At 68.2% G+C, this 112,969-nt stretch carries 99 protein-coding genes, 1 pseudogene and 2 riboswitches (1 of these 102 running past the window's edge); of the genes and pseudogenes, 54 read left to right on the forward strand and 46 right to left on the reverse strand.

Annotated elements, in window-relative coordinates:
• Positions 1-6: 6 nt before the first annotated feature.
• Positions 7-1,227 (reverse strand): multidrug effflux MFS transporter, encoded by a 1,221-nt coding sequence (locus ACIPR8_RS12170; RefSeq protein ID WP_313255496.1) that lies wholly within the window; start codon positions 1,225-1,227, stop codon positions 7-9.
• A 327-nt stretch (positions 1,228-1,554) separates the two neighbouring features.
• Positions 1,555-1,663: riboswitch (glycine riboswitch) on the forward strand.
• Between the two features lie 110 nt (positions 1,664-1,773).
• On the opposite strand from ACIPR8_RS12170, the gene gcvP reads away from it, so the two are divergent.
• On the forward strand, positions 1,774-4,638 hold the full coding sequence (gcvP, locus tag ACIPR8_RS12175) for an aminomethyl-transferring glycine dehydrogenase (RefSeq protein ID WP_446541193.1): 2,865 nt from the start codon (positions 1,774-1,776) through the stop codon (positions 4,636-4,638).
• A 389-nt stretch (positions 4,639-5,027) separates the two neighbouring features.
• Here gcvP and ACIPR8_RS12180 read toward each other — a convergent pair whose 3' ends face one another.
• The 3 genes from ACIPR8_RS12180 to ACIPR8_RS12190 form a co-directional block, all read right to left on the reverse strand.
• Positions 5,028-7,685: a M1 family metallopeptidase gene (locus tag ACIPR8_RS12180; RefSeq protein ID WP_446541194.1), complete on the reverse strand. Its 2,658-nt coding sequence runs from the start codon at positions 7,683-7,685 to the stop codon at positions 5,028-5,030.
• A 158-nt stretch (positions 7,686-7,843) separates the two neighbouring features.
• Positions 7,844-8,803, reverse strand: coding sequence for an MBL fold metallo-hydrolase (locus tag ACIPR8_RS12185; protein WP_446541195.1), 960 nt, complete (start codon positions 8,801-8,803; stop codon positions 7,844-7,846).
• 213 nt (positions 8,804-9,016) lie between these two features.
• Positions 9,017-9,616 carry a nitroreductase family protein gene (locus tag ACIPR8_RS12190; RefSeq protein WP_446541196.1) on the reverse strand — a complete coding sequence of 200 codons (600 nt, stop codon included), beginning with the start codon at positions 9,614-9,616 and terminating at the stop codon, positions 9,017-9,019.
• Between the two features lie 296 nt (positions 9,617-9,912).
• Here ACIPR8_RS12190 and ACIPR8_RS12195 point away from each other — a divergent pair, with 296 nt between their 5' ends.
• Entirely contained in the window at positions 9,913-10,734 is an 822-nt protein-coding gene (locus ACIPR8_RS12195) for a methyltransferase domain-containing protein (protein ID WP_192286345.1), read from the forward strand.
• On the opposite strand, the gene ACIPR8_RS12200 is transcribed toward ACIPR8_RS12195, so the two are convergent.
• The 7 genes from ACIPR8_RS12200 to ACIPR8_RS12230 all read right to left on the reverse strand — a co-directional run bounded on the left by ACIPR8_RS12200 (position 10,728) and on the right by ACIPR8_RS12230 (position 19,047).
• A complete protein-coding gene (locus tag ACIPR8_RS12200; protein ID WP_446541197.1) occupies positions 10,728-11,786 on the reverse strand; it encodes a metal-dependent hydrolase in 1,059 nt (352 codons plus the stop codon). The two genes, ACIPR8_RS12195 and ACIPR8_RS12200, sit on opposite strands and share 7 nt — an antisense overlap.
• Positions 11,787-11,818: 32 nt before the next feature.
• A complete protein-coding gene (locus tag ACIPR8_RS12205; RefSeq protein WP_132864561.1) occupies positions 11,819-12,931 on the reverse strand; it encodes an ABC transporter permease in 1,113 nt (370 codons plus the stop codon).
• The gene (locus ACIPR8_RS12210) at positions 12,928-14,091 is read right to left on the reverse strand and encodes an ABC transporter permease (protein WP_446541198.1); all 1,164 of its coding nucleotides are present in this window, start codon (positions 14,089-14,091) and stop codon (positions 12,928-12,930) included. Before ACIPR8_RS12210 ends, ACIPR8_RS12205 begins: the two co-directional genes overlap by 4 nt.
• Positions 14,076-15,086, reverse strand: a complete 1,011-nt coding sequence (locus tag ACIPR8_RS12215) for an HlyD family secretion protein (protein ID WP_446541199.1) — start codon at positions 15,084-15,086, stop codon at positions 14,076-14,078. Before ACIPR8_RS12215 ends, ACIPR8_RS12210 begins: the two co-directional genes overlap by 16 nt.
• A complete protein-coding gene (locus ACIPR8_RS12220; protein ID WP_446541200.1) occupies positions 15,083-16,459 on the reverse strand; it encodes a TolC family protein in 1,377 nt (458 codons plus the stop codon). The genes ACIPR8_RS12215 and ACIPR8_RS12220 overlap by 4 nt, the downstream gene beginning before the upstream one ends.
• A gap of 75 nt (positions 16,460-16,534) precedes the next feature.
• Complete coding sequence (locus ACIPR8_RS12225; protein WP_446541201.1) at positions 16,535-17,338, reverse strand: UDP-2,3-diacylglucosamine diphosphatase; 804 nt, start codon at positions 17,336-17,338, stop codon at positions 16,535-16,537.
• Positions 17,335-19,047, reverse strand: a complete 1,713-nt coding sequence (locus tag ACIPR8_RS12230) for a GNAT family N-acyltransferase (RefSeq protein WP_446541202.1) — start codon at positions 19,045-19,047, stop codon at positions 17,335-17,337. Before ACIPR8_RS12230 ends, ACIPR8_RS12225 begins: the two co-directional genes overlap by 4 nt.
• A gap of 190 nt (positions 19,048-19,237) precedes the next feature.
• On the opposite strand from ACIPR8_RS12230, the gene metK reads away from it, so the two are divergent.
• The 6 genes from metK to ACIPR8_RS12260 all read left to right on the forward strand — a co-directional run bounded on the left by metK (position 19,238) and on the right by ACIPR8_RS12260 (position 24,672).
• Positions 19,238-20,473 (forward strand): methionine adenosyltransferase, encoded by a 1,236-nt coding sequence (gene metK / locus ACIPR8_RS12235; protein WP_446541203.1) that lies wholly within the window; start codon positions 19,238-19,240, stop codon positions 20,471-20,473.
• 127 nt (positions 20,474-20,600) lie between these two features.
• Entirely contained in the window at positions 20,601-21,815 is a 1,215-nt protein-coding gene (locus ACIPR8_RS12240; RefSeq protein WP_446541204.1) for a hypothetical protein, read from the forward strand.
• A 51-nt stretch (positions 21,816-21,866) separates the two neighbouring features.
• A complete protein-coding gene (locus tag ACIPR8_RS12245) occupies positions 21,867-22,490 on the forward strand; it encodes a CDP-alcohol phosphatidyltransferase family protein (RefSeq protein ID WP_132864566.1) in 624 nt (207 codons plus the stop codon).
• The gene (locus tag ACIPR8_RS12250) at positions 22,490-23,083 is read left to right on the forward strand and encodes a lysophospholipid acyltransferase family protein (RefSeq protein WP_192286353.1); all 594 of its coding nucleotides are present in this window, start codon (positions 22,490-22,492) and stop codon (positions 23,081-23,083) included. The genes ACIPR8_RS12245 and ACIPR8_RS12250 overlap by 1 nt, the downstream gene beginning before the upstream one ends.
• A gap of 77 nt (positions 23,084-23,160) precedes the next feature.
• Positions 23,161-24,063, forward strand: coding sequence for a phosphatidate cytidylyltransferase (locus ACIPR8_RS12255; protein ID WP_165931240.1), 903 nt, complete (start codon positions 23,161-23,163; stop codon positions 24,061-24,063).
• 105 nt (positions 24,064-24,168) lie between these two features.
• The gene (locus tag ACIPR8_RS12260; protein WP_132864568.1) at positions 24,169-24,672 is read left to right on the forward strand and encodes an acyl-CoA thioesterase; all 504 of its coding nucleotides are present in this window, start codon (positions 24,169-24,171) and stop codon (positions 24,670-24,672) included.
• A gap of 107 nt (positions 24,673-24,779) precedes the next feature.
• On the opposite strand, the gene ppc is transcribed toward ACIPR8_RS12260, so the two are convergent.
• Together ppc and ACIPR8_RS12270 are read right to left on the reverse strand one after the other, a co-directional pair.
• Entirely contained in the window at positions 24,780-27,491 is a 2,712-nt protein-coding gene (ppc, locus tag ACIPR8_RS12265) for a phosphoenolpyruvate carboxylase (RefSeq protein WP_446541205.1), read from the reverse strand.
• Positions 27,492-28,000: 509 nt separating this feature from the next.
• A complete protein-coding gene (locus ACIPR8_RS12270; protein ID WP_446541206.1) occupies positions 28,001-30,502 on the reverse strand; it encodes a prolyl oligopeptidase family serine peptidase in 2,502 nt (833 codons plus the stop codon).
• Positions 30,503-30,603: 101 nt separating this feature from the next.
• A riboswitch (S-adenosyl-L-homocysteine riboswitch) is annotated at positions 30,604-30,690 on the forward strand.
• A gap of 32 nt (positions 30,691-30,722) precedes the next feature.
• On the opposite strand from ACIPR8_RS12270, the gene ahcY reads away from it, so the two are divergent.
• The 15 genes from ahcY (at position 30,723) to ACIPR8_RS12345 (ending at position 39,378) form a co-directional block, all read left to right on the forward strand.
• On the forward strand, positions 30,723-32,168 hold the full coding sequence (gene ahcY / locus ACIPR8_RS12275) for an adenosylhomocysteinase (protein WP_132864571.1): 1,446 nt from the start codon (positions 30,723-30,725) through the stop codon (positions 32,166-32,168).
• Positions 32,169-32,589: 421 nt separating this feature from the next.
• The gene (locus ACIPR8_RS12280; protein ID WP_446541207.1) at positions 32,590-32,907 is read left to right on the forward strand and encodes a hypothetical protein; all 318 of its coding nucleotides are present in this window, start codon (positions 32,590-32,592) and stop codon (positions 32,905-32,907) included.
• A gap of 49 nt (positions 32,908-32,956) precedes the next feature.
• The gene (locus ACIPR8_RS12285; RefSeq protein WP_446541208.1) at positions 32,957-33,367 is read left to right on the forward strand and encodes a hypothetical protein; all 411 of its coding nucleotides are present in this window, start codon (positions 32,957-32,959) and stop codon (positions 33,365-33,367) included.
• Between the two features lie 18 nt (positions 33,368-33,385).
• Positions 33,386-34,159 (forward strand): hypothetical protein, encoded by a 774-nt coding sequence (locus ACIPR8_RS12290; RefSeq protein ID WP_446541209.1) that lies wholly within the window; start codon positions 33,386-33,388, stop codon positions 34,157-34,159.
• Positions 34,160-34,283: 124 nt separating this feature from the next.
• Positions 34,284-35,135: a S1 family peptidase gene (locus tag ACIPR8_RS12295; protein ID WP_446541210.1), complete on the forward strand. Its 852-nt coding sequence runs from the start codon at positions 34,284-34,286 to the stop codon at positions 35,133-35,135.
• A 35-nt stretch (positions 35,136-35,170) separates the two neighbouring features.
• On the forward strand, positions 35,171-35,374 hold the full coding sequence (locus ACIPR8_RS12300; protein ID WP_446541211.1) for a hypothetical protein: 204 nt from the start codon (positions 35,171-35,173) through the stop codon (positions 35,372-35,374).
• A gap of 30 nt (positions 35,375-35,404) precedes the next feature.
• The gene (locus tag ACIPR8_RS12305; RefSeq protein WP_132864575.1) at positions 35,405-35,638 is read left to right on the forward strand and encodes a hypothetical protein; all 234 of its coding nucleotides are present in this window, start codon (positions 35,405-35,407) and stop codon (positions 35,636-35,638) included.
• Between the two features lie 104 nt (positions 35,639-35,742).
• The gene (locus ACIPR8_RS12310; protein ID WP_192286360.1) at positions 35,743-36,123 is read left to right on the forward strand and encodes a YbjQ family protein; all 381 of its coding nucleotides are present in this window, start codon (positions 35,743-35,745) and stop codon (positions 36,121-36,123) included.
• A 54-nt stretch (positions 36,124-36,177) separates the two neighbouring features.
• Positions 36,178-36,912: a DUF6348 family protein gene (locus tag ACIPR8_RS12315; protein WP_446541212.1), complete on the forward strand. Its 735-nt coding sequence runs from the start codon at positions 36,178-36,180 to the stop codon at positions 36,910-36,912.
• A gap of 58 nt (positions 36,913-36,970) precedes the next feature.
• Positions 36,971-37,261 (forward strand): DUF2695 domain-containing protein, encoded by a 291-nt coding sequence (locus ACIPR8_RS12320; protein WP_446541213.1) that lies wholly within the window; start codon positions 36,971-36,973, stop codon positions 37,259-37,261.
• Entirely contained in the window at positions 37,258-37,590 is a 333-nt protein-coding gene (locus ACIPR8_RS12325) for a hypothetical protein (RefSeq protein WP_446541214.1), read from the forward strand. Before ACIPR8_RS12320 ends, ACIPR8_RS12325 begins: the two co-directional genes overlap by 4 nt.
• Before the next feature lie 45 nt (positions 37,591-37,635).
• Positions 37,636-37,989, forward strand: coding sequence for a VOC family protein (locus tag ACIPR8_RS12330; RefSeq protein WP_446541215.1), 354 nt, complete (start codon positions 37,636-37,638; stop codon positions 37,987-37,989).
• Positions 37,990-38,072: 83 nt separating this feature from the next.
• Positions 38,073-38,522: an iron chaperone gene (locus ACIPR8_RS12335; RefSeq protein ID WP_446541216.1), complete on the forward strand. Its 450-nt coding sequence runs from the start codon at positions 38,073-38,075 to the stop codon at positions 38,520-38,522.
• Positions 38,523-38,575: 53 nt separating this feature from the next.
• Positions 38,576-39,079, forward strand: a complete 504-nt coding sequence (locus ACIPR8_RS12340) for a hypothetical protein (RefSeq protein ID WP_132864581.1) — start codon at positions 38,576-38,578, stop codon at positions 39,077-39,079.
• A 17-nt stretch (positions 39,080-39,096) separates the two neighbouring features.
• Positions 39,097-39,378, forward strand: a complete 282-nt coding sequence (locus ACIPR8_RS12345; RefSeq protein WP_132864582.1) for a hypothetical protein — start codon at positions 39,097-39,099, stop codon at positions 39,376-39,378.
• A gap of 134 nt (positions 39,379-39,512) precedes the next feature.
• Here ACIPR8_RS12345 and ACIPR8_RS12350 read toward each other — a convergent pair whose 3' ends face one another.
• Together ACIPR8_RS12350 and ACIPR8_RS12355 are read right to left on the reverse strand one after the other, a co-directional pair.
• Positions 39,513-41,345: an ABC transporter ATP-binding protein gene (locus ACIPR8_RS12350; protein WP_192286367.1), complete on the reverse strand. Its 1,833-nt coding sequence runs from the start codon at positions 41,343-41,345 to the stop codon at positions 39,513-39,515.
• Positions 41,346-41,550: 205 nt separating this feature from the next.
• Positions 41,551-43,131 (reverse strand): serine hydrolase, encoded by a 1,581-nt coding sequence (locus tag ACIPR8_RS12355; RefSeq protein WP_446541217.1) that lies wholly within the window; start codon positions 43,129-43,131, stop codon positions 41,551-41,553.
• A 107-nt stretch (positions 43,132-43,238) separates the two neighbouring features.
• On the opposite strand from ACIPR8_RS12355, the gene ACIPR8_RS12360 reads away from it, so the two are divergent.
• The 3 genes from ACIPR8_RS12360 to ACIPR8_RS12370 all read left to right on the forward strand — a co-directional run bounded on the left by ACIPR8_RS12360 (position 43,239) and on the right by ACIPR8_RS12370 (position 45,588).
• On the forward strand, positions 43,239-43,664 hold the full coding sequence (locus ACIPR8_RS12360) for a VOC family protein (protein ID WP_446541218.1): 426 nt from the start codon (positions 43,239-43,241) through the stop codon (positions 43,662-43,664).
• Positions 43,665-43,802: 138 nt separating this feature from the next.
• Positions 43,803-44,633: a DUF72 domain-containing protein gene (locus tag ACIPR8_RS12365; RefSeq protein WP_323437785.1), complete on the forward strand. Its 831-nt coding sequence runs from the start codon at positions 43,803-43,805 to the stop codon at positions 44,631-44,633.
• Positions 44,634-44,679: 46 nt separating this feature from the next.
• Positions 44,680-45,588, forward strand: a complete 909-nt coding sequence (locus ACIPR8_RS12370) for a DMT family transporter (protein ID WP_192287265.1) — start codon at positions 44,680-44,682, stop codon at positions 45,586-45,588.
• A 6-nt stretch (positions 45,589-45,594) separates the two neighbouring features.
• On the opposite strand, the gene ACIPR8_RS12375 is transcribed toward ACIPR8_RS12370, so the two are convergent.
• The 4 genes from ACIPR8_RS12375 to ACIPR8_RS12390 all read right to left on the reverse strand — a co-directional run bounded on the left by ACIPR8_RS12375 (position 45,595) and on the right by ACIPR8_RS12390 (position 51,320).
• Positions 45,595-46,659 carry a GGDEF domain-containing protein gene (locus ACIPR8_RS12375; RefSeq protein ID WP_313255423.1) on the reverse strand — a complete coding sequence of 355 codons (1,065 nt, stop codon included), beginning with the start codon at positions 46,657-46,659 and terminating at the stop codon, positions 45,595-45,597.
• Positions 46,660-46,746: 87 nt separating this feature from the next.
• On the reverse strand, positions 46,747-47,469 hold the full coding sequence (locus tag ACIPR8_RS12380; RefSeq protein WP_132864589.1) for a pseudouridine synthase: 723 nt from the start codon (positions 47,467-47,469) through the stop codon (positions 46,747-46,749).
• A 42-nt stretch (positions 47,470-47,511) separates the two neighbouring features.
• Positions 47,512-49,188: a diguanylate cyclase gene (locus ACIPR8_RS12385; RefSeq protein WP_446541219.1), complete on the reverse strand. Its 1,677-nt coding sequence runs from the start codon at positions 49,186-49,188 to the stop codon at positions 47,512-47,514.
• A 176-nt stretch (positions 49,189-49,364) separates the two neighbouring features.
• Positions 49,365-51,320, reverse strand: a complete 1,956-nt coding sequence (locus ACIPR8_RS12390; protein WP_192286372.1) for a DEAD/DEAH box helicase — start codon at positions 51,318-51,320, stop codon at positions 49,365-49,367.
• Between the two features lie 185 nt (positions 51,321-51,505).
• On the opposite strand from ACIPR8_RS12390, the gene ACIPR8_RS12395 reads away from it, so the two are divergent.
• Positions 51,506-51,727, forward strand: a complete 222-nt coding sequence (locus ACIPR8_RS12395) for an RNA-binding S4 domain-containing protein (RefSeq protein ID WP_132864591.1) — start codon at positions 51,506-51,508, stop codon at positions 51,725-51,727.
• 126 nt (positions 51,728-51,853) lie between these two features.
• Here the strand turns inward: ACIPR8_RS12395 and ubiM are convergent, their stop codons facing one another.
• The 3 genes from ubiM to ACIPR8_RS12410 all read right to left on the reverse strand — a co-directional run bounded on the left by ubiM (position 51,854) and on the right by ACIPR8_RS12410 (position 54,982).
• Positions 51,854-53,032 (reverse strand): 5-demethoxyubiquinol-8 5-hydroxylase UbiM, encoded by a 1,179-nt coding sequence (ubiM, locus tag ACIPR8_RS12400; RefSeq protein ID WP_446541220.1) that lies wholly within the window; start codon positions 53,030-53,032, stop codon positions 51,854-51,856.
• Positions 53,033-53,237: 205 nt separating this feature from the next.
• On the reverse strand, positions 53,238-53,768 hold the full coding sequence (locus ACIPR8_RS12405) for a DUF4019 domain-containing protein (protein ID WP_132864593.1): 531 nt from the start codon (positions 53,766-53,768) through the stop codon (positions 53,238-53,240).
• Positions 53,769-53,845: 77 nt separating this feature from the next.
• The gene (locus ACIPR8_RS12410; RefSeq protein WP_313255413.1) at positions 53,846-54,982 is read right to left on the reverse strand and encodes a COG3904 family protein; all 1,137 of its coding nucleotides are present in this window, start codon (positions 54,980-54,982) and stop codon (positions 53,846-53,848) included.
• A 165-nt stretch (positions 54,983-55,147) separates the two neighbouring features.
• Between ACIPR8_RS12410 and ACIPR8_RS12415 the strand changes: the two genes are divergently transcribed.
• The 3 genes from ACIPR8_RS12415 (at position 55,148) to ACIPR8_RS12425 (ending at position 58,573) form a co-directional block, all read left to right on the forward strand.
• On the forward strand, positions 55,148-56,611 hold the full coding sequence (locus ACIPR8_RS12415) for a DNA-3-methyladenine glycosylase 2 (protein ID WP_192286375.1): 1,464 nt from the start codon (positions 55,148-55,150) through the stop codon (positions 56,609-56,611).
• Between the two features lie 2 nt (positions 56,612-56,613).
• Positions 56,614-57,123 carry a methylated-DNA--[protein]-cysteine S-methyltransferase gene (locus tag ACIPR8_RS12420; protein ID WP_446541221.1) on the forward strand — a complete coding sequence of 170 codons (510 nt, stop codon included), beginning with the start codon at positions 56,614-56,616 and terminating at the stop codon, positions 57,121-57,123.
• 196 nt (positions 57,124-57,319) lie between these two features.
• Positions 57,320-58,573: an alkaline phosphatase family protein gene (locus ACIPR8_RS12425; RefSeq protein WP_446541222.1), complete on the forward strand. Its 1,254-nt coding sequence runs from the start codon at positions 57,320-57,322 to the stop codon at positions 58,571-58,573.
• Positions 58,574-58,632: 59 nt separating this feature from the next.
• On the opposite strand, the gene ACIPR8_RS12430 is transcribed toward ACIPR8_RS12425, so the two are convergent.
• Together ACIPR8_RS12430 and ACIPR8_RS12435 are read right to left on the reverse strand one after the other, a co-directional pair.
• The gene (locus ACIPR8_RS12430) at positions 58,633-58,812 is read right to left on the reverse strand and encodes a 30S ribosomal protein THX (RefSeq protein WP_132864598.1); all 180 of its coding nucleotides are present in this window, start codon (positions 58,810-58,812) and stop codon (positions 58,633-58,635) included.
• A gap of 108 nt (positions 58,813-58,920) precedes the next feature.
• Positions 58,921-59,334 (reverse strand): MerC domain-containing protein, encoded by a 414-nt coding sequence (locus ACIPR8_RS12435; protein ID WP_192286378.1) that lies wholly within the window; start codon positions 59,332-59,334, stop codon positions 58,921-58,923.
• 146 nt (positions 59,335-59,480) lie between these two features.
• On the opposite strand from ACIPR8_RS12435, the gene ACIPR8_RS12440 reads away from it, so the two are divergent.
• From ACIPR8_RS12440 to ACIPR8_RS12470, 7 genes are all read left to right on the forward strand, one after another.
• Positions 59,481-61,673: a TonB-dependent receptor gene (locus ACIPR8_RS12440; RefSeq protein WP_446541223.1), complete on the forward strand. Its 2,193-nt coding sequence runs from the start codon at positions 59,481-59,483 to the stop codon at positions 61,671-61,673.
• 146 nt (positions 61,674-61,819) lie between these two features.
• A complete protein-coding gene (locus ACIPR8_RS12445) occupies positions 61,820-62,251 on the forward strand; it encodes a MarR family winged helix-turn-helix transcriptional regulator (protein ID WP_323438125.1) in 432 nt (143 codons plus the stop codon).
• Positions 62,248-63,462 (forward strand): MFS transporter, encoded by a 1,215-nt coding sequence (locus ACIPR8_RS12450; RefSeq protein WP_192286381.1) that lies wholly within the window; start codon positions 62,248-62,250, stop codon positions 63,460-63,462. Before ACIPR8_RS12445 ends, ACIPR8_RS12450 begins: the two co-directional genes overlap by 4 nt.
• 76 nt (positions 63,463-63,538) lie before the next feature.
• The gene (locus tag ACIPR8_RS12455; RefSeq protein WP_446541224.1) at positions 63,539-64,093 is read left to right on the forward strand and encodes a TetR/AcrR family transcriptional regulator; all 555 of its coding nucleotides are present in this window, start codon (positions 63,539-63,541) and stop codon (positions 64,091-64,093) included.
• On the forward strand, positions 64,090-65,751 hold the full coding sequence (locus tag ACIPR8_RS12460) for an MFS transporter (protein ID WP_446541225.1): 1,662 nt from the start codon (positions 64,090-64,092) through the stop codon (positions 65,749-65,751). Before ACIPR8_RS12455 ends, ACIPR8_RS12460 begins: the two co-directional genes overlap by 4 nt.
• Positions 65,752-65,758: 7 nt before the next feature.
• The gene (locus ACIPR8_RS12465; protein ID WP_446541226.1) at positions 65,759-66,856 is read left to right on the forward strand and encodes an HlyD family secretion protein; all 1,098 of its coding nucleotides are present in this window, start codon (positions 65,759-65,761) and stop codon (positions 66,854-66,856) included.
• Between the two features lie 77 nt (positions 66,857-66,933).
• The gene (locus ACIPR8_RS12470) at positions 66,934-68,634 is read left to right on the forward strand and encodes an amidohydrolase (protein WP_446541227.1); all 1,701 of its coding nucleotides are present in this window, start codon (positions 66,934-66,936) and stop codon (positions 68,632-68,634) included.
• Between the two features lie 169 nt (positions 68,635-68,803).
• On the opposite strand, the gene ACIPR8_RS12475 is transcribed toward ACIPR8_RS12470, so the two are convergent.
• From ACIPR8_RS12475 to creB, 9 genes and pseudogenes are all read right to left on the reverse strand, one after another.
• Entirely contained in the window at positions 68,804-69,289 is a 486-nt protein-coding gene (locus ACIPR8_RS12475; protein ID WP_132864607.1) for a Fur family transcriptional regulator, read from the reverse strand.
• Positions 69,290-69,305: 16 nt separating this feature from the next.
• Positions 69,306-70,709 (reverse strand): glutamate--tRNA ligase, encoded by a 1,404-nt coding sequence (gene gltX, locus ACIPR8_RS12480; RefSeq protein WP_446541228.1) that lies wholly within the window; start codon positions 70,707-70,709, stop codon positions 69,306-69,308.
• A 570-nt stretch (positions 70,710-71,279) separates the two neighbouring features.
• On the reverse strand, positions 71,280-72,872 hold the full coding sequence (locus tag ACIPR8_RS12485; RefSeq protein ID WP_446541229.1) for a M20/M25/M40 family metallo-hydrolase: 1,593 nt from the start codon (positions 72,870-72,872) through the stop codon (positions 71,280-71,282).
• Positions 72,873-72,970: 98 nt separating this feature from the next.
• On the reverse strand, positions 72,971-73,855 hold the full coding sequence (locus tag ACIPR8_RS12490; RefSeq protein WP_446541230.1) for a carbon-nitrogen hydrolase family protein: 885 nt from the start codon (positions 73,853-73,855) through the stop codon (positions 72,971-72,973).
• A complete protein-coding gene (locus ACIPR8_RS12495) occupies positions 73,852-74,457 on the reverse strand; it encodes a GNAT family N-acetyltransferase (protein ID WP_446541231.1) in 606 nt (201 codons plus the stop codon). Before ACIPR8_RS12495 ends, ACIPR8_RS12490 begins: the two co-directional genes overlap by 4 nt.
• A gap of 114 nt (positions 74,458-74,571) precedes the next feature.
• Positions 74,572-74,979, reverse strand: a complete 408-nt coding sequence (locus ACIPR8_RS12500) for a hypothetical protein (protein ID WP_446541232.1) — start codon at positions 74,977-74,979, stop codon at positions 74,572-74,574.
• Positions 74,980-75,027: 48 nt separating this feature from the next.
• Positions 75,028-76,392 carry a cell envelope integrity protein CreD gene (gene creD / locus ACIPR8_RS12505; protein WP_446541233.1) on the reverse strand — a complete coding sequence of 455 codons (1,365 nt, stop codon included), beginning with the start codon at positions 76,390-76,392 and terminating at the stop codon, positions 75,028-75,030.
• Positions 76,393-76,474: 82 nt separating this feature from the next.
• A pseudogene (gene creC / locus ACIPR8_RS12510) lies at positions 76,475-77,910 on the reverse strand (two-component system sensor histidine kinase CreC).
• Positions 77,911-78,609, reverse strand: a complete 699-nt coding sequence (creB, locus tag ACIPR8_RS12515; protein WP_446541234.1) for a two-component system response regulator CreB — start codon at positions 78,607-78,609, stop codon at positions 77,911-77,913.
• A gap of 45 nt (positions 78,610-78,654) precedes the next feature.
• Here creB and ACIPR8_RS12520 point away from each other — a divergent pair, with 45 nt between their 5' ends.
• The 4 genes from ACIPR8_RS12520 (at position 78,655) to ACIPR8_RS12535 (ending at position 84,639) form a co-directional block, all read left to right on the forward strand.
• Positions 78,655-79,512, forward strand: a complete 858-nt coding sequence (locus tag ACIPR8_RS12520) for a 23S rRNA (adenine(2030)-N(6))-methyltransferase RlmJ (RefSeq protein ID WP_446541235.1) — start codon at positions 78,655-78,657, stop codon at positions 79,510-79,512.
• Between the two features lie 109 nt (positions 79,513-79,621).
• Entirely contained in the window at positions 79,622-80,167 is a 546-nt protein-coding gene (locus ACIPR8_RS12525; RefSeq protein ID WP_192286393.1) for a GNAT family N-acetyltransferase, read from the forward strand.
• A gap of 200 nt (positions 80,168-80,367) precedes the next feature.
• Positions 80,368-83,928 carry a transcription-repair coupling factor gene (mfd, locus tag ACIPR8_RS12530; protein ID WP_446541236.1) on the forward strand — a complete coding sequence of 1,187 codons (3,561 nt, stop codon included), beginning with the start codon at positions 80,368-80,370 and terminating at the stop codon, positions 83,926-83,928.
• Between the two features lie 93 nt (positions 83,929-84,021).
• A complete protein-coding gene (locus ACIPR8_RS12535; RefSeq protein ID WP_446541237.1) occupies positions 84,022-84,639 on the forward strand; it encodes an HD-GYP domain-containing protein in 618 nt (205 codons plus the stop codon).
• On the opposite strand, the gene cls is transcribed toward ACIPR8_RS12535, so the two are convergent.
• Positions 84,636-86,147, reverse strand: a complete 1,512-nt coding sequence (gene cls, locus ACIPR8_RS12540) for a cardiolipin synthase (protein WP_446541238.1) — start codon at positions 86,145-86,147, stop codon at positions 84,636-84,638. The genes ACIPR8_RS12535 and cls overlap by 4 nt on opposite strands.
• Positions 86,148-86,335: 188 nt before the next feature.
• Here cls and ACIPR8_RS12545 point away from each other — a divergent pair, with 188 nt between their 5' ends.
• Both ACIPR8_RS12545 and map read left to right on the forward strand, forming a co-directional pair.
• Positions 86,336-86,548 carry a ParD-like family protein gene (locus ACIPR8_RS12545; RefSeq protein ID WP_132864621.1) on the forward strand — a complete coding sequence of 71 codons (213 nt, stop codon included), beginning with the start codon at positions 86,336-86,338 and terminating at the stop codon, positions 86,546-86,548.
• Positions 86,545-87,336 carry a type I methionyl aminopeptidase gene (gene map / locus ACIPR8_RS12550; RefSeq protein WP_192286397.1) on the forward strand — a complete coding sequence of 264 codons (792 nt, stop codon included), beginning with the start codon at positions 86,545-86,547 and terminating at the stop codon, positions 87,334-87,336. Before ACIPR8_RS12545 ends, map begins: the two co-directional genes overlap by 4 nt.
• Before the next feature lie 161 nt (positions 87,337-87,497).
• Here the strand turns inward: map and ACIPR8_RS12555 are convergent, their stop codons facing one another.
• From ACIPR8_RS12555 to ACIPR8_RS12565, 3 genes are all read right to left on the reverse strand, one after another.
• Entirely contained in the window at positions 87,498-89,591 is a 2,094-nt protein-coding gene (locus tag ACIPR8_RS12555; protein WP_446541239.1) for a M13 family metallopeptidase, read from the reverse strand.
• 111 nt (positions 89,592-89,702) lie between these two features.
• Positions 89,703-90,704 (reverse strand): hypothetical protein, encoded by a 1,002-nt coding sequence (locus tag ACIPR8_RS12560; protein WP_446541240.1) that lies wholly within the window; start codon positions 90,702-90,704, stop codon positions 89,703-89,705.
• Complete coding sequence (locus tag ACIPR8_RS12565; protein WP_446541241.1) at positions 90,694-91,248, reverse strand: RNA polymerase sigma factor; 555 nt, start codon at positions 91,246-91,248, stop codon at positions 90,694-90,696. The genes ACIPR8_RS12560 and ACIPR8_RS12565 overlap by 11 nt, the downstream gene beginning before the upstream one ends.
• 127 nt (positions 91,249-91,375) lie before the next feature.
• On the opposite strand from ACIPR8_RS12565, the gene ACIPR8_RS12570 reads away from it, so the two are divergent.
• The 3 genes from ACIPR8_RS12570 to ACIPR8_RS12580 all read left to right on the forward strand — a co-directional run bounded on the left by ACIPR8_RS12570 (position 91,376) and on the right by ACIPR8_RS12580 (position 93,392).
• Positions 91,376-92,047 (forward strand): dioxygenase family protein, encoded by a 672-nt coding sequence (locus ACIPR8_RS12570; RefSeq protein ID WP_446541242.1) that lies wholly within the window; start codon positions 91,376-91,378, stop codon positions 92,045-92,047.
• Entirely contained in the window at positions 92,044-92,634 is a 591-nt protein-coding gene (locus ACIPR8_RS12575) for a cytochrome b/b6 domain-containing protein (protein WP_446541243.1), read from the forward strand. Before ACIPR8_RS12570 ends, ACIPR8_RS12575 begins: the two co-directional genes overlap by 4 nt.
• A gap of 146 nt (positions 92,635-92,780) precedes the next feature.
• Complete coding sequence (locus tag ACIPR8_RS12580; RefSeq protein ID WP_313255340.1) at positions 92,781-93,392, forward strand: HAD family hydrolase; 612 nt, start codon at positions 92,781-92,783, stop codon at positions 93,390-93,392.
• A 149-nt stretch (positions 93,393-93,541) separates the two neighbouring features.
• Here the strand turns inward: ACIPR8_RS12580 and ACIPR8_RS12585 are convergent, their stop codons facing one another.
• The 4 genes from ACIPR8_RS12585 to baeS all read right to left on the reverse strand — a co-directional run bounded on the left by ACIPR8_RS12585 (position 93,542) and on the right by baeS (position 97,892).
• The gene (locus tag ACIPR8_RS12585) at positions 93,542-94,681 is read right to left on the reverse strand and encodes an MFS transporter (protein ID WP_446541244.1); all 1,140 of its coding nucleotides are present in this window, start codon (positions 94,679-94,681) and stop codon (positions 93,542-93,544) included.
• Between the two features lie 59 nt (positions 94,682-94,740).
• A complete protein-coding gene (locus tag ACIPR8_RS12590; protein ID WP_446541245.1) occupies positions 94,741-95,529 on the reverse strand; it encodes a DeoR/GlpR family DNA-binding transcription regulator in 789 nt (262 codons plus the stop codon).
• Between the two features lie 261 nt (positions 95,530-95,790).
• Positions 95,791-96,507 carry a response regulator gene (locus ACIPR8_RS12595; protein ID WP_446541246.1) on the reverse strand — a complete coding sequence of 239 codons (717 nt, stop codon included), beginning with the start codon at positions 96,505-96,507 and terminating at the stop codon, positions 95,791-95,793.
• Positions 96,504-97,892, reverse strand: coding sequence for a sensor histidine kinase efflux regulator BaeS (gene baeS, locus ACIPR8_RS12600; RefSeq protein WP_446541247.1), 1,389 nt, complete (start codon positions 97,890-97,892; stop codon positions 96,504-96,506). The genes ACIPR8_RS12595 and baeS overlap by 4 nt, the downstream gene beginning before the upstream one ends.
• Positions 97,893-98,038: 146 nt before the next feature.
• On the opposite strand from baeS, the gene ACIPR8_RS12605 reads away from it, so the two are divergent.
• From ACIPR8_RS12605 to ACIPR8_RS12615, 3 genes are read left to right on the forward strand one after another with little or no spacing between them, the layout of a single operon-like run.
• Positions 98,039-99,214 carry an efflux RND transporter periplasmic adaptor subunit gene (locus tag ACIPR8_RS12605; RefSeq protein ID WP_446541248.1) on the forward strand — a complete coding sequence of 392 codons (1,176 nt, stop codon included), beginning with the start codon at positions 98,039-98,041 and terminating at the stop codon, positions 99,212-99,214.
• A 9-nt stretch (positions 99,215-99,223) separates the two neighbouring features.
• Positions 99,224-102,364: an efflux RND transporter permease subunit gene (locus ACIPR8_RS12610; RefSeq protein WP_446541249.1), complete on the forward strand. Its 3,141-nt coding sequence runs from the start codon at positions 99,224-99,226 to the stop codon at positions 102,362-102,364.
• A 35-nt stretch (positions 102,365-102,399) separates the two neighbouring features.
• Positions 102,400-103,818, forward strand: coding sequence for an efflux transporter outer membrane subunit (locus tag ACIPR8_RS12615; RefSeq protein WP_446541250.1), 1,419 nt, complete (start codon positions 102,400-102,402; stop codon positions 103,816-103,818).
• Between the two features lie 658 nt (positions 103,819-104,476).
• Here the strand turns inward: ACIPR8_RS12615 and arsH are convergent.
• Positions 104,477-105,223, reverse strand: coding sequence for an arsenical resistance protein ArsH (arsH, locus tag ACIPR8_RS12620; RefSeq protein WP_446541251.1), 747 nt, complete (start codon positions 105,221-105,223; stop codon positions 104,477-104,479).
• 17 nt (positions 105,224-105,240) lie between these two features.
• Between arsH and ACIPR8_RS12625 the strand changes: the two genes are divergently transcribed.
• From ACIPR8_RS12625 to arsB, 4 genes are all read left to right on the forward strand, one after another.
• Complete coding sequence (locus tag ACIPR8_RS12625; RefSeq protein WP_446541252.1) at positions 105,241-105,570, forward strand: ArsR/SmtB family transcription factor; 330 nt, start codon at positions 105,241-105,243, stop codon at positions 105,568-105,570.
• 7 nt (positions 105,571-105,577) lie between these two features.
• A complete protein-coding gene (gene arsN2, locus ACIPR8_RS12630; RefSeq protein WP_446541253.1) occupies positions 105,578-106,021 on the forward strand; it encodes an arsenic resistance N-acetyltransferase ArsN2 in 444 nt (147 codons plus the stop codon).
• A gap of 91 nt (positions 106,022-106,112) precedes the next feature.
• Positions 106,113-106,631 (forward strand): arsenate reductase ArsC, encoded by a 519-nt coding sequence (locus ACIPR8_RS12635; protein WP_446541254.1) that lies wholly within the window; start codon positions 106,113-106,115, stop codon positions 106,629-106,631.
• A gap of 13 nt (positions 106,632-106,644) precedes the next feature.
• The gene (gene arsB, locus ACIPR8_RS12640; RefSeq protein ID WP_446541410.1) at positions 106,645-107,682 is read left to right on the forward strand and encodes an ACR3 family arsenite efflux transporter; all 1,038 of its coding nucleotides are present in this window, start codon (positions 106,645-106,647) and stop codon (positions 107,680-107,682) included.
• A 318-nt stretch (positions 107,683-108,000) separates the two neighbouring features.
• Here arsB and ACIPR8_RS12645 read toward each other — a convergent pair whose 3' ends face one another.
• Positions 108,001-109,218, reverse strand: a complete 1,218-nt coding sequence (locus ACIPR8_RS12645) for an MFS transporter (RefSeq protein ID WP_192286414.1) — start codon at positions 109,216-109,218, stop codon at positions 108,001-108,003.
• 73 nt (positions 109,219-109,291) lie between these two features.
• Here ACIPR8_RS12645 and ACIPR8_RS12650 point away from each other — a divergent pair, with 73 nt between their 5' ends.
• On the forward strand, positions 109,292-110,089 hold the full coding sequence (locus ACIPR8_RS12650) for an AraC family transcriptional regulator (protein ID WP_323438152.1): 798 nt from the start codon (positions 109,292-109,294) through the stop codon (positions 110,087-110,089).
• Positions 110,090-110,195: 106 nt separating this feature from the next.
• Here the strand turns inward: ACIPR8_RS12650 and ACIPR8_RS12655 are convergent, their stop codons facing one another.
• From ACIPR8_RS12655 to ACIPR8_RS12665, 3 genes are all read right to left on the reverse strand, one after another.
• Positions 110,196-111,776 (reverse strand): serine hydrolase domain-containing protein, encoded by a 1,581-nt coding sequence (locus ACIPR8_RS12655; RefSeq protein ID WP_446541255.1) that lies wholly within the window; start codon positions 111,774-111,776, stop codon positions 110,196-110,198.
• A gap of 65 nt (positions 111,777-111,841) precedes the next feature.
• Complete coding sequence (locus ACIPR8_RS12660; RefSeq protein ID WP_446541256.1) at positions 111,842-112,645, reverse strand: helix-turn-helix domain-containing protein; 804 nt, start codon at positions 112,643-112,645, stop codon at positions 111,842-111,844.
• A gap of 155 nt (positions 112,646-112,800) precedes the next feature.
• Positions 112,801-112,969 carry the final stretch of an alpha/beta hydrolase gene (locus ACIPR8_RS12665; protein WP_446541257.1) on the reverse strand. The gene runs 518 nt beyond the window's last position, so the window shows 169 of its 687 coding nt (coding positions 519-687); the start codon falls outside the window, past its right edge — the gene reads right to left on this strand; it ends in the stop codon at positions 112,801-112,803.

Raw genomic sequence — 112,969 nt, forward strand, 5'->3', positions numbered from 1 at the left:
GATGGATCAGGCCGCCGGGGTGTTGCGTTGGGCGCGCTGGCTGATGCGCTCCCACTTCCACATCAGCCCGCTGCCCAGCGCGAACAACGCCGCGCCGATGGCCAGGCTCAGGCCACTGCGGCTGAGCAGCGGCGACAACACGCCGGCGATGACCGCATTGGTCACCAGCGTGCTGAAGGCCTGCATCGAGGAGGCCGTGCCGCGCTGGCGCGGGTACATGTCCAGGATCGCCAGGCTCAGGATCGGGAAGATCAGCGCCACGCCAAACGAATTGAGGGTCAGCGCCAGCACCGCCCACGGCACGCTCATCTGCGGGGCCAACGCGTTGTAGGCGATGTTGTAGACCGCCGCCACCGCCATGAACGCATAGCCGATCCGCACCGCGCGCGCGCCGGCGATGCGCCCGGCCGCGCGGCCGGAGGCATAGGCGCCCAGCGCCATGCCGCCGATGGTCGGGATGAACAACCAGGCGAACTGCTGCTCGTTCAGGTGCAGCAGGTCCAGGATGAAGGCCGGTGCCGAGGCGATGTACAGGAACAGCCCGCCAAAGCCCAGCGAGCCGGCCAGGGCCAGGCGCAGGAAGCGCGGGTTGACCGCGATGCTCCAGTAATCCTGGGCCAGCCGTGCCGGGCGCAGGCTCAGCCGGGCCTGCGGCGGGTGGGTTTCCGGCAGCCACAGGCAGGTAACCACCAGCAGCAGCGTGGAGAACGCCACCAGGAACCAGAAGATGCCCTGCCAATGGCTCCAGCCCAGCAGCCAGCCACCGATGATCGGGGCGATGGCCGGGGCGATGGAAAAGATCATCGACACCTGGCTCATCAGCCGCTGGGCGTCGTCGCCGTCGTACAGGTCACGGATGACCGCCCGGCCGATGATGTAGCCCACGCCGGCGGACAGGCCCTGCAGGCCGCGGAACAGCAGCAGCGAGCCCATGTCGCGCGACAGCGCGCAGCCGATCGAGGCCAGGATGAACACCACCAGCCCGCCGATGATCACCCGCTTGCGGCCCAGCGCATCGGACAGCGCGCCGTGGACCAGGCTCATCAGCGCATAGGTGAGCAGGTAGACGCTGATGACCTGCTGCATGGCCAGTTTGTCGGCGCCCATCTGCGCGCCGATCTGCGGGAACGCGGGGAACACCGCGTCGATGGCGAACGGGCCGAACATCGACAACCCGGCCACCAGCGCGGCGATCCGTCGCAGCGAAACCTGCTTGCTTGCTTTCATGGCTTCCTGTGAAACAACGTGCATCGGCACCGGCAGGCACACCGGTGCGGGAGAGAAAAATGAACAGGGCCGGACACGGTAACGCCGCGCGGCCATATCGCGCCTGTTTATCCGGACATGAACCCGCGTCAGCCCGCGGTACCGGCCTCCCCGCCCACCGCGTGCAACGCGCGATCCTCGGGCCGGGAACGGAATGGTAATCCAAGCCGGTGCGCAGGTCTGCCCCGGGCTATAATCGGCCGGCTGTACGAACACGGTGGGAGAAGCGGCTGACCCCGCTGCCGAAGGCGCAAACGCCCGTAAATCGCTCAGGCCCGATACCACCTGCACCAAAACTCTGGAGAGACCGGTTCAATCCGGCGCCGAAGGGGCACGAAGCACACGATCCTCGTCGCGTTGCTTCCAAACTCTCAGGCAAAAGGACAGAGGGGCGCGAGGCAAGCCACCGGCTTGCCGGCCGTGATGCCGCCTGCGCGGCAGCGGGGCCGTACCGGTGCTTGCCTGGCTCACCGCCCCAGCCCTGCATGCCTTCTCCGGACGTCAGCCATGACCCAGAACACCCCTTCGCTGCGCGAACTCGAACACTCCTCCGCGTTCGTCGACCGCCACATCGGCCCCAACGATGCCGAAATCGCGCAGATGCTGCGCACCGTTGGCCATGATTCGCTTGAAGCCCTGACCGACGCCATCGTGCCGGGCTCGATCAAGTCGCCGGCACCGCTGGCGCTGCCCGAATCGCTCACTGAGGTCGAGGCGCTGGCCAAGATCCGCGCCATCGCCGGCAAGAACAAGGTGCTGCGCAGCTTCATCGGCCAGGGCTACTACGGCACCCACACGCCGAACGTGATCCTACGCAACATCCTGGAAAACCCGGCCTGGTACACCGCCTACACCCCGTACCAGGCGGAGATCTCGCAGGGCCGCATGGAAGCGCTGATCAACTTCCAGACCCTGGTCGCCGACCTGACCGGCATGGAGATCGCCAACGCCTCGCTGCTGGACGAAGCCACCGCTGCCGCCGAGGCGATGACCCTGGCCAAGCGTTCGGCCAAGTCCAGGTCCAAGGTGTTCTTCGTGCACGACGCCGTGCACCCGCAGACGCTGGAACTGCTGCGCACCCGCGCCGAGCCGATGGGCATCGAGCTGCAGGTCGGCACCCCGGCCGAAGCCATGACCGCCGACGTGTTCGGCGTGCTGCTGCAGTACCCGGACACCACCGGCCACATCGGTGACCACAAGGCGCTGGTGGAGGCCATCCATGCCCGCCAGGGCTTGGTCGCCGTGGCCACCGACCTGCTCGCGCTGACCCTGATCGCCGCTCCCGGCGAATGGGGCGCGGACATCGCCATCGGCAACAGCCAGCGTTTCGGCGTGCCGTTCGGCTTCGGTGGCCCGCATGCGGCGTTCATGGCCTGCCGTGACGCCTACAAGCGCTCGATGCCGGGCCGCCTGATCGGCGTGTCGGTCGATGCCGAAGGCAAGCCGGCCTACCGCCTCACCCTGCAGACCCGCGAGCAGCACATCCGCCGCGAGAAAGCCACCTCCAACATCTGCACCGCGCAGGTGCTGCTGGCGGTGATGGCCTCGATGTACGCCGTCTACCACGGCCCGGAAGGCCTGCTGCGCATCGCCCGCCGCACCCACCGTCTGGCCGCGATCCTGGCCAGCGCGCTGCGCACGGCCGGTGTTGCTGTGGGCAATGACTTCTTCGACACCCTGCACGTCACCGGCGTTGACGCCGCGGCGGTGCAGGCCAAGGCCGTGGCCGCCGGCATCAACGTGCGCGTGATCGATGCCGGCGCGGTCGGCATCAGCCTGGACGAAACCGCCACCCGCGCCGACATCGTCGCGCTGGGCCAGCTGTTTGGCGCCACGGTCGACGTGGATGCACTGGACGCCGCCACCGCCGATGCCCTGCCCAAGGGTCTGCTGCGCACCAGTGCGTTCCTGACCCACCCGGTGTTCAACACGCACCACAGCGAGCACGAGATGCTGCGCTACCTGCGCTCGCTGGCCGACAAGGACCTGGCGATGGATCGCACCATGATCCCGCTGGGCAGCTGCACCATGAAGCTCAACGCCACCGCCGAGATGATCCCGGTGACCTGGCCGGAGTTCGCCAACATCCACCCGCTGGTACCGGCCGACCAGGCGCAGGGCTACAAGGAACTGATCGACGGGCTGGAAGCGATGCTGGTCGAATGTACCGGCTACGACGCGGTGAGCCTGCAGCCGAACTCCGGCGCGCAGGGCGAATACGCCGGCCTGCTGGCGATCCGCGCCTACCACCGCTCGCGCGGCGAAGGCCATCGCGACATCTGCCTGATCCCGGATTCGGCGCATGGCACCAACCCGGCCTCGGCGCAGATGTGCGGCATGACCGTGGTGGTCACCAAGACCGATGCCAACGGCAACGTCGATGTCGATGACATCCGCCGCAACGCCGAGAAGTACAGCGACCGCCTGGCCGCGATCATGATGACCTACCCGTCCACGCACGGCGTGTTCGAGGAAGAGGTGGTCGAGATCTGCCAGATCATCCACCAGCACGGCGGCCAGGTGTACACCGACGGTGCCAACATGAACGCCCTGGTCGGCGTGGCCAAGCCCGGCAAGTGGGGCTCGGACGTGTCGCACCTGAACCTGCACAAGACCTTCTGCATCCCGCACGGCGGCGGCGGCCCGGGCGTGGGCCCGTGCGCGGTCAAGTCGCACCTTGCCCCGTTCCTGCCGGGCAAGCTCGGTGACAACGGCCCGGTCGGCATGGTCAGCGCGGCCAGCTTCGGCAGCGCCTCGATCCTGCCGATCAGCTGGATGTACATCACCCTGATGGGCACCGCGGGCCTGCGCAAGGCCACCCAGGTGGCACTGCTCAATGCCAACTACATCGCCACCCGTCTGGCCCCGCACTACAAGACGCTGTACACCGGCCGCAACGGCCTGGTGGCACACGAGTGCATCCTGGACGTGCGTCCGCTGGAGAAGACCTCCGGCATCGGCGCCGAGGACGTGGCCAAGCGCCTGATCGACTTCGGCTTCCACGCCCCGACCCTGAGCTTCCCGGTCGCCGGCACGCTGATGGTGGAGCCGACCGAGAGCGAATCGCAGCACGAGCTGGACCGCTTCATCGACGCGATGATCCAGATCCGCGAGGAAATCCAGGCCATCGAGGACGGTCGCCTGGACCGCGAGGACAACCCGCTCAAGCACGCCCCGCACACCGCCGGCGCGGTGTCGGCCAGCGAGTGGACCCACGCCTATCCGCGCGAACTGGCCGCCTTCCCGCTGCCGTCGCTGAAGCTGCAGAAGTACTGGCCGCCGGTGGCACGCGTGGACAACGTGTACGGCGACAAGAACATCATGTGCGCCTGCATCCCGGTGGATGCGTACAAGGAAGACGTGGAAGCCTGATCGGCTTCTGCGGTGGCCTGATGTGACAAAGCCAGCCGGTGCGAACCGGCTGGCTTTTTGTTTGGGTGCTGGGGGCTGGGTGCTGGAAGCTAGAAGCTGCCCTCACCCCAACCCCTCTCCCGCAGGCGGGAGAGGGGCTTTAAAACGGCAATTGCCAGCAATGCTTCAACCTGCAGGGAACTGAGCCCCTCTCCCGCACGCGGGAGAGGGGCTTTAAAGCGGCAATTGCCAGCAATGCTTCAACCTGCAGGGAACTGAGCCCCTCTCCCGCAAGCGGGAGAGGGGCTATAAAGCAGCAATTGCCAGCAATGCTTCAACCTGCAGGGAACTGAGCCCCTCTCCCGCAAGCGGGAGAGGGGTTGGGGTGAGGGCAGCCTCCCCGAAGCGCCTCAGTACCCGTTCTTCCGCAACCAGGCATCCACCTGCGGCTTGCGCTCGGCGCGCAGCTTCACCCGCGTCTGGATACCGGCGATCACCGTCTCCGCATCGCGGCGCGAGGTGGCGGCGATGTACTTGTCGGCGAAGGCGTTGATCTTGTCGACCATCTGCAGGTTGTCGGCCGAGGCCCCCAGCTGCGGGAAGTAGCCTGCCCGCGAGGTACCGTCCACCAGCGTCTCCACCTTCTCGCGGTTGGCCACCGCGAAGTCGAAGGCCAGGTCCGGGTGCTCGCGCGACACGCCGCCGATCATGCCGGCACCGTTGGTCGCGCCCGGCTCTTCGGTCAAGGCCATGTCCAGCGCACGCTGCGCCAGCGTCACGTCCTTGCTCTGCGCCAGCAGGTGGTAGTACTGGTCGCGCACCATCGAGGACGTCTCCTTCTTCGCCAGGGCATGCAACTGCTCCCAGGTCGCGGCATCGGCGTGTCGTGCGACCACGCCCAGCACGGTGCGGCGCAACTCCGGCGACAGCGATTCGGGCTTGGCCAGGAAGGCGGCGAAGCGGCGGCGCGCTTCGGCGATCACCTGCGGGTCGTCCATCGCGCCGAGCATGGCGATCAGGCCGCCGCGCAGCTGGCGCGTCTGCGCCGATTCGCCGTCCCGGTCATCCCAGCCCAGCGAGGCCAGCACCGGCTCCAGGCGAGCGTAGGCGTACTTGCGGAATGCTGCCTGGCGCGTGGCATCACCTTCGAACAGGTCGTCCAGCCCACCCAGCGTGCGCGACACGCGCTGCCACAGGTCCGGCGGCGCATCGCCGGCCACCTTGGCGGTGAGGTCCAGCGTATCGGCCTCCGGCTGCAGGCCGACGGCTGCCAGCGCGCTGGCATCCATCATCACGCCGAGCTGGTCGACCACCGGCAGGCGCTCGAAGCCGTCGCTCAATGCCTTGAACTGCTCCGGCGAGTACAGCGTGCGGTAGTAGCCCTTCTGCCCGGCGTTGACCAGTACCGGCCCGGCGCAGCCCGGCAGGTCGACGGTGGCGCTGCCATCGACCAGGGTACGCACGTCCTTGCCGTCGGCGCCGCGCAGGGTCACCGGCACGCGCCAGCGCAACGGCTGCTTGTCCTTGCGGTCGATGGTGTATTCGCCCTGCTGCAGCGTCACCCGGGTCTTGCCGTCGATGCAGGCGCTGGCGCTGCGGATCAGCGGGATGCCCGGCTGCAGGGTGAAATCGTGTGCCACTTCGATGAACTGCTTGTCCGGCGCCGCCTTGGCGATCTCGCGCCAGAGGTCATCGGTGACCGCATTGCCGTAGGCATGCGCGCGCACGTAGCTGCGCACGCCATCGCGCCATGCGTCGCTGCCCACGTAGTCCTCGAACATGCTGATCACCGCCGCGCCCTTGCCGTAGGTGATGCCGTCGAAGGCCTGGCTGGCCTGCTCCACGGTGGCCACGTGCTGCACGATCGGATGCGTGGTCGCCATCGCGTCGCGCCCCATCGCACCACGGCTGGTCATGGCCGCGTCGACGTTGTTCAGGTCCCACTCCGGGTGCAGCTTGCGGGTGGTGCGGCCTTCCATCCAGGTGGCGAAGCCTTCGTTGAGCCACAGGTCGTCCCACCACGCCATGGTCACCAGGTTGCCGAACCACTGGTGCGCGATCTCGTGCGCGGCGATGCTGAAGACCGCCTGCTTGTCCGAGACGCTGGAAACCGCCGGGTCCAGCAACAGCGCGTATTCGAAGGTGAAGATCGCGCCCCAGTTCTCCATCGCGCTGAAGAACTGGCTGCCGCCCGGCGCAGCCACGTTGTCGAGCTTGGGCAGCGGATAGGGCACGCCGAAGTAGTCGTTGTACTCGGCGATCACGTCACGGCTGGCGTCCAGCGCGAACTGCGCCTGCGACAGCTTGCCGGCCGGCACCACCACGCCGATCTCGGTGCCGTTGTCGGCGGTGACGGCGCTACGCTCGAACTCGCCGGCCGACATGAAGAGCAGGTAGGTCGACATCTTCGGCGTGGTCTGGAAGACCACCTGCTTGAGCCCGTTGCCCAGCTCGCGGGTGCCGGTGGCCGGCATGTTGCTCACCGCCATCTGCGCGCTGGGCACGTTGAGGGTCAGGTCGAAGGTGGCCTTGAACCCCGGCTCGTCCCACGAGGGGATGAAGCGCCGCGCATCGGAGTTCTCGAACTGGGTGAACAGCGCGCGCTTCTTGCCCGAGTCGGTCGGGTAATCCAGCGCGAACAGCCCGTTGGCCTGGGTATTGATGGTGCCGCGGTACGCGGTGCTCAGCGTGTAGCGCCCCGGTGCCAACGGCTTGTCGAAGGCGAAGGTGGCGGTCTGGTTGTCGGCATCGACGCTGACCTTGGCGACCAGCGGCTGGCCCTTGCCGCCATCACTGAGGCGGCTGTCGCCGAACTCCAGCGCAGCGGCCTGCAGCACGATGCGGTCGGTGGCCGACAACACCTCGATGTCGATGCTCACCTTGCCGTCGAAACGCATCTGCTCCGCATGCGGGGTGATCTCCACCCGGTAGTGCAGCGGCTTGGCCGTGCGCGGTAGCTGGGTGGTGATCTCGGCGACGCCCGGCGCCGAGGGAGCGACCTGCGCGAACGAAGGAACGGCAACAGTGGCTAACGCCACCGCAATGGCTGCAGCAAGGGAGCAACGCATCAAGTCTTCTCCTGGACGGAAGAAACAAAGGGATGAACGACAGTGCGCCGATCATCCGCTTCGCCCAGGGGTGCCGACAGCGCCGGAAGTCATACCGGCGCCGATGCACGCGTTGCCGGCGGCGCCGTGGATCTCAAATCATCACGGCGCGACGGCGATTACTTCCACTCCATCTCACCCTTGGCCACCTTGGCACTGAGCGCCAGCGAGTCGGCGCCCTTCAGGGACGGATAGCGCTTCTGCATGGCCTCGACCAACTGCGCGGCATCCTTCGCCTTGGCGGCCTCCTCGTCGAAGGCACGGATGTAGTCGGCGGTGAACGTCACCGCGGCCAGGTCCTGCGGCGCGCCTTCGGCGTAGTGGCCGGGGATCACGCGCGCCGGCTGCAACGCGGTGATGCGCTCCAGCGCGGCCAGCCAGTCCTGGTGCGACTGCGGCGTCTGCGTATCGGCCATGAACACATGTTGCCCGGCATCCACCAGCACGCCGCCCATCACCGTGCGGATCGACGGCACCCACAGCGCGGTGCGCTCGGGGCTGGGGCCCTCCAGGCCGATGACCTTCAGCGCCTGCCCTTCCAGCGTCAGCGTGTCGCCCTGCAGCGGCGTCGGCACCAGCAGCTCGGCCGGCGCGTTCGCGCCGAGTTGTGGCCCCCACACCTTCAGCTTGGCGTCCTTGGTCGCCTGGATGTGCGCCACCGTCTGCGGCGTGGCGACGATCCGCGCGTCCGGGAATGCGGCATGCAGCGTGGACAGGCCGAAATAGAAGTCCGGGTCGCCGTGGCTGATGTAGATGGTGGTCAGCTGCTTGCCGGACGCCTTGATCTTCTCCACCAGTTGGGCGGCCTCGGCGGTGGAGAACTGCGCATCGACCAGGATGGCCTCGCGCGCGCCACTGACCAGTTCGGAGGACACCGCGAAGATGGCGCGCTCGCCCGGGTTGAACACCTCCACCGACAAGGGCGCCGGCGCAGGCGTCACCGCTTCCCCGGCGGCCACCGCCGGGACCTGCGGGGCATCCGCCGTGGCCGGCGCATTCCGGTCACAAGCCGCCAGCAGGGCCGTGGCCAGCAACAGGGCAACCGGCAGCAGGTGTTGGGGGTTCGTCTTGAACTTCATGGTGTCTCCCGGGTTCGGATCGGCACCGCCGCGACGGTGCGCGGCAGCGTGCAGTGGTGCGTGCAGGCCGGCAATGCTGGCAAGGCAACGGTTAGCGGGCCGTCAAACGGCAGGCGCGAGCCCTGATGCACGCCCATGAAAAAGCCCGCCAGCGAACTGGCGGGCCATCCGGCTTGCATCAACGCGCGGGGGAGAGCGTCGTGCCGACGAGGATCAGCCGAACACCTTGAAGCGGGCTTCGTCTTCCATGTAGGTCTTTTCGCCGTGCGGGGCCTCGTTGGAACCGAACGGCATCTGCGCGCGCAGGGTCCAATGGGCCGGCACGCCCCAGGCTTCACGCACGCCCTGGTCCACCAGCGGGTTGTAGTGCTGCAGGCTGGCACCGATGTCGGCATCGGCCAGCGCGGTCCAGACCGCGAACTGCGCCATGCCGTTGGATTGCTCGGCCCAGACCGGGAAGTTGTCGGCATACAGGGCGAACTGCTCCTGCAGGCCCTTGACCACGTCGGTGTCGACGAAGAACAGCACGGTGCCGGTGCCGGCGGCGAAGCTGTTGAGCTTGCCTTCGGTGGCGGCGAACGCTTCGGCCGGGACGATCTTGCGCAGTTCGTCCTTGGCACGCTCCCAGAACTTCTGGCTCTCGGCACCGAACAGGATCACCGCACGCGAGGACTGCGCGTTGAAGGCCGACGGCGCCTCGCGCACGGCCTGCTTGATCAGGTGGGTGACGTCGTTCTGGCTCACCGGCAGGCTCTTGCCCAGGGCGTACTGCGAACGGCGCTTCTTGAACAGGGAAATGGCTTGGCTGGACACGGTCGAATCCTCTTGGAGATGGAAGCAGACCGGCGGGCTGCCGATCCGTGCTTGACGGGGCCCATTCTATTTGCCGACAAATTCAGAACAATTACCCATTAGCCAATAAATCGTTTCATTTTCAGAACAAATATCGCAGCCACCTGCGATCCAAGGCCCGGCCAGCGGCGGCAGGCCCTGGCGCGGCCTGCTGATAACCCCCCGTTTCCAGCACAGAACCGCTGGTCATCAGCGCGCATGCGCCGCGCTAACGGTTACTGGCGATACTTTCCCGATTCCTGCAACGCGCTGTACCCATGACGCTCAACGACTTCCCCTACCTGCACGGCTTCTCCGCCACCGAGCAGGCCCGGCTGCGCAAACAGGCGCGGCTGTTCGAACCGTCCATCTTCCAGGACATCGACTTCGGCAACTCCCGCCACGTGCTCGAGGTGGGCAGCGGGGTGGGCGCGCAGACCGAGATCCTGCTGCGCCGCTTCCCGGACCTGCAGGTCACCGGCATCGACCTCAACGAGCGCCAGCTGGCCGCCGCCAACGAACACATGGCGCAGATGCCGTGGCTGCGCGAGCGCTGCAGCTTCCAGCGTGCCGATGCCACCGACCTGCCGTTCGAGCCACGCAGCTTCGACGGTGCGTTCCTGTGCTGGGTGCTCGAACACGTCCCCTCCCCGGCCCGTGCACTGGCCGAAGTACGGCGCGTGCTCAGCCCCGGCGCGCCGGTGTACGTGACCGAGGTGATGAACGCCTCGTTCCTGCTGGACCCGTACTCGCCCAACCTGTGGCGCTACTGGATGGCCTTCAACGACTTCCAGATCGACAGCGGCGGCGACCCGTTCGTCGGCGCCAAGCTGGGCAACCTGCTGCTGGCCGGCGGCTTCCGCGACGTGCAGACCCGCACCAAGACCGTGCACCTGGACAACCGCGAGCCGGCCCGGCGCAAGGTGATGTTCGCGCTGTGGGAGGAGCTGCTGCTGTCGGCGGCCGACCAGTTGCTGGAAGCCGGCAAGGTCGACGCGGCCACGGTCGACGGCATGCGCCGCGAGTTCGGCCAGGTGCAGAACGACCCGAATGCGGTGTTCTTCTATTCCTACGTGCAGGCCCAGGCCACGGTCTACTGAACGCCCGCGGCAGCCGGCCGGTCCTGCGGGGCCTGCCAGATCCGCTGCCACACCTGCCCCAGTCGCTGCCGCAGCACGCCGCGGTTGCCGGCTTGCCGGTAGGCCGGCAGCACCTGGCGCGGGGCGATGCCCCGCCAGCCATCCCCGTCGGCTGCGGCCACGGCGAAGTTGAAGTTGTAGTCCGGCTCCAGCCCCATGCGCAGGTCACTGAGCACCAGCTCGCCGTCCTGCACCTGGGCGCGCATGAAACCGTGGTTGAACCAGGCCAGCCGCGCGACTGCGGGCAAGTCCGCGGCCTGGCGCAGGGCCTGCACGTTCGACGGATGGCCGCTGAACTGCATCGGGCCGTGGTCGGCCCACAGCGAGCGGTCGCCGACGACATAGCCCTGCGGGGTCATCGCCACCACCCGCCACAGGACGGTATTGAAGGGCATCGGCACCGAGAAGCGCGGCGCGTCGGCCAGCCCCATGCGGGCCAGCGCCTGGTCGGCGGCGCGATCGACCTGCGCCTTGGCCAGCAGCGACCAGCCCAGGTAGCCCGTGCTCAGCACCAACCCCAGCACCAGTGCCCGCTGCGCCAGCGGCCTGGCCCGCGCGAACCACGCCACCGTACAGCCAAGCAGCAACCACACGGTGTACAGCGGGTCGATGATGAAGACGCTGGACCACATCGTCGGTGGCGGTGCCAGCGGCCACCACAGCTGCGTGCCGTAGACGGTGAAGGCATCCAGCAGCGGATGGGTGACCAGCGCCAGCACGATCGCCCACCACCAGCGCGCCGGCGCGGCGGCCACCCGGCCCTTGTCGTAGCGGCGGAACAGCCACCAGATCAGCGTGCCCAGCAACGGCAGCACGAGCAGCGAGTGGCTGAAGCTGCGGTGGATGGTCATCAGGCTCACCGGGTTGTCGGTGAAGGCCCAGATCAGCGCCCCATCCAGGTCTGGCAACGTGGCCAGCGCCGCACCTGCCAGCAGGGCGGCACGACGGTGGGCGGCAGGCGTGATGGCGGCGGCGATGGCACCGCCAAGGACGATCTGGCTGAGGGAATCCATGCACCGATGCTAGCAGCCGTCCGGCCGCCGCTTCACCCCCGCGGGGTGCCGCGCAGCCGCCAGCAGGCCAGCGCACCGTAGAGCAGCGCCAGCAGCCCCAGGTTGAGCAGCTCCCCGCCCACCTCCGGCAGCCGCGCGCCCATCTGCTGGGCCCGGACGATGGCATTGATGCCGGGGGTGGTCGGCAGCAACTTGGCCAGGGCCACCAGCAGCGGCGGCGAGGCCAGCGCCGGCCAGGACAGGTTGGACAGGAAGAACAGCGGGATCGACACCCCGGTGACGTACTGGAAGGCGCGTTCGCGGGTGCTGAAGAAGCTGCCGACGAACAGCCCGAACGGCACCGTCGCCAGTGCGAACAACAGCACCGACAGCATCAGCACCGGCACGTTGCCGCCGCGCGGGTAGTCCTGCACCCAGGCGGTGAAGCCCACGTAGTACAGCAACCCGCACACGCCCACCAGCACGAACGCCGCGCCCATCCCGAGCAGCGAGGGCGCATCGAACCGCAGGCGACGGCCCAGCTGCGCGCGCCGGCTGCCCAGCAGCACGCCGATACCGAGCAGCAGCGTCTGGTGCACGATCAGCTCCGACACGCCCGGCACCACGCTGCTGCCATAACCTTCGCGGGTGTTGTAGAGCGGGCGTTGCACCAGCACCAGCGGCGCCGCCTGCGGCGCCCCCATGAACGCGGCCTGGTGCACCGCCTGCTGGCGCGCGAACGCGGTGACGCCTTCGGCCAGCCCACTGAGGATCGCGCTGGCCCGGCTCAGGTAGGCACCGTTGCCCAGCAGCACCAGTTCACCGCTGCCACCGCGCAGGATGTCGCGTTCCAAGCGCGCCGGAATCAACACGATGCCGTCCACCTGCCCGGCCTCCAGCTGCGCCCTGGCCTGGGCCAGGTCCGCCGGTTGCGATACCACCTGCACCGCGCGCAACGCATCGACATGGCGGACCAGCGCGCGGCTGGTCGCGCTGCGGTCGGCATCGACCACTGCGATCGGCAGCGCGCTGGCCACCTGGTGCCGGTACGCGGCCGGGTAGAAGAACGAGTACAGCAGCACCGCGCCGACCATCACCGTCACCGCTGCCTGGTCGGCGAACACCGCCAACAGCGTGGTGCGGAAGGCGGCCAGCACGCGCCTCATGCCGGCACCGGCGCACGCGCGGCACGCAGCAGGCGCAGCCCGCCCAGGCCACCGCTGACCAGCGCCATCAGCAACAGCACCGCCAGCGGCTTCAGCGATACCTGCCATGGCGAACCCATGAACATCTGCTGCATCTGCACCTGCACATAGGCGGTCAGCGGCAGCAGGGCGTTCCATACCCGGGTGAACAGCGGCGCCTCGATCACCGGGAACGTCGCCCCGGAGAACGCCAGTGCCGTGCCGATGGTCAGGCCCACCAGCGACAGGCCGCTGCCCATGTCGCGCGCCACCGCGACGAACAGCAACCCGAAGCAGCAGCAGGCCAGGTAGAACAAGGGCTGGGCCAGCAGCAACAGGCCCAGGCTGCCGTTGATGCCGTCGCCGCGCAGGTAACCCAGGTACAGCACGCCCAGTCCGCCGTACAGCGAGAACAGCGCCACGTAGGGAAACAGCTTGCCGGCGATCGCCGCCCACGGCCGTTGCCCCAGCCAGTCGGCCAACAGGCCGTCGCGACGCTCGCGGCCGAACGCACCGCCGGCGGCCAGCGCGGCCAGCAGCGACAACACCGCCGGGAAGACCAGCGGCAGCAGGAACAATTCATAGCTGCGCGCCGGGTTGTGCAGCACCGTGGCCTGCACGCTGACCGGTGCCGCACGCAGCCTGGTCGGCCCGGTCTGGCGGGCGATCTGCTCCTTCAGCAGGCGTGCGTTGTAGGCTGCGACCGCATCGGCGATATCACGCCCGGCCGATTGCCCGGTGGCCATGTAGGTGGCGTTGTAGAACGCATAAACCGGTGCCTCCTCGCCCCGCAGTGCACGCCGGCTCATGTCGCGCGGCACCAGCACCACGGCGAATACCTCCAGCGCGCGCAGCTGTGCCTGCGCCTCCTGCAGCGCGGCCGGCTGGCTGACGATCGCCAGCCCGGGACTGGCATCGAGCGTGCGCGCCAGCCCGCGGCTGGCCGGACTGGCGTCCAGGTCCACCAACGCCACCGGCACCTCACGCAGCACGGCGCCGGAAAACAACCACATCATCAGCGCCATCAACAGCCACGGCAGCAGCGTGACCAGGCCCAGCTCCCAGCGGTCGCCGCGCCAATGGCGCAGCTCGCGCCGTACCGAGGCGATGAACGCGCTGCCCGGGCTCAGCCCTGTGGCCATGCGAACAGCACGCTCATGCCGGGGCGGAAACCCTCGATGGGCTGGCGCGGCCGCACCCGCACCTCGAAGCTGCGCACGTCATAACCGGACGACTGGCGGGTGCTGCGCCAGGTCGCGTAGTCACCGGCCGGGTTGATGAAATACACCTCGAAGGCGGCCTGGCGACCGCCCAGCGCCGGAATGCTGCCCTCCACCACCGCACCGGGCTTGAGGCCATGCAACTGGTCCTCGCGCAGGTGCATGGCCACCCACATCCGGTCGATGTCCACCAGCGTGAACACCGGGTAGCCGGCCGGCACCAGTTCGCCGATATCGGACATGCGCTTGCCCACCTCGCCGGCCTGCGGCGCGCGGCCCAGGGTTTCCTGCCGCGCGGCATCCACCTCGGCCTTGGCCCCTTCGGCCTGGCGTACCTGCGCCAGCGCGGCCTGCTTGTCCTGTGTGCGGGCACCGGCCAGGGCCAGGTCGTACTGCGCGCGCGCGGCACGGGCCAGCTCCTCCGAACTGCGCGCCTGCGCCTGCGCCTCGTCGCGCTTCTGCCGGGTCACCACGCCTTCGCGGTACAGGTTGTCCAGCCGCCGGAAAGTACTGGTGGCCAGCTCGGCGCCGGCCAGCGCGCGCCGCCAGTTGGCCTCGGCGGCACGGATGTCCTCGCTGCGCGCGCCTTCCTCCGCCTTGGCCGCCATCGCCTGCGCCGCGGCCACCACCGCCTCGGCCTGGCGCTCCTTGGCCGCCACCTCCGGGCTGTCCAGCTCGAACAGCACCTGGCCGGCGCTCACCCGGTCGCCCTCACGCACCCGCAGGCGCTCCAGCCGCGCGGTGACCTTGGCCGAGACATTGATGTTGTCGGCATCGGCCATGCCCTGCACCTGGTCGCGCGGCGTGCGCAGTCCCAGCCACAGGCCGATCACGACCAGCAGCAGCAACAGCACGCCACCGATGGCGAACAGGCGGCGTTGCCGCGGGTTGGCTTCCGCCTGCAGGGAGTCGCTCATTCCAGCACCTTGTCCGCACGCCGGCGGAAGTCGTCATACCGTTGCAGTTGCCCGCTCACTTCCAGCAGCTGGGCCAGCGCCACGTCGAACTGGTAGGCGGCCTGGGCGCGCTCCACCCGCGCCCCGCCCAGTGCCAGCCGCGCATCGATCACGTCCAGCGAGGTGGCCTGCCCTTCGCGGAAGGACAGCTCCTGCAGGCGCAGGTTCTCCTCGGCCTGGGCGATGCTGCTGTCGAGCAGGCGGAACTGCGCGCGCGCGGTGTCCAGTTCGTTCCAGGCCTTGCCGACGCCGAGCTGCAGCTGGTTCTCCACTTCACTGATGCCGGACTGCGCCTGCTCCAGCTGCGCGCGCGCGGCGCTGACCTGCAGTGGCCGCGCGTTGGGAGAGAGGAAGGTGTAGCGCAGGCCGATCCCGAACGCCCAGTCGGCGTCGGTCAGCAGTGCATCGCGGCGGCGCAGGTCGTACTGGCCGAACAGGTACAGCTGCGGCTTGAGCTTGGCCTGTTGCACGCGCACGCCCTGCTCGGCCTGCGCCGCCAGCGCACGCATGCGGTCGACCTGCGGATGCCGCTGCAGCGCGCTGCGTTCGAATTCCTCGCGCGTGCCGAGCGGTGCGCTGATGACGAACAGCGGCGAGCTCGTGCCCACCGTGCCGCCACTGCGCAGCAGGGTTGCCAGCGCCTGCTGCAGCGTGGCCAGGTCGTTGACCGCCTTCTGGTACTCGCGCTCGGCCTTGTCGCGCGCGACGTTGGCCTGCAGCCGTTGCGCCTTGGTGGCGAAGCCCTCGCGCTCGAGCTTCTGCGCGTCCTGCAGGTGGCGCTCCAGGCCATCGCGCACCTCGCGCCGCACCTGCACCGCCTGCTCCGCCAGCTGCTGGCCGAAGTAGGCCTGCACCAGCTGCAGCGACAACGATTGCCGCTGCGCCTCGCGCTCGGCCTGCGCCATCGTGGTGGCGGCCTGCGCGGCCTGCTGGGCGGCGGGAATCAACCCGCCGCTGTACAGCGGCAGCGTCGCGGTGATGATCGGCCGGATGCGCCAATCCCGCTCCACGAACTCCAGCGGGGACTCGATGCCGAATGCCTCGGCCACCGGCGCCAGCGAGCCCAGCGGCAGGTTGAGGGTCTTCTGGAACTGCATGCGACGCACGTCACCGGTGATCTCCGGCAAGCGCAGGTAATGGGTGGCGTCCTGCAGGTCCTGCTTGTTGCGCACCCCGGCCTGGACCGCGGCCAGCGCATCGGAAACCTGCTCCAGCCGCTCGCGGGCCTGCTCGAAGCTCAGCGCCGGCACATCCGCTGCCAGGGCGGCCGGTGCCAGCCACGCACAGGCCACCGCCAGGCAGATCCTTATCGTTACCGGCTGTTTCGCTGCCACCCGGACACTCCCTGTTTCCACAGCTGGGGCCAGCATAGCTGGCTGTCCAGTCATGAAAAAGGCAAGACGGGCGGTTCAGGCCACCCGCGCCAGCCCGGCCGCCCCGGGCAGGCAGGCCAGGCTGTTGCCGGCATGGTCGAGCAGGCGCAGGCTGCCGTCATGGTCCTCGGCCAGCGCGGTCAGGCTCTCGACCCAGTCGCCATCGTTGGCGTAGACCAGCCCGTCACGCTCGACCAGCGCGGCGCGGTGGATGTGCCCGCAGACGATGCCGTCCAGGCCGCGCCGCCGCACGTCCTCCAACCCGGCCTGCACGAACCGCTCGATGTAACGCTCGGCCGCGCCGCTCTGCCGCTTCAGGAACTCCGACAGCGACCAATACCGCAGCCCCAGCCGCTGCCGCAGCTGGTTGAGCAGGCGGTTGCCGGTGAGGATGCGGTAGTACAGCCAGTCGCCGAAGCGCTCCTGCAGGCCCCCGAAATGGGTGACCCCGTCGTAGTCGTCGCCGTGCACCACCAGCAGGCGGCGACCATCGGCGGTGACATGGATGGCGCGGCGGCGCACCTGCATGGCCGGCAGCATCAGCCCGCAGGTACGGCGCAGCGGCGCGTCATGGTTGCCGGGGATGTAGATGATCTCGGTGCCGGCCCGGCGCAGCGCGTGCAGCGCCTCGATCACGTCATTGTGGGCAGGTCGCCAGCTGGCGCGCTTGTGCGACAACCACCACAGGTCGACGATGTCGCCGACCAGGTACAACCGTTCGCAGCGCAGCGCGCCGAGGAAACGGGCCAGCTCGGCGGCATGGCAATGCCGTGCACCCAGGTGGGTATCGGAAATGAACACGGTGCGGCGGTGCGGTTGCAGCACCCGCGGCGCGTTCACGCCACCGCCCCGGCGTCGCGCAGGTAGCGCTTGCGCTTGTTGGGGCGGATCGCCTGCAGGTCGACCTCGATCAGGCCGTCGATGGAGTCGCTGAAGTCCGGGTCCACCCCGAATGCCAGGAACCGCGCCCCGCCCGGTTCGCACAGGTCGATGTACTGGCGGTACAGGGTCGGCACGCTGGTGCCCAGCGCCGCCAGGTTGGCCTTGAGCACCTCGAACGCCGCCGTGGCATCCATCTCGCCGAAGCTCGGCGGCGCGGCGAAGTACTGGAACGGCCGGTTGGATTCGACCAGGCCCGCGCCGGCGCCGTAGTAGCGCTGGTAGTAGGCCACCAGCTGCTCGCGCGCGGCCAGCGGCAGCGCGGCGCTGATCGACACCGCGCCAAACAGGTAACGGATGCCCGGCTGTCGCTGCAGGTAGGCGCCGATGCCCTGCCACAGGTAGTCCAGGCTGCGGCTGCCCCAGTAGTCGGGCACCACGAAGCTGCGGCCCAGCTCCATGCCTTCGGCGATGCGCGGGATGGCATCGTCGGAGTAACGGAACAGGCTGGCCGTGTACAGGCCCGGCAGGCCGTTGCGGGCCAGCGCGGTGGCACCGCGCATGATCCGGTAGGCCCCGGCGATGCGCTGCACCGCCGCGTCCCAGACCACGATGTGCGGGTAATGCGGGTCGTAGTCATCCAGGTCACGGCTGCGCCCGGTGCCCTCGCCGACCTGGCGGAAAGTCAGCTCGCGCAGCCGGCCCAGCTCCAGCAGCAGCGGCGAACCGGCCGCGCAACGCGCCAGCCGGATCTGCTTGCCGTCGCTGGTCTGGCCGAGCAGTTCGGCCGCCTCCAGGGCCTGCGCCACCATGTCGGCATCGATGGCGTCGGCCAGTGGCTCGGGGCCGGCCTCCGCCATGCGGGGGGCCAGCGGCGCCTCACCCAGGGCGTACAGCGCGCGGCGGACCTGTTCCAGTTGCTGCGCCGGGTCGCCGTCGCTGCCCAGCAGCATCGGCTGTCCCACCTGCAGGCGCAGCGGCCGGCCACGGCGGGCGAACATCTCCCGCGCCAGCAGCGCGGTGCCGGCCGGCTTGAACACGGCCGAGGCGCCGTAGAACAGCGCCGAGTTGCGCGCCTGTACCCGTACCGGCAGCACCGGCGCCTGGCAGGCCCGGGCGAAACGGACGAACCCCCGGTTCCAGCGACCATCGCGGATGCCCTGCAGCGACAACCGCGACACCTCGCCGGCCGGGAACACGATCACGCACTGTTCTGCCTCCAGTGCCTGCTCGATGGCCTGCAGGCTGGCGCGCTGCGCCCGTCCGCCCAGGATCCGCACCGGCAGCAGCAGCTCGCGCAGCGGCTCCAGCGCCAGCAGCATGTCGTTGGCGATGATCCGCACGTCGCGGCGAACCTTGCCCACCGCGTCCAGCAGCGCCAGCGCATCCAGCGCGCCGGAGGGGTGGTTGGCCACGATCAGCAGCCGCCCGCTGGCCGGGATCCGGGCCAGTGCGGCGGCGTCGACCGTGTAGCCGGCCTGCAGGAACGCCAGCGCGGCGCTGACGAAGTCGAAGCCGTGCTGATCGGCGCTGCGCGCCAGGAAGGCGTCCATCCGGTCAAACCCCGACCAGCGCCCCACCGTGCGCAGCAACGGCCGCGCCAGGTGGCCGCGCCGGCCACGGAACCAATCGGGATAGCGCTGCTGCAGGCGGTGCTCGATCTGTTGCATGGGGATACCCCGACGGCCCTGTTGGCCGGCAGCCTGCGCCCGCCAGAAGGCAGGCCGGTTGCGGTTTTGCGGCAGTTCGATGACCCCGGCTTAACCGTATGGCAACGGCGCCCCCTGCACTATTCCCCCCCGGCCCCGAGCGTGTATCATTCGCGGCTATCTTTTCATCCGCATACAGGGATACAAGCTCATGTCCAGCTATCTCTTCACCTCCGAGTCGGTCTCCGAAGGCCATCCGGACAAGATCGCCGACCAGATCTCCGATGCCGTGCTTGACGCTATCCTGGCCCAGGACAAGCGCGCCCGCGTCGCCTGCGAGACGCTGGTCAAGACCGGTGCCGCCATCGTCGCCGGCGAAGTCACCACCTCGGCCTGGGTCGACATCGAGGAGCTGACCCGCAACGTCATCAACTCGATCGGCTATGACAACTCCAACGTCGGCTTCGACGGTCATACCTGCGCCATCATCAACATGCTCGGCAAGCAGTCCCCGGACATCGCCGCCGGCGTGGACGGCACCGACAAGAAGAGCAAGAAGCCGGAAGAACAGGGCGCTGGCGACCAGGGCCTGATGTTCGGCTACGCCTGCAACGAAGCCCCGGAGTTCATGCCGGCGCCGATCTACTACTCGCACCGCCTGGTCGAGCAGCAGGCCAAGGTCCGCAAGAAGAAGAACTCGCCGCTGCCGTGGCTGCGCCCGGACGCCAAGAGCCAGGTCACCCTGCGCTACGGCCAGGACGGCAAGATCGAAGGCCTGGATGCCGTGGTGCTGTCGACCCAGCACGACCCGGGCATCAAGCAGAAGGACCTGATCGAGGCCGTGCGCGAGCACATCCTCAAGCCGGTCCTGCCCAAGGCATGGCTGGACAAGCTGCCGAAGAACAAGGTGCACATCAACCCGACCGGCATCTTCGTGATCGGCGGCCCGGTGGGCGACTGCGGCCTGACCGGCCGCAAGATCATCGTCGACACCTACGGCGGCATGGCCCGTCACGGTGGTGGCGCGTTCTCCGGCAAGGACCCGTCCAAGGTTGACCGCTCGGCCGCTTACGCTGCCCGTTACGTCGCCAAGAACGTGGTTGCCGCCGGCCTGGCCGACAAGTGCGAAGTGCAGGTCTCCTACGCCATCGGCGTGGCCGAGCCGACCTCGATCTCGGTGACCACCTTCGGCACCGGCAAGATCCCGGACGCGCAGATCGAGAAGCTGATCCGTGCGCACTTCGACCTGCGCCCGTACGGCATCATCAAGATGCTCGACCTGATCCACCCGATGTACCAGCAGACCGCCGCCTACGGCCACTTCGGCCGCAAGCCGAAGGAATTCTCGTACGTCGACGGCGATGGCAAGACCCAGAACGCGACCGCCTTCTCCTGGGAGAAGACCGACCGCGCCGAGGCCCTGCGCAAGGCTGCCAAGCTGAAGTAAGCGCGACCGGCTCCGCCAGTTGCACCCCGACGGGCCGCGCAAGCGGCCCGTCGTCGTTTGCGCAGTTGCCCTTGCAATGCCGCCATCACCCCGCTCACGATGGCTGGCATTCACAAGGAGCGTTGGCATGTTTCAGGCATTGATCGGCAGGCTGTTCAAGGACAAACCCGACCCGGACCGCTTCGCCCGCACGTTCATGGCCGCGGTACGCGCCAACGGCTACACGCAGGCGCTGCACTACGAGCCGGACACCTTCCGCATCCGCCATGCCAACGGCTCGTACTTCAACCTTCACAACGCTTACCAGGCCTACCTGGGAGCCCCGCGTGGCGAGCAACGCAAGGCGTTGCAGGCCTTCAGCCAGCTGCTCGGCGTGCATGACAACGACGAGGAAATGACGCTGGAGCAGGCGCGCCCGCTGCTGCGCCCACTGATCCGCAGCATCACCCAGCTGGAGGAGATCACCCTGCACCATGCCGAGCAGGAGGGCTGGAATGCACCGCCGCAGCGCCTGCAGTACCGCCGCCTGAGCGAGGAATGCGTGGAACTGCTGGCCGTCGACCACCCCGACCATACCGCCACCCTCACCCAGGGCCCGCCGGAGGAGTGGGGCATCAGCTTCGACGAGGCGTTGGTCATCGCCCGCACCAACCTGCGCCAGAGCCCGGACGAACCCTTCGTCGAGGTGGCCCCCGGCCTCTACCAGGCCGCCTGGGGCGACGCCTACGACAGCAGCCGCGCCCTGCTGCCGGACCTGCTGCACCGCGTGCCGGTCGCCGGCCTGCCGGTGTTCATGCTCGCCACCCGCGACATGCTGCTGGTCGCTGGCGAAGGTGACCTGCGCGCGCAGGCGGCGATGCTGGAACTGGCCGGCCAGGCATTCGCCGACGGCCGCGTGATCTCCTGGGAAGTGCTGCGCTATGACGATGGCCAGTTGCATCCGCACGTGCTGGCCGACCCTGCGTTGCGCGAGCGGCAACGGCAGCTGCGGCTGGAACTGGACGGCGATGCCTACGCCATGCAGAAGCAACTGCTCGACCGCGTGCACCAGGCCCACGACGAGGATGTGTTCGTGGCCAATTTCATGGTCCACAGCGAGGAGCGGCATTCGCTGTGCGCCTGGACCGAAGGGGTGGCCAGCTCGCTGCCGCGCACCGACCGTATCGTGCTGGTGATGCCGGTCAACGAGGACGATGCGCACACGCTGGTCGTGGACTGGGAGCAGGCCCAGCCACTGATCGGCCACCTGCTGCAGCAGGACAGCCGCCACCTGCACCCGCCCCGCTACCTCACCCTGGGCTTCCCGGACGCCGAAACGCGCGCCCGCTTGCAGCCGCTCTGATTCGCTCACCGGATGCTCCTGCCACCCCGGCGATGCACTACCATCGCCGCCATGGGGAAAGAAGACCGCAGACCAATCGCCGCCCGTTCCACCGGCTGGGCCCAGGCCCTGAGCGCCGCGTTGGCACGCTCCTCCGTCACGCCGAACCAGATTTCGGTACTGAGCATCTTCTTCGCCGTGATCGGCGCGGTGGGATTGCTGGCCGCGCCCAGCCTGCTCGGCCTGGTCGCCTGCATCATCGGCGTGCAGCTGCGCCTGGTCTGCAACCTGCTCGATGGCATGGTCGCCATGGAGGGCGGCAAACAGACCCCGACCGGGGCGCTGTACAACGAATACCCGGACCGGATCGCCGATTCGCTGCTGATCGTCGCGCTCGGCTACGCCGCCGGCATGCCCTGGCTGGGCTGGCTGGGCGCACTGCTCGCCGCGCTTACCGCCTACGTGCGACTGTCCGGGGCCAGCCTTGGCCTGCCGCAGGACTTCCGTGGCCCGATGGCCAAGCAGCACCGCATGTTCGTGCTGACCTTGGCCTGCGTGGCGGCGATCATCGAGCAATGGGTCAGCCACACCGGCTACGCCCTGCAGGTGGCCGCCGTGGTGATCGCCGCCGGCGCGCTGCTGACCTGCATCACCCGCACCCGCGCGATCGCCGCGCAACTGAAGGCAAGGTCCTGATGCTCTCCAGCCTGCTGGTCGCCGCCGTCAAGGTCTTCATCGGTGCCTACCCGCGTTGGGTCGGCAGCCGCCCCAACGACACCCAGCGCATCTACTTCGCCAACCATTCCAGCCACCTGGACACGGTGGCGCTGTGGTCGGCGCTGCCGCCAGCCCAGCGCGAGCACACCCGCCCGGTCGCCGCCCGCGACTACTGGAGCAAGGGCATCCGCAAGGTCATCGCTGACAGGGGCTTCAACGCCGTGCTGATCGAGCGCGACCGCAACAAGGTCGAGGGCGACCCGCTGCAGCCGCTGTACGACGCGCTGGACGGCGGGGCTTCGCTGATCATCTTCCCGGAAGGCACCCGCAACCACGAACCCATGCCGCAGCCGTTCAAGGCCGGCCTGTTCCACCTGGCCCAGCACTACCCGCACGTGGAACTGGTGCCGGTGTACCTGGACAACGCACGCCGCGCCCTGCCCAAGGGCAGCCTGGTGCCGGTGCCGCTGGTATGCACGGCGCGCTTCGGCCCGTCGCTCAACCGCATCCCCGATGAAGACAAGGCGCAGTTCCTGCAACGCGCCCGGCAGGCCGTGGTGGATCTGGCATGAACAACGTATTCCAGCAATTGCCCCTGGGCAGCTTCCTGCAGCAGGCCATCGAGCGCGCACCGCCCAAGTTCTGGTGGATGATCGGCGGCGTGTTCGGGGTGCTGGTGCTGGCCAGCCTGATCGGCTTCATCATCGGCCGCTTCAAGTCCGGCTCGGTGGTGGACAACCTCAACGCCCGCATCCGTGCCTGGTGGGTGATGGCCGCGGTGCTGCTGTTCTGCTTCGTGCTGGGCAAGATCGCCACGCTGGTGTTCTTCGGTCTGCTCTCGTTCTTCGCGCTGCGCGAGTTCATCTCGCTCACCCCGACCCGACGCGGCGACCACCTGGCGCTGTGCCTGTGTTTCTACATCGCCATCCCGCTGCAGTACTGGTTGATCGGCATCGACTGGTACGGCCTGTTCGTGATGTGCATCCCGGTGTACGGCTTCCTGACCCTGCCGGCGGTATCGGCGCTGTCCGGCGACACCGAGAACTTCCTGGAGCGCAACACCAAGATCCAGTGGGGCGTGATGCTCACCGTGTTCTGCCTGAGCCATGCGCCGGCGCTGATGCTGCTGCGCATCCCCGGCTACGAAGGGCAGAACCTGATGCTGCTGTTCTACCTGCTGCTGGTGGTCCAGCTCAGCGACGTGCTGCAGTACGTGTTCGGCAAACTGTTCGGCAAACACCTGCTGGCCCCGCAGGTCAGCCCGTCCAAGACCGTCGAAGGCCTGGTCGGGGGCGGCCTGGCGGCCACCGGCGTGGGCGCGGCGCTGTACTGGATCACCCCGTTCTCGCCGCTGCAGTCCGCGGCGCTGTCGCTGCTGATCGTGGTCTGCGGCTTCCTCGGCGGCCTGGCGCTGTCGGCGGTCAAGCGCAGCCTCGGCGCCAAGGACTGGGGCGAGATGATCGAGGGCCACGGCGGCATCCTGGACCGGCTGGATTCGGTGGTGTTCTCCGCACCGGTGTTCTTCCACGTGGTGCGCTACAACTTCCAGTAAGCGGCGGCCACGCCATCGCCCCTGCCGCACCGGCACGGGGTACGGCCCCTACCCCCTTCACCCGCAAGGGAGTAGCCTGCGGCTCCCGCCGTCGCAGCCAGCGCCATGATGTCCGAACACAAATCCCACCAGCTCTCGATGACCGTGCTGATGTCCCCGGAGATGGCCAACTTCTCCGGCAAGGTGCACGGCGGCGCGGTCCTGCGCCTGCTCGACCAGGTCGCCTACGCCTGCGCCAGCCGCTACGCCGGCAACTACGTGGTGACGCTGTCGGTGGACCAGGTGACGTTCCGCCAGCCCATCGCGGTCGGCGAGCTGGTCAGCTTCCTGGCATCGGTCAACTACACCGGCACCTCGTCGATGGAAGTAGGCATCAAGGTGGTGGCCGAGGACATCCGCAAGGGCAGCGTGCGCCACGCCAACAGCTGCTTCTTCACCATGGTGGCCGTTGACGACGACGGCAAGCCGACCCCGGTGCCGCCGCTGCAGCCGGAGACGTCCGACGAGAAGCGTCGCTTCGCCGCCGCGCAGATCCGCCGCCAGCTGCGCCAGGAGATGGAACAGCGGCATCTGGAGCTGCTCAAGAGCAACCCTTCACCCGACGCCTGAGCCCCCTACGCCCGCAGGCCGGGATGCACTCCCAACCCGTTTGCGCGCACCGGTCATCGCGACGCCGGGATCAGGCCGCGCTGCATCCCCGGCCCATGGCCGGACCCTCAACCGGTGTTCTGCACGCCCTGCGAGACACCGTTGACGCAGGCCACCAGGGCGCGCAGCAGCGCCTCATCCTGGCGGTCACTCGCCCGCCAGCGCTGCAGCAGGTCTACCTGCAGCGTGCTGATCGGGTCGATGTACGGGTTGCGCAGGCGGATGGACAGTGCCAGCCGCGGGTCATGTTCCAGCAGCTCCTGCTGCCCGCTCAGGCGCATCACCCAGCGCTTGGTCAACGCCAGCTCCTCGCCGATGCGCGGGAAGAACTGGTCATGCAACGGCCCGGCCAGGCGCGAGAACTGCTCGGCGATGTGGATGTCGCCCTTGCTCAGCACCATCGACATGTCGTCCAGGAAGGTCTCGAAGAACGGCCAGTCGTGCGCCATCTCGCGCAGCAGCTCTTCCTGCCCGGCATCGGCGGCCGCCTGCAGGCCGCTGCCCACGCCGAACCAGCCCGGGATCGCCGCACGCGCCTGGCTCCAGGCGAACACCCACGGGATCGCACGCAGGTTGCCCAGCGCCGCATCCTGGCCCAACCGCCGCGACGGACGCGAGCCCAGGGTCATGCGCTCGATCACGTCGATCGGCGTAGCCTGGCGGAAATAGTTCATGAACTGCGGGTCACCCACGAACGCCCGGTAGGCCTGCGAGCTCTGCTCGGCGACCCGCGCCATCACCGGCTTCCACAGCGCCTCGCGCGGCTCGGCCGCACGCGGGCGCAGGCTGGCGCGCAGCACCGCACCGGCGGACTGCTCCAGCGAGCGCAGCGCCAGTGCACGGATGCCGTACTTGCGATGGATCACCTCGCCCTGCTCGGTCACGCGCAGGCGCCCGTCGATGCTGCCGCGCGGCGAGGCGTTCACCGCATGCGTGGTCTTGGTGCCGCCGCGGCTGATCGAGCCGCCGCGACCGTGGAAGAAGGTCAGGTGCACGCCGTGCGCGCTGGCCACCTCCAGCAGTTCGACCTGCGCCTGCTGCAGGCCCCAGCGCGAGGCTGCGATACCGCCATCCTTGCCGCTGTCCGAGTAACCCAGCATCACCATCTGCACGTCGCCGCGTGCGGACAGATGGGCGCGGTAGACCGGGTCGGCCAGCAGGTCGCGCAGGGTGTCGGTGCCACGCCCCAGATCGTCGACGGTCTCGAACAGCGGCGCGATATCCAGCGGCACCGCACCGTTGCCATCGTGCAGGCCGCCGCGGCGTGCCAATGCCAGCACCGCCAGCACGTCGCCACGGTCATGCGCCATCGAGATGATGTAGCTGCCCAGCGCATCGGCACCGTGCCGGCGGCGCGCATCGGCCAACGCCGCGAACACCTTGTCCAGCCGCTGCCCCCCTTCGTCGGCCCCCGCCGGCAACGCGGCGTCGCCGGCCGCATACGACGCCAGCGTCCGCGCACGCGCCGCGCCGTCCAGCGCATCGAATGCCTCCTGCCCGCCCAGCACCTCGGCCAATGCACGCGAATGCACGCTCGACTCCTGGCGCACGTCCAGCCGCGCCAGGTGGAAACCGAAGGTGCGCACGCGCCACAGCAGGCGACGCACCGAGAACCAGCCGGCGTGCTTGCCCTTGTTGGCCTCCAGGCTGTCCAGGATCAGCTGGATATCGTGGATGAGTTCTTCCGGCGCGGCATACGCACCGGGCGCATCCTGCAGCGTCGCCTGCAGGCGCGCACGCATGCGGTCGTTGAGCAGCCGGTAAGGCATGTCGGCATGGCGCGGGCGCGACTGCACGTCGGGCAGCAGTTCGCGGTATTCCTGCACGCGTGCCTGCACCGCGTCACTGACACCGATCAGCTCGGTGGACTGGCTGAGCAGGCTGGCCAGCTTCAACAGGTCCTGGATGTACAGCTCCAGCACCGCGCGCCGTTGTGCATTGAGTGTGGCGGCGACCGTGCTGGCGTCCACGTTGGGATTGCCGTCCATGTCACCGCCCACCCAGGTACCGAAGCGCAGCAGCCGCGGCAACGGCAGGCTGCGCCCCCAGGTATCGAGCAACGCCTGCTCCAGCGATTCGTAGAACACCGGGATCACCCGGTACAGCACGCGGGTCAGGTAGAAACCCACGTGCTCACGCTCGTCATCCACCGTCGGGCGTACCGGCGAGGAGTCGGCGGTCTGCCACGATGCGGTGAGCGCCATGCGGAACCGCGCGGCATCGGCGGCCTGCTCGCCGGGGGTGCGCTGGCCGTCGAGGTTGTCGACCAGCGCGGCGACCATCAACTGTTCCTTCTCCAGCAGCGCGCGGCGCACCGCTTCGGTTGGGTGTGCGGTGAACACCGGCTCGATGTCGATGCGCGGCAGCCACTGCGCCAGCTCCTCCAGCGTCACGCCCTGGGCCTTGAGCTGGATCAACGCATCATGCAGGCCATCGGGCTGCGGGCGCTTGGTGCCGGCGCGCTGGTAGTCACGGCGACGGCGGATGCGATGCACGCGCTCGGCGATGTTCACCACCTGGAAGTAGGTACTGAACGCACGCACCAGCGCCTCGGCTTCGCGTGGCGAACGCCCGGCCAGTTGCGCGCTGAGACCAGCCAGCGGCCCCTGTGTTTCGCGACGGGCGATGGCGGCGGTGCGCACCTCTTCCACTTCGTCCAGGAAGCCCGGCGACACCTGCTCGGCAAGAAGGTCACCCACCAGCGTGCCCAGCCGGCGCACATCGTCGCGCAGGGGCAGATCGGGAGTGGCGAAGACAACGCTGCTACGGTACTCGTTCATCCAGGACGCACAAGCCTTGAGAGCGGGAATCCCCCAAGCCTAACCGAAAAAATGTCCGGTTTTTGCAGTGCATCAAAGGTGAAACAGTTGCATGTGAACCTTGTCCGGGCACTGTCTTTGCAGACAGGAAACGACGCAGTTTCGGCATCTTGGCGGACATTCGTTGGCATGTGAACGGGACGCACCTACGTCCGAAGCGCCCCCTCCGCAGCCCTCCCCCGCGCTTCGCGCGAAGGAGGGAGTAGAGCGTTGCGTCGCTCAGCGAGGGAGCTCAGCGACAAGCTGCACGGAACTGCCGCAGCAACAAGCTGAACTGCCCCTCCCCTTGCCTGCGCAGCAGGCAGGGGGAGGTTGGGAGGGGGTGCATTTCACGACCCACGTCAGAAGCGCCCCTCCCCAACCCTCCCGCGCGCTTCGCGCGAAGGAGGGAGTAGAACGTTGCGTCGCGCACTGACACATTGCGCAGAGCCGCCCTCCCCTGCGCTTCACGCAAGGGAGGGCGCTCGTCCTCAGCGCTTCTTGCCAGCCTTGCCGTCGGCCGCGCCCAACCACTGGTCCAGCCAGCTTTCACTCTCGGCCAGCATCGTCATGATCGACTCGCGTGCGCGATAGGCGTGCGATTCATTCGGCAGCATCACCAGCCGCGCCGTGCCGCCCAGCCCCTTCACTGCGGCGAACATGCGCTCGCTCTGGATCGGGAACGTGCCGGAGTTGTTGTCGTTCTCGCCATGGATGAACAGGATCGGGTCCTTGATCCTGTCGGCGCTGTTGAACGGCGACATCTTCAGGTACACGTCCTGCGCCTGCCAGAAGTTGCGTTCCTCGGCCTGGAAGCCGAACGGCGTCAGCGTGCGATTGTAGGCGCCCGAACGCGCGATGCCCGCCTTGAACAAGCGCGTATGCGCGAGCAGGTTGGCGGTCATGAACGCGCCATAGGAATGCCCGCCCACGGCGATGCGCTCGCGATCACCCACGCCACGCTTGACCACTTCGTCCACCGCCGCCTGCGCACTGGCCACCAGCTGCTGCACGTAGGTGTCGTTCGGCTCGGCATCGCCTTCGCCGATGATCGGCATGGTCGGGTTGTTGAGCACCACGTAGCCCTTGGCCAGGAACGCCTGCGGGCCCCAGTAGCTGATCGCGTTGAAGCGGTGCGGCGAGCCGGTGACCTGGCTGGCGTCCTGCGCGGATTTGAACTCGGCCGGATAGGCCCACATCAGCACCGGGCGCGGGCCATCCTTCTTCGGGTCGTAGCCCGGCGGCAGCAGCAGGTCAGCGGTCAGTTCGACGCCATCATTGCGCGTGTAGCGGATCTGCTCCTTCTTCACCCCACGCAACGCCGGCAGCGGATGCGCGAAATGGGTCAGCTCCACCGGCGCCGCGTCGGCCGACAAGCCGCGCGCGAACAGGTTGCCCGGCACATCGTTGGACTCGCGGTAGGTGAGGATGCGTGCATCCCCGCCTTCGATGATGGCCAGCGGCTGCTCGTAGTACGGCGCCTGCGAATGGAACAGGCGCTCGCTCTTGCCCGAGGCCAGGTCCACGCGGTCCAGGAACGGGCGGTCGCCCTCGGCCGACGCACCGGTGCCGATGCGGAAGAAACTCTTGCCATCGGTGCCCAGCTGCAGCCGCTCGCGCCCGCTCTCGTCGGACTGCAGCAGTGGATCGCCCGGATCAGCGTAGCGGTCATCCTCCGACCGCTCGACCAGCAGCACCGGTGCCTGGTCCGGGCTGCCCGGGTTGATCTTCCACTGCTTCATCTGGCGGCTCTTCCACCAGTACTCGTCCAGCAACGCGACATCGTCCTTGCCCCAGGTGATGCCGGCGTAGCGCGACCCCAGCTGCATCAGCGTGGCCGGCGGCCTGTCGAACGGTGCCGCCTGCACCAGCACCGCATCGCGGATGGCGGCCTGCCGTGACGGGTCACCACCGTCCTGCGCTTCGGCCCAGACCAGCGTGGCCGGCGCATCGGCGCGCCAGCTGATCGAACGCACGCCGGTCGGCACGGCATCGTTGCCGGTCGGCAGCCCGTCGACCAGCGGCAGGCGGGCAACCGTATGCACCTGCATGCCCTGCGCATCGAGCACGTCGATGCGGCGCGGGAAGCTGCTCACCGGCACCGAATACGAGAACGGCCGCTCGACGCGACGGCTGAGCAGGTACTTGCCGTCCGGCGACGGCGACAGCCCCATGAACAGGCCGGGCAGGCCCACCGGACTGGCCTGGCCGGTGATCGACACCCGCACCGGCTGTGCCTGCAGGTAGTACTCGAACAGGCGCGCATCGTCCTCGTTGCGCAGCAGGTCCTGGTAGGTCCGCACCGAACGCACGCCCTGCCCGGCCACGGTCTCCTGCACGGCGGGGCCGGTCGGCACGCCATCCCCCTTCGGCGGCGCGCCCTGCCCGGCCGGGCGCTGCAGCACCAGCAGCCCGTCGCTGCCCGGCAACCACGAATACCCCCGGCCGACGATGCTGTTCAGGCGCTCGGCGATGCGACGGGCGCTGCCCGCCTCCACATCCACCAACCACAGCTCGTTGCTGCCGCTGGCCGGGTCCACCTGGTTGAAGGCCAGGTACTTCTGGTCGGGCGACCAGCCCAGCGAGGCCACCGACAATGGCTGCGGCAGGCCGCTGATCTGGCGCTCCCTGCCGTCCAGCGTGGACACCAGCGACAACTTGTTGCCGAACGAGAAACGGCTGTCGGAGAAGGTCTTCGGGTTGATGCGCAGGCCGGCCAGCTTCAGCTCCGGCTGCGCCACCTGGGCGATGGACGGCAGCGATGGGGTCTGCAGCATCGCCGCCAGGTCGCGCCTGGGCGACAGCGACAGGCTGGGCGCACGCGGGGCGTCGACGATGGCCTGCAACGCGGCCGAGGGCAGGCGGTAGCCCTGCGCCTGTTCGGCCGCCTGCGGCGGGGCCAGCGCCAGCACCGGCGGCACCGCCAGCAGCAGGCCGGCGCACAGGACCAGGGCCGCGGAAGTACGGCGGCGGCGGGCGGGGGACAGGTTCATGGCGCTCCTTGGCAGGGGAATAAACCCCCAACTTAACAATCTCTGTCGCCACCCTCCCCTGCCGTTGGTTGGGCTGGCCGCCGCGATATAATCACCGGCCCCGCTCCGAGGGGCGCTGCGACTGTCCGGGAACCCCCGCCACAGCCAGGCTCGGGGCGGCATCCATGCAACAACGGCGCCCGGCGAACGCGAGCCTGCTCGCACCACACCGGAGCTTTACATGAATGCTGTTGCCAGGACCTTCTCCCAGGAAGGTGACTACAAGATCGCCGACATCTCGCTGGCCGATTGGGGCCGCAAGGAACTGGACATCGCCGAGCACGAGATGCCGGGCCTGATGTCCATCCGCCGCAAGTACGCCGCACAGAAGCCGCTGGCCGGCGTGCGCGTGACCGGCTCGCTGCACATGACCATCCAGACCGCGGTGCTGATCGAGACGCTGAAGGACATCGGCGGCGACGTGCGCTGGGCCTCGTGCAACATCTTCTCCACCCAGGACCAGGCCGCCGCCGCCATCGCCGCCACCGGCACCCCGGTGTTCGCCTGGAAGGGTGAAACGCTGGAAGAATACTGGGACTGCACCCTGGAAGCGCTGACCTTCAAGGCCGCCGACGGCACCCTGCTGGGCCCGGAACTGGTGGTCGACGACGGCGGTGACGTCACCTTGCTGATCCACAAGGGCTATGAGCTGGAAAACGGCAGCGACTGGGTCAACACCGCGTCCGGCTCGCACGAAGAGCAGGTCATCAAGAACCTGCTCAAGCGCGTGGCCACCGAGCGCCCGGGCTACTGGACCCGCGTGGTCAAGGACTGGAAGGGCGTCTCCGAGGAGACCACCACCGGCGTGCACCGCCTGTACCAGCTGGCCGAAGCCGGCACGCTGCTGGTCCCGGCCATCAACGTCAACGACTCGGTCACCAAGAGCAAGTTCGACAACCTGTACGGCTGCCGCGAGTCGCTGGCCGACGGCCTGAAGCGCGCGATGGACGTGATGCTGGCCGGCAAGGTGGCCGTGGTCTGCGGCTACGGTGACGTCGGCAAGGGCTCGGCCCACTCGCTGCGCGCCTACGGCGCACGCGTCATCGTCACCGAGATCGACCCGATCTGCGCCCTGCAGGCGGCGATGGAAGGCTTCGAGGTCAACACCATCGAATCCACCCTGGGCCGCGGCGACATCTACGTCACCACCACCGGCAACAAGGACATCATCCGCATCGAGCACCTGAGCGCGATGAAGGACCAGGCCATCGTCTGCAACATCGGCCACTTCGACAACGAGATCCAGGTCGATGCACTGGTGAAGTTCCCGGGCGTGCAGCACATCAACATCAAGCCGCAGGTGGACAAGTACGTGTTCCCGAACGGCAACGCGATCTTCCTGCTGGCCGAAGGCCGCCTGGTGAACCTGGGCTGCGCCACCGGCCACCCGAGCTTCGTGATGTCCAACAGCTTCGCCAACCAGACCCTGGCGCAGATCGACCTGTGGGCCAACAAGGACAGCTACAAGGCCGACGTCTACCGCCTGCCGAAGAAGCTGGACGAGGAAGTGGCGCGCCTGCACCTGGAGAAGATCGGCGTGAAGCTGACCACCCTGACCCAGGAACAGGCCGACTACCTCGGCGTGCCGGTGGAAGGCCCGTTCAAGCCGGAACACTACCGCTACTGATCGGCGAAAGCCTGCAGGCAGCCCACTCCCTCTCCCGCACGCGGCAGAGGGAGTGGGGTGAGGGCCACTGCCCCGTGCAAGCCCCACTCCCGTCGCGTCACCAAGCGCTGGAATGCCTCAACATTGTTCCCGACAAAACGAGCACCGAAAGGTGCTCGTTCTGTTTTCAGGGCCGATGGATCGGAGATGCCACCAGGGAAATCCCTTCAAGCCAACACCGCCTCTGGCCCACTCCCGCACCAGCCCCCATCCACCGGGTCGCTTCGCCGCTCGGCATGGCTCGCACGATTCGTGTCCTGTCCCGCATCCGCGATGCGCGCCACGCCCTGCCTGACTCTGCGCACGGTTTCGCCGCGGTCCATTTCCGTGCAGCATTGCGGACAGGACCACTACCGCCTCATGGCACCCAACGGACACCTCCATGCATCCCAGCGACGAGCGAAAGGTACTCGAGCAGCTCCTGAAAGAGATCGACTCCCCCGGCAAGGCGTCATCGGGGTGGAGTGATGTACCGGTCTGGATCTCGATCGCGGTGATCACGGCGTCCTGCTTCCATTTCTTCGGCCGCCCCAGCCTTCCCCATGCCCTCCTGATGGCAGGTTTTTTCCTGGCCGGGTTGGTGTATGCGCAGGTGCGCCTCCGGCGAAAGTCGGCCAGGAACTGGCCAACGCTGCGTCCCTTCCTCGACCGGGCGCGGGTCGAGGCACGTCTGCGCGAAATCCTGCTGACCGGCCACTGACGCCCCCTGCGCCCTGCCCTTCCTCGAATCGAACCCGGCATCCCCTCGAATGCACCCCATCGTTTCCTTCTGGCATGTCACCCATGGCGGCCCACAACACGGCCAGATGCTGCGCAAGCTGGAGCGCCTGGCGGGTTTCACCGCCGTTTCACCGATGGTGGAGCGGCTCGTGTGGGAGGGCCGCAAGGAGGCGCATGTGACGTTCGAAGTCCACCACGCCACCGGATCCCATGAGGCGACCGAAGCGGCCCTGCTCGCGCTTGCGTGGCAACTCGCACCGACGTGGCGGATCACCCGTGCTTCCGGCGACCTGGGGGGCGAATGGTCCCAATCGGCGGTCGGCCCCGATCATCCCTTCGAGGCGATCATCGCCGGTTGCACGCGCATCCGCTGGCAGTTGCATGCATCACAGCAGTACACGCGGCCGAACTTCCTGGGGGGCGGCGACAACCACTGGTAGGCACCTGGCGTCACTGCCGTGCTGCGCGCGCTCCGTCAGAGCGCGGCCATCGCCCTGTGGCATCATCCGCAGCACATGCCGGGGCCTTGCATCTACCCGGCCATTTCAGACAGGACAGCAGGACGCATGCCCGTGGAAACCCTGGAAGCGCAGATCACCCGTACGTTGTTGCCCGGCATGCATCTGCCGCCGGCGCTGAAGGCACTGTTTGGCTGGATCGAGGACAACGGCCTTTACATCGACCGGCCGGACGGCACCCGCATCGGTTTCCTGTTCCCCGAGGAAGCCCTGCGCGAGAGCTGGACGGACGACGAGCGTCAGGGCGGAACCAACATCACCTTCTTCGCCGAGGGCAATGCCAACCTGAAGTACTGGTTCGGCCACGCGCGTGCCGAGGTACTCGACCGGCTCTGCGTGTTCGCCAAGACCGGCGCGGAAGGATCGATGGCGGCACTCTGGCTCGCGCCCGACGGCACGCAGAAGATCGTCCATCTGGGCTCGGGCTCCGGCTCGGTCACCGTCTGCGTGCTGGCCGACGATGCGCTCGACTTCCTGCGACTGCTGGCCATCGGCTACGACGAAATCTGCTGGGGTGGTGAACTGGGATCGCCGCCGCCACGCGAGGGCGAATTCGTCGTTCATCCCAATGTGGCCTACCAGCAGTGGGTCCGCAGCCGGTTCGCCGCGACCATCCCGGAGATCGGCACCGAGATCGTCAGGCATCCCGAGGACATGCACATCGAGGACGCGGCAGACCCGTTCAACCGCTGGGTCAGCGCGAACTGCGCCTGACCCGGGCCGTTCCACCCGCAGTCGATAGTTTCGCGCAGTAGGCGGCGCGGCACCCACCGCGTCTGCACATGCAGTAGCAAACCCTGCCGAGCCCCGCGCTCGCCCCTTCCAACAAGGCCTTCCTATGATCCGCGCCCTGCTCCTGGCATCACTGCTCGCCACCTCCACGAACGCGGCGGCCATCGTCATCCGCCACGATGTCGATGATGCGCAGTACCGGGTACCGGCATCCGAATTACCGGCGCTGGTCGACATGCCCGGTGAGGGACACGGCGTGCTGATCGCCCCGCAATGGGCGGTGACCGCCGCACACACGCTCCCCCGCCAGGGTCGTCTCGAACAGGTGGTCATCAACGGGGTGGCCCGGGACGTGGAGCGGGTCGTCACCCACCCGGGGTACCGCACCCCGCCGCAGGCGCTGATCGACCAGGCGATGGCCAGCGGTGAAGCGATGCTGCTGGTGGTCTTCCTTGGCGGCACGGACGACATCGCGCTGATCCGCTTGCGCCAACCCATCACCGACATCCCGCCGATCCGCCTGTATGCCGGCAGCGACGAGCCCGGCAACCGCGTCACGCTGCTGGGAAAAGGGGCCACCGGCACCGGCGCCGATGGGCATGATCCGCGAGGGCCCAACCGTACCGGGTTGCGGCGTGCGTTCAACACCGTCACCAGTGCGTATGACCGCTGGCTCTGCTACGTCTTCGACGCACCACCGGATGGCCTTCCGCTTGAGGGCATGCTCGGCAATGGCGACAGCGGCGGCCCGGTACTGCTCCAGTCCGGCGCGCAATGGCAGCTGGCAGGGCTGGCCTCCTGGAAGGTCGTGCAGGGCAACGTGATGACCGCCCGTCCCGGCCGCTACGGGCAGACCGCCTGCAACGTCCGCCTGAGCCACTACCATGACTGGATCGAACAGGTGATCTCCGCAGCACCGCAGGCAAGCGGCCAGGATGGATCCCACGCAGGCCCCTGACTGATTCCCCTCCCACCCGCCGCACCGGAACACGCATGAGAGACCCCGCCCGCATCGACACCGTCCTGGTCACGCTTCGCGCGCTTTGGGAAACCTCGCCCGACCTGCGGCTGGGCCAGCTGATCGTCATCGCCGCCGCGCCGCGCGAGCCGGTTCCGGAAATCTTCCATATCGAAGACGACGTGTTGCTGGAAAACCTCGAGCAGCACCTGCGCCGCGCGCAGCCGTCGCGGCCCTGAGCCCGCCGGAACCGTCGAGGCCCCTGCTCGATGCCCCTGGATGACCTGGCCGGCGAAGCCCTGCGTGGCGCATTGCGCGTCGTCGGCCGCATGCTGGTCGAGCTGGTCTTCGAGATCCTGCTCAAGGGTACCGGCCACGTGGTGATCCGTCTGTTCCGCCCCGGCAAGGAACCCGGCGATGCGGCGTGCGCTCTGGTCGGCCTGCTGGTCTGGGCCGGTGTCGCTGCCGGCGCCTTCCTGCTCCATCGGCAGATGACCGGCTGATACCGCGGGAGTGGGTTCTGGATAGAATCCACCGCTGTACGGAACCAGGACGGCAGGGATCGCACGCCCGCATCCAGCCGCGTCCCTCAATCCCAGGAACTCCGATGGCCGACCCCTACAACTCCCCCGCGATCCCCGCCGCAACCCCTCACCTCACCGATGCCATGGTCACCACCGCCATGGAACTGCCCGGCCTGCGCGTCACCCGCAGCCTGGGCCTGGTGCGCGGCATCACCGTGCGTTCGCGCTCGGTCGTGGGCAACTTCATCGGCGGCCTGCAGACCCTGTTCGGCGGCAACATCACCATCTACACCGAGCTGTGCGAGCAGGCCCGCAACGAGACCTATCGCGACATGGTGCAGCACGCGCGCATGCTCGGCGCCAATGCCATCATCGCGGTCCGCTACGACGCCACCGAACTGATGACCGGCCTGACCGAAGTGCTGTGCTATGGCACCGCCGTGGTGGTCGAGCCGCAGCGCTGAGGCCTCCCTCGCACAACACCCGCGATCACATCATTGGGCAGGAAGCCGGATTCCATGGGTATTTTCAGCAGGTTCTTCAAAGGTCCGCCGGCGCCCGAGCCGGCCTTGCCACTTCGGCTGCTGCTCGAAGCGACCAGGGCATCGGACCCGCACGCCCGCCTCGTCGATGGGCAGGTACACCTGTCCAGCGGCATCACGCTGGGCGTCGAACATATCGAGACGTTCCGCTTCGACAACGGCAACGTACGCACTGCGACGGTCACCACGGCCAGGCACCCGACGTTCTTCACCGAAGGGCTGATCGAGTTCCAGCACGCCATGGGTGCCGATGAGCAGGCCTCGATGTCGAGCGGCTTTCGCAGCTGGGCGCAGATGGATCTGGCAACCCTGTCCGATGCCGTCCAAGCCGATCCACGGCATTGCGCGGTGATGGAAATCACCCTGCCGGCCTCGGAACAGGCGCCGGAGGCGGTGCGCCAGATCGTGCTGGGCCCGGTCGCGCACTACGCCTCCGAGCCGGTGGATGCCGACGAGGAGCACCCGTTCTGCCCGTGCTGCCTGCTCACCCGGAGCCTGGAGGCCTTCATGCCGGTCCTGCGCGCGGAACAGTTCCTCGGCGTGCGCCTGTTCGCCAGTCGTGCGGACGATGGCAGTTTCAGCGCCGATTGCCGCATCAATGGGCAGGACCATCCCGATGCACTGCCCGCCCTGGTCGAGTACGCCCGGCAATGGGCAGGTACCGGCACGGAGTTCCGCAAGCAGTACGTGATCATTCGCCCGCGGCCATGAGCGTCGGCGCGAGCGCCGGTTTTCCCGCACTTACCTCCCACGCAGACAGGCGCATCGCATGCCTTCCAACGCCGAACTCGAACGTCGCAAAGCCCTGCTGCGCGGGCTCGCCGAGCAGCATCACGCCCAGGCCATCGCGGCGCTGCCCCTGCCGCGGGAAGCATTGACGGCCCTGTTCGACCACCTTGACCAGGCACTGGGGGCCGGCTGCGACCATTCGCTGCGGTTCACCCGCCAGTTCCTGCAACAGCAGGCGCTCGATGAAGCCACGGTGGTGCCGTGGCTGCAGGCCAACGGCGGCTACTATGACTGCGAGGTGCTGGCCAACGTCGAGGACGCTTGGCAATGATGTTCCTGATCGGCCAGGGCGAGCGCGTGGTCGCGCTTGGCGAACCCGAACAACGTAACTGCCCGAAATGCGGCCAGCTCACCGCATTCCAGAAGCAGCTGCGCTACAAGTACGGCAGCTTCGACATGCTGTTCGGCTTCGCCTACGACAAGCGTTACCAACTGGCCTGCCTGCAGTGCAACCATGGCTGGATCCTGGATGCGCGCACCACCGAACGCGAGCTCGGCCGCGTGCCGATCCCGTTCCACCTGCGCTATGGCCTGTGCGTGCTGGCGGTGCTGGCCGCCCTGCTGGGCGCGTCGGCCATGGCCGTGAACGGCCTGCTCTGAACCCGGCGCTACAGTGGGCAACCCGTCGCTGCCGGACGCCCCGCCATGCCCCTGAAACAGCTGATCCCGATGCAGCCGGTGACACACCTGCCGGCCAGCATCGCCTTCTACCGCAAGCTCGGCTTCGAGGTCGAGGACCACAATGACGCCTGGGGTTGGGCGATGCTGCGCTGCGGCCCCTGCCAGGTCATGCTCGATCAGTCCATCAATCCACCGGCCGGCAGTGCGCGCAGCGCCGTGCTCTATCTCTATCCCGATGACCTGCGTGCCTTCCATGCGCATGCGCGCCAGAACGGCCTAGAGGTACCACCGCTGGAAACCACGTTCTATGGGATGAGCGAGTTCCGGCTGCAGGACCCGGACGGCAATCGGCTCTGGATCGGCCAACCCGGTGACTGAGCGACGCCGGCCCGGCCACGATGGACGACGCCAACCGGCCGAATCCGCGCTATAAAGCGCGTGTTTCCCCAGGAGCCACTGTCATGAGCAAGTCCGGATTCAGCACCGAAGAACGTGCCGCCATGAAGGAGCGCGCCCGCGAACTGGCGGCCGAGGCCAAGGCCGGCCGCAGGAAAGCCGAGGGCGAGGCCGAGGTGTTGGCCCGCATTGCCGAGATGCCAGCGGCCGAGCGCGACATGGCCGGACGGCTGCACGGGATCATCACCACCACCGCGCCGGCACTGTCACCCAAGACCTGGTATGGGATGCCGGCCTATGCCAATGCCGACGGCAAGGTGGTGGTGTTCTTCCAGGGCGCGAGCAAGTTCGGCGCGCGCTATTCCACGCTGGGGTTCAACGACAGTGCCGCACTCGACGACGGCGACATGTGGCCCACTTCGTTCGCGCTCAACGCGCTCACCCCTGCAGTGGAGAAGAAGGTCACCACGCTGGTGAAGAAGGCCGCACGCGCCGCCGGCGCCACCCGCCGATAGCCATGCGCGGGGGTGGGCAGCTATCGTGTCCTGCCACGCACCGACCGAAACGCATGCCTTTCTGGACCTGGTTGTTCCCCCGTACGCCTGCCGTGTTCCCCAGCCCGCTGCCGCGCGCGCAGGCCGTGCAGAACCTGCGCGCGGCCACCGCACGCGGCAACATCACCGCAACCGGCACCATCGTCGGTTCGGTGGAGGCCGCACGGGTGAACCTGTATCACCGCAGCGCGTTGCGCAACTCGTTCAAGCCGCATTTCCGTGGCCACTTCGTGGACACCGCGCAGGGCTGCGCGCTGCACGGCCGCTTCGCGCCACCCGCGCTCGTGCATGCCTTCATGGTGTTCTGGCTGGGCTTCTGCGTGCTGGGGACGACGATCAGCGTCGTGCAGCTTGGCAGGATGGACCCGATGCTGATCCCGGCCGCCCTGCCCGGCGTGTTGATGGCCGCCTTCGGCATTGGCCTGGTGCGGCTTGGGCAACACCTGTCCGCCAACGACCCTGCCATCCTGTCGCGCGTGATCCGTCAGGCGTTGCAGTCACACCACACCGAGCCATGAGATCGCGCCAGGCCCGCATGCCCCACCACGACCCGATCGTTGAACTGCACAGACTGCAGACCGAGACGATGCAGCAACTTGAACGCATCGCCGAGGACATCAAGGCTGGCCGTGTTCCGGCAGAGGAAGGCGGGCAACGCGCCCGCGCCCTGATGGCCGCCAGCGACGCACGCCGCAGCGCATTGTTTGCCGCCGGCGCTGCGGCGGCGGACCGGCGTACACGCCGCGCCTGGCTGATGGTGCTGGCGGTCGTGGTGGCTGCCGCTGTCGCCGTGCTTGGGCGGGTGCTGCTCGGCTAGCCCGGCGCGTCTCTGCCCTCACCCCAGCCCCTCTCCCGTTTTACGGGAGAGGGGCTCGCATTGTTTCGATTCGCCGTCTACTGGCCCCTCTCCCGCAGCGCGGGAGAGGGGTTGGGGTGAGGGCCGTTCCGGGCTCAGGCATCGGCCGCCACGAACCCACCGGTCTGGCGCGCCCACAAGCGCGCGTACAGGCCACCGGCGGCGACCAGCTCGGCATGGGTGCCGGTCTCCACGATCCTGCCCTGGTCCATCACCACCAGCCGGTCCATCCGCGCGATGGTCGACAACCGGTGCGCGATCGCGATCACCGTCTTGTTGCCCATCAACTCGTCCAGGCTGTCCTGGATCGCCGCTTCCACTTCCGAATCCAATGCCGAGGTCGCCTCGTCCAGGATCAGGATCGGCGCATCCTTCAGCAGCACCCGCGCGATGGCGATGCGCTGGCGCTGGCCACCGGAGAGCTTCACGCCGCGCTCGCCGACATGCGCGTCGTAACCCTGCCGGCCCTGCCCGTCCACCAGCGCGTCGATGAAGCCTTCCGCACGCGCCTTGGCCACGGCCGCGCGCACCTGGTCTTCGGTCGCATCCGGGCGCCCGTACAGCAGGTTGTCGCGGATCGAACGGTGCAGCAGCGAGGTGTCCTGGGTCACCACGCCGATCTGCGCGCGCAGGCTGTCCTGGGTGACGCGGGCGATGTCCTGCCCGTCGATCAGGATGCGTCCGCTCTCCAGGTCGTACAGGCGCAGCAGTACGTTCACCAGGGTGGACTTGCCGGCACCGGACGGGCCGACCAGGCCGATCTTCTCGCCCGGCTTCACCGACAGGTTCAGCCCGGCCATCACGCCGCCGCGCTTGCCGTAGTGGAAGTGCACGTCCTTGAAATCCACCGCGCCGGCATGCACCTGCAGTGGCACGGCATCGGCCTGGTCCTGCACGGCGATTGGCTGGGCGATGGTTTCCATGCCGTCCTGCACCGTGCCGATGTCCTCGAAGATGCCGTTCACCGTCCACATGATCCAGCCGGACATGTTGTGGATGCGGATCACCAGGCCGGTGGCCAGGGTGATCGCGCCAACGCTGATCAGGCGATCGTTCCACAACCACAGCGCCAGCCCGCAGGTACCGACGATCAGGAAGCCGTTGAGGATGGCGATCACCAGTTCCAGCCCGGTGGTGATGCGGGTCTGCGCGCGGTGCTTCTCGGCCAGCTCCTGGATCGACTCGGCCACGTAGGCCTGCTCGTGTCCGCTGTGCGCGAACAACTTGAGCGTGGAGATGTTGGTGTAGCCGTCGACGATGCGGCCCATGGCCCGTGACCGTGCATCCGAGGCGATCCATGCCCGCTGCTTCATGCGCGGCACGAAGTACACGCCGATGGCCACGTACGCCACCAGCCACACGGCCAGCGGCACCATCAAGCGCCAGTCCACCTGCGCGAACAGGTACAGCGCGGTGCCGGTGTAGACCACGATGTACCAGAGCGAATCCACCATCTGCACGGCGGATTCGCGCAGCGAGGTACCGGTCTGCATCACCCGGTTGGCGACGCTGCCGGCGAAGTCGTTCTGGAAGAAGGTCAGGCTCTGCCGCACCACGTAGTTGTGCATCAGCCAGCGCGAGCGGTTGCTCAACCCCGGCACGATGGCCTGGTTGACCAGCAGGTTGTGCAGGGCCACCAGCACCGGGCGCGCCAGCAGCGTGATGCCGGCCATCCACAGCAGCTCCGTTGCGTGCCGCCGGAAGAACCCCGGGCCCGCGTTGTCCGAGAGCATGTCCACGATGCGCCCGAGGAAGTCGAACATCGCCACTTCCACCAGCGCCAGCAGCAGGCCGGCCACCAGCGTGGCCAGCAGCACCGGCCACACCGGGCGCAGGTAGTGCAGGTAGAAACGCACCACGCCGCGCGGTGGCATGCGGGCATCCACCGGCGGGAACACGGGAATCAACGACTCGAACCAGCGCAACATCGCCACGGCCTGCAGAAACAGAACAGGCCGCGATTGTCCCATCGCGGCCTGTGTTGTGTCTGTCTACGGCAGGCGCTTGCCCGCCAGCGGGAACGGTCCCGGCCGCGACGCCCTTGCCTCCCGTCCACGATCCTCCGAAGCGCCGCGGGCAATGCCACGGCGGGAATGCCATCCCCGCCATGGCCGCGGGACCGTGGTGCCCTGCTTACTCCGCCTTGGGCTTGAGCAGCAGGTCCTGGAAGTCGAAGCTGAAGTCGGTCAGCGACGACACCGCTTCCATCCGCACCTCGCGCACCTTGCCGTCCGGGGTCAGGCTGAAGTTGACGAAGGCATCGGCGTTGAGCGAGCGGTTGTCCCAGCGCACGATGAAGGTATCGTGCTGCCAGTGCTCCATCGTGCCGACCAGATCGGCGGTGGCACCGAAGCGCAGGCGCAGCTTGCCGCCCTTCTGCTCGATGACCACATCGCCATACCACGCATCGCGGTACGTGCCGGCATAACCACCCAGCGGCAGCGAGGGCGTGCTCCTGGCGTCGCGCGCAGCCACGTGCCGAGCCCAGCCTTCGTCCGCGTTGTCCTGTGCCTTGGCGACGCTGGCCGCATACGCCGCCACCCAGTCATGCGACGGTGCCCCGAGCATCGCGTCGAGCACGCTCATGGTGATGGCGTTGAAAGCCGCACCCGATTCCTGGTTGGTCAGCACCACCACGCCCAGGTCCTGCCCGGGCACCAGCGTCAGCCGCGACACCTGCCCCGGCCAGCCGCCGGTGTGCCACACCAGCTTCTGCCCGCGGTAGTCACTCAGGCTCCAGCCTTCACCGTAACCGGCGAAGTTCGGGCGCGCGGCTTCCAGCTCCGGCACCGACGGCTTGGGCACCACCTGCGGGATCTGCATCTGCCACATCTGCTGCTGGGTCTTTTCACTGAACAACGGCGTGCCGTCGGCCAGTTTGCCCTCGGCCAGCTGCACGTTCATCCACCTGGCCAGGTCGTGCACGCTGGAGTAGATGCCACCGGCGCCGGCGTTGTTGGACCAGGTCAGCGGCGCCACCGGGCGCAGGTCGGTGAAGTCGAACTTGGCGTGGCCGACGGCGGCCTTGTCGCCGGGCTTGAGATGGTCGGCGTTGTAGCGGGTGCCGGCCATGCCGACCTTGTCGAAGATGCGCTGCTGCAGGAACGCGGCGAACGGCTGCCCGGACACCTTCTCGATCACCTGCTGGGCAACCGCGTACAGGATGTTGTCGTAGGCGTAACGGTCGCGGAAACCGTTCTTCAATGGTACCTGGCCCAGTCGCGCCACCACCTCGGCGTTGCTGTAGGTGGTGGTCGGCCAGAACAGCAGGTCGCCGGCGCCCAGGCTCAGCCCGCTGCGGTGCGAGAGCAGGTCGCGGATGCGCATCTCGCCGGTGACGTAGGGGTCGGACATGCGGAACGACGGCAGGTGGTCGATCACCCGGTCATCCATCTTCAGCTTGCCCTCCTCGGCCAGCAGGTTCAGCGAGGTGGCGGTGAATGCCTTGGTGTTGGAGGCGATGGCGAACAGCGTGTCGGCCTGCACCGGCTCGGGCTTGCCCAGCTCGCGCAGGCCCCAGCCGCGCTCCAGCACCACCTTGCCGTCCTTGACCACCGCCACCGCCACGCCCGGCACGTCGAACTGCTGGCGCACGCGCTCCACCGTGGCATCGAGTTGCTGCAGCTCCGCCGGCACCGCCGCCTCCTGTGCATCGGCCACCTGGGCCACCACGCTCATCGCGAGCACCAGCCCGCCCCCAAACCATTTATTCAATGCGCTCTCCCTCTGGATCGATGCCGGCCCATGGCCGGGCCGGCCTTCTCGCGATGGTAACGCGAGCGCGCCCACGCTCGCCTTTCCGCTCCTGCCCTGAGGCCGCCATGGACCTCGCCGCCACGACCACCGCCACCATCATTCCCTGCCTGCGCTACCGCGATGCCCCGGCCGCCATCGACTGGCTGTGCGACGCCTTCGGCTTCCAGCGCCACGCGGTCTACCAGGAGGGCAACGTCGTGCTGCATGCCCAACTGGTATTCGGCAACGGCATGGTGATGCTCGGCTCGGTGCAGCCCAGCGAATGGGGCAGCAACATGATCCAGCCCGACGAAGTCGGTGGCATGGAAACCCAGAGCGCCTGCGTGATCGTCAGCGACGCCGACGCCCACTACGCCCAGGCCAAGGCAGCCGGCGCGGAGATCGTCATCGACATCGCCGACCAGCACTATGGCGGCCGCGGCTACGCCTGCCGTGACCCGGAAGGCCACCTGTGGTGGTTCGGCAGCTACGACCCCTGGAAAGCCGCGTAGGCACGGCCTTTGCCGCCGAGCCGTTGAATCCCCGGATCAGGACCTTCCCGATGTCGCGGCCCAGGCCGCTCCCACCGGTTGGCTTGCGGGTACATTGACGGCTTCGCGGCCACGGCCGCTCCTGCCCCGGGGTGTGACTTGAACGACTTGTTTGCCGGTACGGCCAATACCCCCGGGGTCCACATCGGCATCGGCGGCTGGACCTATGTGCCGTGGCGCGGCGGCACCTTCTATCCGGTCGGGCTGGTGCAGCGCCGCGAGCTGGAGTTCGCCAGCCGCCAGCTGACCAGCATCGAGATCAACGGCACCTACTACGGCACCCAGAAGCCAGCCATCTACGCCGGCTGGCGCGATGCCACGCCGGAAGGTTTCGTGTTTTCGGCCAAGGCGCCCAAGCGCATCGTCAGCGCCCGCAAGCTGGCCGGGACCGGCGCGCAGATCGATGACTTCATCGATGGCATCGGCCACCTCGGTGACCGGCTCGGTCCGCTGGTGTGGCAGTTCGATGCCGGTCGCACGCTGGACCCGGACGACTTCGCCGCGTTCCTGCAGCTGCTGCCGCGGCAGGTCAACGGACGCCGCCAGCGCCACGCGCTGGAAGTACGCGACCGTGCGTTCTTCGACGAACGGCTGGTTGGCCTGGCCCGCCAGCACGGCCTGGCACTGGTCTACACCGACTCACCGGACTACCCCAACGCGGCCGACCTCGGCGCGGACTTCGTCTATGCCCGGCTCATGCGCAGCCGCGATGCCTGCGACACCGGCTACCCGGCGGCGGAACTGGCGCAATGGGCCGAACGCGTGATGGCGTGGCGGCGCGGACAGGACCCGCACGACCTGCCCCACCTCGCCGCGCCTGCGAGGCCTGCGCCGGAGGGGCGCGAGGTATACCTGTACTTCATCAGCGCCGCCAAGCACCGCAACCCGGCCGCGGCGCGCCAGCTGCAGCAACGCGTCGACCAAAACTGAAGCGATCGATGCGGCAATGCGTCGGCACATCGGCGACAATTCGCCGATGGCGACGAACGAACACCGCAAGGCCCTGCTGCAAATCCATTTCTGCGTCCTGCTGTGGGGCATTACCGCCATCCTCGGCAAGCTGATCACCCTGCCCGCCCTCCCGCTGGTGTGGTGGCGCATGCTGCTGGTGGTGGCCATGCTGGCCCTGCTGCCGCGCGTATGGCGCGGGCTGTCCACGCTCAGCCCGAAGGTGGCGCTGGGCTACGCCGGCATCGGCGCACTAGTGGCGCTGCACTGGCTCACGTTCTATGGCTCGGTGAAGCTGGCCAATGCTTCGGTCGCGGCCACCTGCATCGCGCTGGCACCGGTGTTCACCTCGGTGATCGAGCCCTGGATCGCGCGTCGGCCGTTCCAGATGAAGGAACTGGCGCTGGGCATCGTGGTGCTGCCGGGCGTGGCGCTGGTGGTGGGCGGCGTTCCCGACGGCATGCGCCTGGGCGTGGCGGTCGGCGCGTTGTCGGCCCTGCTGGTGGCGGTGTTCGGCTCGTTCAACAAGCGCATGGTCGGCCACGCCGACCCATTGACCGTCACCGGCCTGGAACTGGGTGCCGGCGTACTCACACTGACCCTGCTGGCCCCGGCCATGCCGGTGCTGCTGCCGGCCCTGGCCAGCGACCTGTGGGTGCTGCCCAACCTGCACGACGGGCTGTTGCTGCTGGCGCTTTCGGGCCTGTGCACGCTGTTGCCGTTCGCCTTGGCGCTGGTCGCCCTGCGCCACCTCAGCGCCTACACGGTGCAGTTGGTGACCAACCTGGAGCCGGTCTACGCCATCGTGCTGGCCATGCTGTTCCTGCGCGAACAGCATGAGCTGACCCCGCAGTTCTACCTGGGCGTGGCGATCATCCTCGGCGGCGTGTTCCTGCACCCGCTGCTGAACCGGCTGCGCCCGGCCGCCGCTGCGTAGGCGCGGTCAGGTGGCCACGACCACCCGGTCACGGCCGTCCTGCTTGGCCTGGTAGAGCGCGCTGTCGGCGCGGTGCAGGGTGTCCTGCGGGCTTTCGCCGGCACGATGCGCGGCCAGGCCGATGCTGACCGTGACCGGCAGCCCGATCGGCAGCAGGCCCACCGACTCACGCAGGTACTGGCATTGCAGCTCGGCCTGCTGCAGCGGCGTGTCAGGCATCAGGATCACGAACTCCTCGCCACCGTAACGGGCGGCCATGCCGCGCCCGGCAAACTGCGCGCGCAGCACGCCAGCCATCTCGGTCAGCACCCGGTCGCCCTCGGCGTGGCCGTGGATATCGTTGACCAGCTTGAAATGGTCGATGTCGACGATGGCCACCGCCGGCGGCACCTCGCCGGCACGCTCGATGGCCTCGCTCAATGCGGTGGCCAGTGCACGGCGGTTGGACAGGCCGGTCAGCGGATCGGTGCGGGTCTGCTCGGACAGCTCGCTGTTTACCTGCTCCAGTTGCAGGTAGTACTCGCCCAGGCGGGCCTCGTACCAGTCATGTTCCTGCTGGTGATGTTCCAGCTCGTGGCGCAGCTTGCGCATCTCCATCATCCGCCCGACCTGGCGTGACAGCGCGCGCAGCGCGTCGGCCTGGCGCTGGCCCAGTACGCCGGGCACCGAGTCGAACACGCACAGCGAGCCCAGTGCGTAGCCGTCGCTGCTCAGCAGCGGTGCGCCGGCATAGAAGCGGATGTGCGGGTCGCCCACCACCGACGGATTGCCACTGAAGCGCGCGTCCAGCCGCGCGTCCTCGACCACGGTCAGCTCCTGCGGGCGCAGGATGGTATGCGCGCAGAAGGCATCCTCGCGCGGGGTCTGCTCGCCTTCGAGCCCCTGCATCGACTTGAACCATTGCCGCTCGCGGTCGATCAGCGTCACCGCCCCGCAGGCGGTGCCGCAGATGGTGCGGGCGATGGTCACCAGGTCTTCGTACTCCTGCTCGCGCGGCGTATCCAGTATCCGGTAGCGCTGCAGGGCAGCCAGGCGCTGGGATTCATTGGCAGGGATCGCAGGCTTGATCATGCGCGGTTCCGTATCGTGCGGTGGTCAAGGTAAGGCTGGGGCAAGTCTAGCGGCGGGGCGGCATCACCGCGTCAAGGCAGTCACACTTCACCACTCCCGCTGTTGCGGCAGCAGGCCACGCAGCTCCTGTTCGGTGAGGTTGCGCCACTGGCCGGGCTTGAGTGCGCCGATCTTGATGTTGTCGATGCGCACGCGGCGCAACTGGGTGACGCGGTAGCCGAACTCGGCCGCCATCAGGCGGATCTGCCGGTTCAGGCCCTGCTCCAGGATGATGCGGAAACCGAACTTGGCGATGCGCGAGGTGCGGCACGGCAGCGTCATCTGGTTGTGGATGCGCACGCCGCGGGCCATGCCGCGCAGGAACTCGTCGGTGACCGGCTTGTTCACCGCCACCAGGTATTCCTTCTGGTGGCCGTTCTCGGCGCGCAGGATCTGGTTGACGATGTCGCCGTTGCTGGTCATCAGGATCAGCCCTTCGGATTCCTTGTCCAGGCGGCCGATCGGGAAGATGCGCTGCTCATGGCCGACGAAGTCGACGATGTTGCCCTTCACCGCGCTTTCGGTGGTGCAGGTCACGCCCACCGGCTTGTTCAGCGCGATGTAGACATGCTTGCGCCCGGTGCTTTTCTGCACGGTACGTGCGCGCAGCGGCTGGCCATCGACGCGGACTTCGTCCCCCTCGCCCACCTCGGCGCCGGTGCCGGCGACGATGCCGTTGACGGTGACGCGGCGGGCGCTGATCAGGCGGTCGGCCTCGCGGCGGGAACAGAAGCCGGTTTCGGCAATGTGCTTGTTGAGTCGGTTGGTCATCGGCGGATTATCCGCCATCGCCCCGTCCCGGGACAGCGTGGCTCAGGCGATCTGCTGCTCGTCGCGCGCATCCACCACCTGGTTGCGCCCGCCCCGCTTGGCCCGGTACATCGCGTTGTCGGCACGGCGCAGCAGCGCCGCCATGTCCTGGTCGTCGGGCTCCAGCTCGGCCAGGCCGATGCTGGCGGTGACCGACAGCCCCGCGTGCTGCAGCGCCTGGCTGTTCTGGGTCACCCGTTCGCGCAGCTGCTCCAGCCGTGGCAGCGCATGGTCGGCGCTGTTGCCGGGCAGCAGGATCAGGAATTCCTCACCGCCCATGCGGATCACGTCGTTGCGGCTGCGCACGCCGGCCTCCAGCGTGCGGGCGACCGACACCAGCATCTCGTCGCCGACATCGTGGCCGTAGCGGTCGTTGATCTGCTTGAACAGGTCGATGTCCAGGAAGCCGATCGACAGCGGCTGCTGGCTGGCCTTGGCATCGCGCAGGTAGCGCTCCAGCTGGCGCAGGCCGGCACGCCGGTTGGGCAGCCCGGTCAGCGTGTCGGTGTCGGCCAGCTGGCGCATCTCGTCACGCTGCTGGCGCAGCTGGCCCAGGCCGCGGTTGAGCGAATAGGCCGACATCATCAGGAACCAGGTAACGGCCACCTGGATCACCTCCACCCGGTACTCCACCAGCAGGCGGCTGCCCAGCAGGTCGGCCAGGTTCATCAGCAGCAGCGGCACCACCGCGACGATGCCGTCCACCGCGGTGTAGCGCCCGGTCCGCACCGATACCGCCGCCAGCAGCAGGATCACCAGGCAGATCACCGTGAACAGGTCGTCCAGCGCCGCCGCCGTCCAGCCCAGCACCTGCCAGGACATCAACGGGGTCGCCAGCGCCACCACCAGCAGGGCCAGCATCATGCCCAGCACCCAACGCCGCGATGCCGGCAGCAGGCGACGACCGCCACTCATCCGCCACAGCACCCAGCCCATCACCGCATAGCTGAGTGCGCTGACCGCCACCATCCACACCGGCGCCGCGCGGCCCAGCGGCAACCACGGCTCGGGATAGCCGCTGAGCCCGCTGAGGATCGCCTGCCAGGTCACCAGCAGCGCGCAGACCAGCACGTACATCAGGAAGTTGCGGCTACGCGTGGTGAAGAACCCCATCAGCGCCGACAGCGCCAGGGCCAGGGCCACCGCCAGGCAGGCGGTGCGCACCAACAGGCGCGCGGTGTCGATCTGCTGCACCGGGCTGGGCGCGCCCAGCCGCACAGTGGGAATCCAGCGCGACTTGAGCGGGGTTTCCCAGGCGACCAGGATCGGGTCGGTGTCGCCCTTGCGCGGTACCACCACCATGCCGATGCCGGCACGGAAACGGGAATCACGGGTGCGCGCGTCCTGCATGTGGCCGCATACCTCGCGGTCGCCATGGCTGATCATCACTTCGCCGCCGTAGATGTTGAACACATCCACCGCCTGCGGGGCACCGGACCACCCGCCCGCCGGCGCGTCGATCTCCACCGGCTCCTGCAGGCGCGCCATGATCTCCGGCGTGCAGGCGCGCACCGGCGCCTGCTGGTCGGTGGCCGCCCCTACCTGCAGCAGGTCGCGACCCACCTGGGGCGTCTGGGCCGGGGACAGCGCCGGCAACCACAGGACAAGCAGCACGAACAGCCAACGCACTGTCCAGCCCCACCTGTTGTGCCCCGCAACCGCGCCCCCGTCCTCCGCCATGACCATCCTTTCGCGTTCCCCGACGCGCTTGGGCGGATTATCGCAACAACCCACTGACAGCAGCACGTGAAATCTGTCGCGTGTTCAGCTTGTCGTCTGCGTGCAGCGTGCCGGCATGAAACAGAACAGCCCCGGTTTCCCGGGGCTGTTCAGGCAGGCAGGTGCCGGCGTGGGACTCAGAACTTGCGCGGGCCACGCGGCGGCTTGTTGAAGCCACCGTCACGGCGCGGACGCTCGCCCGGGCCACCCGGACGCGGGCCGGGACGGCCGCCCGGCTTGCTGTCCTTGTTGAAGCGCGGCTTGAACGACGGGCCGGCGTTGACGTCCTCGCCCGGCTCGACCTTGCGCATCTGCAACTGCTGGCCGGACACCCACACCTTCTTCAGGTGCTGCAGCACGTCGCTGGGCATGTCGGCCGGCAGGTCCAGCACCGAGTGGCCGTCATGGATGTCGATGCGGCCGATGTAGCGGCTTTCCAGGCCGGCCTCGTTGGCGATGGCGCCGACGATGTTGGCCGGCTTCACGCCGTGCTGGTGGCCCACTTCGATGCGGTAGGTCTCCATGCCGAATTCCGGGGCGCTGCGCGGCGGCATCTCGCGGCGCGGACGCTCGCCGAACTCACCTTCGCCACGCGGCGGGCGCGGTCCGCGCTCGTCGTCCTGGCGCGGACCACGCTCGAAGCGCGGCTCGAAGCGGGCCGGACGCTCACCACGCTCCTCGCGCTGGCGCGGGAAGCCGCCATCACGCTGTGGACGCTCGGAACGCTCCGGGCGATCGCTGCGCGGCTCGCGGCGCTCGCGCACCGGCGGGGTCAGCAGGAACGGGGCATCACCCTGCAGCAGCTTGGCCAGCGCGGCGGCGATGTCGATGGCCGGCACGTTGTGCTCGCCTTCGTAACGCTGCAGCAGGTCGCGGTAGAAATCCATGTCGCCGCCGGCCAGGGTCTGGCTGATGCGGTCCATGAACTTGCTCACGCGGTGGTCGTTGACCGCGTCCACGCTCGGCAACTGCATCTCTTCGATCGGCTGGCGGGTGGCGCGCTCGATCTGGCGCAGCATGCCCTTCTCGCGCGGGGTGACGAACAGGATCGCCTCGCCGCTGCGGCCGGCACGGCCGGTACGGCCGATGCGGTGCACGTAGCTTTCGGTGTCGTACGGGATGTCGTAGTTCAGCACGTGGCTGATGCGCTCCACGTCCAGGCCGCGCGCGGCCACGTCGGTGGCGACCAGGATGTCGAGCTTGCCTTCCTTCAGCTGGCCGATGGTGCGCTCGCGCTGGGCCTGCTGCATGTCGCCGTTGATGGCGGCCGCGGCCAGGCCACGCGCCTGCAGCTTGCCCGCCAGTTCCTCGGTGCCGGCCTTGGTGCGCGCGAAGATGATCATCGCATCGAAGGTTTCCACCTCCAGGATGCGGGTCAGCGCGTCCAGCTTGTGCATGCCCGCCACCCACCAGTAGCGCTGGCGGATGTTGGCCGAGGTGGTGGTCTTGGACGCAATGGTCACTTCCACCGGGTCGCGCAGGTAGGTCTGGGCGATGCGGCGGATCTGCTGCGGCATGGTGGCCGAGAACAGCGCGACCTGGCGGGTCTCCGGCAGCTTCTTGAGCACGGCCTCGACGTCGTCGATGAAGCCCATGCGCAGCATTTCGTCGGCTTCGTCCAGCACCAGCGTCTTCAGCTCGGACAGGTCCAGCGTGCCGCGGTCCAGGTGGTCGATGACGCGGCCGGGGGTGCCGACCACGACGTGCACGCCGCGGCGCAGGGCCGACAGCTGCTGGCCGTACGGCTGGCCGCCGTACACCGGCAGCACGCGGAAGCCCGGCATCGAGGCCGAATAGGTCTGGAACGCCTCGGCGACCTGGATGGCCAGTTCGCGGGTCGGGGCCAGCACCAGCACCTGCGGCTTGGTGGCGGAAAGGTCGATGTTGGACAGCACCGGCAGCGCGAAGGCACCGGTCTTGCCGGTACCGGTCTGCGCCTGGCCGAGCACGTCGCGGCCTTCCAGCATCGCCGGGATGGTGGCGGCCTGGATGGGCGACGGGGTCTCGTAACCGACGTCGGCGACCGCTTTCATCACAGGCTCTGAGAGGCCGAGATCTGCGAACAGCAGCGGCGCGGGGGATTCTTGGGACATGGGAACTCCGGGGGCACCGCCGCGAACGGGCGGGCGAAAAGACGCATATTGTGCGCCCAGAACCCCCTTGCTGTCGCGGGGTTTGCCGATGTCCGTTCAGCTTGCCACCACATGGCCAACGGGTTCAGCCCCCTGCCCGGTCCGCCTTGCCGCACAATAGCGCCCGTTTTTTACCCGGGAACACCATGCAGACCATCGATTTCGAACTGGACCGCGAGTACGTGGAACTGAAGCAACTGCTCAAGCTCACCGACCTGGTGGCCAGCGGCGGCGAGGCCAAGATGATCATCGGCGAGGGCCAGGTGAGCGTGGATGGCCAGATCGAGCTGCGCAAGGCCTGCAAGATCCGCGCGGGCCAGCAGGTCGAGCTGGGCGACGTCCGCATCCGCGTCCTGGCCGCCGAATAGCACCGGCAGCAGCGGCCTGGGCCGCGAAACCGATGGCGCTGCCGCCCTGCCGGCGCCTTGCGATGACGTGCATCAGGGCAACGGACGGGACGCCGGCCTCGCGGCCCGGGGGCTCCTACCGGTGGATCAGGCCAGGCGCTGGGTCAGGTGCCCGGCGATCATTTTCCTGAACGGAACCAGCCCATGCGCGGCCCGCAAGGCGGCCCCGCGCAGCAGCCGGGCCGGCAGGCGGCTGTCGTTGTAGAGGGTGGCGATGGCATTGGTGGCCTCGTACAGCGGCCGGGTCGCCAGCCGGTGGCTGCGCTCGTAGCGGCCCAGCAGGTCCGCCTCGCCGATGTCCCCGCCCCGCTGCGCCGCCGCAGTGACCAGGTCCGCCAGCCGCTGCTGGCTCTGCAGGCCGAAGTTGAAGCCGTGCGCGGTGACCGGATGCATGCCCACCGCCGCGTCACCGACCAGCGCATGGCGCGGGCCGACGAAACGGCGCGCATACACGCCGACCAGCGGGTACACATGGCGGGTGCCGGCCGGCACCATCCCCCCCAGCCGGCGTTCGAAGAAGCCGGTGACGGCGGCACCGAACTGTGCCGTATCCATCGCCATCAATGCCTGGACCTGCTGCGGCGGCAGCGTGATCACCGCCGAGGCCTGGTTGCGTGGCAGGGGCAGCATCGCCAATGTGCGTCCGTAGCCGAACCATTCCCAGGCTTCATGGTGATGCGGCCGTTCGCATTGCAGGCGGCAGACCAGCATCGACTTGCCGAAGTCACGCATCTGCGCGCCGATCCCCATCATCCGCCGCGTGCTGGAGAAGCGGCTGTCGGCCGAGACCACCAGCCGGGCCTGCAGGCGGCGCCCATCGCCCAGGGTGACGGTGTTGCCGGCGGTGCCGGTTTCGATCGCGGTGACCGAGGTGCCATCGAGCAGCTCCAGCCCCTGCTGCCCCTGCACCACCTCCCAGGCGGCCTTGCGGATCAGGTGGTTGGGCACCAGCCAGCCCAGTTCATCGACGTTCTCGCGCTCGGCGGCAAAGCCCAGCGCGAACGGCGAGCTGCCGTTCATGACACGGGCACTGCGCAGCGGGGAGATCTCGGCCGGGTCGATGCATTGCCACATGCCCATGGCCTGCAGGATCTGCCGCGAGGCGTGGGTCAGCGCGATCTCGCGCCCGTCGAACGCCGGCTCGGCCAGCGCGGCCGCGCCCTGGGGCTCGACCAATGCCAACGACAGGCCGCTGCCGGCCAGGCTCCGGGCCAGGCTCAATCCCGCCGGCCCGGCACCGACCACCAGTACATCCACCTTGCGCATATCCAGCTCCGCTTTCGCACCGGGACGCAGGGTAGGCCGCGCGATGTAAGGATTCATTGATCTGGATCAGCCACCCGTGGGAGCGGCTCCGGCCGCGAGGCCGGAAACGCCGGGCCACCGCGACCACGTCCGCCATCACGGGAAGGCCAGTCGTCGCGCCGGAGGATAGCTCAGCCAGCGTCGCGGCCGAGGCCGCTCCCACCGGTCAGTTGGTCGCCGCGCGCACGCTGTAGCCCGAGGTGCGCCAGACCTTGTCCTCGTCCAGGCGGAAGGACACCAGTTCGCGCACCGGCTGTGCGTTGTTGGCGAAGCGGGTCGGGAAGCTCACGTTGATATAGATGCCTTCCGGCACCGCCGCGCCTGCCGGGTACTGCACGCGGGTGATCGAGGGCTTGCCGCGCGACACCAGCGCACCCAGCTTGGTGCGGTCGGCACTGATGTTGCTGGCGAACTGGTCCCGTGTCACCGCCTTGCGGGCCACCCCCGAGGCCCCGTCCCAGACTTCGGCGGCCTTGTTGCCATCGACCAGCTGCGCCACGCGCTGCGCGGCCTGCGTCATCTGCGCGTCCTGCTGGGCCACCTGCGCCTGCTGCGCGGCACTCAATGCCGGGCCCGGTGCCCGCGTGGCCTGCGTTGCGGCGGCGGCCGGGGCAGCGGCCGGCGCGGGGGCCGCCTGCTGCGCCAGGGCATTTCCACCGACCAGGGACAGCAGCACCAACAAATGACTGGGACGCATGATTGGCTCCATGACGCGTTCGCTTGAAGGGACGCTCATCCAATCATGAAAGCGCGACCGGCGTTGTAAATTTCAGGTCAATGCTGGCCGGCCGGCGCATTCAGCTGGGCAGCGGCGGCCGGCGCGGTAGCCGGCACCTGCGGGTCAGGCGTGGCCTCCAACCGCGGCACCAGCAGGGCGGTGTCGATTTCCGACAACGGGCTTTCGTCCGGGCACACCTCGTCCGGGAAGCCGAACTGCTCCTTCAGCGTCTGCCCGCAGTTGTTCACCGCTTCCAGGTCGGCGCCTTCAACCTTGCACTCGCGGTCGAAGGCGATCAGGAAGGCATCCTTGCGGCGCACGAAGTCGTCGCCGCACTTGCGCATCTGCTTGATGCGCTCCAGGTCGTCCTGCACCGCATTGGTGCCGTCCAGGCCGTACTGCTTGAGTTCGTCGCTGGTCAGCAGGCGCAGGCTGCGGTTGGGCACGGTCATCATCAGGTCGGCCACGCCCACCGCCACGCCGTTGCGCTGCAGGTAGTCCTTCACGTTGTCGTAGACCTCGTGCAGCTCCTTGTTCAATTCCGCACGCGAGGTGGCGGTGGAACTGATGCGCATCATCCGGTGGATGCCCACCTTGCCGGAGATCAGCCGGTTGTCGCCGGCGGCCAGCACGAACACGCAGGCACTGTGGCAGATCGAGCCTTCGCGCACCCAGATGGTCCAGCCGGACTCACCGATGCTGTCACCGGCCACGATCGCCGCTTCCACCTGCCCGCCGCTGGAGTCCAGGTCCAGGATGCGCTTGCCGATCTTCATCGCATCGGCCACCACCGCCAGCCGCGACACCAGCCCGGCGAAGGAGGGGTTGATCTTGCCTGCATAGCGCACGCGCACCAGCCCGCGCTCCTTGCACGGCTCCAGCGCGGCGTCCAGGCTCTTGCGGTCCAGCGCCTCGAGCGCGGCGCCATCACCGTTCTCGCCGCTGTAATCGGTGTCGCAGCTCACCCATGCCTTGCCGTTCTCCAGCACCAGCTCCGGCCATTCACGGTCCTTGGCCGGCACCACCACCGGCGGCGGCGGCGGCGCGTCGGCGGCGTTGATCGAGACCATGTGGTCGCCATCGGCCGCCAACGCCGTGGCCGGGTCGGCCACCGGCTTCTTCTCCTGCTCCTGCCCATTGCAGGCCAGCAGCCCGACACACAACAACGGCGACCACCAGAATCTGGGCAACATAGGAATGCAATCAGGTCCATGCAGGGCGCAGGCGCGCCGGAAAGTGCACACAGTCTAGTGCCCCTTGGCGCGATGTCCTCAATTGAACCTAAACAACGGTTCGGCATGAGCATTGATGTCCGGAAATGGCCAGTCAGCACGGTCCGATCGGCCTAGACTGGCCGCATGCACAATCCAGCCCTGCCCAGCTACGAGCAATGCGAACAGGCGCGCCTGGCGCGGGACGCCCGCTTCGACGGGCTGTTCTTCACCGCCGTGCGCAGCACCGGCATCTACTGCCGGCCGGTCTGCCCCGCCCCGCCGCCACAGCGGCGCAACGTCAGCTACTACCCCAGCGCGGCGGCGGCCACGGCCGCGGGCTACCGCCCGTGCCTGCGCTGTCGCCCGGAGCTGTCCCCGGACGACGCCAGCCTGGTGCAGGACCACACCCTGCACCGTGCCCTGGCACTGCTCAACGAAGGCATCCTGCAGGACCAGCCGGTCGATGCGCTGGCCCAGGCCATGGAACTGAGCCCGCGCCAGCTGCAGCGGCTGTTCGTGGCCCGGCTTGGCGCGACCCCGGCGCAGCTGCATTCCACCCGCCGCCTGCTGCTGGCCAAGCAGTTGCTGACCGAGACCGCGCTGCCGGTGACGCAGGTGGCGCTCGCCGCCGGCTTCAACAGCCTGCGCCGCTTCAACAGTGCCTTCCTCGCCGGCTGCGGCATGCCGCCCAGTGCACTGCGCAAGCAGCATGGCGCGGTGCCCGGCGGCGAGCCGGTGCTGCGGCTGGCCTATCGCCCGCCGCTGGACTTCCCGTTGATGCTGGCCTTCCTGCGCAAGCGCTCGCTGCCGGGCATCGAGTGCATCGGCCAGGACAGCTACCAGCGCGTGATCGTCAGCAACGGCAGCGCCAGCCTGATCCGGGTCACCGCCGATCCCCGCCGGCCGGAGCTGCGGCTGCAACTGGGCACGACCGATCCCCGCGCGATCCCGGCCATCGTCGCGCGGGTGCGCCGGGTGTTCGACCTGGATGCCGACCTGGGCACCGTGCATGCCACGCTGGCGCAGGAGCCGCTGCTCGCCCGCGGCATCGCCCGGCGTCCGGGGTTGCGCATTCCCGGTGGCTGGGACGGCTTCGAGGTCGCCGCGCGCGCGGTGCTCGGCCAGCAGGTCAGCGTGGCGGCCGCAACGACCCTGGCGCGACGCCTGGTGGACCGCTTCGGCGCGCACCTGGACGGCATGCCGGAAGGGCTGGACCGCCAGTTCCCGACGCCGGAGGTGCTGTTGGACGCACCGCTGGAATCGATCGGCCTGCCGCGCACGCGTGCAGCCACCCTGCGCGCCATCGCCCGCGCCTGCGCCGAAGGCCACCTGGACTTCAGCCGCGCGCAGACGCTGGAGCATTTCGTCCAGCAGGCGGTCGCCCTGCCCGGCATCGGGCCGTGGACCGCGCATTACATGGCATTGCGGGCGATGGGCATGCCCGATGCGTTCCCGGCCGGCGACCTGATCCTGCAGCAGGTGCTGGGCGAAGGCCAACGCCTGAGCGAACGCGACACCGAACGCCGCTCGCAGCCGTGGCGGCCGTGGCGTGCGTACGCCGTGCTGCACCTGTGGCACCTGGCCGCGGAAACGAACAAGGAGACCTGACCATGACGATCTACTACGACCGCTTCGACAGCCCGATCGGCCCGCTCACCGTCGCCGCCGACGACAACGGCGTGCGCCACATCCTGTTCGCCGAGAACCGGCACAACGCCAAGGGACGCGAGCAATGGCAGCGTGACCCGGACGCGTTGGCCGAGCCGCGGCGCCAGTTGCTGGAATACCTGCAGGGCAAACGCCGCCGGTTCGACCTGATCCTGGCCCCGGCCGGCACCGACTTCCAGCTCGATGTCTGGCAGATGCTGGCGCAGATCCCGTTCGGCGCGACCTGGAGCTACAAGGAACTGGCCGAGCGCCTGGGCAAACCCACCGCCACCCGCGCGGTCGGTGCCGCCAACGGCCGCAACCCCTTGCCGATCGTGCTGCCCTGCCACCGGGTGATCGGCAACAACGGCGCGCTGACCGGCTTCGGCGGCGGCCTGCCGACCAAGGTCGCGCTGCTGAAACTGGAAGGCGTGCCGGTGGAAGAGGAGCGGGTGCCGGATCTGTTTGGCTGAGGCCTGCCGGCCGGGGCAGGCAGCGCCATTGCCCCCGGCCCTCCCTTCGGCGCCGCCAGGGACAGGGCCAGGGAGGCCCGCCTCCCACCCTGGCGTTTCGCCCTGCCCATCGCCATCACGCCAACCACCCAACCCGGCAAGCTCCCGCCCCCAAAGTCGTATTCGTCGCGTCATGCGCGCGAACTATCATGCGCGGATGACTTCGTACCGCCTTCCGCTCCTGTTGCTGGGCACCAGTCTGCTGGTTGCCTGTGCCTCCTCCCCGCATCGCGCCCCGGCCGATTCCACTCCGCCCGCCACTGTCATCCTGCTGTCCATCGACGGACTGCGCGCGGACATGCTCGACAGCGGCAACAGCCCCAACCTGTCGCGCCTGGCGCGCGAAGGCGTGCGCTCGGTGGGCATGCGCCCGTCGTACCCGTCGCTGACCTTCCCCAACCACTACACCCTGGTCACCGGGCTGCGCCCGGATCACCACGGCCTGATCCACAACAGCATGTGGAGCGACGCGCTCGGCCAGTTCCGCGTGGGCGATTCGCAGTCGGTCCGCAACGCGACCTGGTGGGAAGGTGGCGAGCCGATCTGGGTCTCGGTCGAGAAGGCCGGCTACACCAGCGCGACCTGGTCCTGGCCCGGCAGCGAAGCCCCCATCCACGGCATCCAGGCCAGCCTGCGCCACCCCTACGATGAAAGCGTGGCGCTGCCCGAGCGCATGCGCACGGTGCTGTCCTGGCTGCATGGCGCGCCCGACGTGCAGAAGCCGCGCTTCATCGGCGCCTACATGGAGCAGGTGGACAAGGCCGGGCATGCACACGGCCCGGACTCCCCCGAGTACGCCGCCGCGCTGCGCCAGGTCGATGCCGCCATCGGCGTGCTGATCGACGGCCTGGCCCGCGAGGGACAACTCGACCGCACCAACCTGATCGTGGTCTCCGACCATGGCATGGCCAACGTGGCCGCCGACCACGTCGTGCCCACCGAAACGATGGTGCCGCCGGAGGTGGCGCGCGTGGTCTCCGAAGGCCAGTCGGTCGGTTTTGCACCGCTGCCGGGCCAGCAGGCCGCGGCGGAACAGGCCCTGCTCGGCCGCCACGCCCACCACGAATGCTGGAACAAGGCCGACCTGCCTACCCGCTGGCATTACGGCAGCAATCCGCGCGTGCCGGCCATCGTCTGCCAGATGGACGAAGGCTGGGATGCGTTGACCCCGGCCTCGCGCGGCAAGCGCTCCCCCGGGATGCGCGGCTCGCACGGCTATGACCCGGCCCTGCCGTCGATGCAGGCGGTCTTCATCGCCCGTGGCCCGGCATTCGCGCAGGGCAAACAGCTCACCGCTTTCGACAACGTCGACGTCTACCCGCTGCTGGCGCGCCTGATCGGTATTCCCGCGCAGCCCAATGACGGCGACCCGCAGGCACTGCAACAGGCGCTGCGCGCTCCCGCCCACTGAAACCCGGGCACAAAAAAAGCGGCGCAAGCGCCGCTTTTTTCTTGCCACGCCAGGCCGGATCAGCCGGCCTTGGCCACCGTCTTCTTGGCGACGGCCTTCTTGGCCGGGGCCTTGGCGACAGTCTTCTTGGCGACCGGCGCAGCTGCGCCCACGGCCACCTTGTTCACGTGCGAGCGCGAATTGCCGTAGCTGGCGTTGTAGCGCTTGCCCTTGGCGGTCTTACGGTCACCCTTACCCATGTCGTCAACTCCTTCAAGTATGAAATCCAAAAAAACCCGTCCGGGACGGGTTCGGCAGGCTCGCAACCGGCTCACCTGCGCCTGAGATGAGAGCCTAGCATGCGTGATTCAATGTGCGCAGCTGGCATCGTGCACGTGGTGATGGTTCAAGCGCAGGTTCAGCAGGTGCGCCAAGGCCACCAGGACGCCGCCAAGCGTCATCACGATGGCATGCGGCACCTGCGAATGATGCAGCTCGGCATGCAGCAGCCCGGCCCACAGCAGCGCCAGCCCGGGGACCAGCACCGCCAGCGCGCGCAGCGCGCGGTGCCGGTAATAGCCCCACAACAGGCTGGCCAGGCCCAGCACGGTGACGAAGATCACCACGGTCAGCTCGACGCTGTCGCTCAGCCAGAACGACAGCCCCAGCGACGGCGCGATCGCCAGCAGGGCCGGCAATACCGCGCAATGCACTGCGCACAACAGCGAACCGGTGGCTCCGAAGCGGTCCAGGTACTGACGTAACGCGGCAGGCAGGGGCATGACTTTCAGCAGGGTCGGCGAATCGTTATGGAATAATATAACATAATCGTCAGCCCGCCAGTCCAAGCCTTCGATCACCTCCCCCATCGACGTGGGTTTCCCACGCCCCTCAGTTGATACACAGTAACAAAAGAGACATCGCCACCATGCCTATCTCCCAACGCCCCCTCCGCCGCCACCTGCTCAGCCTGGCCCTGGCCAGCCTGCTGCCTTCGGCCGCCTACGCCGCCGACAATGACGCCGGCCCCCAAAGCCACAACCTGACCGAGTTGTCGGCGATCAAGGTCACCGCATCGCCGTTGCAGGGTTCGGCCGACTCGCTGGCGCGCCCGGTCGACGTGCTGGCCGGTGAACGCCTGGACGAACAGAAGTCCGGCACGCTCGGCGATACCGTCGGCAAGCTGCCCGGCGTGCAGAGCACCTTCTTCGGCCCCGGCGTGGGCCGCCCGATCATCCGCGGCCAGGAAGGCCCGCGCGTGCAGGTGCTGTCCAACGGCGTCGGCAACATGGATGCCTCCACCGTCAGCGCCGACCACGCCACCAGCATCGAACCGTTCCTGGCCGACCAGATCGAGGTGCTCAAGGGCCCGGCCACGCTGCTGTTCGGCAGCGGCGCGATCGGCGGCGCGGTGAACGTGGTCGATGGCCGCATCGCCAGCGAACTGCCGGACCGCCCGCTCAGCGGTCGCGCCGAGCTGCGCGGCAATTCGGTCAATGACGAGCGCAGCGGCATGTTCCGGCTCGATGGCGTGAACGGCAACTGGGTGCTGCATGTCGACGGCCTGGTCCGCAACGGCGACGACTACCGGATCCCGGGCTATGCCGTCATTGATGGCCTGGAGGAACACGACGGGCACGACCACGACGAAGCCGACGCGCCACGCCGCGGCACCCTGGACAACAGTTCCATCCGCACCCGCGCCGGTGGCGTCGGCGCAACCTGGCTGGGCGAAGGCGGCTACTTCGGCGTGTCGGCCGGCACCTACCGCACCAACTACGGCATCCCCAACGGCGCGCACGTGCACGCCGACGATGACCATGGCCATGATGACCACGACGACCATGACCACGACCACGAGGAAGAAGGCGGCGAGCACGATGTCCGCATCGACATGGTGCAGAACCGCTTCGATACCAAGGCCGGCATCTACGACCCGACCGCGTTCCTGAAGAACATCAACCTGCGCATCGGTTACACCGACTACGAGCACACCGAGCTGGAGGCCGGCACGCCGTCCACCCGCTTCACCAACCGCGGCATCGAAGGCCGGCTGGAAGCGGTGCAGCAGCCCATCGCCGGCTGGGACGGCGCCTTCGGCCTGCAGTTCAGCAACGGCGACTTCGGCGCCAAGGGCGAGGAAGCCTTCGTGCCGGACACCGGCACCCGCAGCCTCGGCCTGTTCGTGCTGCAGGAAAAGCAGTTCGGCCCGTTCAAGCTGGAACTGGGCGGCCGCCATGACCAGGTCAAGCTCGACCCGGCCGACGGCTATCGCCCACGCACCTTCGACGCGACCAACCTGTCGGCCTCCGGCATCTGGAAGCTCAATGATGCGGTGGACCTGCGCTTTGGCCTGGACAGCTCCGAGCGCGCGCCGACCAACGAAGAGCTCTATGCCGCCGGTGCCCACATCGCCACCCGCTCGCTGGAACTGGGCGATGCCAACCTGAAGACCGAGCGCGGGCAGCGTGCGGAACTGGGCATCCACACCCACACCGACCGCCTGGACTTCACCGCATCGATCTACCAGACCAGGTTCAAGGACTTCATCTACCTGGCCGACACCGGCGTGACCGAATCGCTGCCGGTGCGCCAGTGGACCCAGCAGGACGCCACCTTCAAGGGCGCCGAGGCCGAGGCCACCGTGCACATGTTCGAAGGCGACAGCGGTGACTGGGACCTGCGCCTGTTCGGCGACTACGTGAAGGCCAAACTGGATGGCAGCGGCAGCCGCCGGGTCGACATCGCCGTCCCGCACGGCGACCACAACCACAACTACACCGTGGACCTGGCCAACAGCGGCTACCTGCCGCGCATCTCGCCGACCCGCTTCGGCGCCGACCTGCGCTGGTCGCGCGACGGCTGGCGTGCCTCGGTGGGGGCGGTGCGTTACGGCAGCCAGAAGGATGTCGCGCAGAACGAGGAACCCAGTGCCGGCTACACGCTGGTGGATGCACACTTCGCCTACCGCTGGGACCGCAACGCCAGCAACAGCTACGAGGTGTTCCTGGATGGCAGCAACCTGACCAACCGCGAAGCACGCCCGCACACCTCGCTGCTGCGTGACTACTCGCCGTTGCCCGGCCGTGGCGTCGCCTTCGGCATCCGCGCCTGGTTCTGAGCCCAGACAGGCAGGTGCCGGGCATGCCCCGGCACCTGCCTTCCCATCCAAGGGCCAGCACAGCACCGCAGCGTTCCATCCCACCGCGCTCCGATATAGGTGCATATGCACCTATAATCGCGTCCACCGTTTCCCCGGATCCCGCGATGGACGCCACCCGCCCCTGCACCTGCTTCCAGCTGCGCCGTGCCGCGCGCCGGGTGAGCCAGCTCTACGACCAGCACCTGGCCGCCGCAGAGCTCAGCCTCAACGCCTATTCGATCCTGCGCCGCGCGCGGGACCCGCGTCCGCTGGGGGAACTGGCCGACGCCCTGGGCATGGACCGCACCACCCTCACCCGCAACCTCAAGCCGCTGATCGAGGCGGGACTGGTGCAGACCCGACCGGGCAAGGCCGATCCCCGCCAGCGCCAGGTCCTCACCACCGCCGCCGGCATGCGTCGCCTGCACAAAGCGCTTCCGCTATGGCAGCAAGCGCAGGATGAAGTCCAGTCGCGTTTCGGCAACGCGGCCACGTCCCAGCTCAACCAGCAGCTCGAAGCACTCGCCCGCGCGCTCGAGCCGGAGAGCCGCGCATGAGCGCCACGCCCCTGCAACGCACGCCCTGGGGCATCCTGCTGGTAGCCTCGGCCCTGCTGATGGTGACCATGGGCGTGCGCCAGACCAGCGGCCTGTTGATCGATCCGATCCACGTCTCCACTGGCCTGGGCATCGCCCAGATCAGCTTCTCGCTGGCCATCGGACAACTCGTCTGGGGCGCGGTGCAGCCGGTGTTCGGCGCGCTGGCCGACCAGCGTGGCCCCCTGCCGGTACTGGTCGGCGGTGGCCTGCTGCTGGCTGCCGGCCTGGCGCTGGCCACGTGGGTGCCGACCGCCTGGGGCCTGAACCTGAGCTTCGGCCTGCTGCTTGCCGCCGGTGCCGGTGCCGGCAGCTTCTCGGTGCTGATCGGCGCCAGCAGCTGGCGCATCCCGCCTGCCCGGCGCTCGATGGCCGCCGGCATCATCAACGCCGGCGGCTCGCTCGGCCAGTTCCTGTTCGCGCCGCTGGTGCAGGTGCTGCTCACCGCCTTCGGCTGGGTGCGCACGCTGTACGCGCTGGCGGCCATCGTGCTGGTGTCCCTGCCACTGGCCTGGCCACTGCGCCAGCGCGCACCGCGGGTGGAAGGCGGCGCCGACGGCGAGGCGCTGGGCGTGCAGCTGCGCCGGGCGCTGCGCGACCGCAGCTACTGGTGCCTGCACCTGGGGTTCTTCACCTGCGGCGTGCACATCGCCTTCCTGGTCACCCACCTGCCCGGCGAGATCGCCCTGTGCGGCCTGTCGCCAACCGTCTCGTCGATCTCGCTGGCGCTGATCGGCCTGTTCAACGTCGCCGGCAGCCTGATCATCGGCGCGCTGGGCGAGCGCTTCCGCATGAAGTGGCTGCTGTTCTGGATGTACCTCAGCCGTGCGGTGTTGATCATGGTCTACCTGCTGTCGCCGCCGACACCCACCACCTTCTACCTGTTCTCCGCCGCGCTGGGCTTCACCTGGCTGGCGACGGTGCCGCCCACCGCGGGCCTGGTCGGCAAGCTGTTCGGGCCGCGCCACATGGGCACGCTGTTCGGCCTCACCCTGCTCTCGCACCAGATCGGCGGCTTCTTCGGCGCCTGGCTGGGCGGCGTCGCGCTGGAGCATGGCGGCGACTACAGCTGGATGTGGTACGGCGACATGGTGCTGGCGGCACTGGCCGCGCTGGTCAACCTGCCGATCCGCGAGCAGGCCCCGCGTCCGGCGGCGCTGGCCGCGAGCTGAATCGTCCAGAACCGGGGCAGCGGGTTTCACATCGCGTCGATTGAAATCGGACATTTTTGTCCGGATCATGATCGACATGCCCTCCTTACGTTCCGACGCTGCCGCTCGTCGCGCCCTGCTGTTGGACGCTGCCGACGCCGTGTTCGGCGAGCATGGCATCACCGCCCCGTTGGACCTGGTGGTCGAACGGGCCGGCGTCGGCCGCGCCACGCTGTACCGCAACTTCCCGGACCGCGCCGCGCTGATCGGCGCCATGCTGGAGCGCTCGGTGGCCCAGCTCCAGGCCCACATCGCCGAACTCGGTGCGCGCGACGACGCCCTGTTCGAACTGCTGGCCGGCATGGCCGGGCGCATCGTGCAGTCGCCGGCGCTGGCCGACTACTGGCGTGCCGTGGACCAGGATGATCCGCAGGTGCGCGATGCCCGCCAGCACGTGCTGGCGCTGATGGAGCCCGCCCTGGAGCGCGCCAAGGCCGCCGGCTTGTGCCGCGCGGACATGCAGCTGCGCGACATCTCGCTGATCTCCAGCATGCTCGGCGCCGCCCTGCGCGGCCGTGACCGCGAGGAACGAGCGGTGCTGGCCAAGCGCGCGCTCGAACTGCTGCTGCCCGGGCTGGCCACCACGCCATGACCACGCTCACGCCCCTGAAGCCGATCCCGGACTGGGAGGACCACGAGAAACCCACCTTGCCCGGTGGTGCCTCGATGCCATGGCACCCGCCGCACCGACGTGCCGCCTATGCGGCGGTGGCGGTGCTGGTCGCCGTCACCGGCGGCCTGGGCAACGCGCTGATCACCGCCAACCTGCCGTGGATCACCGGCCAGATGGGCCTGCAGGCCACCGAGGCGAACTGGCTGGTGGCCGCGTACATGATGGTCAACGTCAGCGCCAACCTGCTGGTATTCAAGTTCCGCCAGGAATACGGCATCCGCCTGTTCGCCGAGATCGGCCTGGGCGTGTACGCCGCGCTGGCGGTGCTGCACCTGTTCGTCGGCAACCTCACCACCACCTTGCTGGTGCGTGCCGGCAGCGGCTTCGCCGGCGCGGCCTGCACCACGCTGGGCACGCTGTACATGCTGCAGGCGCTGCCACGCAAATACGTGGGGCAGATGCTGGTGGTCGGCATGAGCCTGTCGATGCTGGCCACGCCGTTGGCCTGGCTGCTTTCGCCCGGCCTGCTCGACCATGGCGAATGGCAGAACCTGTACCTGTTCGAAGCCGGGTTGGCACTGTGTTCGTTCGCCGCCATCGTGGTGCTGAAACTGCCCCCCGGCATCCAGATCAAGGTGTTCGAGCCGGCCGACTTCCTGACCTTCGCGCTGATCGCCCCCGGCCTGGCGCTGCTGGTGATCGTGCTCAACCAGGGCTTCGTGCGCTGGTGGTTCGACACGCCCTGGCTGGGCTGGGCACTGGCCGCGTCGGTGGTGTTGATCACCACCGGGTTGTGCCTGGAACACCAGCGCCGCAACCCGCTGCTGCAGGTGCACTGGCTGATGGGCCCGACCATGCTGCGTTTCATCGCCGGTGCGTTCCTGATCCGCTTCCTCACCAACGAACAGAACTACGGCGTGATCAACATGCTGCGCACGCTGGGCATGGGGCCGGACCAGATGGCGCCGTTGTTCGCGGTGATCCTGTGCGGCGTGCTGGTCGGCATCGCGGTCGGCGCGCTGACCTTCGGCCCCAAGGCACTGATCCCGCAGTTGCTGGCCTCGATCATCCTGCTCGGCAGCGCCGCCTTCCTCGACCAGCACCGCACCAGCCTGGACCGGCCGATGGACTTCGCGTTGAGCCAGTTCCTGGCGGCGGTGGGCAGTGGCATGTTCATGGGCCCGTTGATGCTGATCGGCATCCGCCAGGCGATGGCACGCGGGTTGGACCACATCGTGTCCTTCGTCGTGGTGCTGTCGCTGACCCAGAACTTCGCCGGGCTGGCCGGCTCGGCCCTGCTCGGCAGCTACCAGCTGCATCGCGAACACGTCTACTCCAGCGCGCTGGTCAGCCAGCTCGACGCCGCCGACCCACAGGTGGTGCAACGCCTGCAGCAACAGCAGCAGGCCTACGCCCGCATCATCACCGACCCGGTACAACTGCGGGCGCAGGCCAGCGCCGCGCTGGCGACCACCGCCAGGCGCGAAGCCAACGTGCGCGCGTTCAACGACGTGTTCGCGCTCAGTGGCTGGGTCGCCATCTGCTTCCTGAGCTGGCTGCTGCTGGAAGTGACATTGCGCAACCCCCGCGTCAAACAGGCGATCCGGCCCGGCAGGGCCACGCCGTCCTCCCGTTGAGGCACCGATGAGCAAGCACACCCCACCCGCCGAAGCCGCCACGCCGGCACCGGTCTCCAAGTACGCCACCCCCAGCCGCACCGCGGTGGTGGTGATGATCGTCATCGCCCTGCTCGGCCTGGCCCTGATCCTGCGCGCATGGCAGCTGTGGCCGTTCAACAGCAACCACGTGCATACCGACAACGCCTATGTGCGCGGGCAGGTCACGGTGCTGGCGCCCCAGGTCAACGGCTACGTCACCGAGGTACTGGTCAAGGACTTCGACTTCGTCAAACAGGGCCAGCCGCTGCTCCACATCGACGACCGCATCTACCGGCAGAAGGTGGAACAGGCCCAGGCCGCCTTGGCCGACGCCCAGGCGCAGCTGGCCAATTCCGACCAGAGCCAGGCCCAGAACCGCGCGCAGATCGCTTCGGCGCAGGCCAACCTGTCCGCCGGCCGCGCCCAGCAACAGCAGAGCCAGACCGAACTGAAGCGCTACGAGCAGCTCGCCGCCCAGCAACTGGTCTCCAACAGCGACCGCGACAAGCTGCGCGCCAGCGTGCAGTCGGCCAATGCGGGCGTGGCGCAGTCGCAGGCGGCGATCCGCATCGCCGAGGAGAACCTCACCTCCACCCAGGTGGCGCGTCGCGGCCTGGAGGCCAAGGTCGCCAATGCCGAGGCTGCCCTGCAGCTGGCCCAGATCGACCTGGACAACACCGTCATCAAGGCACCGCGCAATGGCCAGGTCTCCGAGGCCACGGTGCGCCTGGGGCAGTACGTCAGCGCCGGCAGCCAGTTGTTGTTCCTGATCCCGGACACCTTGTGGGTGGTGGCCAATTTCAAGGAAAGCCAGACCTGGAACATGGCGATCGGCCAGCCGGCCACCTTCAGCGTCGATGCCTTCCAGGGCCAGACGCTCACTGGCCACATCGAACAGATCGCGCCGGCGACCGGCTCGGAGTTCTCGGTGCTCAAGCCCGACAACGCCAGCGGCAACTTCACCAAGGTGGTGCAGCGCCTGCCGATCCGCATCGCCATCGATCCCGACCAGCCGCTGGCCAAGCGCCTGCGCCCGGGCATGTCGGTGGTGGTGGAAGTCGATACCGCAGCCCGCCCCCGGTAGGAGCGGCCAAGGCCACTCCTGCACGGCGCGTTGCTTCCATGCGTTAGGCTGTGACTCGCCTTGATGCTGGAAGAACCATGATGCGCATCCCTCTGGCCTTTTCGATGCTCGGCATGCTGGCGGCCCCTTGCCTGGCTGCCGACACGCTCTACAGCGGCGGCCCGATCATCACGCTGGACGACCAGCGGCCCTCGGCCGAAGCGATCGTTGTCCGTGATGGCCATATCGCCTTCGTTGGCATGCGCCGTGCCGCGCTGCGATTCAGCCCCGCCGCCACGCAGGTCGACCTGCAGGGGCACGCACTGACGCCGGGCTTCATCGATGCGCACGGGCACGTTTCCGGCGTGGGCCTGCAGGCGTTGTCGGCCAACCTGCTGCCGGCACCGGACGGCGAAGGCAATTCAATCCCCGCGCTGCAGAAGATCATGCGTGACTTCCGCGCGCAGGCCACGGTCCCCGGCGGCTACAAGGTGCTGATCGGCTTCGGCTACGACGACTCCCAACTGGCGGAAAAGCGCCACCCCACCCGCACCGAACTCGACGCCATCGCCACCGACATCCCGGTGATCCTGATGCACCAGTCCGGGCACCTGGGGGCCTACAACAGCAAGGCGCTGGAGTTGGCCGGCATCACCGCCGACACGCCCAACCCGGAAGGCGGCGTGATCCGCCGTGAGCCGGGCGGCCAGGTTCCCGATGGCGTGCTGGAAGAAAGCGCGCACAACCTCGTGCTGGCCAAGCTGATGCCCGCCTTGAGCCTGGACCAGGCCATGGCGATGCTCGAAGCCGGCCAGGCGCTGTACATGAAGTACGGCTACACCACCGCACAGGACGGCAAGACCGACGCAGGCACGCTGGCGATGCTGCCGATGGCGGGCAAGGCCGGGAAGCTGAAGATCGACGTGGTCGCCTACCCGGAAATCCACGTCGCCCTGGAAAGCCCGGCCATGCAGGGCCCCTACTACGCGCCGACCTATACCGACCACTTCCGCATCGGCGGGGTGAAGATCAGCCTGGACGGCTCGCCGCAGGGCAAGACCGCCTGGTTGAGCCAGCCCTACTACCAGGTTCCCGAGGGCGAAAAGCCCGACTACGCCGGCTACCCCGCCTATCCCGACGCGCAGGTCGATGAATTGATCGGCAAGGCCTGGCAGCACGGCTGGCAGGTACTGGCCCATGCCAACGGCGATGCCGCCATCGACCAGCTCATCCACGCCGTGGCCGCCGCCGAAGCCGCCTATCCGCAGCGCCACCTGCTGCCGGTGCTGATCCACGGCCAGACCTTGCGCAAGGACCAGGTCGGCGAGATCCAGCGGCTGGGCATCTTCCCGTCGCTGTTCCCGATGCACACCTACTACTGGGGCGACTGGCACCGCAATTCGGTACTGGGCCCGGAACGCGCGGAGAACATCTCGCCCACGCGCTGGGTGCTGGATGCCGGCATGAAGTTCACATCGCACCATGACGCGCCGGTGGTGTTCCCGGACGCGATGCGGGTATTGGACGCCACCGTCAATCGCACCACCCGCAGCGGCTACGTACTGGGGCCGGGGCAGCGGGTGACGCCGGAGCAGGCATTGAAGTCGCTGACCCTGTGGGCCGCCGAGCAGTACGGCGAACAGGCCAGCAAGGGCTCGATCGAAGTCGGCAAGCGCGCCGACCTGGTGGTGCTGTCCGGCAACCCGTTGACCATCGCCCACCGCGCCCTGCACACCATCACCGTGCTGCAGACCATCAAGGATGGGCAGGTCGTCTATGAGGCGGTGCGCTCCCGGTAGTTGCACGCGAGCCTGCCTACGCGTCTCCCGCTTCGCGGCCGAGGCCGCTCCTACCGTAGGAGCGGCCTCGGCCGCGAAGCAGAAAACCTCCCCATCAGCGAAACAGACAGCCCCCAAAAGAAAAGGCCGCGCAATGCGCGGCCTTTCCAGTGCTGCTGCACGCCCTCATTCACCCCGCGCAGTTCGCGCACAACCCATGCACTTCCAGCGTCTGCGCCTGCGGCTTGAAGCCCAGCTCCTTGGCGCGGGCTTCAAGCTGGCGGACGATGTCGCGGTCCTCCAGCTCCACCGCGCTGTGGCAGCGGTCGCAGATCAGGAACGGCACCGAATGCTGGTTGCTGCTGGGGTGGTGGCAGGCCACGAACGAGTTGACCGAGGACAGCTTGTGCACGAAGCCGTTGGCCATCAGGAAATCCAGCGCGCGGTACACCGTGGGCGGGGCGTCGGCACCGACGCCCTTGCCTTCACGCACCCATTCCAGCAGTTCGTAGGCCTTGACCGGCTTGCCCGCCTCGGCGATCAGGCGCAGCACGTTGGCGCGGATCGGCGTCAGCCGCAGCCCGCGCTCACGGCACACCCGCTCGACCACCGCGATGAAGCCCGCCGCGTCGTCAACGTGGTGGTGCGGCGCAGTACAGGAGTGCGATTCGGTCATGTCTACCTCGAAAAAATCAGGCCTTGGGAACCTTGATGAGTGCGGCGTCGATGCGTTTCAAGGCTTCATCGCGGCCGGCCAGGTACACGGTATGGGAAATGTCAGGGCTGACCTGGGTGCCGGTGATGGCCACGCGCAGCGGCTGGGCGACCTTGCCCATGCCGATTTCCAGTGCCGCGGCGGTGTCGTGCAGGGCCACCCCGACCGCTTCGGCGGTCCACTCCGGCAGCGCCGCCAACAGCTCACGGGCCTTGCCCAGCGCCACGTCGGCACCGGCCTTGAAGTGCTTGGCCACGGCGGCTTCGTCGTACTCGGTCAGCGGGGTGTACCAGACCACGGCCTTCTCGGCCATTTCCTTCAGCGTCTGCACGCGTTCGCGCAGGGCGATGACCACGTCCACCGGGGCCGGGCCGGCGTTCACGTCCAGGCCCAGCTTCTCCAGCTGGTAGACCAGATGCGGCACGATCGAAGCGGGTTCCTCGGTCTTGAGGAAGTGCTGGTTGACCCAACCCAGCTTGGCCATGTCCAGGCGCGAGGCCTTGGAATTGCAGTTGGTCACGTCGAACAGGTCGATCAGCTCCTGGCGGCTGAACAGTTCCTGGTCGCCGTGCGACCAGCCCAGGCGGGCCAGGTAGCTGAGCAGCGCGTCGGGCAGGTAGCCGGCGTCCTTGTACTGCATCACGTCGGCTGCGCCGGTGCGCTTGGACAGCTTGGCGCCCTGCTCATCCAGGATCATCGGCATGTGGCCGAACTTCGGCACTGGGGCACCGATGGCCTCGTACAGGTTGATCTGGCGCGGGGTGTTGTTGATGTGGTCGTCACCGCGGATGACCTCGGTGATGTTCATGTCCCAATCGTCCACGACCACGGCGAAGTTGTAGGTCGGGTAGCCGTCCGGGCGGAAGATGACCATGTCGTCGAGCTCGCTGTTGGCGATCTCGATGCGGCCCTTGATCAGGTCGTCGAACACCACGCTGCCGTCAAGCGGGTTCTTGAAGCGGATGACGCGGTTCGGGTCATCCTTGAACGGCAGGTTCAGCTCGCGCGCGGCGCCGTTGTAGCGCGGCTTCTCCTGCTTGGCCATGGCCGCCTCGCGCATCGCGTCCAGCTCTTCCTTGGTCTCGTAGGCGTAGTAGGCCTTGCCCGAGGCGATCAGCTGCTCGGCCACTTCCTTGTAACGGGCGACCCGGTCGGTCTGGTAGATCGGGCCTTCGTTGTAGTCCAGGCCCAGCCAGTCCATGGCCTCCAGGATGGCGTCGATGGCCGCCTGGGTGCTGCGTTCCCGGTCGGTGTCCTCGATGCGCAGCACGAACTCGCCGCCGCGGTGGCGGGCCTCCAGCCAGCAGTACAGCGCGGTGCGGGCGCCACCAATGTGCAGGTAGCCGGTGGGACTGGGGGCAAAGCGGGTGCGGACGGTCATGACAGGCGCAGATGTGGGAATCCGGCCATTTTACCCCTTCACCCCGCTGGCTGCCTTGCTGGCAGGGCTGACGGCGGCAAAGCCATCAGGACCCGGTTTTTGAGCCCCCTTCTTTTGCCGAAGGCAAGGGGTGGGCTGGGGAGAGGTGCCTTGGCCGTTGCTTCGGCTTCGGCTTTGGCCGTTGACGTACCGGCCCCCTTCCGCAGCGACGGAGTTGACGGACAAGACCCCGAAGGGGCGACGTACAGGGATGTACGTCGTTTTTCGACGAGACAGGGACGTCTCGTCGAAAAATCCCGGCAACGGAGTGGACCTGCGATGCACAGCATCGTAGGCGCGGAGGCAGGGTGTGCTTTCTTTGCGCCAGGTTTCTTTGCACAAGCAAAGAAACGTACTTCAACAGCCGAATGGCTGGTCAAGGTGGCTCGCGCTCCGCAGGAGGGCGAAAGCTGTTGCCCTAGCTGTCGCATTTACCCCAGCCAAAAAGCAAAGCAGAGCACCCCCCATCCGCCCTTCGGGCACCTTCCCCCGCAAGCGGGAGAAGGGACGCAATCAGCGGTTCCGGCCTGCTTACGGCTCCAGCAACGGCTTGCGCGGGAAACGCTCCTCGCGCATCGCCGCGTTGTACACGAACGAGGCCACGATCGCCGCCGCCTGCTTCAGGTCCTCGGCCTCGGCGTGGTCCCACGTATCCAGATGGCTGTGGTGGACGTTGCTGAAGTAATCCAGGCGATCCTGGACGAACTGGAAGCCCGGCAGGCCCACCCGGTCATAGCTGATGTGGTCGGTGCTGCCGGTGTTGCGGCTCACCACCGTCGTCGCGCCCACGTCGTTGAACGGCTTCAGCCACTGCTCGAAGATCGGCATGGCCGCCATGTTCTCCTGCGCGTAGATGCCACGGAAGCGGCCCGAGCCGTTGTCCATGTTGAAGTACACCTGGAACTTGTCGTAATCACGCAGCTTCTGCAGCGCGCCGGTCGGTTCGCGCAGCGAGGCCGGCAGCGCCTTCTGTGCCGGATCGGTGGGCTCCGGGTAACGCGCGAAGTGCTGGGCCACATAGGCCTGCGAGCCGATCAGGCCCTGCTCCTCGCCGCTCCACAGCGCCACGCGGATGGTGCGCTTGGGCTTGGCGCCCACGGCCTTGAGGATGCGCATGGCCTCCATCATCACCGCCACGCCGGCGGCATTGTCGGCCGCACCGGTGCCGGTGTGCCAGGAGTCCATGTGCGCGCCCAGCATCACGATCTCGTCGGCCTTGCTGCTGCCGCGGATCTCGGCCAGCGTGTTGTGGCCCGGCTGGTCGGCTTCATCGGTGAAGCGTGCATCCACGTTCACCCGCAGGCGCACGACCTGATTGTCCTTGAGTGCACGCACCAGCGGATTGAAGTGCTCGGCGATCATCGCCAGCTCCGGGATGCCCACCGACTCGCCGGCCTTGCGCGAACCACCGCCCGCCACGCGGATGATGCCGTTGTCCCAGCCGCTGATGCTGATCGCCGCCAAGGCGCCTTCCTCGACGAAGAAGGCATTGGTGGCGCGGATCAGCTCCTGGCGCTCGCCGTATTCCTTGACCCGCTTCGCACGGTCATCGGCTGCGCTCTTGGGAATGGTGAACTCCTGCAGGCCTTCCAGCGAGGTCGCATCGTGGCGGTGCGAGTCCGGCTCGGTGCCGCGCTTGTACTCGCGCGCCTCGCCCAGCAAGAGGATCTTGCCGCGCAGCTTGCCCTTGTATTTCTCCAGGTCGGCCAGCTTCTTGATGTCGACCTGGATCAGCTCGCCCTCGACCGGACCGTAGGTGCCCGGGGTCCAGGCCTTGGGCAGCGCATGCAGCGGCTGCACGCGTTCGGACAGCATTTCCACGCTGGCCGAGGAGAACTCCCAGCCACGGCCGAAGCCGTCGAACGCCTCGTCGTGCACGTTCACCAGGCCCCATTCGTTGAACTTGCCGCGGGTCCAGCGGTTGGCCTCGGCCATCGCCGGTGAGTTGGTCAGGCGCGGACCAATGCTCTCGGTCAGATGACTGAAGGTGTCCATCACCTGCGAGCGGTGGAAGGCCTCCTGACGGATCTTGCCCACCATGTCCAGGTCCACCTGTTCGGCTGCCTGCGCCGTAGCGCCCACCGCCAACCCCATGCACAACGCCAGCAAACCGCGCTTGATCACCGTGTATCCCCCGGCCTTCGGCCAAATGACGACAAAGCACCGAGTCTAGCCAGCCCTCCATACTGACCGAGCCGGCCAATGGTCATGGTCCGCCGGTCTCAGGGCACGTTTGTCACCACCGCCTGGGCCAGTGCCGGCTGCAACTGGCCTGGCCAGTCGCGGTCGTTGGCCACCTGGGCCTGCGCGCGACGGGCATCGAAGGCAGCGAAATCCAGCTCCGCCAGCGCCCATAGCTGCCCTTCGGCGGTCTGCACAAGCACGCCATCGGCCGGAAAACCCACGTCCATCGGTGCGTAGATCGCCGCCTGCCCGGTGTTCACGTCCAGCGCCGGGCTCCATTCGGCCAGACCGGCGGTCACCGACTGGGCCACGAACATGCGGTTCTCCAATGCCCGTGCCAGGCAACCGATGCGCACCCGGGTCGCACCGGCAGCGGTATCGGTGCAGCTCGGCACGACCAGCAAGCGGGCACCGGCCTCGTACTGGCGCCGTACCGGCAACGGGAATTCGCTGTCGTAGCAGATCGCCACGCCGACGCGGATGCCGTCCACCTCGAACACCTTCAACACATCACCCGGATCGATCAGGCCGGTGCCCTTCTCGAACCCGGTCAGCTGCAGCTTGTCCTGCCACAGCTGCTGGCCATCGGGGGTCAACCAGTCGCAGCGGTTGCGGTAGCGCCCGTTGCCGGTATCGAGCAGGAAGCTGCCCGCCACCACGTGCAGGTCGAACTCGCGGGCCAGTGCCGAGAACAGCGCAAGCCATTGCGGGCGGTACTGCTGGATGGCCGCCAGCGAGGCCGGCAGGTCGCTGAAGATGTGCCTGCGGAAAGTGGCCGCCAGTTCCAGCGACAGGTATTCGGGCAACACCGCGATACGCGCACCGGCGGCGGCCGCCTCGCCCAGCACCTGGCGCTGGCGTGCGGCGAAGGCATCGAAGTCGGTGGGCGAGCCCACCGGGTAACGGGCAACGGCAATCTTCATGCGACAGGCTCCAGCGTGCGGGTCCAGAACGTCAATGGATGCATCACCTCGCCCTGCCCCACCTCGTGCCACAGCAACTGCAGGGTCATCCCGGGTTGCCGGGCATAGCCACGCTTGTGCCAGAACACATCGTTGTCACGGTGCCCCAGCGGGCGCCGCGGGTCATCGGCCGCACGGTCCACCGCGCAGAAGGCCGTGATGGCAAAGCGCCGCAACGCCCGGGCATGCGCCTCGCGCGCATCGAAGAACGCATGGCCGATGCCGCGTCCCCGGTACGACGGCAACAGCACCGACTCGCCGAAATAGAACACCTGCGCCGGGTCAAGGCCCGCTTCCTCGAATGGCTTGCGGAAGGCCGCGCCGTCATCGAGCAACGGCAGGCCAGTGGACGCGCCCACCACGGCGTCGCCATCGCGAGCGACCACGCAGACCGCATCCGGCGTGGCGGCATAGGCGGCCAGGTAGTCACGCTCGTAGTCGAGGCTGCCCTGGTAGAGGTAGGGCCAGTCATTGAACACGCCGATGCGCAGGCGGGCCACGTCATCCAGCACGGGCAGCAGTTCCGGTCCGCGCAATGCGGCGAGGGTGAGGGGCGATTCCATGCGGGAATTCTAGTGCGTGGCAGGCGTCGGGTGCGGCCCCCTCCTCCCAACCCCTCTCCCGCACGCGGGAGAGTGGCTTTATCCAACGCACCCTGGAACATCACCAGCTGCGACTCAATGCATCCACCCGTACAGCACCAGGCGTTCCACCGGCAGCACCGCCAGCCACGACTGCGCATCCAAGGTGGTGGCGGCATACATCGGGCTGGTGCCGGCGGCGCCCTGCCCAGCTCCTCCGCGCACCTGTCGCCAATGGCCATAGCGGGCCGGTGCATGCCGCGGCAGACCGGCGCGGGCCTGCCGTGCCTGCGCGAAGAACACCAGCCCTTGCCGTTGGATGGCAGCGGCGGTGGGGTTGGCAAGGCGCAGGACCACGATGCCGCCGGCATCACCGCCGAAGATGCTCTCCAGCACGATGCCGGCCATCTGATCCGGCGACATCCCCAACTGCAGCAGCCCACTGGTTTCAATCTCGGCAGGCAGCAACTGCTGCGCACGACGATGGATCGATATGCGGTTCATTGCGGTCACTCCCAGGGAAACGGGGTGGCCTGCGCCACCCCGTTTCGATCACGGCAGGGTCGGCGGTGCGGCCGGCTTGCCCAGCGCGCGGCTGCTCAGCTCGTACCAGTCCATCTTGCGGGTGATCCACATGATCACCGCCAGGATGCCGAACAGCAGCAACGAGCCCATCAGCAGCGAGTTGGTCTCCGAGGCCAGCAGCAGGTACAGCACGCCGTACAGCAGGGTCAGCATGGTCGAGAACACCAGTGCGTACTTCCAGCTGCGCAGCACGCCGCTGAGATAGAAGCCCTGCAGTCCGATACAGGCCGCCGCGGAGACCAGGTAGGCCTGCCAGAACGGGATGTGCTCGGAAAGGCTGACCAGCAGCAGGAAGAAGATCGCCAGTGCCAGGCCGACCAGCAGGTACTGCAACGGGTGGATCTTCAGCTGCTTGATCAGCTCGAACAGGGCAAAGCCGACGAAGGTCAGCAACACGAACAGGATGCCGTACTTGGTCGCGCGGTCGGCCTGGGTGTAAACGTCCACCGGGTCCACCAGCGCCACGTTCAACGCCTCGACGCTGCCGCCTTCGCCACGGATGGCACGGACCAGCTGCGTCTGCGCCGCCGAGGCCAGCGAGGACACCGCCCATTCGGCCTTGAACCCGCTGCCGTCGATGCTGCGCTCGTTGGGCAGGAAGCTGCCGCCGAACAGGGGATGCTGCCACGGCGAGTTCAACGCCACCCGGGTGTCGTCGCCGATCGGCGCGACCGACAGCGAACGCGTGCCGCCGAGCACGAACTCCAGCTGCACCTTGCCACCTTCGGCCAGGACGCCCTGGCTGGCGTCCGCCAGCACCGACAACGGTGCGTGCAGGCCCTTGGAGGTGTCCTGCATCACGCCGGCGCCCGGTTGCAGGGTGACCGACTTGCCGTCCACGCGCAGGTTCGGGGTACCGACCAGGCCGCGCACGTCGGACAGGCCCAGTGCCAGATAGGGCCGCCCATACACCCGGCCCGGCACCGCGTTGTAGCGGGATTCGGCGAACTCGGCGCTGAGCTGGGCATGCCAGCGGTAGACCGGTACCTTGAACAGGCCGATGCGGCGCTCGTCGGTTTCCAGCTTGCCCTGCACGTCCAGCCGTGCCGGCATCTGCAGGTCATAGCCCTGCTCGGTGCGCAGCTCGGTCTTGCGCTGGGCGCTGCCCTCCACCGCCACTTCCACCTCGCGCGTCTGGGTCCATGGCAGCACCCGTACCGGGCCGACCAGCGTCTGCTCGCCGGCGTAACTCTGCGCCACCCGCTCCACCGCCTCGTCGCGATAGCGTTCGCGCTCGTTGATGGTGCCGCGGATCAGCAACAGGGGAATCAACAACAACAGCGCCAGGCCGCCAACGATGGCGAAGCGCAACAACAGCTTGAGGGAAGTCATGTCCCGTCCTCGTGTGGAAACGGGGCCAGCTTCGGGGCTGCCGGTGAGCAGGGTTTGTGTCGAACTTGAAGCGAATGTGAAGTCAGCCGGCCGGCAGCAGCAGGCGGGCCTCGGCGCCCCCATCGGGCACATTGCGCAGGCCGGCCTGGCCGCCATGCAGGCGCGCCACTTCGGCCACGAACGGCAACCCCAACCCGGAACTGCGCTGGCCGGTGCCTGGCCGGGCCAGCGAATAGAAGCGCTCGAACACGCGTTCCAGCGCGTAGTCCGGAACCCCGGGGCCGGCATCACGCAGGCGGACCTGCCACTCCCCCCCTGCTGCTCCAGCGCCAGCTCGATGCGGCCACCGGCCGGCGAGAAGGCAATGGCGTTGTCGAGCAGGTTGGACAGTGCCTGCCGCAGCAGGAACGCATCGCCCTGCACCAATGCGCGCTCGGGCAACTGGCTGTCCAGTTGCAGCTGCGCGGCCTGCAGCCGCGGCGCGGCGTCCTCGGCCAGACTACGGCACAGCGCGACCAGGTCCACGTCGGTACGCCGCTGCAACCAACCGTGCTGTTCCACCTCGGCCAGCCGCAGCAGCTGGTCGATGGTCTCGGTCAGGCGCCGCTCCTGCTGCACGATGTTGCCGGCGAAGCGTTGGCGCTCGGCCTCGGGCAAGGGTTCCTGCAGCAGTTCGGCCGCCCCGCGGATGGCGGCCAGCGGGCTTTTCATCTCGTGCGTGAGCGACTGCACGTACTGCTCGACGTAGGCCTTGCCCTCGAGCTTGCGGCGCATGGTTTCCAGCGCCTGCCCGAGGTCGCCGATCTCGTCATGGCGGCGCCGCGGCGGCGGCACCGGCTCGCCGGCACTGACGGCCTTGGCATAACGGCTCAGGCTGCCGATGCCGCGCGCCAGCCACCAGGTCATCAGCAGGCCGATCAGCGCCGACAGCCCGATCAGCCAGGCGCCGCGCGCCACGATGGCGCGCTGGCTGGCAGCGATGAACGGGTCGAAGGTGTCGTTGGGCTGGGCCAGGGTCAGCACGCCGATCAGCGTGCGGCCATCGGCCGGGTCGTACACCGGCGCGGCCACGTGCATCACCGTGCTGGTCTCGTCACCCGGGGTGCGCGCACTGGAGCGGGCGCCGTACTGTCCGCGCAGGGTCAGGTAGACGTCGTTCCAGCGCGAATTGTCGCGCCCCACGTCCTGCCCCAGCGAGTCGTAGATGACGATGCCCCTGGCGTCGGTCACGGTCACCCGGTAATCGATGCTGCGCTTGGGGAAGCGCCACACCATCGCGCGCGGGTCGCGCCGTTGCGCGGTGGCCATGTGCGCGGCGAACGCGCCGTCGGCCATGTGCCCGGCCTTCAGGTCCGGCGCGGCGATCACCGCCAGCACGTTGGCCGCGTCCACCAGCGTGGACTCCATCGCCTGGCGCACCCCCGGCTTGACCTCGTTGACGAACACGCGCATCACGAAGAACGCGGCGATGCCCACGATCAGGAAGAAGCCCAGGAACAGTTTCAGGCCGAGCCGCATCTAGATTTCCAGTGCGTAGCCCACGCCACGGTGGGTGCGGATCGGGTCGTCCTGCGCTCCTGCCGCGCGCAGCTTGGCGCGCAGCGTCTTGACGTGGGTGTCGATGGTGCGGTCGGCGCTGTCGCTGGCATGGTCCCAGCCGCGCTCCATCAGCTGGCTGCGGCTGAGGATGGACCCCGGGCGGGCCAGCAGCGCCGCCAGCAGGGCGTACTCGTAGCGGGTCAGGTCCAGCGGCGTGTCGCGGTAGCGGATGCGCCGGCCCTCGCCGTCGATGGCGAAGGCGCCGTGGACTTTCCACCCCGCACTGGCCGGCGTGGACGGCGCCGGCACGCTGCGACGCAGCCGCGCACGCACCCGCGCCACCAGTTCGCGCGGCGAGAACGGCTTGGTCACGTAGTCATCGGCGCCCAGCTCCAGCCCCAGCACGCGGTCGAACTCGTCGTTGCGCGCGGTCAGGAAGATCACCGGCACCTGGCTGAAGGTGCGCAGCTCCCGGCACACCTCGAAGCCCCCCAGGTCGGGCAGGCCCACGTCCAGTACCACCACGTCGGCCCCGACCGCACGCAGCGTGGCCAGGGCCTGCCGCCCCAACGCGCAGTGCTCGGCAGCGTAGCCTTCGCTGCGCAGGGCATACAACAGGGTATCGGCGATGGCGGCCTCGTCTTCGACGACGAGTACCCGGGCAGGTTGATCGGACATGTGCCCAGCATAGCCGCCACCCGGGCGCCCCCGTACACTTCCCCCATGAATTACCGCCACGCCTTCCACGCCGGCAACCATGCCGACGTGCTCAAGCACATCGTCATGCTGGCGATGATCGACGCGCTCAAGCGCAAGGACTCCCCGTTCTTCGTCCTGGACACCCATGCCGGACGCGGGCGCTACCTGCTCTCGGCCGAGGAAAGCCGCAAGACCGCCGAGGCCGACGACGGCATCCTGCAGTTGATGGCCCTGCCCCAGCTGCCGGAGGTGGTCGAGCAGTACCTGCGCGCGGTGCAGGCCGACAACCCGGTCGGCGCGCTGGTCTCCTACCCCGGCTCGCCGCTGATGGCCGCCCGCGCCCTGCGCGAGCAGGACCGCATGGCCGCCTGCGAGCTGCAGAAGGAGGAGGCCGCGGCGCTGAAGGAGCTGTTCGCCCACGACCGCCGCGTGCAGGTGCACCCGGGCAACGGCTACGACAGCATCCGCGCCTTCCTGCCACCCAAGGCCGGTGCCACCAAGATCGGCCGTGCCCTGGTCCTGATCGACCCGCCGTACGAGGTCCAGGACGCCGAGTACCCGCAGATCCTCGCCACCGTGCGTGAAATCCTGACCCGCATGCCGCAGGCGCAGATCGCGGTCTGGTACCCGATCAAGCAGCGCCGCAGCCTGCAGCAGTTCTTCCGCAAGGCCAGCCACCTGCCGGCCAAGTCGGTGCTGCTGGCCGAGTTCATGGTCCGCCCGGACGACTCCCCGCTGCGCCTGAACGGCAGCGGCATGCTGCTGGTCAACGCCCCGTGGCAGTTCGACCAGGTCATCGCGCCCGCCCTGCCCGTGCTGAAGAAGCACCTGGGCGAAACCGGTGCCTCGACCCGCCTGGAGTGGCTCAAGGCCTCCGAATAACGCCTTTTTGACACCCGTCGGAAGCTGAACGAATCGCCGTGTTGATCGCGTTCACAGAACTTAGCAGGGCGGGTGACAGAATCGACGGGTCTTTGGAGGAACCGTAGTCATGGCTACCCGTAATCGCATGCCCCCGTGGCATGAAAATTTCAAGGCGCCCAGTGGTCGCGAGTTGTTGATCCGCCCCATCCGTCCGGAAGACGGCGCACCGCTGCAGGGCGCATTCGCCCTGTTCGGGCCGGAAGAAGTGCGGGATCGCTACCTGCAGGCGGTGGACTCCCTGTCCGACGAGACGGTCCAGCGCCTCACCCACCCGAATCCGAAGTCGGAGATCGCGCTGGTGGCGGCCGAGCCGCTGCCCCCGGGTGAAGCCGTGGTCGGCGCCGTCGCCCGTGCCACCATCATCCCGGGCACCCGGGATGCTGAATACGCCATCCTGGTCAGCCGTTTCCTCGCCGGCCAGGGCCTGGGCCGGCAGTTGATGCGCAAGCTGGTCAAGTGGGCACGCGGCAAGTACCTGGACCGCATGTACGGCGATATCGCCCAGGACAACGAGCCGATGCTGCAGCTGGCCGCGTCGCTGGGCTTCAAGCAGGTTCCCCATCCCACCGGTGCCCCAGGCCTGGTACGTATGGAGCTGGACCTGGCCGGCTGAGAACTAAAGGAAGGGAGCGCGCCGCGCGCTTGCTCCCCTCCCCGCCAGGCGCCTGGTTTCGCGCACGCGAACCGCAGGGCAGGCATCGGCAAACCGGTGCCTGCCCTTTTCGTCTGCGTCATCCGGAATGCCCCTGCGCCACAGCGCCACAGCGCCGTCGCGGCGGTCCCCGGTAGGTGGTCTGTTAAGATCGGCGGTCCATGTCAGCCCACCCCTACCCCATTCCGCCGCTGCCCCGTTCGGGCCAGCTCCGCGCCTGGTGGCGCGCCCCGGCATCCAGCACCGCCCTGGCCTGGCACGTGGCCCGTGCCGCGGATGTGCATGGCAAGCCGCTGTTGCTGGTCACCCGCGACAACCAGAGCGCCAACCAGGCCGTCGCCGACCTGCAGACCCTGCTAGGCACCGGTCCCGGCGTGCTGCCGGTGCTGTCGTTCCCGGACTGGGAAACCCTGCCCTACGACCAGTTCAGCCCGCACCCGGACATCATTTCCCAGCGCCTGGCCGCGTTGCACCACCTGCCCACGCTGACCCGCGGCATCGTGGTGGTGCCGGTGCAGACGCTGCTGCAACGGCTGGCCCCGCTGAGCTACATCGTCGGTGGCAGCTTCGACCTGAAGGTCGGTCAGCGCCTGGACATGGACGCGGAAAAGCGCCGGCTGGAAAGCGCCGGCTACCGCAACGTCGGCCAGGTGATGGACCCGGGCGACTTCGCCGTGCGCGGTGGCCTGCTCGACGTCTACCCGATGGGCGCCGAGACACCGCTGCGCATCGAGCTGCTGGACGAGGACATCGATTCCATCCGCGCCTTCGATCCCGAGTCGCAGCGTTCGCTGGACAAGGTGGACGCGGTGAAGATGCTGCCCGGCCGCGAAGTGCCGATGGACGAAGCCAGCCTGGCGCGCGTCCAGGCCGCGCTGCGCGAACGCTTCGACGTCGACACCCGGCGCAGCCCGCTCTACCAGGACCTGAAGGCCGGCGTGCTGCCCTCGGGCATCGAGTACTTCCTGCCGCTGTTCTTCGACAGGACCGCGACCCTGTTCGACTACCTGCCCAGCGGCTTCCTGACCGTGGTCGGTACCGGCGTGGCCGAGGCCTCCGACGCGTTCTGGACGCAGACCGGCAGCCGCTACGAACAGCGTCGCCACGACATCGACCGGCCGCTGCTGCCGCCGGAGGAGATCTACCAGTCGCCGGACAACCTGCGCGAGCAGTTCAACAAGCAGCCGCGCGTGGAAGTGTGGCCAGCCGACCATCCGCGCATCGCCGAGGCGCAGCCGCTGGGCGACCAGCCACTGCCGCCGCTGCCGGTCGCTGCCAAGGATGCCCCCGCCGGCCAGGCACTGAAGTCCTTCATCGACAACTATCCCGGCAGGGTGCTGATCGCCGCCGACTCGCCGGGGCGCCGCGAGGCGCTGCTGGAAGTCCTGCAGGCCGCCGAGCTGCGCCCGCCGGTGGTGGCGGACTTCACCGCGTTTCTCCCTTCCCCGCTCGGCGGAAGCGGGCCGGAGGGGCCGGATGGGGGGCGTGCCAATGGCAAGAGCAAGCGCGCCGCCCTCCCGGAAGGAGACGGGCTTGCCAGGTTCGCCATCACCGTCGCGCCGCTGGACGACGGCTTCGCTCTGACCGAGCCGCCGCTGGCCGTGCTCACCGAGCGCCAGCTGTTCCCCGAGCGTGCCGGCCACGCACGGCGGACCCGCCGTGCCGGGCGCGAGCCGGAAGCGATCATCCGCGACCTCGGCGAGCTGACCGAAGGCGCGCCCATCGTCCATGAGGACCATGGCGTCGGCCGCTACCGCGGCCTGATCGCGATGGACGTGGGCGGCATGCCAGGCGAGTTCCTCGACATCGAGTACGCCAAGGGCGACCGCCTGTACGTGCCGGTCGCGCAGCTGCACCTGATCAGCCGCTACTCCGGCGCCTCGCCGGAAACCGCGCCGCTGCACTCGCTCGGCGGCGAGCAATGGACCAAGGCCAAGCGCAAGGCCGCCGAGAAGGTGCGCGACGTCGCCGCCGAGCTGCTGGAGATCCAGGCCCGCCGCCAGGCCCGCGCCGGATTGGCGCTGGACATCGACCGCGCCATGTACGAACCGTTCGCCGCCGGCTTCCCGTTCGAGGAAACCCCCGACCAGCTGGGCGCGATCGAAGCCACCCTGCGCGACCTGCAATCCAGCCAGCCGATGGACCGCGTGGTCTGCGGCGACGTCGGCTTCGGCAAGACCGAGGTCGCCGTGCGCGCCGCCTTCGCCGCCGCCAGCGGTGGCAAGCAGGTGGCGGTGCTGGTGCCGACCACGCTGCTGGCCGAGCAGCACTACCGCAACTTCCGCGACCGCTTCGCCGATTACCCGCTCAAGGTGGAAGTGCTCTCGCGCTTCAAGAGCACCAAGGAAATCAAGGCCGAGCTGGACAAGGTGGCCGAGGGCACCATCGACGTGATCGTCGGCACCCACCGGCTGCTGCAGCCGGACGTGAAGTTCAAGGACCTGGGCCTGGTCATCGTCGACGAGGAACAGCGCTTCGGCGTGCGCCAGAAGGAAGCCCTCAAGGCGATGCGCGCCAACGTGCACCTGCTCACGCTCACCGCCACGCCGATCCCGCGCACGCTCAACATGGCCATGGCCGGCCTGCGCGACCTGTCGATCATCGCCACGCCGCCGCCGAACCGGCTGGCGGTCAAGACCTTCATCACCGCCTGGGACAACGCGCAGCTGCGCGAGGCGTTCCAGCGCGAACTCGCGCGCGGCGGCCAGCTGTACTTCCTGCACAACGACGTGGAAAGCATGGGCCGGATGCAGCGCGAACTGTCCGAGCTGGTACCCGAGGCGCGCATCGGCATGGCCCACGGCCAGATGCCCGAGCGCGAACTGGAGCGGGTGATGCTGGATTTCCAGAAGCAGCGCTTCAACGTGCTGCTGGCCAGCACCATCATCGAGTCGGGCATCGACATCCCCAACGCCAACACCATCATCATCAACCGCGCCGACCGCTTCGGCCTGGCCCAGCTGCACCAGCTGCGTGGCCGCGTCGGTCGCTCGCACCACCGCGCCTATGCCTACCTGCTGGTGCCGGACAAGCGTTCGATGACGCCTGATGCGGAGAAGCGCCTGGAAGCGATCGCCTCGATGGACGAACTCGGTGCCGGTTTCACCCTGGCCACGCACGACCTGGAAATCCGCGGCGCCGGCGAACTGCTCGGCGAGGACCAGAGCGGGCAGATGGCCGAGGTCGGCTTCAGCCTGTACACCGAGCTGCTGGAGCGCGCGGTGCGCTCGATCAAGGCCGGCAAGCTGCCCGACCTGGACAGCGGACAGGAAGTGCGCGGCGCCGAGGTCGAGCTGCATGTACCCGCCCTGATCCCGGACGACTACCTGCCCGACGTGCACACCCGCCTGACGCTGTACAAGCGCATTTCCAGCGCGCGCGACAGCCTCGCCCTGCGCGAGCTGCAGGTGGAGATGATCGACCGCTTCGGCCTGCTGCCGGACCCGGTCAAGCACCTGTTCGCGATCGCCGAACTGAAGCTGCAGGCCAACACGCTGGGCATCCGCAAACTGGAACTGGGCGAGAACGGCGGCCGCATCGTGTTCGAGGCGCAGCCAAACATCGACCCGATGGCGGTGATCCAGCTGATCCAGAAGCAGCCCAAGCTCTACCAGATGGACGGCCCGGACAAGCTGCGCATCAAGCATCCGTTGCCGGAGAGCGCGGACCGCTTCAACGCGGCACGGGCGCTGCTGACCACGTTGCATCCCGGCAGTTCCTGAACGGGGAAAATCGTGAAATTTGCGTGAAAGGGGAGGCGTGCGGAAAATGCCCCCTTCCCTTTCGCCGCGCCCTGTCCCGCAGCCCGATACCGCATGTCGCCGATCAGCACGCCCGTGGGCCTGTCCCTTCCGCCGGATGACCCGTCCTGCACGATCACCGTGCTGGCCGCGGCGCTGGACCAGCGCGACAGCTACACCGACCACCACTGCGACCGCGTCTCGCGGCTGGCACACGCGATGGGGCGCCACTGCGGCCTGGACGAGGAACGCCTCGGGCACCTGGTGCTGGCCGCGCGCTTCCACGACGTGGGCAAGATCGGCGTGCGCGACGACGTGCTGCTGCACCCGGGCAAGCTTGATGACCCACGGCTGTCGGCCATGCGCACTCACCCCGAGCGCGGTGCGCGGCTGTTCCTGGCCACCGGCCGCGACGATGCCCGCCAGGTGGCCGCACTGATCCGCCACCACCACGAAGCGTGGGATGGCAGCGGCTACCCGCATGGCCTGCAGGGCGAGGAAATCCCGATGGAATCGCGCATCCTCACCATCGTCGATGGTTTCGACGCGATGACGTCCGAGCGTCCCTACCGCGGGCCGATGCCGGCCCAGCGCGCCGTCGAACTGCTGTCCAATGAACGCGGCCGGCTCATCGACCCCCGCCTGTTCGGCGAATTCATGGGCCTGATGCGCCAGGGCGAACTGCCGGCCTAGAGCACCGGCGACATCATCGCCACCGCGTTCTGCACCAGCCGTGCGTGCAGCGGCCACTGCCGCACCTGCGACAGGCTGACCGGGGTTGCCACCTGCAGGTACTTCTGCTGGCGCTGGCGCAGCACGCCGACCACCGCCGGATCGGCGATCAGCAGGTTGTTCTCGAAGTTCAGCTCCAGGCTGCGGCGGTCGATGTTGGCCGAGCCGACCAGCGCCACCTCGCCGTCGAACGTGAGCGACTTGGCATGCAGCAGGCCCAATGGATATTCGTGCACCTGCACGCCGCACTGCAGCAGGTCGGCATAGGTGCTGCGGCTGGTCTGTCCCACCAGCCAGGAATCATTGCGCGCCGGGAAGATCACCTGCGTGGCCACGCCCCGTCGCGGTGCCGCGCACAGCGCGCGCAGGATCGATTCGTCCGGCACGAAGTACGGCGTGGAGATCACCAGTTCGCGGCGCGCGGCGTAGATGCAGGCCACGAACATGTCGGCCATGGCGTTGTGGCGGGTGATCGGCCCGGTCTCGAAGGCCATCGCACGGCTGCCACGGTCGAAGGTGGCTGCCGCACCCCGCGCCGCGTAGCCCTCCATCGCGGTTTCGCCGGTTTCCGGAATCCAGCCGCTGAGGAACAGGTACTGCAGCTGGCGCACCACCGGCCCTTCGCAGCGCAGCAGCAGGTCGATCCACGGCGCATAGGCCGGCTTCACCCGGAACTCGGCATCGGCGCAGTTCTGGCTGCCGCAGTAGGCGATGCGGTTGTCGATGACCACGATCTTGCGGTGGTCGCGCAGGTCCATGCGGCTGAAGGCCATGTGCTGCAGGCGGTTGACGTCGTCCAGTGTCTTGAGCAGCGCCACCCCCGCCCCGGCGAGCTGGCGCCAGCGTGGGCCATCGATGAACGCGCGCGAGCCCAACGCATCCACCATCACCCGGCAGGCCACGCCCCGGCGCGCCGCCGCCGCGACCGCATCGGCCACCCGCCCGCCGGCGCCATCGTCCAGCCAGATGTAGAAGGCGATGTGCACGCTCTCGGTGGCGCGATCGATGTCGGCGACCAATGTCGCCATCGCGGCCCGGCAATCGGCCACCGGATCATCGGCGGCGCTCCCCTCGGCACCCAGCAACGCGATGCGGTTGCCTGCCTGTACGTGGAAGCCGTTGATCGAATGCGCCAGCTCGAACAGGGGCGCGATGTTGTCGGCCAATGCGGCATCCGGGCCAGCCACCGGCTGTCCCGGGTCGGCCTCGTGCAGGCGGCTCATGTTGTGCCGCACCTGCTGCAAGCGCCGGAACCGTGAACGGCCAATGCTGGTTTCGCCCAGCAGCAGGTAGGCCACCATGCCGACCAACGGCGCCAGCATGATCACCGCCACCCAGGCCGCGCGCGACGCCGGCGCACGGTTCGGCCGGGTCAACGCCCGCGCCGCGGTCAGCAGGTGCGCGATGAAAACCAGCACCGTGCCACCCAGCTGCAGCAGGCCCTGCCAGTTGCCAGGATCGAACGTCATTGCCCCCTCTCTCCCCGAACTCGCCTGAGCTGCCGGACGGCGACATCCATAGCATGCGACCGGTGTTGCCGCTGTCGGCGTACTGCAAGCGCGGTCGCCGTCATGGCCATGGCGCTTGACCGATGGCCGGTCGCAATGAATATATGGCTCATATATACTTCATATACACCTCACGGGAGATGACCCGCATGGGCATCGTGAACATCGACGACGACCTGCACGACAACCTCCGCCGGGCCAGCACGGTATCGGGGCGTTCGATCAATGCCCAGGCCGGCTTCTGGATCCGCATCGGCATGCTCTGTGAGCTCAACCCGCACCTGAGCTACCAGGAACTGGTCGCGCGGGAACTGGCGGCGGCCGGGGTCCGGCCCGCGCCGTTGTTGGCGCCCAGCCCATGATCAAGCAACCCCACGAACTGGCCCTGATGGCCGAATCCGGCCGCCTGCTGGCATCGGTGTTCGAAGCGCTGGACCGGTTGCCGCTGGAAGGCCTGAGCACCCTGCAGGTCAACGACTGGGTCGAGCGCTTCATCGTGCAGGAACTGAAGGCCCGCCCGGCCAGCAAGGGGCAATACGGCTTTGCCTATGTGCTCAACAGTTCCATCGACAACGTGGTCTGCCATGGCATTCCCTCCGCCTCGGACATCCTGCGCGAGGGCAGCATCGTCAACCTCGACATCACCCTGGAGAAGAACGGCTACATCGCCGATTCCAGCAAGATGTACCTGATCGGCGAGGTCAGCCATGCCGCGCGCCGGCTGGTCAACGCCACCCGCGAAGCGATGTGGAAAGGCATCGCCAGCGTGCGCCCCGGCGCGACGCTGGGCGACATCGGCTTCGCCATCCAGCGCCATGCCAAGGATGCCGGCTATTCGGTGGTCAAGGAGTACTGCGGGCACGGCATCGGCCGCGAGATGCACGAGGAGCCGCAGGTGCTGCACTACGGCCATCGCGGCGCCGGCCTGGCGCTGGAGCCGGGCATGACCTTCACCATCGAGCCGATGATCAACCAGGGCCGCGCCGCCATCGACAGCAGCGACGATGGCTGGACCGTCACCACCCGCGACGGCAAGTTGTCCGCGCAATGCGAGCACACCGTCGAGGTCACCGACAGCGGCGTGCGCGTGCTCACCCTGCGCACGGAGGAGCGCGCGTTGGCCGAGCGCCTGCTGGGCAAGGCCGGCTGAGTTCGACGCCCGGCGCGTCACCCCGCAGCATGCCCCTGCAGTCGAGGCGATCTGCGCGACGAAGACCGCACGAGCGGAACGCCACGCGTCACCCGACGAAACAAGGCCCGGCAATGCCGGGCCTTCTTCGTTCCACTCACGCCATCATGCTGGCGAGCGGGTTACCAGATCACCACGCGCTTGTCGTCGGCGCGCACCATCGCATCGCCGGCCTTGCACTGGAACGCGGCCGCGAACGAGGGCATGTTCGACGGTGCGCCGTTGGCGCGGAAGTTGGCCGGTGCGTGCGGATCGGTGTTCAGGCGCACACGCAGCTCGCCGTCGGTGAAGTTGCGGCGCCACACCGTGGCCCAGTTCATGAAGAAGCGCTGGTCCTGAGTGTAGCCGTCCACCGGTACATTGGCCTTCGGGTCTTCCTTCAGCGCCATCTGCAGCGCGTCGTAGGCCACGGTCAGGCCACCGAGGTCACCGATGTTCTCGCCCAGGGTGAGCTTGCCCTTCACGTTCACGCCCGGCAGTGCCTCGTAGCCATCGAACTGGGCGACCAGCTGGTCGGTGCGGCTGGTGAAGGCCGTGCGGTCGGCATCGGTCCACCAGTTGTCGAAATTGCCGTTGGCGGCGAACTGGCTGCCCGAGTCGTCGTAGCCGTGCATCATCTCGTGGCCGATCACCGCGCCGATGCCGCCGTAGTTCAAGGCCGGGTCGGCCTTGGCGTCGAAGAACGGCGGCTGCAGGATGGCGGCCGGGAACACGATCTCGTTCTTGGTGGCGTTGTAGTAGGCATTCACCGTCTGCGGAGTCATGCCCCACTCGGTCCGGTCCACCGGCTTGCCGATCTTGCCCAGCATGTAGCGGTAGTTGAACGCGCGCGCGGCCTGCACGTTGGCCAGGTAGTCCTCGCCATTGGTGGCCAGGCCCGACCAGTCACGCCACTTGTCCGGGTAACCGATCTTCGGGGTGAAGCTGGCCCACTTTTCCAGCGCCTTCTTCCTGGTTTCCTCGCCCATCCACGGCAGCGTTTCCAGTCGCGCCTTCAGCGCCACCGACAGGTTTTCCACCAGGTGCTGCATGGCCACCTTGGACTCGGCCGGGAACACCGCATCCACGTACAGCTGGCCCAATGCCTCGCCCATCGAGCCGTTCACGGCCTCCAGCACGCGCTTCCAGCGCGGCTGCATTTCCTGCTGTCCGCGCAGGGTCTTGCTGAAGAACTCATAGTTGGCCTGCTCGAAGCCGCTGCTGAGGTACGGCGCAGCGTCATCCACTGCGTGGAAGCGCAGGTAGGCCTGCCAGGTGCTGGCCGGCACGTCGGCGAGCATGCTGTTCACTTCGGCGAAGAAGCCCGGCTGTGCCAGCGAGAACTTGTCCTTGGCCGGGATCTGCAGCGTGTCGAACAGCGCGGTCCAGCTGAAGTTCGGGGTCTGCTTGTCGGCGTCGGCGGCACTGAGCGGGTTGTAGCGCTTGGCCGGGTCGCGCAGCTCGATGCGCGACAGCGAGGCCTTGGCCAGGCGGGTTTCAAACGCCATCACCGCATTGGCCTGCTCCTTGGCCTGCGCGGCATCCACGCCGGACAGGGTCAGCAGCTGTTCGATGTAGGCCACGTAGGCCGCGCGGATCGCGGCCTGCGATTCGTCGAAGTAGTAGCCCTTCTCCGGCAGGCCCAGCCCGCCCTGGCCGACATAGGCGATGACGTTGGCCGAGTCCTTGAAGTCCGGGCTGGCATACAGCGCGAACAGCCCGCCATTGCCGCGCGCGAAGCTGTCGCGCAGGTAGCCGCCGATGGCGGCGGTGTCGTTCAGTGCGGCGATCTTGTCCAGTTCCGGCTGCAGTGGCGTGATGCCCGCCGCTTCGATCGCGGCCTCGTTGTTGCCGGTCTTCCAGATGTCGCCGATCTTGGCCTCGTTCGAACCGGCCGCGGCCTTGCCGTTGGCGGCCTGCTCGACCAGCGCATGCTGCACTTCCAGCGAGCGCTCGCGCAGGATCTCGAAGCTGCCCCAGGTCACCTGGTCACCCGGCACCGGGTTGGCGGCCAGCCACTTGCTGTTGACGAAGCCGTTGAGGTCGGCGCAGGCCTGCACGGCCGGATCCAGGTCGGCGGCGTTGAGCGAGATCAGCGCAGTCTTCAGCTGCGACGCGTCGAACGCTGGCTTGGCGTCGGCAGCCGGGGGGACGGCGGCCTCGGTCTTGCCGCAGGCGGCAAGCGAAGCGGCGATGGCGACCGTCAGCGACAACGGGACAAGCTTGTAAAACGACATGGACATCTCCGGGCCAAACAGGGAAAGGCGCCGCAGGCACGTGCGGCGCAGCTTGGGAGCGTAGGACATACCGGTCCGCAACGGGATCGGCCGAAGGTCACAGCGCGTGGCTTATCCCAACGCGTCGCGCCAATTCAGCCACCATGCCTTCGGCGGCCGTGGCACCTGCTCCCACCAGCGGTTCATGGCATGCACGCTGCCCTGCTGCCAGGCTTGGCGGTGGGCCGGATCCGGGACCGTTTCACCGAACATCGCTGCCAGGCGCGGATACAGCGGTCCCGACGCCAGCACCGGGTAGCGGGTCAGCAGGGTGAGTATGGTGAAGCGATCATCGTCGGTTGCGCGCTCGGCCACCTGCGCCTCGACACCGGTCACGCGCTCGCCCCTGGCCATTGCCAGGTCCAACTGCTCGACCTGTGCCGCGAACGCGACGCTTGCCGTCTCGGCCAGCGGAATGCCGCTGCGCGACGCATCAAAGCGCAGGTGCGAGCCAGCCGGCACCAGGGTTTCCTGCCCCTGCACGCGGTGCATCACCCAGCCACTGAGCACGCGGATGTCGCCTTCGCCCTGGAGATTGCGCTGCATTTCGAACGCGCAGCCCAGGTCCACGGTTTCGGCATCACCGGCGGCAATGCCGAAGTGGCCCGGTGGTGCCCAGATGCGGGCACGCACCCGGCCGTCCAGCAATTCCAGGCGGTGATGCCCGGCGCGTGTGTCGACCAGCCGGACCCGTGTCCCCGGCAACACCTGCATGCGGCCGATGCGGGCTACCTGGACGGTGGCGGTTTCCCCTGCCGAGGTCGCCAGCGTCTGCCCGACCCGCAGCGTGCGCGGCAGCGCCGGGGCGTCGGTTTCAACCGCCCAGTCGTGGTGCTCGCTCCATTGCAGCCGCCACGGCAACCACGCCGCGATCCCGACCGCACAGGCCACCAGCACCGCGACCATCGCCAGGGCAGGCCGCCGCCAGCGCGGCGCGCGCGATGTGGGGGGCAGCGCCCAGGCCTGTCCTTCGGCCGGCACATGCCGGTAGCGGCCCAGCAGCGCTTCAAGCCGCACCAGTTCGTCGTCACCCGGCAACGCCGGGTCCCACAGCGGGTCTGGCCTATCCACCATCGTTGTTCTCCTCCTGCCGCTGCGCGATGCCCAGCGCCTCGCGCAGCCGGCCCATGCCGCGGTGCAGGTTGACCCGGACCGACTGCGGCGTCAGCCCGGTGAGCGCGGAGATCTCCGCGCCACTCAGGCCTTCGACCAGGCGCAGGATCAGTGTCTCGCGATAGGCCAGCGGCAACGCACGGATGGCCTGCAGTGCCTCGCCGGCCTGGGCCATCGATTCCGGCCCGACGCCGCCCCAGGGCGGATCGGCGCAGTCGCCGATGGCTACGGTTTCGACCGTTGCCGCCGGCCGCATGCGGCGCGCGATCATCGCGATCCATGGCCCGAAGCGCTCCGGTTCGCGCAGTTGGTCCAACCGGGCGAATGCCAGCACGAAGGTTTCCTGGGTCAGGTCGTCCACCCGCGCACGCGCCACCGCGCCCAGGTGGATGGCATGCACCAGTGGCGCGAAGCTGCGGTACAGCCAGGCGTAGGCCGCCTGCGATCCGCGCCGGGCGTCCTGCACCTGCCGTGCGATGTCCTGTGGCGCAAGCGCGGGCTTCATGTCCTTGGGGATCGGGGGTGACCTGGATCAAGAGGGTAGCCGGGGCCGAAGCGTTAACACATGTCCGGCGGTTAACGCTTCGATCGGGCGAACGCTCCTGATCGACACGCCGCTCCGGAGAACCGTCATGCCCTGCTCCCCTTTTCCACTGGCCGGCCCCGTGCTCCTCAGCGTGCGCGGCAGTGCCTTGTTGATGCTGCTGGCCGCTTGCGCCCTCGCCGATGCCGGCCCGCCCCCGGTGGTCGGCCTGCCCTGCGAAGACTGCGAGGTCGCCTTGATCGGCCTGCCCGACGCTCCGCCCGTCGTGATGCGCCTGGCGCCGGACACCGAGCCGGGCGAACGGCTGCGCCTGCAGGGCCGGGTAAGCGATGCACGCGGACGGCCGCGCGCGGGTGTGATCGTGTATGCCCACCAGACCAACCGCGACGGCATCTACCCGGGCGAACGCAGTGATCCCGACCCCGGTGTCCGCCGTCATGGCCGGCTGCGCGGCTGGGCCACCACGGCATCGGACGGAAGCTACCGCTTCGACACGATACGCCCGGGCAGCTACCCGGGAACGCGGATGCCGCAACACATCCACCTGTACATCATCGAGCCCGGCTGTGCGCTGTACTACATCGACGATGTGCTGTTCAGCGATGATCCCCACCTCACCGCCGCCGTCGCACGCAAGGCCGACCTTCGCCGGGGTGGCAACGGCATCGTCACCCCGGCAAAGGTTCCCGGTGGCTGGCAGGCCCGCCGCGACATCGTGACCGGCCAGAACATTCCCGGCTATCCGGCATGCCCGGCATGAGCGCATCGGCCGTCGAACGGTATCCGCTGGTGTTGCGCGTGCTGCATTGGCTGCTGGCGGCGCTGCTGATCCTGCAGCTCGGCCTGGGCCTGGCGGCCGAGCACGCGGTGCCGCCTGCCATCGCCGATCGCCTGCTCGCCGTCCACTTCCCGCTGGGCATCGTGATCCTGTGCCTGATGACCCTGCGCCTTGTGCTGCGCCTGACACTGCACGCACCGGCGGCGCGGCGCGATGAGCCCCGCTGGCGCCAGCGCGTGCGGTCAGGCGTGCATGCCGCGCTGTATGTGTTGGTCCTGCTCCTGCCGATCAGCGGCCACGTGATCTGGGTATGGATGGGGGCGGACCGGCACCTGCCGGGTGGCTGGGAAGTGCCCGCCTTCTTCATGCCCCCCGAAGACGAGACCGGGCGTGCCCTTGCCTGGTACGTGCATGTCTACGGCGCGTGGTTGCTGCTGGCACTGGTGGTGCTGCACGTAGCCGCTGCATTCCACCGCCAATGGACGCGTGGCGATGGCTTCATCGCACGCCGGATGGGCTGGGGTAGCCAGCCACCGCGCCGTCCATGCGCCGCGAAGCGCCGCACCTGATACGCGCGCATCCGTCGCGAATCGTTGCCTGCCGGTAGCCACCGCTTGCCGGCGATGCGGCACATGCATCATGGTTGCGCGGGATGATCCAGCGTGCCGCCTGCGGCTCACGTGCTGGCACACCTGCATCCCTTGCCTGAACCTCCATGATCAAGACCCTCTTCTTCGACTTCGACGGCGTGTTGACCACCGACCCGAGCGGTTCAGCGACGACGCTGCGCGCGCTCGCCGAGCAGTCCGGCCTGGACGAGCAGGTCCTCTGGGCAGCCATCGAACCCTTCAACCGCGACCTGATCCTGGGCCACACCACCCACGCCCGGATCTGGCCCGATGTCTGTGCACGGCTGGGCACCGAGATTCCCTTCGAACACCTGACCACCGCGTTCCTGCAGACGCCCATCCACCAGCCGGTGCTGGCGCTGGCAAGGGAACTGCGCGCGGAATTCGCCATCGGCATGATCACTGACAACAAGTCCGATCGCATGGATGTGATCGTCAGGCAGCATCGACTGGATGAGGTCTTCGACCCCATCGTCGTCTCCGCCGAGGTCGGCCACAGCAAGCGTGGGGCGGCAATCTTCCGGGAGGCGCTGCGCCGGGCCGGTGCCGAGGCAAGGACATCCTTGTTCATCGACAACACCCTGCGCAACCTGTACGGCGCGGCAGCCATCGGGATGAAGACCTTGCTGTTCGATGGCACCACGGAAGGCGCCGCGGAACTGCGCAGCGCCCTGCAGCTCATCTTCACCAGCGACTGAAGGACGGCCGAGGCCGGGGCCTGCCGTCGTTCCATGAACATCGCACAGGGCAGCGCGGCCGGACCTCATGGCAGCGGCGTACGGCGCAGGCCGGCCAGCATTTCACCCCTCATTGGAGGCAGGGAATCTTCCCGACCGGTGACGCAGGCTCAACGCACCCGCAGTGACGCGCCCAGTACCGCCACCCCGGCCAGCGCGGTTGCCGCCAGCAGGAACGCCGCCGGCAGGGACCAGTGCTGGGCAACGAAGCCGATCGAGGCCGGCCCCAGCAACACCCCGGCGTAGCCCAGGGTCGTCACCGCCGGGATCGCCACGCTCTCCGGCATGCGGGTCTGGCGTCCGGCCAGGCTGAACATCACCGGCACGATGTTGGCGCAACCGATACCCACCAGCGCATAGCCCAGCAGCGCCGCGCCGAATGCCGGGACCAGCGTCGCCAGAAAGAAGCCGCCGCTGCCGACCAGGCCGCCGATCAGCACCGCACGTGCGCTGCCCAACCGGTTGACCAGGCCGTCGCCGAACAGGCGCGTCACCGTCATCGCCACGTTGAAGGCGACAAAGCCCCACCCGGCATGCGCGAGCTCCACGCCACGCACCTCGTGCAGGAACACCGCACTCCAGTCCAGCATCGATCCCTCGGCCAGGAAGCTGACGAAGCAGACCAGGCCGATCAGCACCACCACGCCACGCGGCAACGCGAACGCCGCTTCCCCCTGGGGCGCGCGCTCGGTGCGCCAGCAGCGCATCGACGCCACCGTCACCAGCACCACGCCCAGTGCGGTTGCCAGGGTGGCCGCCAACGCACCGGCGCCGGCCGACAGCAGCAACGCCACCAGCGCCGCACCACACAAGGCACCGATGCTGTAGAACGCGTGGAAGCCGGACATCATCGCCCTGCCCGACTCGCGCTCGACGAACACCGCCTGGATGTTCATCACGCAATCCATCGCGCCGATCGCCGCGCCGAATACCAGCAACGAAAGCCCGATCGTCAACGGCGTGGGGGCGAGCGCAAGCAACGGCAGCGCCGCCACGATGATCACCACGGTCACCTGCATCACCGCACGGCAGCCGAAACGCGCTGCCAGCAGGCCGGCCAGCGGCATCGCCAGCAACGAGCCCAGACCCAGGCACAGCAGCACCACGCCCAGCAGGGCATCATCCAGGCCGGCGCGCACCTTTGCATACGGCACCAGCGGCGCCCAGCAGGAAATGGCGAATCCGGGGACGAAGAAAGCGGCGCGCGTGGCCATCTGTTGGCAACGCTGGAGGGCATGCAGGTCGGTCATGGAAACATCGGCACAGGGGGAGAGAACCGAAGCCGCACGCGGCAACGGGCGAAGATCAATCAGGCCGCGCCGACCGGCACCAGGTGCAGCTGCGCCGGCCCGGCCAGGAACTGCTCGCGCAGCTCGGCGGGCAGGTCGTCGGCAACGACAAGGTGATCCACCTGCGCGAGCGTGCCGATGCGATACGTGGCGCGCGTGCCCAGCTTGCCCACGCCTGCGACGATGATGGCCACACCGCTGGCCTGGATCATGGCCTGCTTGAACGCCACTTCTTCGGCATGGATTCCCCAGACACCGGTCTCCGGGTCCACCGCGCAGGTGCCGGGAATACAGATATCCACCTGCAGTTCGGCAAGCTGGCGCTGCGCGATCACGCCGATGGCGCCACCACTTGCCGGATCCACGCGGCCGCCGATCATCACCACCTCGGCGACCGGGTCACCGCACAGCGCCGCGGCGACGGTGGGCGCGTTGGTGATCACGGTGACCGCCTTGCCGCGCAGTGCCTGCGCGATCTCGACATTGGTCGAACCGGCGTCCAGCAGCACGGTCTGCCCCGCTTGCACCAACGATGCCGCGTGGCTGGCCAACGCGCTGCGCTCTCCGTCCCGGCGCTGCATGCGTTGTGGCAACCCGTCGAAGTGCGCGGTCGGCAACAGCGCGCCGCCGTATACCCGCCGGCACAGGCCCCTGCCCGCCATGTCACGCAGGTCACGACGGATGGAATCCTCGGAGACCTCGAAGCGTGCGGCCAGCTCGCTGGCCACTACGCGTCCGTGGGCCTTGAGCAAGGCCAGGATCCGCTGTTGGCGCTCCTGCGGCAGCACCTCGTTGTGGGGCAAATTCATGTGACCCGGCTCCGTTGATCGCGGGAAGCGTTGGGGACGCGCCACGGCTTGCAGCCCGTTCGGCGTCATTGCGACGCCAGCAATCATGCATAAACGCGATTAAACGTGCAACAACCTGCATTCAGGGCCACCCCGCTCCGGCGCAGGCAGTGGTGCGGGTACGCATCGCCACCCCCGGCGCCAAGGCGCGGGGCGTCCTACCGCCACACAGGCCGATGGACCCACGCAATCCACGGCAGGACACCGCAACCGTCCGTGCGATCAGGACCGGGGATCAGGCTCCCTGGCCGGCAGTTCGAAGCTGTAGCCCACCCCGTAGATCGAACGCACACCGTCTCCCTGCATGCCGGCCTCGCGCAGCCGGCGACGAAGGTTGCGCACATGGCTGTCCACGGTGCGGTCGGTCACCACCCGGTGGTCGCTGTACAGATGGTTGAGCAGTTGCTCACGCGACCACACCCGGCCCGGGCTACCCAGCAAGGTGCGCAACAGGCGGAACTCGACCGCCGTCAGGTCCAGCACGCGGCCATGCAGGAAAGCGCGATTGCCGGTTTCATCGATGACCAGGCCCGCTTGCCGGGGCTCCGCCTGGCCGTGGCGGTAGCGGCGCAACACCGTCCCCACACGCGCCACGACTTCCTTGGGACTGAACGGCTTGCACACGTAGTCGTCGGCACCGACCTCCAGCCCGAGCAGACGATCGATCTCCTCCACCCGCGCGGTCACCATGATCACCGGTACATCACTCTCCGCGCGGATGGCACGGCACAACTCCACGCCATCACGCCCCGGCAGCATGATGTCCAGCAACACCAGGGCGGGCCGGCGTGCGTGGAAGGCGGCCATCACCTGGTTGCCGTCGGCCACCCAGTCACTGCGGTAACCGGCTGCGTGCAGGTAGTCGCGCAGCACTGCCGCCAGGCGCGGTTCGTCCTCGACAACGAGCACTTCCACGGCGGCGTCGATGGATGTGCTCATGCGTGCAGTGGCAGTTCCACCACGATGGCCAGCCCACCGAGCGCGGACGCTTCGGCGTGGATGGCGCCGCCATGGGCCAACACGATGTTGCGGCAGATCGCCAGGCCCAGCCCGCTACCACCACTGGCGCGATTGCGCGAGGCATCCACCCGGTAGAACCGCTCGAACAGGCGCCCACGCTTGTCCTCGTCCACGCCCGGCGCGCTGTCCTCGATGCTTATCCGCACGTGCCGTTCATCGCGCAACGCATGTACCGCGACGCTGCCGCCGCGGTCGGTGTAACGCAACGCGTTCTCCAGCAGGTTGGCGAACAACTGCTGCAGGCGCCGTTCATCCCCCTGCACCGGCAGCGGGCCGGGCGCGGATGACACGACCAGCGCCAACCCCGCGTCGTGGAAGCGACAGCGCATGCCTTCCACCGTCGCGCGCAGCACCGCATCCAGGTCCAGCGGCACATGTTCGTAGGCCAACTCGCCGGACTGGGTCAACGCCAGCTCGTGCAGGTCGTCGATGAGCTTGCCCAGCTGCCGCACTTCGCCCTGCAACGGTGCCAACGTCGCCGCGCTCATCGGCCGGATGCCGTCCTGGATGGCCTCCAGTTCCGCACGCAGCACCGACAACGGCGTGCGCAGCTCATGCGAGATGTCGGCCATGAACTCACGCCGGTTCCGCTCGCTGTTCTCCAGCGCGCCGGCCATGCGGTTGAAGTCCTGCGCCAGCCGCCCCAGCTCATCGTCGGCGCCGGGCACGATGCGTGTGGCGTAGTCCCCGCCGGCCAACCGGTGGGTCGCCGCCCCCATGCCCTGGATGCGCTTGCGCAGGGGGCGGGTCAACAGCCACGCCAACGTACCGGCGACCAGCACCGCGACGATGCTGATCGCCCACCAGCGCCGCACCTGCGCCTCCATGAAGCGCTGCTCGTTGCGCGCCAATATCTTCTGGAACGGCACCATCGCCAGCCAGCCCACGGTATGGCCTTCCACCACGATCGGGCGGCGGATCGCACTGCCATCGACGTCGGCGTTGCCGATCACGCGTTGGCCCTGCGCATCAAGCAACGCGAAGCGGGCCACCGCGCCGGTCTGGTCCGACACCGGTGGCGCACTCAGCAAGGCTTCGTCGGCAACCGGGTCGCCCACATGGGGACGGATCAGCCGCAGCCAGACCTTGCGCTGGCCGCGCACGAACTCCCAACTGCCATGTTCGGCGTACTCGGCCTGCAGGCGCGGCAACAGCAATTCCATGCGGCCGATGCCCTGGCCATTGAGGTAGCCCAGGAAGCCCCTTTCGAACAGCCATTTGCCGGCCACGCCATTGACCAGCAAGGCGACCGCGCACATCAACAGCATGGCGCAGAAGATCTTGGCGGCGATTCCGAATTTCATGGTGCGCGGATGTGGACGGGCCGTGACGGGATGGCCCCATTAGCGGCGCCCTGCCGCCGCGATGCAAGCCCGCGCCATCAATCTCCATATTTGCTGCACATTTGCCTCGCAGGCTAGCGTCACCTGGAAACCACCGAGTGCCCCCCATGCCCGCTGCTGTTCCACCCCGCACTGCCCTGGTTCCGTTGGCCCTGCTAGTCTGCGGCGTGCTCACGGCCTGTTCGTCCAAGCAGGCGACGCCCTCCCGCGAGGTGACCGTCTCGGTACAGCCGGTCACTGTCCAGCGAATGGCCATGGAGCAGACGTTGCCGGGCCGGACGGTGGCGTTCATGACCTCGGACGTACGCCCGCAGGTGGGCGGCATCATCCAGAAGCGGCTGTTCACCGAGGGCGAGCAGGTGAACGCCGGCCAGGTGCTCTACCAGATCGACCCGGCCAGTTACCAGGCAGCCTACGACAACGCGCGCGGCACCCTGGCCCAGGCCGAAGCGGCGGTACTCTCCGCGCGCCCCAAGGCCGAACGTTATGAAAGCCTGGTCAAGGCCGATGCGGTCAGCAGGCAGGACGGCGACGATGCCCTGGCCGCGCTGCGCCAGGCCGAGGCGGCGGTGGTGGCCGCGCGCGCCGGGCTGCAGAGCGCGCGCATCAACCTGGACTACACCCGCATCACCGCCCCCATCAACGGCCGCATCTCCACCTCCACCTATACCCCCGGTGCCCTGGTCACCGCGGGCCAGACCACCGCACTGACCACCATCCAGCAGCTGGACCCGATCTACGTGGACGTCAGCCAGACCAGTGCCCAGCTGCTGGCGCTGCGCCGGCAGCTGGCCTCCGGCGCGCTGCAGTCCGTGGACGGCAAGGCACAGGTCAGCGTCACCCTGGAGGACGGCAGTACCTACGCGCACACCGGCACCCTCGAGTTCGTGGGCACCGCCGTGGACACCGGCACCGGCAACGTCACCCTGCGCGCGGTGCTGCCCAATCCCGACGGCCTGCTGCTGCCGGGCATGTACGTGCGCGCGGTGCTGCCGATGGCCATCAATGACAAGGCCATCCTCGTGCCGCAGAGCGCGGTCACCCGCAATACGAAGGGGGAAGCCACCGTCAAGCTGGTGGGCGAAGGCGACAAGGTGGTCGAGCAGGTGGTGACGCTGGGCGACGCCGTCCGCAACCAATGGGTGGTCACCGCGGGGTTGAACGCGGGGCAGCGGCTGATCGTGGCCAATGGCAGCAAGGCCAGCGCCGGGCAGACGGTCAAGGTGCAGGCCGCCAACGCCGCCGCGGCCGACCCCGCCACCGCCACTCCCGGCACCAAGTAAGGATCGACCATGGCACGTTTCTTCATCGACCGGCCGATCTTCGCGTGGGTCATCGCCATCGTCATCACCCTGGCCGGCACGCTGGCGGTGTTCTCGCTGCCGCTGGAGCAGTACCCGGACATCGCCCCGCCGTCGGTCTCCATCCGTGCCAACTACACCGGTGCCTCCGCGCAGACCGTGGAGAACGCCGTCACCCAGGTCATCGAGCAGCAGATGACCGGGTTGGACAACCTGATGTACATGTCCTCCAGCAGCAGTTCCTCCGGCGGCGCGCAGATCACCCTGACCTTCGAGTCCGGCACCAATGCCGACACCGCGCAGATGCAGGTGCAGAACAAGCTCCAACAGGCCGAATCCAAGCTGCCTGATGCGGTCAAGAACACCGGCGTCACCGTCACCAAGTCCTCCGGCAACATCTTCATGGTGGTGGCCTTCAGCTCGGCCGACGGCTCGATGCAGAAGAACGACATCGCCGACTACATGGTCTCCTCGGTGCAGGACCCGATCAGCCGTATCTCCGGCGTGGGCAACGTGCAGGTGATGGGAGCCCAGTACGCAATGCGGATCTGGCTGGACCCGGAGAAGCTGCGCACCTATTCACTGATGCCGTCGGACGTCAGCAATGCGATCAGCGCGCAGAACGCCGATGTGTCGTCCGGCCAGCTCGGCGCCCTGCCCGCCGTGGACGACCAGGGCCTGAACGTCACCGTGACCGCGCGCAGCCGGCTGCAGACCCCCGAGCAGTTCCGCCAGGTGGTGATCAAGTCCGATCCCGGTGGTGCGGTCGTGCACCTGTCCGACGTGGCCACCGTCGAGCTGGGCGGGGAGAGCTACAACGTCATGTCCACCTTCAACGGCAAGCCCGCCGCCGGCATGGGCATCGAACTGGCCAGCGGTGCCAACGCACTGCAGGTGGCCGACGCGGTGCAGGCCCGCCTGCAGCAGCTCAAGCCGTTCTTCCCCACCGGGCTGCAGTACCAGGTGGCGATGGATACCACGCCGTTCGTGCGCATCTCCATCGAAGAAGTGGTCAAGACCCTGATCGAGGCCATCGTGCTGGTGGTGCTGATCATGTACCTGTTCCTGCAGAGCTGGCGGGCGACGCTGATCCCCGCGGTCGCGGTGCCGGTGGTGCTGATGGGCACCTTCGGCGTGCTGTCCCTGCTGGGCTATTCGATCAACACCCTGACCATGTTCGCGATGGTGCTGGCCATCGGCCTGCTGGTGGACGATGCCATCGTGGTGGTGGAGAACGTCGAGCGCGTGATGGCCACCGAACACCTGTCCGCGCGCGAGGCCACCCGCAAGTCGATGCAGCAGATCACCGGCGCGCTGGTCGGCATCGCGCTGGTGCTGACGGCGGTGTTCCTGCCCATGGCGTTCTTTGGCGGCTCCACCGGCATGATCTACCGCCAGTTCTCGGTGACCATCGCCTCGGCGATGATCCTCTCGGTGCTGGTGGCCATGACCTTGACGCCGGCCATGTGCGCAAGCCTGCTGGTCGCGCCCGGCCCGGACGGCCACGCCGTGCATCGCGGTCGCCTGGGCCGCTTCTTCGCCGGCTTCAACCGGCGCTTCGACGCCAGCGCCGAACGTTACCAGCACGGCGTGCAGCGCCTGCTCGGCCGCCGTTCGCTGGGCGTGGCCTGCTATGCCGTGCTGTTGCTGGTGATGGGCCTGCTGTTCTGGCGCCTGCCCACCTCGTTCCTTCCCGCCGAGGACCAGGGCACCCTGATCGTGCAGGTCAAGCTGCCTTCGGGCACCACCATGCAGCGCACCCAGGCCGTGATGGACCAGCTCACCGCCTATGCGCTCGAGCAGCCGGAGGTTTCGACCATCATGGCCAACGCCGGCTCCGGTGGTGGTGGCGGCAACAGCGCGCAGAACTCGGCACAGGCCTACATCCGCCTGAAGGACTGGTCGTTGCGCGAGGCCAGCGCACAGGAGGTGGGCGTGCGCATCACCCAGGCCATGTCCCGCATCCCCGATGCCCAGATCTTCGCGGTAACCCCGTCCGGCATTCCCGGCATGGGCCAGACCGGCGGCTTCACCTTCCAGCTGCAGGACCTGGGCGGCGCCGGCCATGAAGCGTTGGTCGCCGCCCGCGAACAGCTGCTCGGCAGCGCCGGCCAGGAATCCGCCCTGGCCAAGGTGCGCTATACGGCGGTCGACGATGCGCCCAGCTTCAAGGTGGAGATCGACGATGCCAAGGCTGGCGCACTGGACCTGGCCACCAGCGACATCAACAACACCCTCTCCACCGCCTTGGGCGGCACCTACGTCAACGATTTCATCAACCGCGGCCGGGTGAAGAAGGTCTACGTACAGGGCGAGGCCTCCGCGCGCATGCTGCCGGCCGACGTCGGCCGCTGGTCGGTGCGCAACAGCGATGGCCAGATGGTGGCGTTCTCCGCCTTCTCCACCTCCTCGTGGGATTTCGCACCGGCGACACTGACCCGCTTCAACGGCAGTGGCTCGATGGAGATCAGTGGCGAAGCCAATGCCGGCACCAGTTCGGGCACGGCCATGGAGACGATGGAACGGCTTGCCGCGGCGTTGCCGACGGGCATGGGCTTCTCCTGGTCGGGGATGTCCTACCAGGAACGCCTGGCCGGCAACCAGGCACCCTTGCTGTACGGCGTCTCGCTGCTGTTCGTGTTCCTGTGCCTGGCCGCCCTGTATGAAAGCTGGTCGGTGCCGTTGTCGGTGATGTTGGCCGTTCCGATCGGCGTGGTGGGCGCGCTGCTGCTCACCAGCCTGCGCGGGCTGGAGAATGACGTGTACTTCCAGGTCGGCCTGTTGACCACCGTCGGCCTGGCCGCCAAGAACGGCATCCTGATCGTGGAGTTCGCCAAGGAACTGGAAGAACAGGGCCAATCGTTGCTGCAGGCGGTGCTGCATGCCGCGCGCATGCGCCTGCGTCCGATCCTGATGACCTCGTTGGCCTTCCTGCTCGGCGTGTTGCCGCTGGTGGTCAGCAGCGGTGCGGGGTCGGCCGGTCGCCATTCGCTGGGCACCGGCGTGTTCGGCGGCACGCTCGCCTCCACCGCGCTGGGCATCTTCTTCGTCCCGCTGTTCTACGTGATCGTGCGTACCCTCTCGCCGCGCAAGGCGCGTCCGCAGGCGACCGAAGTGGAGAATCCGTCGTGACTCGAACCTGTCCCCCGCCCGGACCGCGCCACTCCATGCTGCTGGCTGGCTGCCTGCTTGCACTGGCTGGATGCACCAGCATGGCACCGCGCTACACGCGGCCGGCCGCACCGGTCAGCGACACCCTTCCCGCGGGTGTTCCCGCCATTGCCAGTGACGCGGGCGCCGTGGTCGACCTGCCGTGGCGGCAGGTGTTCCTGGACACCCGCCTGCAGCAGGTGATCGCACTGGCGCTGGAGAACAACCGCGATCTACGCATCGCCCTGCTCAACATCGAAACGCAGCGTGCCCAGTACCGGATCCAGCGGGCTGCATCGTTGCCGTCGATCGATGCATCCGCCGCACAGTCACGCAGTCGCGGCACCGACGCCTCGGGACAAAGCGGCGTCAGCCGCAGTGCCAGCGCCGAGGTCGGCATTGCCAGTTGGGAACTGGATCTGTTCGGCCGCGTCCGTAGCCTCAAGGACCAGGCCCTGGAGAACTGGTTGGCCACCACGGAAACCCAGCGCGGTACCCGCCTGACGCTGGTTGCCGAGGTGGCGAGCGCATGGCTGACGCTTTGCGCCGACCAGCAACGGCTGGAACTGGCCCGGCAGACCCTGCACAACCAGCAACAGACACTGGCACTGACCCAGGAGCGTCATGCGCAGGGCATCGTCTCCGGGCTGGATCTGTCGCAGGTCGAGGCCAGCGTGCACAGCGCGCGCTCCGACGTAGCCAGCTATACCGTGCAGCTGGCACAGGACCGCACTGCATTGGAGCTGTTGGTCGGCACCCGCCTGGAAGCCCCCTTGCTGCCGTCCAGCGAAGCACTGGACAGCGCCGTGGCGCTGGCACCGATTCGGTCGGGTCTGGATTCACGGGTACTGCTGGACCGGCCCGACGTGCTGGCCGCCGAGCACGCCCTGAAGGCGGCCAATGCCAACATCGGCGCGGCACGTGCCGCCTTCTTCCCCAGCATCGCGCTCACCGCCAACACCGGCCGCAGCAGTGACGCGCTGTCCTCGCTGTTCAGCGGGGGCCAGCGCACCTGGTCGTTCATCCCCAGCATCAGCATCCCGATCTTCCATGCCGGTGCGCTCAAGGCCGAACTGGACGTCGCCACGCTCGGCAAGCACATCGAGGTTGCCCGCTACGAGAAGAGCATCCAGAGCGCCTTCGCCGAAGTCGCCGATGCCCTGGTCGCCCGCGCCAACCTCGATGAACAACTGGAGGCACAGCGCGCACTGGTCGCGGCCAACCAGCGCGGCTTCACCCTCGCCGACACCCGCTACCGCACCGGCGTGGACAGCTACCTCGAAGCACTGGACGCGCAGCGTTCGCTGTACAGCGCCCAGCAGGCGCAGATCACCCTGCAGCTGTCCGAAGCAAACAACCGGGTGACGCTGTACAAGGTGTTGGGCGGCGGCGCCGACGCACACACCACCGACATCGCCGCCGCCCCACCTCCGTAGGAACGGCTTCGGCCGCGAGGTCGCTGCCGTGTGATTGCCGAAGGCGCCCCGTCCAACGATGACGGGGCGACAGAAACCACCGCGTCGGTCACTTCCCCAGCTTCGGGGCGAACGCCGCTCCTACCCATCCGCGCCCTGTCCGCCCCCGTAGGAGCGGCTTCGGCCGCGAAGCCACAAACCAACGCCTGCATCCCCCGCCCCCTCCAGAAGCACCTGTCAAACGGCCAGCAATCTCCACGCGACCTGCGCTGCAGGTCTCGGATGATTCCTAGCCGATGCGCCCTTTGGGTGCGGCCGCAGCGATGGGAGCGGCAGCGCCGGCGCCTGCAACGGCATCAGCGGCGCATCAAACGCCATCACTGGCGTTTTTCCCGCCATCAAGGGCACTTCAACCTTCAGCCTTGGCGCTTTTTCCGGCATCGCTGACGCTTCAGGCGACACCAATGCCCCTTGAAGGGGCGTCGTGCAATCACAAGTGGCACGGATGGCCCCTCAAACCGCATCCGTGCCGCTTTTCCCGACGGACAACGCACGCTCAACGGGGGCATTGCCATGTCCGGCGATCCGCCACCGACCGCATCCTGCCAGCCCGGCCCGATGCCAGCGCCCCTTCCCAGGGTCGCCGGCATCCGCCCCCTTCGGCACGTTGCAGGAAGCGTCAGCCCTGCGTCGTCTCCACCGCGCCGGCGGCAAGCGCCAGTGCCGCAGCGGCGCTGGCGCCCTTGCGCTCGCTGTAGCGGTCAACCAGGTAGTCGCTGCGACCACGCACCAACAGCGTGAACTTCATCAGCTCCTCCATCACATCCACCACGCGATCGTAGTAGGGCGAAGGACGCATGCGTCCGTTTTCGTCAAACTCCTGCCAGGCCTTTGGGACCGAAGACTGGTTGGGGATGGTGACCATGCGCATCCAGCGCCCCAACACGCGCAATGCGTTGACCACATTGAACGATTGCGAACCGCCGCATACCTGCATGACCGCCAGCGTGCGGCCCTGGGTAGGACGTACGCTGCCTTCTTCCAACGGCAGCCAGTCGATCTGGTTCTTGAACACACCCGTCAAGGTGCCGTGGCGCTCCGGTGACACCCATACCTGGCCTTCGGACCACTGCGACCACTCCCGCAGTTGCCGCACCTTGGGATGGTCCTTGTCGCAACTGTCGAGCATCGGCAGCCCGTGTGGATCAAAGACGCGCGTCTCTGCCCCCAGTTGCAGGAGGACACGCTCCGCCTCCAGCGCCAGCTTGCGACTGAACGATTGCGGGCGCAGCGAGCCGTACAGCAGCAGGATGCGTGGCCGATGCAAGCCATCGGAGGCTGCCCGCAACCCACCGTCCGGGACCGGTAGCAGATCGAGGTTGATGTTGGGCAGGGCGTCAATTGGGGATTGCTGATCGATATTCATTCCATTATTCTAGAATTATGGAAACGAATCAGGCAATCGCCGCCCTTACCGCGCTCGGCCACGGCACCCGGCTGGCTGCATTCCGCCTGTTGGTGGAGGCCGGCCCCGACGGCCGCATGGCCGGTGAAATCGCCGAATCCCTGGCCGTCCCCAACGCCACCCTTTCCTTCCACCTGAAGGAACTGCTGCATGCAGGCCTGGTGCAGAGCGAAAGCGTCGGACGCAATGTCTGTTACCGCGCCGACTACACCGCCATGAACGCGTTGATGACCTACCTCACCCACAACTGTTGCGCCGGCTCGCCCGGCAGCCGCTGTGCCCCCGCCCCCACAAACTCCTGCTGCTGAGGCGCCCATGCCCGCCCGCATCCGCGCTCCTCACCCGACCGACCTGCCCCGGCTGGTGGCGCTGCTTGCCGCCGCCGGGCTGCCGGTCGATGACCTGGCAACGGGACAGATCGACTTTCTCGTCGCCATGGAGGATGGGCAACTGCTCGGCATCATCGGCGTGGAAGCCGTACCACCGGATGGCCTGCTCCGTTCGTTGGCGGTGGCTCCCGGTGCACGCGGCAGTGGACTCGGCGCGCGCCTGCTGCAGGCCATGGAGGCACATGCCGCCGCGCGCGGCGTCCGCCGCCTGACACTGCTGACCACCACGGCCGCACCGTTCTTCCAGCAGCGTGGCTATCAGCCCGTGCCGCGGGCCGATGTCGCCCCGGCCATCCAGGCCACCGCCGAGTTCCGCAGCCTCTGCCCGGCCTCGGCGACCTGCATGCACAAGCACCTGGCCGTGGATTGAACACCCAGCCGAGGCCGTTCATCGCCGACCGGCATCCGGCATCCATCCGCTGCACCCGTTGAAACCCGACTCTTTCCCTGACGGACACGCCATGAGCATCAACGTTCTCTTCCTGTGCACCGGCAACAGTGCCCGTAGTGTGCTGGCCGAAGCCACCCTGCGGGCCTGGGGCGGCAACCGTTTCGTCGCATTCAGTGCGGGTAGCCAGCCCACCGGCACGGTCAATCCATTCGCCTTGGCCCAGTTGTCCGCGGAAGGCATTGCCACCGCCGGCCTGCGCAGCAAGTCCTGGGACGAGTTCACGCAACCCGATGCCCCCCGCATGGACCTGGTCATCACGGTCTGTGATTCGGCCGCCGCTGAAACCTGTCCGGTGGTGTTCGGCGACTTCCTGCGTGCCCATTGGGGACTGCCGGATCCGGCGGCGGTGGAAGGCAGTGACGATGAAAAGCGCGCGGCATTCGCGCTGGCGCATGCCGTGGTAAAGGCCCGGCTGTTGGCGCTGCTTGCCGTCCCAGCGACGCAATGGCAGGACCGCCTGCTGCTCCAGCACGCCCTTGATGGCATCGGGCAGGTGCAGCCGGAAATGGGACGCCGGGACAATGGCTGAGGGCACCGCCCGGCTGGGCCTGTTCGAGCGTTACCTGACCTTGTGGGTGGCGGTGTGCATCGCCGTTGGCACCGGTCTGGGGCACATGTTCCCCGGGGCATTCGCGCAGTTGGGCGCGCTGGAAGTGGCGCGCGTGAACCTACCGGTCGCCGTGCTGATCTGGCTGATGATCATCCCGATGCTGTTGAAGGTGGACTTCGGGGCGATGCGCCAGGTGGGCCAGCACTGGCGGGGTATCGGCGTCACCCTCTTCATCAACTGGGCCGTCAAGCCGTTCTCGATGGCGTTGCTGGGCGGTCTGTTCCTGCGCCACGTCTTCGCCGCATGGCTGCCACCTGGGCAGGTGGACTCCTACATGGCGGGGCTGATCCTGCTGGCGGCCGCGCCGTGCACCGCGATGGTGTTCGTCTGGAGCAACCTGTGCCGGGGCGATGCCAACTTCACCCTGAGCCAGGTCGCGCTCAACGACGCGATCATGGTGCTGGCCTTCGCGCCCCTGGTGGCCGTGTTGCTGGGCCTGTCGTCGATCACCGTGCCATGGGCGACACTGGCGCTTTCGGTCTCCCTGTACATCCTGCTGCCGGTCGCGGTGGCCACGTTGCTGCGACGCTGGCTGCTCGCGCGCGGCGGCCCGCCCAGGCTGCAGCAGGTACTGCAGCGGCTGGCACCCGTATCGCTGCTGGCACTGCTGGCCACGCTGGTGCTGCTGTTCGGCTTCCAGGGCCGGCAGATCATCGAGCAGCCACTGGTCATTGCCATCCTCGCCGTGCCCATCCTGTTGCAGGTTTATTTCAACGCCGGGCTCGCCTACCTGCTCAACCGGCGTCTCGGTGTTGCCCACTGCGTGGCCGGACCATCGGCATTGATCGGCGCCAGCAACTTCTTCGAGCTGGCCGTCGCCGCAGCGGTCAGCCTGTTCGGCGTGCACTCCGGCGCCGCGCTGGCGACCGTGGTCGGCGTGTTGATTGAAGTACCGGTGATGCTGACCGTGGTGGCCATCGTCAACCGCTCGCGTCGCTGGTATGACGCGGGAGCCATCCCTCGACCCTAGCGTGCCTGGCGGTTCACGCTGTTCCTGCAAGGAATGCATCCTGCGTAGGAGCGGCCTCGGCCGCGAGGCTGGTGGTGCTCGATCAATCGTGCGACCAGCAACCTCATGGTTGCTGGCAACACGGCCCTTCAACCACACCATGCTTCGCGACTGAAGCCGCTCCTGCAAGGAACGCCCCATCCACAGGAGCGGCCTTGGCCGCGAAATCTGCGCTGCCTGATCGGCAGTGCTGCCGGCATTCTCATGCTTGCCGGCAGCACTGCGCTTCAACTGCCGCGTGCGTCGCCGCTCGCGCCGTTCCTGCAAGCTCGCGCAGGATCAGTGACTGCGCCGATTCGGCAGGAACGCGGCCACCATGCCCAGCAATGGCAGGAACGAGATCACCTTGTAGACCCACAGGATGCTGGTGTGGTCGGCCAGCACGCCCAGTACCGCGGCACCCAGGCCGCCCATGCCGAACGCGAAGCCGAAGAACAGGCCCGAGACCGTGCCGATGCGATGCGGCATCAACTCCTGCGCGTACACCAGGATGGCCGAGAACGCCGAGGACAGCACGAAGCCGATGATCAAGGTCAGCACCGTCGTCCATTCCAGGTTCGCGTAGGGGAGCATCAACGCGAACGGCGCCACGCCCAGGATCGACGCCCAGATCACCGGCTTGCGACCAATGCGGTCACCTACCGGCCCGCCGATCAAGGTGCCCGCCGCCGAGGCCAGCAGGAAGCCGAACAGGTGCAACTGCGCGCTCTGCACCGACACGTGGAACTTCTGCATCAGGTAGAACGTGTAATAGCTGCTCAAGCCAGCGATGTAGAAGTACTTGCTGAAGATCAGCACCAGCAGGATCGCGATCACCCATGCCACCGTGCGCTTGGGCAGCAGCGACTCACTGCTTGCCATGCCCGCCTTTGGCTTGCTGGCGCTGACGACCAGGTGCTGCTGGTACCAGCGGCTGACATAGGTCAGCAAGCCGATGCCGATCAGCGCCGCGCCGCCGAACCAGGCGACGCTGCGCTGGCCGTTGGGAGCGATCACCGCTGCGGCCAGCAACGGCCCGATCGCCGTGCCGGCGTTGCCGCCCAGCTGGAACACCGACTGCGACAGCCCATGCCGCCCGCCCGAGGCCAACCGCGCGATGCGCGAGGATTCCGGGTGGAAGATGGCCGAACCGATGCCGACCAGCATCGCCGCGACCAGCACCGTGCTGAAGTTCGGCGCATAGGCCAGCAGCAACAGGCCGCACAGCGTGGAGGTCATGCCCATCGGCAGGGAGTACGGCGCCGGGCGCTTGTCGGTACGCAGGCCGATCAACGGCTGGAACAGCGAGGCGGTGAGTTGGTAGGTCAGGGTGATCATGCCCACCTGGGTGAAGCTCAGGTGGAACTGCGCCTTGAAGATCGGATACAGCGCCAGGATCAGCGACTGCATCATGTCGTTGACCAGGTGCGAACTGCTGATCGCCGCCAGCACGCCGACGGCGGCCGGGCGCCGCGCAGGGGTACTGGAAGCGGCCACGGGTGGAGCGGTGGAGGACATGGCGTTACCACGGAAAGAGGGGAGCCGGCGCATGGTAGAGTCGCTCGCTACGCCCTTCCTGCGCGATATGGTCATGCACCCTCTCGAAAAGGACACCGACAACCGCAAAGGCCGGCGCCTGCCGCTGCCGGCGGGCCCGGAGACGGCGGTGTATTGCAGGGCACGGGACTACGAGGCGGACACGCTGATCCCGCTGCACCACCACCCCGATCGCCACCAGCTCGTGTATGCCGAGACCGGCGTGCTGGTCGTGCGCGCCGGCATGGGCCGCTGGGTGGTGCCCAGCACCCGTGCAATCTGGATGCCGGCCGGTACCGGCCACCAGGTGCATTGCATCGGCCAGGTGCAGATGCGCAGCCTCTACGTCACGCCGGCCGCGATGCGGCAGCCGCCCGCCGGCCCATCGGCGGTCTCGGTCACGCCGTTGTTGGCGGCACTGATCCGCGCAGCGGCCAGCGTGCAGCAGCCCTATGTGGAGGATTCACGCGACGGCCGGGTGATGCGCCTGATCCTGGACGAGATGCAGACCCTGCCAGTGCTGCCGCTGCACCTGCCCGAGCCGAAGGACGCGCGTCTGCGCATGATCGGCCGGCAGCTGGAGCGACACCCGGACGATGCGTCCACCCTGCACGACTGGGCGCAGCGCCTGCAGGTCGACGTCAAGACGATCCAGCGCCTGTGCACGCGCGAGCTGGGCATGACCTTCGGCCAATGGCGCCAGCAGGCACGGCTGCTGCGCGCACTGGAGCGGCTGGCGGTCGGCGAGAAGGTCATCGACGTGGCCCTCGCATTGGGCTACGAAAGCCCGAGCGCGTTCACCACCATGTTCAAGCGTCGCTTCGGCCTGACCCCCAGCCAGTTCTTCCGCTGACGCCGCCGACAGGAGTGGCTTCAACCCCGAAGCTCGTGGGCGTGCCGCCGATGCGATTGCAAACTGAGGCGTTGAGGCGCCATCGGCTTCGCGACTGACGTCGCGCCTACGAGGGCGCATCGGTGTGCATTGCCGGCGGGGGCGGCGGTTGCTTCATGTAACGTTCGCCGTCGTATTCGAAACCGCTGATCTGGCCCTGTCCGTCGCGCAGGAACTGCAGGGGCTCCGGTGCGTCCAGCGGCCCGCCCTGCGCGCCAAACAGGTCCACGGTCGCCGGTTGCAGCTCACGCGCGAGCGCTCCCATCTGCAGGTGCAGGGCATGCCCCGTCTCGGTGACCGCCGCCTCCACCGGCAGGCGCTCGGCACGGAACCGTGCCGTGTACGCGGCACGCACCCCGGCGTCTGGCTGCCATGCCCAGCCCTGCCACCGCGCCTGTGCGCGTTCCTTGGCCTGGCGCGCCTGCAGCCCGGCCAACTGCTCGGCCACCCGCGTCGGGTACACCTGCCGGCGTGTCCGCGCCCAGGTGTCCGCCTCCGGGTGGTCCACCAGGTACTGGAAGAACTGCACCACCGTGCGCGAGGTGAACCAGCCGGTGGCGTTGTCGGAATTGGAGAACACCCCGATGCCCACGCCCAGGTCCGGCGAGAACGCCATCATGCTGCGCGCACCGGTGTAGCTGCCGCCATGGATGTACAGCGTATGCCCCTCGAAGTCGCAGACGTTCCAGCCGAATGCATAGCCGTGGCAGGGAAGCTCATAGGCGTTGCGGGCCTTCGGGTCGACCTGCACGCCGATGGCATGTGCCTTGTCGACCACCCCGGGCGCGATTGAGGGTGGCAACGTCCCGCCCAGCTGCAGCCGCAGCCAGCGGCCCAGGTCGCGCGGCGAGGTCATCACGCCGCCGGCCGAATGCATGATGGCGTCCGGCTTCGGTGCCACCACCTGCCACCCCCGCCCTTCCCCCAGCCACTGATGGTTGTAGGCCAACTGGGCGGGATCGAACACCGAGGTGCGCGCGGCGGTCTCACGCATTCCCAGCGGCGTGAACACCAGTTCCTGCAACCAGTCCTGCCAGTGCCTGCCGGTACGCTGGTACAGGAGGGCGGCGTAGATGTTGTAGCCCAGGTTGTCGTAGTCGAAGCCGGCCGGCCGCGCCGTCGCCAGCGTGGCAAGCAACTGCGGGTACAGCACGGGGTCCGGCGCGCCGATGTAGGCCTCCATCGTGGTGAGCGCATCGGCATGCAGCGGCACGCGGTGATTGAGCAGGTCGGCCAGGGTCCACGCCGCGGGATCCACGCCGTCGGGCAGGCGCAGCTGCGGCCAGTGATCGGCCAGGGTGCTGTCCAGGCGCAGCACGCCGCGTTGATCAAGCAGGTGTGCCAGCAAGCCCATGTACGACTTGGTCTGCGAGGCGACGTACATCGGCGTGTGCATCGTCAAGGGCGCGCCGCTGGCGGTGTTGCGCTGGCCGCGGGTGTAACCGAGCAGTTGCCGGTCACGATCCACCACCACGACCGCGTAGCCCGGCCCCAAGCCGGGGATGCCATCAAGGAAGCCCTGCAGACGCCGCGACGCCTGCTCCGGTGTCGCCGCCGTAGCCGACAGCGCGGTCGCGGCGACAAGCAGCAGGCACAACTGGCAGCGATGGAGGAAGCGGTGGCGCATGGTGCGATTCCACGGGGACATGCGGCGATGCTGCAGCGGCGAAGGGGCCGGCGTATTGAACGGATCGAACCTGCGCGCCCTTCCAATCAAGCGCGCAACACCCTGGCCAGGCGTGCCGGTGTCAGGCCACTGTATTGGCGCGCTACGCGGCTCAGGTGCGCCTGGTCGGCAAAGCCGGCCTGGCATGCCGCCGCTGACAGCGACTGGCCGGCCGCCAGCAGCGGCAGTGCACGCTGCAGTTGCGCGCGCAGCCGGAACGCCGAGGGCGCGCAGCCCATCCAGCGCGCGAATGCACGCGCGAAATACACCGGGTGCAACCCGTGTTCCTGCGCCAGCGCCGTCACCGGCACCGCTTCCTCGCCCAGGCGCTCGCACGCCAATGCCAGCCAGCGCGGCGGCGTTCCCGCTGGCCGTTGATCCACCTGGACCATCATCGCCAGCAGCTCCCACAGGCGCGCTTCCATCTCCTCTGCAGGAAATCCTCCCCCTGTCAGCTGCGCCAGCGTGGAGCCGCCCCGTGCCAGCATCGCCGGTGCCGCACGCTCGCGCCACTGCCAGCCCCCGTCAACGCCAAGCTCCCTCTCCAGATCGAACCGGCCCGGCAGATTGATGCCCAGGATCAACGCCCCGGACGGCCCGTAGTCATTGGCATGCACCTGCCCCGCCGGCTTCACGCCAACGGCCGATGTCGCCAGCCGCACTTCGCGATGTGGCGTCTGCTCGCCCAGCGTTCCGACCAACAGCAGCGAGAGCTGATGGCACTCATGCACGTGCCGCGACATGCGCAGTCCGGGCGCATACCACCCCACCCGCGCGGACAGCCGCTCACCCACGAACAACGTACGGCTGGCGCTGCCTGCCTGGGTTTGCGGTGATGGAAGCGACGGCATGGACGTGGGCAATCACCTCAGGGGTTCAAGCGCAGTCTAGTGAGCGCATGTCGCGCCGCGCCTGCCATTGGTCGTGGTGCCAGGCACCCCGCCGACGGGCAGCGCCCGGCGCGCAGGCCACTGGCGCCGTGTCACCGACGCCAGTGACCGCGGGATCACGCCTGCTGCGCGGCCTCATCGATCAGTGCCGCCACTTCCTGCGGATGCGACGCCAGCGATGCGTGGCTGGCCTCCAAGGTCAGCACGCGGCGCGGCTTGATGCGCCCGGACATCGCCCTCTGGTTCTCGGGGGCGATCATCCGGTCGCGGGTCGAAAGCTGGTAC

It is taken from the genome of Stenotrophomonas sp. LARHCG68 (genome assembly GCF_052871705.1).

What these genes read in the sequence shown, in the direction of transcription:
- ACIPR8_RS12655 (WP_446541255.1), bottom strand. Translation starts at nt 111,776, where the DNA reads ATGTCCCCGTGGAATCGCACCATGCGCCACCGCTTCCTCCATCGCTGC.
- ACIPR8_RS12390 (WP_192286372.1), bottom strand. Translation starts at nt 51,320, where the DNA reads ATGTCCCAAGAATCCCCCGCGCCGCTGCTGTTCGCAGATCTCGGCCTC.
- metK (WP_446541203.1), top strand. Translation starts at nt 19,238, where the DNA reads ATGTCCAGCTATCTCTTCACCTCCGAGTCGGTCTCCGAAGGCCATCCG.
- ACIPR8_RS12660 (WP_446541256.1), bottom strand. Translation starts at nt 112,645, where the DNA reads ATGCCGTCGCTTCCATCACCGCAAACCCAGGCAGGCAGCGCCAGCCGT.
- ACIPR8_RS12195 (WP_192286345.1), top strand. Translation starts at nt 9,913, where the DNA reads ATGACGCTCAACGACTTCCCCTACCTGCACGGCTTCTCCGCCACCGAG.
- ACIPR8_RS12555 (WP_446541239.1), bottom strand. Translation starts at nt 89,591, where the DNA reads ATGTCGTTTTACAAGCTTGTCCCGTTGTCGCTGACGGTCGCCATCGCC.
- ACIPR8_RS12200 (WP_446541197.1), bottom strand. Translation starts at nt 11,786, where the DNA reads ATGGATTCCCTCAGCCAGATCGTCCTTGGCGGTGCCATCGCCGCCGCC.
- ACIPR8_RS12635 (WP_446541254.1), top strand. Translation starts at nt 106,113, where the DNA reads ATGAGCATCAACGTTCTCTTCCTGTGCACCGGCAACAGTGCCCGTAGT.
- gcvP (WP_446541193.1), top strand. Translation starts at nt 1,774, where the DNA reads ATGACCCAGAACACCCCTTCGCTGCGCGAACTCGAACACTCCTCCGCG.
- ACIPR8_RS12300 (WP_446541211.1), top strand. Translation starts at nt 35,171, where the DNA reads ATGAGAGACCCCGCCCGCATCGACACCGTCCTGGTCACGCTTCGCGCG.
- ACIPR8_RS12470 (WP_446541227.1), top strand. Translation starts at nt 66,934, where the DNA reads ATGATGCGCATCCCTCTGGCCTTTTCGATGCTCGGCATGCTGGCGGCC.
- ACIPR8_RS12325 (WP_446541214.1), top strand. Translation starts at nt 37,258, where the DNA reads ATGATGTTCCTGATCGGCCAGGGCGAGCGCGTGGTCGCGCTTGGCGAA.
- ACIPR8_RS12405 (WP_132864593.1), bottom strand. Translation starts at nt 53,768, where the DNA reads ATGCGTCCCAGTCATTTGTTGGTGCTGCTGTCCCTGGTCGGTGGAAAT.
- ACIPR8_RS12580 (WP_313255340.1), top strand. Translation starts at nt 92,781, where the DNA reads ATGATCAAGACCCTCTTCTTCGACTTCGACGGCGTGTTGACCACCGAC.
- ACIPR8_RS12370 (WP_192287265.1), top strand. Translation starts at nt 44,680, where the DNA reads ATGGCGACGAACGAACACCGCAAGGCCCTGCTGCAAATCCATTTCTGC.
- arsH (WP_446541251.1), bottom strand. Translation starts at nt 105,223, where the DNA reads ATGAATATCGATCAGCAATCCCCAATTGACGCCCTGCCCAACATCAAC.
- ACIPR8_RS12350 (WP_192286367.1), bottom strand. Translation starts at nt 41,345, where the DNA reads ATGTTGCGCTGGTTCGAGTCGTTGATTCCCGTGTTCCCGCCGGTGGAT.
- ACIPR8_RS12450 (WP_192286381.1), top strand. Translation starts at nt 62,248, where the DNA reads ATGAGCGCCACGCCCCTGCAACGCACGCCCTGGGGCATCCTGCTGGTA.
- ACIPR8_RS12295 (WP_446541210.1), top strand. Translation starts at nt 34,284, where the DNA reads ATGATCCGCGCCCTGCTCCTGGCATCACTGCTCGCCACCTCCACGAAC.
- ACIPR8_RS12500 (WP_446541232.1), bottom strand. Translation starts at nt 74,979, where the DNA reads ATGAACCGCATATCGATCCATCGTCGTGCGCAGCAGTTGCTGCCTGCC.
- ACIPR8_RS12415 (WP_192286375.1), top strand. Translation starts at nt 55,148, where the DNA reads ATGCACAATCCAGCCCTGCCCAGCTACGAGCAATGCGAACAGGCGCGC.
- ACIPR8_RS12345 (WP_132864582.1), top strand. Translation starts at nt 39,097, where the DNA reads ATGCCCCACCACGACCCGATCGTTGAACTGCACAGACTGCAGACCGAG.
- ACIPR8_RS12435 (WP_192286378.1), bottom strand. Translation starts at nt 59,334, where the DNA reads ATGCCCCTGCCTGCCGCGTTACGTCAGTACCTGGACCGCTTCGGAGCC.
- mfd (WP_446541236.1), top strand. Translation starts at nt 80,368, where the DNA reads ATGTCAGCCCACCCCTACCCCATTCCGCCGCTGCCCCGTTCGGGCCAG.
- ACIPR8_RS12465 (WP_446541226.1), top strand. Translation starts at nt 65,759, where the DNA reads ATGAGCAAGCACACCCCACCCGCCGAAGCCGCCACGCCGGCACCGGTC.
- ACIPR8_RS12305 (WP_132864575.1), top strand. Translation starts at nt 35,405, where the DNA reads ATGCCCCTGGATGACCTGGCCGGCGAAGCCCTGCGTGGCGCATTGCGC.
- ACIPR8_RS12475 (WP_132864607.1), bottom strand. Translation starts at nt 69,289, where the DNA reads ATGACCGAATCGCACTCCTGTACTGCGCCGCACCACCACGTTGACGAC.
- ACIPR8_RS12310 (WP_192286360.1), top strand. Translation starts at nt 35,743, where the DNA reads ATGGCCGACCCCTACAACTCCCCCGCGATCCCCGCCGCAACCCCTCAC.
- ACIPR8_RS12170 (WP_313255496.1), bottom strand. Translation starts at nt 1,227, where the DNA reads ATGAAAGCAAGCAAGCAGGTTTCGCTGCGACGGATCGCCGCGCTGGTG.
- ACIPR8_RS12430 (WP_132864598.1), bottom strand. Translation starts at nt 58,812, where the DNA reads ATGGGTAAGGGTGACCGTAAGACCGCCAAGGGCAAGCGCTACAACGCC.
- cls (WP_446541238.1), bottom strand. Translation starts at nt 86,147, where the DNA reads ATGACGTTCGATCCTGGCAACTGGCAGGGCCTGCTGCAGCTGGGTGGC.
- ACIPR8_RS12585 (WP_446541244.1), bottom strand. Translation starts at nt 94,681, where the DNA reads ATGACCGACCTGCATGCCCTCCAGCGTTGCCAACAGATGGCCACGCGC.
- ACIPR8_RS12385 (WP_446541219.1), bottom strand. Translation starts at nt 49,188, where the DNA reads ATGGCGGAGGACGGGGGCGCGGTTGCGGGGCACAACAGGTGGGGCTGG.
- ubiM (WP_446541220.1), bottom strand. Translation starts at nt 53,032, where the DNA reads ATGCGCAAGGTGGATGTACTGGTGGTCGGTGCCGGGCCGGCGGGATTG.
- baeS (WP_446541247.1), bottom strand. Translation starts at nt 97,892, where the DNA reads ATGAAATTCGGAATCGCCGCCAAGATCTTCTGCGCCATGCTGTTGATG.
- ACIPR8_RS12605 (WP_446541248.1), top strand. Translation starts at nt 98,039, where the DNA reads ATGCCCGCTGCTGTTCCACCCCGCACTGCCCTGGTTCCGTTGGCCCTG.
- ahcY (WP_132864571.1), top strand. Translation starts at nt 30,723, where the DNA reads ATGAATGCTGTTGCCAGGACCTTCTCCCAGGAAGGTGACTACAAGATC.
- ACIPR8_RS12495 (WP_446541231.1), bottom strand. Translation starts at nt 74,457, where the DNA reads ATGGAATCGCCCCTCACCCTCGCCGCATTGCGCGGACCGGAACTGCTG.
- ACIPR8_RS12360 (WP_446541218.1), top strand. Translation starts at nt 43,239, where the DNA reads ATGGACCTCGCCGCCACGACCACCGCCACCATCATTCCCTGCCTGCGC.
- ACIPR8_RS12240 (WP_446541204.1), top strand. Translation starts at nt 20,601, where the DNA reads ATGTTTCAGGCATTGATCGGCAGGCTGTTCAAGGACAAACCCGACCCG.
- ACIPR8_RS12565 (WP_446541241.1), bottom strand. Translation starts at nt 91,248, where the DNA reads ATGAAGCCCGCGCTTGCGCCACAGGACATCGCACGGCAGGTGCAGGAC.
- ACIPR8_RS12285 (WP_446541208.1), top strand. Translation starts at nt 32,957, where the DNA reads ATGCACCCCATCGTTTCCTTCTGGCATGTCACCCATGGCGGCCCACAA.
- ACIPR8_RS12330 (WP_446541215.1), top strand. Translation starts at nt 37,636, where the DNA reads ATGCCCCTGAAACAGCTGATCCCGATGCAGCCGGTGACACACCTGCCG.
- ppc (WP_446541205.1), bottom strand. Translation starts at nt 27,491, where the DNA reads ATGAACGAGTACCGTAGCAGCGTTGTCTTCGCCACTCCCGATCTGCCC.
- gltX (WP_446541228.1), bottom strand. Translation starts at nt 70,709, where the DNA reads ATGACCGTCCGCACCCGCTTTGCCCCCAGTCCCACCGGCTACCTGCAC.
- ACIPR8_RS12610 (WP_446541249.1), top strand. Translation starts at nt 99,224, where the DNA reads ATGGCACGTTTCTTCATCGACCGGCCGATCTTCGCGTGGGTCATCGCC.
- ACIPR8_RS12335 (WP_446541216.1), top strand. Translation starts at nt 38,073, where the DNA reads ATGAGCAAGTCCGGATTCAGCACCGAAGAACGTGCCGCCATGAAGGAG.
- ACIPR8_RS12545 (WP_132864621.1), top strand. Translation starts at nt 86,336, where the DNA reads ATGGGCATCGTGAACATCGACGACGACCTGCACGACAACCTCCGCCGG.
- ACIPR8_RS12420 (WP_446541221.1), top strand. Translation starts at nt 56,614, where the DNA reads ATGACGATCTACTACGACCGCTTCGACAGCCCGATCGGCCCGCTCACC.
- ACIPR8_RS12340 (WP_132864581.1), top strand. Translation starts at nt 38,576, where the DNA reads ATGCCTTTCTGGACCTGGTTGTTCCCCCGTACGCCTGCCGTGTTCCCC.
- ACIPR8_RS12570 (WP_446541242.1), top strand. Translation starts at nt 91,376, where the DNA reads ATGCCCTGCTCCCCTTTTCCACTGGCCGGCCCCGTGCTCCTCAGCGTG.
- ACIPR8_RS12625 (WP_446541252.1), top strand. Translation starts at nt 105,241, where the DNA reads ATGGAAACGAATCAGGCAATCGCCGCCCTTACCGCGCTCGGCCACGGC.
- ACIPR8_RS12375 (WP_313255423.1), bottom strand. Translation starts at nt 46,659, where the DNA reads ATGATCAAGCCTGCGATCCCTGCCAATGAATCCCAGCGCCTGGCTGCC.
- map (WP_192286397.1), top strand. Translation starts at nt 86,545, where the DNA reads ATGATCAAGCAACCCCACGAACTGGCCCTGATGGCCGAATCCGGCCGC.
- ACIPR8_RS12250 (WP_192286353.1), top strand. Translation starts at nt 22,490, where the DNA reads ATGCTCTCCAGCCTGCTGGTCGCCGCCGTCAAGGTCTTCATCGGTGCC.
- ACIPR8_RS12410 (WP_313255413.1), bottom strand. Translation starts at nt 54,982, where the DNA reads ATGTTGCCCAGATTCTGGTGGTCGCCGTTGTTGTGTGTCGGGCTGCTG.
- creD (WP_446541233.1), bottom strand. Translation starts at nt 76,392, where the DNA reads ATGACTTCCCTCAAGCTGTTGTTGCGCTTCGCCATCGTTGGCGGCCTG.
- ACIPR8_RS12445 (WP_323438125.1), top strand. Translation starts at nt 61,820, where the DNA reads ATGGACGCCACCCGCCCCTGCACCTGCTTCCAGCTGCGCCGTGCCGCG.
- ACIPR8_RS12215 (WP_446541199.1), bottom strand. Translation starts at nt 15,086, where the DNA reads ATGAGCGACTCCCTGCAGGCGGAAGCCAACCCGCGGCAACGCCGCCTG.
- ACIPR8_RS12460 (WP_446541225.1), top strand. Translation starts at nt 64,090, where the DNA reads ATGACCACGCTCACGCCCCTGAAGCCGATCCCGGACTGGGAGGACCAC.
- ACIPR8_RS12525 (WP_192286393.1), top strand. Translation starts at nt 79,622, where the DNA reads ATGGCTACCCGTAATCGCATGCCCCCGTGGCATGAAAATTTCAAGGCG.
- ACIPR8_RS12180 (WP_446541194.1), bottom strand. Translation starts at nt 7,685, where the DNA reads ATGCGTTGCTCCCTTGCTGCAGCCATTGCGGTGGCGTTAGCCACTGTT.
- ACIPR8_RS12455 (WP_446541224.1), top strand. Translation starts at nt 63,539, where the DNA reads ATGCCCTCCTTACGTTCCGACGCTGCCGCTCGTCGCGCCCTGCTGTTG.
- ACIPR8_RS12395 (WP_132864591.1), top strand. Translation starts at nt 51,506, where the DNA reads ATGCAGACCATCGATTTCGAACTGGACCGCGAGTACGTGGAACTGAAG.
- ACIPR8_RS12645 (WP_192286414.1), bottom strand. Translation starts at nt 109,218, where the DNA reads ATGTCCTCCACCGCTCCACCCGTGGCCGCTTCCAGTACCCCTGCGCGG.
- ACIPR8_RS12615 (WP_446541250.1), top strand. Translation starts at nt 102,400, where the DNA reads ATGCTGCTGGCTGGCTGCCTGCTTGCACTGGCTGGATGCACCAGCATG.
- ACIPR8_RS12425 (WP_446541222.1), top strand. Translation starts at nt 57,320, where the DNA reads ATGACTTCGTACCGCCTTCCGCTCCTGTTGCTGGGCACCAGTCTGCTG.
- ACIPR8_RS12650 (WP_323438152.1), top strand. Translation starts at nt 109,292, where the DNA reads ATGCACCCTCTCGAAAAGGACACCGACAACCGCAAAGGCCGGCGCCTG.
- ACIPR8_RS12320 (WP_446541213.1), top strand. Translation starts at nt 36,971, where the DNA reads ATGCCTTCCAACGCCGAACTCGAACGTCGCAAAGCCCTGCTGCGCGGG.
- ACIPR8_RS12245 (WP_132864566.1), top strand. Translation starts at nt 21,867, where the DNA reads ATGGGGAAAGAAGACCGCAGACCAATCGCCGCCCGTTCCACCGGCTGG.
- ACIPR8_RS12210 (WP_446541198.1), bottom strand. Translation starts at nt 14,091, where the DNA reads ATGGCCACAGGGCTGAGCCCGGGCAGCGCGTTCATCGCCTCGGTACGG.
- ACIPR8_RS12185 (WP_446541195.1), bottom strand. Translation starts at nt 8,803, where the DNA reads ATGAAGTTCAAGACGAACCCCCAACACCTGCTGCCGGTTGCCCTGTTG.
- ACIPR8_RS12575 (WP_446541243.1), top strand. Translation starts at nt 92,044, where the DNA reads ATGAGCGCATCGGCCGTCGAACGGTATCCGCTGGTGTTGCGCGTGCTG.
- ACIPR8_RS12315 (WP_446541212.1), top strand. Translation starts at nt 36,178, where the DNA reads ATGGGTATTTTCAGCAGGTTCTTCAAAGGTCCGCCGGCGCCCGAGCCG.
- ACIPR8_RS12280 (WP_446541207.1), top strand. Translation starts at nt 32,590, where the DNA reads ATGCATCCCAGCGACGAGCGAAAGGTACTCGAGCAGCTCCTGAAAGAG.
- ACIPR8_RS12270 (WP_446541206.1), bottom strand. Translation starts at nt 30,502, where the DNA reads ATGAACCTGTCCCCCGCCCGCCGCCGCCGTACTTCCGCGGCCCTGGTC.
- ACIPR8_RS12205 (WP_132864561.1), bottom strand. Translation starts at nt 12,931, where the DNA reads ATGAGGCGCGTGCTGGCCGCCTTCCGCACCACGCTGTTGGCGGTGTTC.
- ACIPR8_RS12590 (WP_446541245.1), bottom strand. Translation starts at nt 95,529, where the DNA reads ATGAATTTGCCCCACAACGAGGTGCTGCCGCAGGAGCGCCAACAGCGG.
- ACIPR8_RS12595 (WP_446541246.1), bottom strand. Translation starts at nt 96,507, where the DNA reads ATGAGCACATCCATCGACGCCGCCGTGGAAGTGCTCGTTGTCGAGGAC.
- ACIPR8_RS12230 (WP_446541202.1), bottom strand. Translation starts at nt 19,047, where the DNA reads ATGCAACAGATCGAGCACCGCCTGCAGCAGCGCTATCCCGATTGGTTC.
- ACIPR8_RS12490 (WP_446541230.1), bottom strand. Translation starts at nt 73,855, where the DNA reads ATGAAGATTGCCGTTGCCCGTTACCCGGTGGGCTCGCCCACCGACTTC.
- ACIPR8_RS12380 (WP_132864589.1), bottom strand. Translation starts at nt 47,469, where the DNA reads ATGACCAACCGACTCAACAAGCACATTGCCGAAACCGGCTTCTGTTCC.
- ACIPR8_RS12520 (WP_446541235.1), top strand. Translation starts at nt 78,655, where the DNA reads ATGAATTACCGCCACGCCTTCCACGCCGGCAACCATGCCGACGTGCTC.
- ACIPR8_RS12560 (WP_446541240.1), bottom strand. Translation starts at nt 90,704, where the DNA reads ATGGTGGATAGGCCAGACCCGCTGTGGGACCCGGCGTTGCCGGGTGAC.
- ACIPR8_RS12260 (WP_132864568.1), top strand. Translation starts at nt 24,169, where the DNA reads ATGATGTCCGAACACAAATCCCACCAGCTCTCGATGACCGTGCTGATG.
- creB (WP_446541234.1), bottom strand. Translation starts at nt 78,609, where the DNA reads ATGTCCGATCAACCTGCCCGGGTACTCGTCGTCGAAGACGAGGCCGCC.
- ACIPR8_RS12255 (WP_165931240.1), top strand. Translation starts at nt 23,161, where the DNA reads ATGATCGGCGGCGTGTTCGGGGTGCTGGTGCTGGCCAGCCTGATCGGC.
- ACIPR8_RS12535 (WP_446541237.1), top strand. Translation starts at nt 84,022, where the DNA reads ATGTCGCCGATCAGCACGCCCGTGGGCCTGTCCCTTCCGCCGGATGAC.
- ACIPR8_RS12440 (WP_446541223.1), top strand. Translation starts at nt 59,481, where the DNA reads ATGCCTATCTCCCAACGCCCCCTCCGCCGCCACCTGCTCAGCCTGGCC.
- arsN2 (WP_446541253.1), top strand. Translation starts at nt 105,578, where the DNA reads ATGCCCGCCCGCATCCGCGCTCCTCACCCGACCGACCTGCCCCGGCTG.